Consider the following 113,828-nt stretch of genomic DNA (forward strand, 5'->3'; position numbering starts at 1 on the left):
CCTGCCCGTTTCGCGGGGTCAGGAGCGGTGCGGCGGCATCGGCAGGTGGGGCAGGGATGGGCCGGAGCCGGAGCCGGTCGGCGGTGTGGCGCGCACGATGGTGATGAGCCGGTCCGTCAGCTGCAAGGGGCTGGCCGCGGGGTCGTCGTAACCGAGCAGCCGGTGGCCGCGCAGCACACTGACGACCAGGTCGTCGGTCTCCCGGACGCTCTTGCCCACCTCGGCCTTTATCACCGGCCGTTCGACGAGATCGAGGCCGCTGCCCTGCTGGATCAGGTCCTCCATCACCGTACCCGCGCTCGGGCTGAGGACGGAGAGGCCGAGCAGCCGTCCGGCGGCGCTGGCGCTGGTGATCACCGCGTCGGCTCCGGACTGGCGCAGCAGGGGCGCGTTCTCCTCCTCGCGGACCGCCGCAACGATCTTCGCGCCGCGGTTCAACTGACGCGCGGTCAGCGTGACGAGGACGGCGGTGTCGTCGCGCTGGGTGGCGATGATGATCTGACGCGCCTTCTGGAGCTCGGCCCGCAGCAGTACATCACTGCGCGTCGCATCACCGACCACGCCGGTGTAGCCCTCGGCGTTGGCGGCCTCGATCACCTTGGAGGCCGGATCGACGACGACGATCTGCTCCTTCGCCAGGCCGGTGGCTCGGAGGGTCTGGATCGCCGAGCGGCCCTTGGTGCCGAAGCCGACGACGACGGTGTGGTCACGCAAGTTGGATCTCCAACGCTTCAGCCGGAAGTCCTCGCGGGTCCGTTCCGTGAGGACTTCGAGAGTGGTGCCGACCAGGATGATCAGGAAAATCACGCGCAGCGGTGTCACCAGCACCACGTTGAGCAGCCGGGCGCCGTCGCTTGTCGGAGTGATGTCGCCGTAGCCGGTGGTGGAGAGGGTGACCGTCGCGTAGTAGACCGCGTCCAGCAGGTCGACCTTGCCGTCGGCGTTGTCGCTGTACCCATCCCGGTCGAGCCAGACGATCAGCACCGTCGTGGCGAGCACGAGCAGCGCCATCAGCAGCCGCTTGCCCACCTGCCGCGCCGGACGGTCGATGACCCGGCGGGGAAGCATCACCCGCTTCGGCACGACATGCTCGTCGGCCTGCCTGGCCATGGCGTCGTGGCCGGAAAGTTTCACGTGAAACACCCTTCCGTCCACGGCGTCGCCGGGGCCCACGGGAGATCCAGAATCTCCACCTCGGTGCCGGACCGTACCCCGCCGGCCGGTACGACGGCCAGCCCGTCCGCCGCGGCGATCCCGCGCAGCATGGCGGGACCGTTGTACCGCAGGGGCGCCACATGGTCCCGGCCGCCCGCACGGCCCGCCCGGTGGACCACGGGGACGAGGCGGGTGTCGTGCGGATGGCCGGGCACATCGGCGTGGACGAGCGTCCGGTACGCGTCCTGGGCCGGGCGGCCCGCGAGCCCCGCGAGGAGCGGTTCGGCGAGGGTCAGGAGCCCCGATACGGCCGCGAGCGGATTGCCGGGCAGCCCGACCAGGTGGGGCCCGTCCGGGGCGAGCCGCGCCAGGAGCATGGGGTGACCGGGGCGCACGGCGACGCCGTCCACGAGCAGCTCGGCCCCGAGGGCGGCCAGGACCGGGTGCACATGGTCGACCGGGCCCGATGCGGTCCCTCCGGTGGTGACGATCAGGTCGGCGTCGGAGGAGGTGAGGGCCTCGCGCAGGGCCTCGGCGTCGTCCCCGAGGCGGCGGGGGCCGGAGACCTCGGCACCCAGGGCCCGCAGCCAGGGCCCGAGCATGGGGCCGAGGGCGTCGCGGATCAGGCCGTCGTGCGGGAGGCCCGCGGCAAGGAGTTCGTCACCGAGGACGAGGACGTCGACGCGGGGGCGGGGGACGGCGGGCAGGGCGTCGTACCCGGCGGCGGCGGCGAGACCCAGCACCGCCGGGGTGACCACCGTGCCGGCCGGCACCAACTGGTCACCCGAACGGCACTCCTGGCCCCGCGGGCGGATGTCCTGGCCGGTGACGACGGGCCGCCGGGTGGAGAGCAGCCCCCTGGCCTCGTCGACGTGGGCGTGCTCGCTGCGGATGACCGCGGTGGTGTCGGCGGGAGCAGGGGCTCCGGTGGCGATGCGTACGGCGGTGCCGTCGGGCAGGCGGCCGGTGGGGCTCTCCCCGGCCCCCGCGAGCAGGCTCACGCCCTCCTCGTACGTCCAGGGGCCGGGCCCGGCGACGGCCCAGCCGTCCATGGCCGAGGTGTCGAAGGACGGCAGGTCGGTGAGCGCGGCGAGCGGCTCGGCCAGCACATGGCCCAGGGCGCGGTCGAGCGGCAGCCGGACCACGGCCAGCGGCCCGCCCCGCCCGGCCCGCGCGGCCACGGCCCGCGCGCGGTCCCAGGGGAGAGCCGGTGCGGGGGAGGCGGGAGGGGAGGGTGTGGAGAGTGTCGAGTGCGGGTCGGCGGGCTCACCGGTCTTCTGGTGGTGCGGCATCTGATCGCCCGTCTGATCGTCCGTCTGATCGCCTGTCTGATCCTCAGCCCGGTCACGCGCTCGGTCACGCGCCTGGTTCCGGCCGCCGACCAGCGCCAGGGCCTGCTCGACGGCGAGCTCTTCGGCTTCGTCGCGGGTCATGGCGTTCCGGCCTGTTCACCGCTCGCCGCCGGCCCCTGTTCGCCGCTCCCCGCAGGCGGGGTTGCCTTCTCCGCGCCCTCGGCCTCCCAGCGCAGGGCGAGCGCGGTGGCCTTGCGGGCGGCCTCGGCGACCGCCGCCGCGGCTTCCTCCGGCCCGGCGTCGGCGCTCGCCCTGGCCGCCGCGTACCCGACCAGGAAGGTCGTGAGCGGCGCGGCAGGCCGCGCGACCCCGTGCGCGGCGTCGCGGGCGAGGTCGAGCAGGACGTCGGTGTCGACGTCGAGTTCGATTGCCAGTTCGTTCTTGACTGAGGTGATCCATTCGTCCAGCACGGCCCCATGCTCCCTGATCCGGGCGCGGGCCGCGGCGATGTCGTCCCAAGTGTCGCAGTCGAACGCGGCGTGCGGCCCGGCATCGACCCGGGCGAGATCCAGCTCCCCGGTCAGCAGCCGGAGCGGCAGCCCGGCCAGACCGCCGTGTTCGGTGGCGATCAGGGCCAGCTCGCGGCGGAGCGGCTCGCCCCGGTAGACGGCGACGAGCGGCTGGTCGCGGCCGTCGGGGTCGGTGCAGAGCGCGCCCTCCCGGCCGTCCTCACCGGCGGCGGCGAGCAGCGCCTCGACCGTGGCGGGGCCGAGGAACGGAAGGTCGGCGGAGAGGACGAGAACCCGCTCCGCCGTCGTCAGCCGCACCCCCGCGCCGAGCGCCGCCAACGGACCGCCGCCCTCGGGGACTTCACGGGTCCAGGTGACCGGCCGGGAGGTGGGCCTGCGGCCGCCCACCACGACGGTGGCACCCGCGCCGGAGCAGGCCGCCAGCACCCGGTCGAGCAGCGCGCGGCCACCGACCCGTACAGCCGGCTTGTCGGCGCCGCCGAGCCGCTTCGCGGCGCCGCCGGCCAGGACGATCACGTCGTAGACGGTCATACGTCGAGTATGGGCACCCCCTGGCGCCGACGCCCCCTCCGGGGTGGCCGGCAGGCCGGGCCGGAGAGGGCGTGCGCGTAGGGAGAGGCCCTACAGGGTGCGCAGGAGCACCGCGGGCTGTTCCACGCAGTCGGCGACGTACCGGAGGAATCCCCCGGCCGTTCCGCCGTCGCACACCCGGTGGTCGAAGGTGAGCGAGAGCTGGACGACCTGACGTACGGCCAGCTCGCCGTTGAGCACCCAGGGCTTGGGCATGATCCGGCCGACGCCGAGCATCGCCGCTTCGGGGTGGTTGATGATCGGCGTCGAGCCGTCGACCCCGAACACCCCGTAGTTGTTCAGCGTGAAGGTGCCGCCGGTCAGCTGGGCGGGGCTGAGCTTCCCGGTCCGCGCCAGCTCGGTCAGCCGGGCGATCTCGGCCCCGATCGACTCGGCGTTGCGGGTGTGCGCGTCCCGGACGACCGGGACGACGAGGCCCCGCTCGGTCTGCGCCGCGAACCCGAGGTGCACGCCGGGCAGGCGCACGATCTCCCGCGCGGCCGTGTCCACGGTGGAGTTGAGCTCCGGGTACCGGGCCAGCGCCGCCGTGCAGATCCTCGCCAGCAGGGCCAGGACCGACACCTTGGACCCGCCGGACGGGCCCGACGCGGCGTTCATCGCGGCCCTGGCGGCCATCAGCCCGGTGGCGTCCGCGTCCACCCAGCAAGTGGCGTCCGGGATCTCGCTCCGACTGCGCGACAGCTTGTCCGCGACCGCTCCGCGCACCCCGCGCAGCGGAATCCGCTCGGCGGTCGCGGACGCGGCCGCGCCCACCTGGACCGTGGGCGCCTCCGCCACGACGGGCTCGGCAGCCGTACGCGTCGCCGCCTCCGTGACGTGTCCCGCCTGCCGGATCGCGGAATCCACATCGGCCCGCAGGATCAGCCCGTCGGGCCCCGATCCCGACAACTGCCGCAGGTCGATCTCGTGCTGCCGGGCCAGCCGGCGTACGAGCGGAGAGACCACGGCCACGGGCCCCTGCCGGCCCTTCACCTCACCGAACGCGACCGGTACCGCGAGGCGGCTGGGTGCGGAAACCACAGCGGGAGCCGCGGGGGCGGTGCTCCGCTCCGGCCGGATGCGCCGGCGCCGGGCGGCCGGCGCGCCGGTCCCGTACCCGACGAGGACGTTCCCCGAGCCGGACCCGCCGGAAGGCTCATCGGCGGCAGCCCCGTCATCCCCCGGGGAAGCCGAAGAGGCGTCCGTCGCGCCGACCGCGACGGTCAGCAGCGGTGCCCCGACCGGGAGTTCGGAGCCCTCCTCGCCGAACCGCGCGGTCACCACACCCCCATAGGGGCAGGGGACCTCCACCATCGCCTTGGCCGTCTCGACCTCGACGACGGGCTGGTCGATGGCGACGACATCGCCGACCTCCACCAGCCAGCGCACGATCTCCGCCTCGGTCAGACCCTCGCCGAGGTCCGGCAGCTTGAATTCGAGGACCTGGGCCATCAGCTGTCCGCCTCCCACTGCAACCGGGCCACCGCGTCGAGGACCCGGTCCACTCCCGGCAGATGGTGCCGCTCCAGCATGGGCGGCGGATAAGGGATGTCGAAGCCGGCCACCCGCAGCACCGGAGCCTCCAGGTGATGGAAGCACCGCTCGGTGATCCGGGCCGCGATCTCGCCGCCCGGCCCCCCGAAACCGGGGGACTCGTGGACGACGACCGCACGGCCGGTGCGCCGCACCGAGGCCGCGACCGTCTCGTCGTCGAACGGCACCAGCGAGCGCAGGTCCACGACTTCGAGGTCCCAGCCCTCCGCGACGGCCGCCTCGGCGGCCTCCATACAGACCGGCAGGGACGGCCCGTACGTGATCAGCGTGGCGCTGCGCCCGGTCCGCCGGACCACCGCCTTGCCGATCGGCTCGACGGCGGCCGGGGCCTCCGGCGACCAGTCGGCCTTGGACCAGTAGAGCCGCTTGGGCTCCAGGAAGACCACCGGGTCGTCCGAGGCGATGGAGGCCCGCAGCAGGCCGTACGCGTCGTCCACCGTGGCAGGTGTGACGACGTGGAGGCCGGGGGTGGCCATGTAGTAGGCCTCGGAGGAGTCGCTGTGGTGCTCGACCCCGCCGATGCCGCCGCCGTAGGGCACCCGCACGGTGATGGGGAGCGGCATGGCTCCGCCGGTGCGGTTGCGCATCTTGGCGACATGGCTCATCAGCTGCTCGAACGCCGGGTAGGCGAACGCGTCGAACTGCATCTCCACCACGGGCCGCAGCCCGTACATCGCCATGCCGACCGCCGCCCCGAGGATGCCCGCCTCGGCCAGCGGGGTGTCGGTGCACCGGTCGTCGCCGAACTCCTTGGCCAGCCCGTCGGTGATCCGGAAGACCCCGCCCAGGGTGCCGACGTCCTCGCCGAGCACGTGCACGGTCGGGTCCTCGGCCATCGAGTCGCGCAACGCACGCCCGAGGGCCTGTGCCATGGTGGCCGGCTTCGCCTTGGCCGTACGTCCGCCGGCTTTCGTCGCCGCGGTGGTCATCGGCTTTCCTCCGCGCTGTGCTCGTGGTCCTGCTCGGCGTCCAGCTCGGCCCGCAGGGCGGCCGCCTGCTCGCGGAGCTGGCTGGTCTGCTCGGCGTAGACATGGGTGAAGAGGTCCATCGGCGCCAGCTCCGGGTCGGCGTTCATCCGGTCGCGCAGTGTGGCGGCCATGCGCTCGGCCGCTTCCTTCGCCCGCTCGATGCCCTCGTCGTCCAGCAGCCCGCGGCCGGTCAGCTCGCGCTCCAGGAGCTGCACCGGGTCGTGCGCCCGCCAGGCCTCGACCTCGCTGTCGACCCGGTAGCGGGTGGCGTCGTCGGCGTTGGTGTGGGCTTCCATGCGGTAGGTGACGGCCTCGATCAGCGTCGGCCCTCCGCCCCGGCGGGCACGGGCCACGGCCTCACTGAGCACCTGGTGCACGGCGGCCGCGTCGTTGCCGTCGACCAGGCGGCCCGGCATCCCGTACCCCACGGCCTTGTGCGCGAGGGAGGGGGCGGCGGTCTGCTTGGCGAGCGGCACGGAGATGGCGAAGCCGTTGTTCTGCACGAGGAAGACCACCGGGGCCTTCCATACGGCCGCGAAGTTCAGCGCCTCGTGGAAGTCGCCCTCGCTGGTGCCGCCGTCGCCGACCATGGCCAGCGCGACGACGTCGTCGCCCTTGAGGCGGGCCGCGTGCGCCAGACCCACCGCGTGCGGCAGCTGCGTGGCGAGCGGGGTGCAGAGCGGGGCGATGCGGTGCTCACGCGGGTCGTAGCCGGTGTGCCGGTCGCCGCGCAGCAGGGTCAGCGCCTCGACCGGGTCGAGCCCGCGCGCCACGGCCGCCAGCGTGTCCCGGTAGCTGGGGAAGAGCCAGTCCCGCTCCTCCAGCACCAGGGCTGCGGCGATCTCGCACGCCTCCTGGCCGGTGCTGGAGGGGTAGACCGCCAGCCGGCCCTGCTTGGTCAGCGCGGTGGCCTGCGTGTTGTACCGGCGGCCGCGGACCAGCTCGGCGTGGAGGCGGAGCAGCAGCTCGGGATCGACGTCGGCGACCGCGTCCGTACCGAGCACCCGGTAGGGCTCCGGGTCCGGGAGCAGCGGGGCGGGGTCGGTGATCGGCTTCCAGGCCGGGGGCGGCGTGGGCCGGTAGGTGGCCGCACCGGGCAGCTCTTGGACCGTCATGGAAAGCACCTCCAGGCATCGATGGAGATCGAGGGTGTCGATATGTGTGGTGATGGCAAGAGATGTCGCGAGGATGTCGCGGAGCGTGCGAGGCACCGGTGTGGCGTGCCTCACCTACCGATTGTTCGGTCGCGAGCGCATTTTGGCTACAGGCACCTTCAGCCTGTGGACAAACGGTTCTCCACAGCCTGGGATAGAGGCAGGTCGTCCACAGCAGGGAGGCGCGGGCAGATGGCAGCTGAACAAATGGCCGACAGAGGCGAGGACCCCGGCCGGACCGTGCCCCCGGCGACGCCCTCGACGTCCCCGGCCGCCACGCCCTCGGCGCCGCCCCCGTCCGCGGGCCCGGTGTCCCCCACACCCCCGCCCGCGCGCCCCCTGGACGCCATCGACCGCGACATCCTGCGCATCCTCCAGACGGACGGCCGCGCCTCCATACGTTCGGTGGCCGAGCGGGTCCATGTCTCGCGCGCCAACGCCTACGCGCGGATCAACCGGCTGGTCGAGGACGGCGTGATCCGCGGTTTCGGTGCGCGGGTCGACCACGAGCGGGCCGGGCAGGGCGCATCTGCGTACATCACGCTCAAGATCGTGCAGAACTCCTGGCGCACCGTGCGCGAGCAGCTCCAGGCGCTGCCCGGCGCTACGCACATCGCGCTGGTCAGCGGCGACTTCGACGTCCTGCTGCTGGTGCACACGCCGGACAACCGGGCGCTGCGCGAGCTGGTCCTCACCCGGGTCCAGTCCATCCCCGAAGTGCTGTCGACGCGCACGCTGCTGGTGTTCGAGGAGACGGACCTCGGCCCCCGACCGGACCGCCCGGCCGAGCTGGCCTGACCACGCCGGACCGGTTCAGCGGCCGGTCGCCCGCATCCCCTCGAAGGCGAGCTGGACGACCGTGTCGGCGAGCTGTTCCTCGCCCGGGAAGCCCCCCGGCTGCGGCCGGTACCACTCGACCAGCGAGTTCACCATGCCGAAGAGCAGCCGGGTGGCCAGCCGTATGTCCACATCGGCCCGGAGATCCCCGTCGGCCACCGCCGCCTTGAGCAGCTCCGCCACCCGCTGGTCGAACTCGCGCCGCCGCTCCAGCGCCCAGCGCTCGGTCTTCGTGTTGCCGCGCACCCGCAGCAGCAGCGTGACGTAGGGGACCTCCGCCATCAGCACCTCGACGGTCCGGCGCGTGACGTATTCGACGCGCTCGATCGCGCGCCCGCGCACCGCCCCCGGTTCGTCGAGGATGGCGAAGAGCCCGTCGAGCGCCCGGCTCACGGCCCGACGCAGCAGCTCCTCCTTGCCCGCCACATGGTGGTAGATGGAGGACTTGGAGATGCCCGCCGCCCTGGAGAGATGCTCCATGGAGGTGCCGTCGTAACCGCGCTCGTTGAAGACACGAACAGCGACGGTGAGCAGCGTCTCCGGGGTGTACGTGTCCCGCTTGGCCGTGGTCATGTCCGCGATCCTCCCCCATGAGGGATCGTCCCCGTGCAGGCGGGGACCACTGAATTGTCCACAGGTTCCCTGCGGCCCCTTGTCCCGACCGATCGTTCGGTTACTCTAACTCCGTCCGTACGTCCCCGCCCGGCTCGATGAGGAGTTGGTCCGCCATGGCCGCCGCGCTCACCCCCCAGCAGCTGTCCGAGACCCACCGGCCCACGCTCGACCAGGCCCTCGACACGATCGGTACGCGCGCGTACTGGTCGCCGCACCCCGATCACCCGAAGGCGTACGGCGAGGGCGGCGCCCCGGGCAGTCTCGGGGCGGCCGAGGGCAAGGCCGCGTTCGACGCGGTGCTGAACACCCGGTTCGACCTGGACCAGCCGGGCACCGACGGCTGGACAGGCGGGGAGACCTCGCCGTACGGCCCGGAGCTCGGCGTCGAGTATCCGCACGCCGATCTGGACGTCCTGCTCCCGGCGATGAAGACCGGCACGGCCGAGTGGCGCGCGGCAGGCCCCGAGACCCGGGCCCTGGTCTGTCTGGAGATCCTGGCGCGGATCAGCGCCCGCACCCACGAGCTGGCCCACGCCGTGATGCACACGAGCGGCCAGGCCTTCATGATGGCGTTCCAGGCGGGCGGCCCGCACGCGCAGGACCGCGGTCTGGAAGCCGTCGCGTACGCCTATCAGGAGCAGATCCGCACGCCTCGGACCGCGGACTGGTCCAAGCCGCAGGGCAAGCGCGATCCGCTCAGGCTGAGCAAGTCGTTCACCACGACCGGCCGCGGGATCTCCCTGGTCATCGGCTGCAACACCTTCCCCACGTGGAACGGCTACCCGGGCCTGTTCGCCTCGCTCGCCACCGGCAACCCCGTGCTGGTGAAGCCGCACCCCAGGGCCGTGCTGCCGCTCGCGCTCACCGTCAAGATCGCCCGTGAGGTGCTCACCGAGGCGGGCTTCGACCCTGACCTGGTCGCGCTCGCCGCCGAGCGGCCGGGTGAGGGCATCGCCAAGACCCTCGCGGTCCGCCCCGAGATCCGCATCATCGACTACACCGGCTCCACCGCCTTCGGCGACTGGCTGGAGGCCAACGCCCGTCAGGCGCAGGTCTACACGGAGAAGGCCGGCGTCAACACGATCGTCATCGACTCCACCGACGACTACCGGGGCATGCTCGCCAACCTGGCGTTCTCGCTCTCGCTCTACAGCGGCCAGATGTGCACCACCCCGCAGAACCTGCTGATCCCGAGGGACGGCATCACCACGGACGACGGCGCCAAGTCGTACGACGAGGTGGTCACCGACATCGCGGCGGCCGTCACCAAGCTCCTCGGCGACGACGCCCGCGCGGCGGCCCTGCTCGGCGCCCTGGTCAACCCGGACGTCAAGGCCCGGGTGGAGGCCGCCGGTGAGCTGGGCGAGGTGGCCCTGGACTCGCGTACGGTCGCCAACGCCGAATTCCCCGACGCCGTTGTCCGTACGCCGGTCGTCGTCAAGCTGGACGGCACGAAGACCGACGAGGACGCGGCGTACCTCTCGGAGTGCTTCGGCCCGGTCTCCTTCGCCGTGGCGGTCGAGTCGACGCCCGCCGCGCTGGAGCTGCTGCGCCGCACGATCCGCGAGAAGGGCGCCATGACGGTCGGCGCCTACACCACCTCCGCCGAGGTGGAGCGGGCTGTCGAGGACGTCTGCCTGGACGAGTCGGCCCAGCTCTCGCTGAACCTGACCGGCGGGGTCTACGTCAACCAGACGGCCGCCTTCTCCGACTTCCACGGCTCGGGCGGCAACCCGGCGGCCAACGCGGCCCTGTGCGACGCGGCCTTCGTCGCCAACCGCTTCCGGGTGGTCGAGGTGCGCCGCCAGGCGTAGCTAGCGGGCGTCCCGGGGGTCGGGGACATCGGCGTAGCGCTGCACCCACGCGTGCATCGCGATCGCCGCCGCTGCCCCGGCGTTGATGGACCGGGTCGAGCCGAACTGGGCGATCGAGCACACCATCGAGGCGTGCTTGCGCGCCTCCTCGGTCAGGCCCGGCCCCTCCTGCCCGAACAGCAGCACACACCGGCGCGGCAGTTCGGTGCGCTCCAGCGGTACGGCGCCGGGGAGGTTGTCGATCCCGATGATCGGCAGCCCCTCTGCCGCCGCCCACGCGGTCAGGTCCGCCGTGTCCGGGTGGTGGCGCACATGCTGGTAGCGGTCGGTGACCATGGCCCCGCGCCGGTTCCAGCGCCGTCGGCCCACGATGTGGATCTCCTTCGCCAGGAAGGCGTTGGCGGTCCGCACGACCGAGCCGATGTTGAAGTCGTGGCCCCAGTTCTCCACGGCCACATGGAAGTCGTGCCGCCGCAGGTCGAGATCGGCGACGATCGCCTCCCGCGTCCAGTAGCGATAGCCGTCGCCGACGTTGCGCCGGTCGCCGTGGGCCAGCAGCTCGGGGTCGTACCGCTCACCCTCCGGCCAGGGCAGCGGGTGCGGCCCGACGCCGATCTCCTGGCCGTAGCCGTCGTCGTACTGGACGGGCTCCGCCGGGACGGGGTCCACGGGCGCGGGCTCTGGGGTAATGCCGGTCTCGCTGCTCACCCGACGAGCGTATGGCCCCCGCCGGTGCCATGCGGCGGGGCCTCCCCCGTACCGCCGTGGCCATCGCCCGTACCGCTGCGGTCAGGGCAGCGGGTGCGGCCCGACGCCGATCTCCTGGCCGTAGCCGTCGTCGTACTGGACGGGCTCCGCCGGGACGGGGTCCACGGGCGCGGGCTCTGGGGTAATGCCGGTCTCGCTGCTCACCCGACGAGCGTATGGCCCCCGCCGGTGCCATGCGGCGGGGCCTCCCCCGTACCGCCGTGGCCATCGCCCGTACCGCTGCGGTCTTCGCCGCCCGGGCGGCCCGCCTCGGGTGCCGTCCGTGCACCGGGGAGCTCCGTCTCCCTCTCCCGCCGTCGGGACCGGGAGGGCAGGGGCAGCCGCGTGAGCAGCCGCTGCCGGCCCAACGCGGCCCGGCCGCCCAGCCAGACGAGGAAGACCGTCGGCAGGAACACCGCGTCCGCCGCGATCATCGCCATCGAGAAGAACGGCAGCCCGAGCAGCAGGGCGATCCCCGCGTGCTCGCCGATCATGATGACCAGCAGGACGTTCTTGAGTCGTCGGTTGAACAGGGTGAAAGGGAACGCGACCTGGACGATGACCGTCGCGTACGTCAGCACCATCACCATCAGCCCGCTGGAGGCGAGCACGTCCGAGAGGGCGGGCCACGGGGCGAAGTAGTCGAGCTTGAGCGGGTAGTAGAGCGCGGTGCCGTCCTGCCAGCGCGAACCCTGGATCTTGTACCAGCCGGCGGTCGCGTAGATCAGGCAGACCTCGATCATGATCACGACGAGCGTGGCGTTGTGGGCGAGGTTGGCCAGCACGTCGAGCAGGGCGCGCGGCTGCCCGCCGGGCGCGAAGCGGTTCGCGGCCCACCAGGCGGCGGCGGAGAGCCAGAGGATCCACAGCAGCACCGGGAGCCACCAGGTCCCGCCGAGGCCGCCCATCAGGGTGGCTCCCAGCAGGACCGGGCCGAGGACCGCCCAGAGCACCGGACCCACGGCGTCCCGCCGGGGCGGCAGGCCCAGCGCGCCGCGCTCCGCGTCGCGGGCCGTACGGCGGGCGTCCAGCGACCAGACCTGGGCGCATCGCGTCAGCACGAGGTAGATCGCCATCAGATGGATGACGTTGTCGCCGCCGTCGCCCATGAAGACGCTGCGGTTCTGTACGGAGAGCACGCCGACCATGAAGAGGACCGACATGGTCCGGGTGCGCCACCCCAGGAGCAGACCGGCGGCGGACAGCACGGTGAGCGCGTACACCACCTCGAACCAGAGGACGCTGTCCGACCAGAGGAGGACGGAGAAGGCGTCGTTCCCGGCCGTGAGCTGCCGGGCCAGGTCCCAGTGCCACGGGCTGTCGGGGCCGTACAGCTCATGGCGGTGCGGCAGCTCGCGCACCAGGAAGAACAGGTAGGTGGCGGCGAAGCCGATCCGGATGACGGCGCTCTGGTACGGGCCGAGGGCCGATGCGGTGACGCGTTGGATGGCGCGGGCCAGAACGGTCCCGGCGGCGGCGATCCGGTCCGGGGCCCCGGGGGCCGGAGAGCCGGGGCCCGGAGCGGGGGCGGACCGGCCGGACGGGGGTGCGGTGGGCGGGGTGGTGGTCACTTGTCCCCCTCCTCGGCGCGTGCCGCGTCACGCGGTGCGGGCAGGTCGTCGGGGGTCACGGACCACCAGGGGAGTACACGGTAGCCGGGGCGGGTGTCGGCCTTGTCGGTGGACCACGAGGGCGGGGGGATCAGGCTGCTGGCCGACCTCATCTGGATCCGCTCGACCGTGCCGCCCAGGTCGACCCCGCTCAGCCGCAGCATCGCGATGCGCCGGATGTAGCGCTCGGAGAGGTCGCCGCGCAGCCCGTTGGGCTTGTTCCGGTCGTCGTGCGAGTTCACGTAGAAGTCCCAGCCCCGGCGGAGCTCGTTCTGGTTCACATGGCTGGGGAGGAGGTTGCCGCGTATCGCGTCGGCGTCCGCGTCGGTGAGGCTGATCCAGTCGGTGGTGCGGCGCCCGTCGGCCCCGGCCACCTCGGCCCGGACGTGGACGGCGATGTTCTGCTGGAGCGGGTTGGGGGCGAAGAGCTTCCAGTTCTGTTCGAACTCGGGGTAGATCCAGTCGTCGATCGTCTTGCCGTGCTGCTTGGTCAGCGTGTTGGACGGGGCGACATGCAGGAAGACCATCGCCACCTGTGCGCAGGCCAGAAGCCCGATGAGGGAGAGGGCCAGGGCGGCGACGACCTGGTAGCCGAAGGAGAGGCCGGCTATGCCGACGCCGGCCCCGGGGGGATCCGGGACGGCCTCCGGAGCCTCCGCTTCGGGTCCCGGAGCGTCCGGTTCGGGGTGCGCGCGGCTCACGGCCTGCGGCCGGACGTCCTCGTGCACGCTGCCGGAATCCCCGTGCCCGGGGCTCCCGTCGTGGTCCGCATCCATCCCGCCCCGCTCACGATCGATCACCACTGGGTTATCCACAGGGTTGACACCCTACGGGCCTCCGACCGACCATTGAAGTCAATGAACCGAACGATCGGTCGGTAGGGAGCCCGGGATGGCGGCAGTGACTGCGGACCAGAAGACGCAGAGCACCTCAGGCACGGCAGAAGCGGCAGGGCGGACCGCGGGCACGGCACCGGACGTTGCGGACGCGGCACGCCTCGCGGTCTTCGACGCGGCCGTGGCGGCCGACGACCGCATCGAGCCGCGCGACTGGATGCCCGAGGCGTATCGCGCCACTCTGGTCCGCCAGATGGCCCAGCACGCCCACTCGGAAATCATCGGCATGCAGCCCGAGGCCAACTGGATCACCCGCGCGCCCTCGCTGCGCCGCAAGGCGATCCTGATGGCCAAGGTCCAGGACGAGGCCGGCCACGGCCTGTATCTCTACAGCGCGGCCGAGACGCTGGGCACCAGCCGCGAGGAGCTGCTCGACAAGCTCCACGCCGGCCGCCAGCGCTATTCGTCGATCTTCAACTACCCCACCCTGACCTGGGCCGACGTCGGCGCGATCGGCTGGCTGGTGGACGGTGCGGCCATCACCAACCAGGTGCCGCTCTGCCGCTGTTCCTACGGCCCCTACGCCCGCGCGATGGTCCGCATCTGCAAGGAGGAGTCCTTCCACCAGCGCCAGGGGTACGAGCTGCTGCTCGCCCTCAGCCGCGGCACCGAGGCCCAGCACGCGATGGCCCAGGACGCGGTGGACCGCTGGTGGTGGCCCTCCCTGATGATGTTCGGCCCGCCCGACGACGCGTCGGCCCACTCCGAGCAGTCGATGGCCTGGAAGATCAAGCGGCACTCCAACGACGAGCTGCGCCAGCGCTTCGTGGACATCTGCGTGCCGCAGGCCGAGGCGCTGGGCCTGACCCTGCCGGACCCCGACATCCGGTGGAACGAGGAGCGCGGCCAGCACGACTTCGGCGCGATCGACTGGACGGAGTTCCAGGAGGTCCTCAAGGGCAACGGCCCGTGCAACGAGCAGCGGATCACCCAGCGGCGCAGGGCCCACGAAGAGGGCGCCTGGGTCCGGGACGCGGCAGCCGCGTACGCCGCCAAGCACACCCCCTCAGTACCGGACGCACAGCAGGCGCAGCACGTGGAGGAGACGGCATGAGCAGCTCGACCGACTGGCCGCTGTGGGAGGTGTTCGTGCGCTCGCGGCGCGGGCTCTCCCACACCCACGCGGGCAGCCTCCACGCGCCCGACGCCGAGATGGCCCTGCGCAACGCGCGCGACCTCTACACGCGGCGCTCCGAAGGCGTCTCCATCTGGGTGGTCCCCTCCACCCAGATCACCGCCTCCTCGCCCGACGAGAAGGACTCGTTCTTCGAGCCGGCCGGGGACAAGCCCTACCGCCACCCGACCTTCTACGAGATCCCGGACGGGGTGAAGCACCTGTGAGCGCGGCCCTCGCCCTCGGCGACGACGCGCTGGTGCTCTCGCACCGGCTGGGGGAGTGGGCGGGCCACGCCCCCGTCCTGGAGGAGGAGGTGGCGCTCGCCAACATCGCCCTGGACCTGCTGGGGCAGGCGCGGGTGCTGCTCTCCCTCGTCGGTGACGAGGACGAGCTGGCCTACCTCCGCGAGGAGCGGGCCTTCCGCAACCTCCAGCTGGTCGAGCAGCCCAACGGGGACTTCGCCCACACCATCGCCCGGCAGCTGTACTTCTCGGTCTACCAGCACCTGCTGTACGAGCGGCTGGCGGCCGGGGGCGGCGAGCTCGCGGACCTCGCGGCGAAGGCCGTCAAGGAGGTCGCCTACCACCGCGACCACGCCGAGCAGTGGACCCTGCGGCTCGGCGACGGCACCGCCGAGAGCCATGAGCGGATGCAGGCCGGCCTGGAGGCGCTCTGGCGCTTCACCGGCGAGATGTTCCAGCCCGTCGAAGGACTGGACGCCACCGGCTCCGGCGTCGATCCGCAGGAGCTGGAGGACGCATGGCTCTCCGCGGTCACCGGCACCGTGGAGCGGGCCACGCTGACGCTGCCGACCGGGCCGCGGACCGGCGCCTGGACGGCGGGCGCGGGGCGGCAGGGCGTGCACACCGAGTCGTTCGGCCGGATGCTCGCCGAGATGCAGCACCTGCACCGCAGCCACCCGGGGGCGTCATGGTGACCGACACCCCGCTGGAGGCGGAGCTGCGCACCCTCGCCGGTTCCGTCCCGGACCCCGAGCTCCCGGTGCTGACCCTGGCCGAGCTCGGCGTCCTGCGGGGCGTGGACGTGGAGGGCCCGGGCCGGGTGACCGTACGGCTCACTCCGACGTACACCGGCTGCCCGGCGATCGAGGCCATGTCCGCCGACATCGAGCGGGTGCTGCACGAGAACGGCGTGCCCGAGGTCTCCGTGGTCACGGTGCTCGCACCGGCCTGGTCGACCGACGACATCAGCGCCGAGGGCCGCCGCAAGCTCGCCGAGTTCGGCATAGCGCCCCCGCGCGCCCACAGCGCCGACGGCGGCCCCGTGCCCCTGACGCTCTCGGTGCGCTGCCCGCACTGCGGCTCCACCGAAACGGAGCTGCTCAGCCGGTTCTCCTCCACGGCGTGCAAGGCCCTGCGCCGCTGTGTCGCCTGCCGCGAACCGTTCGACCACTTCAAGGAGTTGTAGATGTTCCATCCGCTCCGGGTCAGCGCGATCGAACGGATCACGGACGATGCGGTGGCCGTGACCTTCGCCGTGCCGGCCGAGCTCCGCGAGGTCTTCCGCCACGCCCCCGGCCAGCATCTGAACGTGCGCTACAGCGTGGACGGCAAGGAGATCCGCCGTTCGTACTCGATCTGCGCACCGGCCACCGAACAGCCCGCCGACCCGGTGGTCCGGGTCGGCATCCGCGGGGTCGAGGGCGGGGCGTTCTCCACCTACGCCCTGAAGGAGCTGTCCGTCGGGGACCAGGTGGAGGCCATGCCTCCGATGGGCCGCTTCGTGCTGGAGCCGCGTCCGGGCCTCTTCGCGGCGGTGGTCGGCGGCAGCGGAATCACGCCGGTGCTGTCGATGGCGGCCACCCTCCTGGCGCGGGAGGAGAAGGCTCGGTTCTGCCTGATCCGCAGCGACCGCACGGCGGCCTCCACGATGTTCCTGGACGAGGTGGCCGACCTCAAGGACCGCTATCCGGATCGCTTCCAGCTGATCACCGCCCTCTCCCGGGAGGAGCAGTCGGCCGGGCTTCCCTCCGGCCGCCTGGACACCGAGCGGCTCACGGCCCTGCTGCCGGCGGTGCTTCCGGTGGCGGAGGTGGACGGCTGGTTCCTGTGCGGCCCGCTCGGTCTCGTACGCGGGACGGAGAAGGCCCTGCGCGCGCTGGACGTCGACCGGACCCGGGTCCACCAGGAGATCTTCCACGTCGACGACGGCCCGTCCGATGTCACGGTCCTCAAGGTCGCCGCGCCCTCCGACGCCACGCTGACGGCCACCCTGCACGGCCGTTCCGGCAGCTGGCCCGTCCAGGACACGGAGTCACTGCTGGAAACGGTGCTGCGGAGCCGCTCGGACGCTCCGTACGCCTGCAAGGGCGGTGTGTGCGGGACCTGCCGGGCGTTCCTGGTATCGGGAGAGGTCCGGATGGAGCGGAACTTCGCGCTGGAGCCGGAGGAGACGGACGCGGGCTTCGTGCTGGCCTGCCAGTCGCATCCGCTCACCCCGGCGGTGGAGCTGGACTTCGACCGCTGACGACGGTCCCTCCCGTAGGAGACGCCCCGTTCCCGTGGAACCTGTTCCCTTCTCCTAGAACCTGTTCTATCTTGACGGCCCGCCAGGGACCGCCAACGGGAGGCCGGGACAGTGGACTTCACCTTCACCGAGGAACAGCAGGCAGCCGTGGAGGCGGCCCGAGCGGTCTTCTCCGGCGTCGCGCCCGACAGCGTGCCCAGCCCCGCCCTCACGCCGGGGGCCGTGGCCGAGGACATCGACCGCCGGCTGTGGTCCGAGCTCGCGAGCTCGGACCTGCTCGGCCTCACGCTCTCGGAGGAGTACGGCGGCGCCGGGCTCGGCCCGGTCGCGCTCTTCCTGGTCCTGCGCGAGTCGGCCAAGGTCCTGGCCAGGGTCCCGCTGCTGGAGAGCTGCGCGGTCGCCATGACCGTCGAGCGGTACGGGGAGAGCGGCCTCGCGGCCGAGCTGCTGCCCCGGGCCGCCAGAGGCGAGCTGGTCCTGACCGTCGGGGCCAACGGACGCACGGGCCACGGCCCGGCCGAACTCGCCGTCACCGCACGGCCGGAGGGCACCGGGGCCGCCCCTTCGGGCTGGGTGCTGGACGGCGTGCAGTCAGCGGTCCCCTGGGCCCAGGTGGCCGACCGGATAGCCGTCCCCGCCCACACCGGCGAGGGCCGGGCCGTCCTGGCCCTCGTGGACCCCACCCACCAGGGCGTCACCCTCGCGGACCAGGTCTCCACCAGCGGCGAACGCCTGGCGGAGGTCCGGCTCGACGGCGTGCGCCTGGAAGCACGTGACCTGATCGACACGCCCGGGGCCTGGGACCGGCTGCGGGACCTGCTCACCACGGGGACCTGCGCGCTGGCGCTCGGCCTGGGCGAGCGGGTGCTCGCGATGACCGCCGAATACACCGGAAAGCGCGAGCAGTTCGGGTTTCCCGTCGCCACGTTCCAGGCGGTCGCGGTGCAGGCCGCCGACCGGTACATCGACCTGCGGGCCATGGAGGTGACGCTCTGGCAGGCCGCCTGGCGGCTCTCCACCTGTGCCGGGGGCCCGCTGCCCGCCGCGGGCGACATCGCCGTGGCGAAGATCTGGGCCTCCGACGGGGTGCGCCGCATCGTCCAGACCGCCCAGCACCTGCACGGCGGCTTCGGCGCGGACACCGACTACCCGCTCCACCGCTTCCACGCCTGGGCGAAGCAGATCGAGCTCTCCCTCGGCCCGGCGGCGGCCCATGAGGAGGCGCTGGGCGACCTGCTGGCCGCCCACCCACTGGCCTGACGCCCCCGAAAAGATCGGGGCGGGCGTCAGAGGACGAAAGCCGAGGCCCCGTCGTCCGTCACCATCGGGCGCCCGGCCCCGTCCCAGGCGAGCATGCCGCCGTCGATGTTCACGGCGTCGATCCCCTGCTGGACCAGGTACTGCGTGACCTGGGCGGACCGGCCCCCGACCCGGCACATCACATGGACACGACGGCCGTCCCCGGCGGCCTCCGTCAGCTCACCGAACCGGCCGACGAAGTCGCTCATCGGAATGTGCAGCGCGCCCTCGACATGACCGGCCGCCCACTCGTCGTTCTCGCGGACGTCCAGGACCAGGCCGTCCGACGGCACCTGAGCGACGTCCACCGAGGGCAGCGGGGCGAGATTCATGGGTTATGCCTTCTCTCGTACGTACGCGGGCCGGGGGTCCGCCGGAGACCCCCCACAAGTCACCGGGAACGCTACTGCACCATCTCCGCGAGCTCGGCCTCACGCCGGGACACCTCGCCCAGCAGCTGCTCCCCGATGTCCTCCAGCAGCTGGTCCGGGTCGTCCGGGGCCATCCGGAGCATCGAGCCGATCGCGCCCTCCTCCAGCTCCTTGGCGAGCACCGTGAGCAACTCCTTGCGCCTGCTGAGCCACTCGAGCCGGGCGTAGAGCTCCTCGCTCTCGCTGAGCGGGGCGAGCGGCTGGGCCGGGCCCGCCGCCCACTCGGCCGCCAGCTCCTTGAGCAGCTCGACGTCACCGCGCCCGTAGGCGGCGTTCACACGGGTGATGAACTCGTCCCGGCGCTCCCGCTCCGGCTCGTCCTGGGCCAGGTCCGGGTGGGCCTTGCGGGCCAGCTCGCGGTAGAGCTTGCGGGCCTCCTCGCTCGGCCTGACCCGCTTCGGCGGCCGCACCGGCTGTTCGGTGAGCATGGCGGACGCCTCGGGGGAGAGCCCGTCGGAGTCCATCCAGTCGTGGAAGAGCTCGTCGACCCCGGGCATCGGCATGACGATGTCCCGCGCCTCCTTGGCCTTGCGCAGGTCCTCGGGGTCACCGGTCTTCGCGGCCCGTGCCTCGGCGATCTGCGCGTCCAGCTCGTCGAGGCGCGCGTACATCGGGCCGAGCTTCTGGTGGTGCAGCCGGGAGAAGTTCTCGACCTCCACCCGGAAGGTCTCCACCGCGATCTCGAACTCGATCAGCGCCTGCTCGGCGGCCTGCACGGCCTTGGCCAGCCGCGCCTCGGGACGAGGAGCGGCGTCCTGCGGGTCACCGGCCGCCCCGGCGTCCCCCGCCGGAGAGGCCGGAGAGGCCGGAGAGGCCGGAGAGGCCGGAGAGGCCGGAGAGGCCGGAGAGGCCGGAGAGGCCGGAGAGGCCGGAGAGGCCGGAGAGGCCGGAGAGGCCGGTGCGTCCTGGGCTTCCGGTGCGGGCTGCGGCTCGGCGGGCCGGTCGTCGTCCTGCCGGTCATCATCGTTCCGGGTGGGAGGCACCCCGGCGGCTTCGTGGGTCACCCGTCCAGCGTATGGCCACGGCCGCACGCCCCGTACCGCACGGTCCCCGGCCCGGGCCCGGCGGAGCTGGATGCCGGGCCGGACCAGGTCACCGCGACGCCCTCATATCCCGCGCTCGGCGGCCACCCGCCCCGCCTTGACCGCCCGCTCCAGCTCCGCGTGGTCCGCCTCCGTACGGTCGGCGTAGGCCACCGCGAAGTCGGCGATCGCCGCGTCGAGTTCGTCGCTCTTACCGCAGTAGCCGGCGAGCAGCCGGGGATCGGCGCTGTGGGAGTGCGCGCGGGCCAGCAGGGCCCCGGTCATCCGGCCGTAGTCGTCGACCTGTTCTACGGTGAGCGCGGCGGGGTCCACGCTGCCCTTGCGGTTGCGGAACTGGCGTACCTGGTACGGCCTGCCGTCCACGTCCGTCCAGCCGAGCAGGATGTCGCTGACCACCTGCATCCGCTTCTGGCCGAGCACCACCCGACGGCCCTCGTGGCCCTCCTGGGGCGCCTCGAAGCCGGCCGCCGGCAGATAGGCGGCCAGCGCCGACGGACGCGCCTCCTTCACCTGGAGGACCAACGGCTCCCCACGGTGGTCGAGGAGCAGCACCACGTACGAACGGGTCCCGACGCTGCCGGTGCCGACCACGCGGAACGCCACGTCGTGGATGGCGTACCGCGCCAGCAGGGGCACCCGGTCCTCGGAGACCGTGGAGAGATAGGCGCCGAGCCCCGCCGCGACCGCCGCGGCCTCCGCGTCGGGCACGCGGCGCAGCACCGGCAGGGCGTCGACGAAGCGCCGCCCGCCGTCGAGGCAGTCCTCCGTGGACCGGGCGGCGAACCGGGCGCTGGTGTTCCTGCGGGCCTTCTCCGAGACCTTCTCCAGGGTGCCGACCAGATCGCGGGCGTCCGTGTGCGAGACGAGCTCCTCGTCCGCGATGGCGTTCCAGGCGTCTAGGGCGGGCAGCCGAGCCAGCAGCCGCATCGTGCGCCGGTAGGCGCCCACGGTGTCGAAGGCGCCCTTGCGGCAGGTGTCCTCGTCCGCCCCGGCGGCCCGGCCGGCCAGCACGAGCGAGGTGGCGAGCCGCTTGAGGTCCCACTCCCAGGGACCGAAGACGGTCTCGTCGAAGTCGTTGAGGTCGATGACGAGGTTGCCCCGGGCATCGCCGTAGAGACCGAAGTTGGCGGCATGGGCGTCGCCGCAGAGCTGGGCGCCGACCCCGGTGACCGGGGTCCCCATCAGGTCGTGGGCCATCAGCCCGGCCGAGCCGCGCAGGAAGGCGAAGGGCGAGGCGGCCATCCGCCCCACCCGGATCGGCGCGAGCCCAGGCACCCGGCCCCGGTTGGACTCCTCGACGGCCAGCACCGCGTCGGGACGCCCCGACGGCAGGACCAGCGAACGGTGCGCGGAGCGCGGAACCCGGCCGCGGAGCGCCTTGCCCGCCGCCCTCGGTGACCCCGTCTCCCCGCGCCGGGCGAACCCGGGCACGACAGGTATACGGGGCTCCGCCCCCGGGACCCGCTGTTCCGGAGCCGCCCCTTCACCGAGGTCCGCCCCCACGCCGCTCACGCCTTCGATGACGCCCATGGAGCGTCGCCTCCCCCGTCTCGTCAACTCTCCGACCGAGCACGACCGTACCCCCGTTCCCCCACGGCCGTCAGCACCGGTCAAAGGCCCTCAGCAGCCGGTGCCCCGGCTCCGGTTCCGCGAGGTACGTGTCCGCCCACTGCCCGAGCTCCTTGAGCGCCGGCTCCATCGCGGCGCCGACCTCGGTGAGGCGGTACCCGACGCGCAGCGGCGGCCCCGCGTCGACGTCACGGATCACCAGGCCAGGCCGACCGCCCCGGTGACGCCCGTCATCCGCCGCCACCCACCCCCCTTCGCTCTCCGTGGAGATCCCCATGGCCACGCTTCTGCACCTCGACTCCGCCGTCCTCCCGCGGGGCTCCGCGGGCTCGTACGCGCCGGGCACCCCGCGCGAGGACTTCGAGTTTGTCCAGAATTACTTCGAGAAGCCGCTCACGAGCATGTTCTCCGCCCGAGGTGGACTTCATCGTTCCGGAGCTGACCCTCGCCCACTCGCAGCCCTCGATGGCCGAGCTGATCCCGCTCGCCGAGGCTTCCCGCGCCGCGCCAAGGCCTTCGACGAGGCCAGGCAGAAGGCCAAGGCCCTCACCACCCGCCTCGCCGCCTGATCCGACAGGTACCGCCACAACGAGAAGCAGGGCCGCGGAACTCGATCGAGTTCCGCGGCCCTGAGCTGTCAGCTGTCAGTCGTCAGCAACCGGACGTTTCACGTGAAACGAAGCACGGCATGGCACGGCCCCGCCCGGTCAGATCCACCCGCCCGCCGTCGCCGTCGCCCCGACCTCGGGCTCGGCCCCGGCAGGTTCGTCGGTGCCTTCCCCCTCGGGCTGGTCCCGCGTACCGCGACCCGCCCCACCGCCGCGCGGGCCGCCCCCACCGCTCCGGCCGGCCGGAGCGGCCCCACGGGCCGCCTCCGCGGCGGCGGCGATCTCCCGGGCCTCCCGCTCGGCCTGCTCCGCCTTCTCGCGCGCCTGGGCCGCGAGATCCACCCGGCCCTCAGGCTTGATGTGAGCGATGACCCCGGGGTGGGCGATCGACGGAAGAAGATGGCGCCACATCTCGGCGACCTGCTCGCGCAGATCCGCTCGCCCGGAGTCGGCTTCCGATATCAGCTGGATACCGGTGACCGAAGCCACGATGATTTTGGCCGACACCATCGGATCGACATGCGGCAGCACCTCGCCCCGCTCCTTGCCCAGCTCCAGCATCCGGGCCGTCGCGTCGATCCAGTCGCCCCAGGGGTGCGGCCCGCCGAGGAAGACACCCTCGATGGAGAGGCGGGTCCCGGCGCGCGCCATCGCGTTGTGGCGCAGGGCGTAGGCGAACTGCTGGCCGCCGTCCACCAGCGACTGGAGCGGCGATCCGTCCTGGGCGAAATCGACCGTGGAGGTCTGCTCGTCCATGATCGCCTGCGCGATGGCCTCCTTGGACGCGAAGTGGAAGTACAACGCCCCCTTGGTCACCTTGGCCCGGCGGAGGATCTCCGAAATGGCGGCGCGCTCGTAGCCGTAGTCGTCGAAGACACTCGCCGCGGCATCCACGATCGACCGCCACGTCTGCACCGCGCGAGCCTGCTTCGCCATTTCCTGCCTCCGGGACGTTCTGTGCGCTCAGCCCTTCACTGCCGAGCAGCCGTCGATCCAGCCTCTGCGGTCAGCGTATGCATGTACGCCGCCTCGCAGACCATCGGTCTGTCCGGAAACCGCTCCAGCGAGCGCCCCAGCGCTCCGGCGGGGCATACCGACCGCACGCCCTGTTTACCCCGCCGCCCCACCGCCGACACAGCCGGCCGGCGAACCGACGACGCAACAACGAAGAACCCCCGCTCCGGATCTCTCCGAAGCGGGGGTTGCATCTCATATCAACCTTGGGGTCACAAGTGACCCACAGTTGTGCGCGAGGGGGGATTTGAACCCCCACGTCCCTAAGGACACTGGCACCTGAAGCCAGCGCGTCTGCCGTTCCGCCACTCGCGCAAGAGTGGTGCTTCCAGACTCTCTCTCACCTGTGTGGTGCGAGCGCCTGGCGACATCCGGAAGATTAGCACGCTGGACAGGGTGGATTCACATCCGTTGTTTCGCCGATCCCGGTAGGGGAAACGGGAACGCGGAGCAGCCGCCCCCACTCCTCCAGAGAGCATCGCGTGTGCGGGACACTGTGCGGAGGCCACCTCTACGATCCGTGTGAGGGGTGACACTCATCCACAGGGCAGAGAAGGGGAACCAGCCGATTTCCCGACGCGTGGATACGATCAGTAAGCAGTACAGGGACGATGACACCGGAGGAGGTGCCCCATGGGGGTCATGAAGCGTTTTGAGCAGCGCCTCGAAGGGCTGGTCAACGGCACCTTCGCCAAGGTCTTCAAGTCCGAGGTGCAGCCGGTGGAGATCGCGGGAGCCCTCCAGCGGGAGTGCGACAACAACGCGACGATCTGGAACCGCGAGCGGACCGTCGTCCCCAACGACTTCATCGTCGAGCTCAGCACTCCCGACTACGAGCGGCTCAGCCCGTACGCGGGCCAGCTGGGCGACGAGCTGTCCGGCCTGGTGCGCGACTACGCCAAGCAGCAGCGCTACACCTTCATGGGGCCGATCAAGGTCCACCTGGAGAAGGCCGACGACCTCGACACCGGTCTCTACCGGGTGCGCAGCCGCACCCTGGCGTCGAGTTCGTCACAGCTGGACCAGCCCGATCACGCCCAGCGGCCTGCCCCCGGGCGGCCCGCCGCCCCGCAGGCCCCCGGTGGCTACGGGTACCCCCCGGCCGCCGCTCCGCCGATGCCCGCGGCCCCGCCGCCCGGCGGTGTGCGGCCCGCGGCCGCCACGAGCGACCGGCGCCCGCCGGCCGGGCCCGGCGCCCTGCCGGACGCCCAGGTGCGGCGCTGGATCGAGATCAACGGCACCCGCCATCAGATTTCCCGCCCGACGTTGGTGATGGGACGATCCACCGACGCCGACGTGCGGATCGACGACCCCGGCGTATCGCGCCGGCACTGTGAGATCCGGACCGGAACGCCCTCGACGATCCAGGATCTCGGGTCCACCAACGGCATCGTGGTGGACGGGCAGCACACCACCCGCGCTACGCTCCGCGACGGCTCACGGATCGTCGTGGGAAGCACCACCATCGTTTACCGGCAAGCCGAAGGGTGAAGCGGGGGCAATGTCAGAGCTGACCCTGACGGTCATGCGGCTAGGTTTCCTGGCTGTTCTGTGGCTGTTCGTGATCGTGGCCGTCCAGGTCATCCGCAGCGACCTGTTCGGAACGCGCGTCACGCAGCGCGGCTCACGCCGCACTGCCGCCGACGCGCGCCCGCAACCGGGCCGCCAACAACAACAAGCGGCGCCGCCCCAGCAGCGCCAGCAGCCCGGGCGCCAGCGCCGCGGGGCACCCACGAAGCTGGTCGTGTCCGAAGGCACCCTCACGGGCACCACGGTCGCGCTCCAGGGCCAGACCATCACTTTGGGTCGGGCCCACGATTCAACGATCGTGCTGGACGACGACTACGCGTCCAGCAGGCATGCCAGGATCTACCCGGACCGGGACGGCCAGTGGATCGTGGAGGATCTCGGGTCCACCAACGGCACGTATCTGGAACGGACCCGGCTCACCACCCCGACGCCTGTTCCGCTGGGCGCGCCGATCCGTATCGGCAAGACCGTCATCGAGCTGCGGAAGTAGTACGACAATGAGCGAGCGGAGCGAGCGAGCCGCGGCGGCCAGGACGACGGACGCTGCCCGGTTCCCGACCGGAGGGTGGGCAGTGTGGCTCGAGACAGGCTGTACCCCGACGCGGCGTCGACGGGGCAGGTGCGCATGAGTCTGTCCCTGCGCTTCGCCGCCGGATCGCACAAAGGCATGATCCGGGAGGGGAACGAGGACTCCGGCTACGCCGGACCCCGTCTGCTCGCCATCGCCGACGGCATGGGCGGCCAGGCGGCCGGGGAGGTCGCCAGCTCCGAGGTGATCTCCACGCTCGTCCAGCTCGACGACGACGTCCCGGGTTCGGACATCCTGACCTCCCTGGCCACCGCCGTGCAGCAGGCCAACGACCAGCTGCGCGTCATGGTCGAGGAGGACCCCCAGCTGGAGGGCATGGGCACCACGCTCACCGCCCTTCTCTGGACCGGCCAGCGGCTCGGCCTGGTGCACGTCGGCGACTCCCGCGCGTATCTGCTGCGCGACGGCGTCCTGACCCAGATCACCCAGGACCACACCTGGGTGCAGCGCCTCGTCGACGAGGGCCGCATCACCGAGGAAGAGGCCACCACCCACCCGCAGCGCTCCCTGCTGATGCGGGCGCTGGGCAGCGGCGACCACGTCGAGCCGGACCTCTCCATCCGCGAGGTCCGCGCCGGTGACCGCTATCTGATCTGCTCCGACGGCCTCTCCGGCGTGGTCTCGCACCAGACGATGGAAGAGACCCTGGCCAGCTACCAGGGCCCGCAGGAGACCATCCAGGAGCTCATCCAGCTCGCTCTGCGCGGCGGCGGCCCCGACAACATCACCTGCATCGTGGCCGACGTCCTGGACGTCGACAACAACGACACCCTGGCCGGCCGTCTCAGCGACACCCCGGTCGTCGTCGGCGCGGTCGCGGAGAACCAGGCAGTGCTGAACGACGGCGGGGCCATGCAGACCCCGGCCGGCCGCGCGGCGGGTCTCGGCCGCCCCGTCCCGCCCCCCTCGAGCGGCTTCGGCCCACCCGGTAGCGGTGACTCCGGCTACGGCTCCATGCCGGACGGCTCGTACGACTCCTACACGGACGACGACCTGGCCAAGCCGCGCGGCGGCCGTAAGTGGCTCAAGCGTTCCGTCTTCACCGTGCTGATCCTCGGCGTGATCGGCGGCGGCCTCTACGGCGGCTACCGCTGGACGCAGACCCAGTTCTACGTCGGCGCGCAGAACGAGAACGTGGCGCTGTTCCGCGGCATCAGCCAGGACCTCGCCTGGATCTCGCTCTCCAAGGTCGAGAAGAACCACCCCGAGATCGAGCTCAAGTACCTGCCGCCGTACCAGCGCAAGCAGGTCGAGGCGACGATCGCCGAGGGCAGCATCACCGACGCCCGCAAGAAGGTCGACGAGCTGGCCGCCCAGGCATCCGCCTGCAAGAAGGACGCGCAGCGCCGCGCGGCCGAGGCCGAGACTTCCGCCACTCCCCCCACCACGGGGACCAAGCCGAACACCGCGACTCCCACTCCCGGCCCCAGCCTCTCGGAGGAAGAGAAGAAGCTGGTCCCGCAGTGCGGTAAGCAGTAAGCCGTAGGGGGCCTTCAGCACCATGAGCGTTGTCACCAACACGACCACCATCGGCGCGATCGACGCACCGAGCCGCCGCAACACCGAGCTGGCGCTCGTCATCTTCGCCGTCGCCATCTCGGTGTTCGCCTACGCCAACGTGGGCCTCGCCCTCAACGGCGAGCTGCCGTCGGGCATGCTCGGCTACGGAGCGGGGCTCGCCCTGCTCGGCGGCGTCGCCCACCTCGCGGTGCGCAGGTTCGCCAAGTACGCCGACCCGCTGCTGCTGCCCTTGGCTGTACTCCTGAACGGCCTTGGACTGGCGATCATCTGGCGCCTGGACCAGTCCGAACGTTTCCAGTCCCTGAAGACCTTCGCCCCCGCTGCCTCGAAGCAGTTGCTGTTCTCGGCGATCGGCGTGGGCATGCTCGTCGCGGTCCTGGCCATTCTGAAGGACCACCGCATTCTCCAGCGCTACACGTACATCTCCATGGTCGTGGCGCTGTTCCTGCTGATCCTGCCGATGTTCTTCCCGGCGGTGAACGGCGCCAAGATCTGGATCAAGATCCCGGGGGTCGGCACGCTTCAGCCCGGCGAGTTCGCCAAGATCATCATCGCGGTGTTCTTCGCGGGCTACCTGATGGTCAAGCGGGACGCGCTGGCTCTGGCCAGTCGCCGGTTCATGGGCCTGTACCTGCCCCGAGGCCGCGACCTGGGCCCGATCCTGATGGTCTGGGCCTTCTCGATCCTGATCCTGGTCTTCGAGACCGACCTCGGTTCCTCGCTGCTCTTCTTCGGAATGTTCGTCGTGATGCTGTACGTCGCCACCGAGCGCACCAGCTGGATCGTGTTCGGTCTGCTGATGTCCGCGATCGGTGCTGTCGGTGTCGCCTCGTTCGAACCGCACGTCCAGCAGCGCGTCACCGCGTGGCTCGACCCGTTCGCGGGCTGGGGTGTGGAGCCGGCGAGCGAGCAGATGGCCAAGTCCCTGATGGCCTTCGGCTCCGGAGGCACCCTCGGGACCGGTCTCGGGCAGGGCCACTCCGACCTGATCGGCTTCGCCGCCAACTCCGACTTCATCCTCGCCACCGTCGGCGAGGAGCTGGGGCTCGCCGGGATGATGGGTGTGCTCCTCATCTACGGCCTGATCGTGGAGCGCGGGGTGCGCACCGCGCTGGCGGCCCGTGACCCGTTCGGCAAGCTCCTCGCGATCGGCCTCTCCGGGTCTTTCGCCATCCAGGTGTTCGTCGTCGCCGGCGGTGTAATGGGTCTCATCCCACTCACCGGTATGACGATGCCGTTCCTGGCGGCGGGCGGTTCCTCCGTACTGGCCAACTGGGCCCTGATCGCCATCCTGATCCGGATCAGCGACACCGCACGCCGCCCCGCTCCGACGCCCGCGCCCTCGACCGACGCGGAGATGACGCAGGTGGTCCGACCGTGAACAAGCCGCTGCGCCGGATCGCGATCTTCTGCGGAATCCTCGTCCTGGCCCTCCTGATCCGGGACAACTGGCTCCAGTACGTCCGTGCGGACGAGCTGAACAGCCACAAGTACAACCGCCGCGTCCAGATCGAGCGCTACGCCCACGAGCGCGGCGACATCATCGTGGACGGCAAGGCCATCACCGGCTCCGTCGAGACCGAGGACGGGGACTTCAAGTACAAGCGGGTCTGGAAGGACGGGCCTCTGTGGGCCCCCGTGACCGGCTACTCCTCGCAGGCCTTCGACTCCTCACAGCTGGAGAACCTCGAGGACGGCATCCTCACCGGCAACAGCGACCAGCTGTTCTTCGACCGGACGATGTCGATGTTCACCGGGGAGAAGAAGCAGGGCGGCAACGTCGTCACCACCCTCAGCGGGGCCGCCCAGAAGGCCGCGTTCAAGGGGCTCGGCGAGAAGAAGGGCGCCGTCGTCGCCCTGGACCCGCAGACCGGTGCGATCCTGGCTCTCGCGAGCACCCCGTCGTACGACCCCTCGGTCTTCGCCGGGAACTCGCTCAAGGACTCGGACGCCCGGCAGGAGCTCCTGAAGGACAAGGACAAGCCGATGCTCAACCGGGCGTTGCGCGAGACCTACCCGCCCGGCTCCACCTTCAAGGTCGTCACCGCCGCCGCCGCCCTGGAGAACGGGCTCTACGACGACATCGACGCCAAGACCGAGTCGCCGCTGCCCTGGACCCTGCCGCAGACGAACATCCCGCTGCAGAACGAGGGCAACATCCCCTGTGAGAACGCGTCGCTGCGCGAGGCCCTTCGGGTGTCGTGCAACTCCGTCTTCGGGAAGGTGAGCGACGACCTCGGCAACAAGAAGATGATCGAGCAGGCGGACAAGTTCGGCTTCAACAAGGAAGTCTTCACCCCCGTCCGCGCTGACGCGAGCATCTACCCCGAGGACAACAAGCCCCAGAACGCCATGGCCGGCATCGGCCAGGCGTCCAACCGGACCACCCCGCTCCAGATGGCCATGGTGGCCTCCGCCATCGCCAATGACGGCAAGCTGATGCAGCCGTACATGGTCGCCAAACGCCAGGCGCCCAACCTGGACGACATCTACACCGCCGAGCCCGAAGAGCTCGGCCGGGCGCTGTCCGGGGAGAACGCCCAGAAGGTCCAGCAGATGATGGAGACCGTTGTCGAGAAGGGCACGGGAACCAGAGCGCAGATCCCCGGCGTCACAGTGGGCGGCAAGACCGGTACCGCCCAGCACGGTCTGAACAACAGCGAGAAGCCGTACGCCTGGTTCATCTCGTACGCGAAGACCGACAACGGCTCCCCGGTCGCCGTCGCCGTCGTGGTCGAGGACGGCAACGCCAACCGGGACGACATCTCCGGTGGCGGGCTGGCCGCCCCGATCGCGCGCGACGTGATGAAGGCGGTCGTCGACGGCAAGCAGTGAGACCCGTCACGGCTGCCGCCCGCCCATACCGGACATCGGATACCGGTCGGATATCGGCTGACGGGTGCGGGCTGATCACGTATCGCGTGCCCGGTAGCGTATGCGCGAACAGCGCACCGCCGGACCACACACACGGGTGCGGTCAGGACTGACGGAGAGGGCTGGAACAGTTATGGAAGAGCCGCGTCGCCTCGGCGGCCGGTACGAGCTGGGCTCGGTGCTCGGCCGTGGTGGCATGGCCGAGGTCTACCTCGCCCACGACACCCGGCTCGGCCGCACCGTGGCTGTGAAGACGCTCCGGGCCGACCTGGCCCGCGACCCGTCCTTCCAGGCCCGGTTCCGCCGTGAGGCCCAGTCGGCCGCCTCGCTCAACCACCCCGCGATCGTCGCCGTCTACGACACCGGCGAGGACTACGTCGACGGGGTCTCCATCCCGTACATCGTGATGGAGTACGTCGACGGGTCGACCCTGCGGGAGCTCCTGCACTCCGGCCGCCGGTTGCTGCCCGAGCGCACGCTGGAGATGACGGTCGGCATCCTGCAGGCGCTGGAGTACTCGCACCGCGCCCAGATCGTCCACCGCGACATCAAGCCGGCCAACGTCATGCTGACGCGCACCGGCCAGGTCAAGGTCATGGACTTCGGCATCGCCCGGGCCATGGGTGACTCGGGCATGACCATGACGCAGACCGCCGCGGTCATCGGCACCGCCCAGTACCTCTCCCCGGAGCAGGCCAAGGGCGAGCAGGTGGACGCGCGCTCCGACCTGTACTCCACCGGCTGCCTGCTCTACGAGCTCCTCGCGGTCCGACCTCCGTTCGTCGGCGACTCGCCCGTCGCCGTGGCCTACCAGCACGTGCGCGAGGAGCCGCAGCCGCCGAGCAACTTCGACCCCGAGATCACGCCCGAGATGGACGCGATCGTGCTGAAGGCGCTCACCAAGGACCCGGACTACCGCTACCAGTCCGCCGACGAGATGCGGGCCGACATCGAGGCCTGCCTCGACGGCCGACCGGTCGCGGCCGCTGCGGCGATGGGCGCCGCGGGGTACGGGGGCTACGACGGCTACAACGCCGACCAGCCCACCACCGCCCTCCGTCCGGCCGACCCGAACAACGCGCCGACGTCGATGCTGCCCCCGGTCAACCCGGACGACGGCGGCTACGGCTACGACGACCGCGCGGGCCGCCGCCGCCAGCAGCCGAAGAAGAGCAACACCTCGACGATCCTGCTGGTCATCGCGGGCATCCTGGTGCTCATCGGCGCGATCCTGATCGGCCGGGCCGTCTTCAGCGACACCGGCAACGACAACCAGGTCCCCGTGCCGAACCTGGTCGGCTCCACCGTCAAGGAGGCGGAACAGCTCGCCGAGAGAGCCGGGGTCGTCCTGAAGGTCGTCGGCGAGGAGCCGTGCGAGCAGCAGGAGAAGGGCGACATCTGCTCGCAGACCCCGCAGAACGGCGAGATGGACGAGAACGGGACCGTCGAGGTCAAGGTCTCCTCCGGTGCGCCGAAGATCGAGGTGCCCGACGTCCTGGAGAAGTCCGAGGACGGCGCCCGCAAGGCCCTGGAGGACAAGGGCTTCACGGTCAACGTGACCGCGGTCGAGTCCGACAAGGCCGAGGGCACGGTGATCAAGCAGAAGCCCGACGGCGGCAGTGAGGCGGAGGACGGCTCCGAGGTGACCATCACGGTCGCCAAGAAGGAGACCCTGGACCTGCCCGACATGCGCACCCGCACCTTCGCGGCGGCGGAACAGCAGCTGCGGGGCATCGGCTTCACCAACATCTCGCGGACCGACGTCGACTCCGAAGAGCCGAAGGACACCGTCGTCGAGCAGACCCCTCAGCCCGGCAAGCACGCCAAGGACGCGCAGATCGTCCTCAAGGTATCCAAGGGCCCTCCGGAGCCGCCGGCTCCGGAGACGACCCAGGTCCCGCCGATCCAGGGCATGAAGCTCGGCGAGGCCAAGGCGAAGCTCCAGGAGGCGGGCCTCCAGGTCGGCAACGTCCAGGGGTCGCAGGACGACAAGGCCATCGTGGCCGTCGTGCAGCCGGGGGTCGGTGAGACCGTGGACAAGAACTCTGCGGTCAACATCTTCGCCACCCCGGGCGGCGGAGGGGACCAGGGCGGCGGAGGGGACCAGGGCGGCGGCGGCCTCTTCGGAGGCCCGTCGGGCAGGTAGCCCACCCGCCCGCGGGCCACGTCCGGTAGGCGAGGAAGGGCCCCGGTCACCATCCACGGTGACCGGGGCCCTTCGTCGTACCGCCGGGCGTTCGAAGCGAGCGGCTAGAGCAGCTCCACCGGCTTCGTACGGTCCTTGTCGACCTTCTCCGTACGCTCCAGCTCGCCCCAGACGATGTACCGGTACTTCGACGTGTAGACCGGGGTGCAGGTCGTCAGCGTGATGTAGCGGCCGGGCTTCTTGACGCCCGACTCCTCCGGGACCGGCTGGATCACGTCGACGTTGAACTTCGTGGTCTCGGGGAGCGACTTGTAGACCTTGTAGACGTACCAGGTGTCCTTGGTCTCGAAGACGAGCGCGTCGCCGTTCTTCAGCTTGTCGATGTTGTGGAACTTGGCGCCGTGGCCGTCCCGGTGCGCGGCCAGCGTGAAGTTGCCCTCGTCGTCCCAGGGGAGGGCGGAGGGGATCGGGTCCGTGTAGTAGCCCGCGATGCCGTTGTTCAGGGTCTTGGGATCGGTGCCCTTCTTGACCAGCACCTCGCCGTTCTTCATGGCGGGGACGTGCAGGAAGCCGATGCCGTCCTTGGTGTCCAGGGCGCCCGGCCCGTCCGCCCACTTGCTGCGGACCGTGTCGCCCTGCCTGTCGGCCTCGCGGTCGGCGAGCACGTTGGTCCACCACAGCGAGTACGCGACGAAGAGCGCGAGCACCAGGCCCGCGGTGATCAGGAGCTCCCCGAAGACACTGACGGCCGTGGCGATGGGGTGCCTGCTGGGCCGGGGCGCGGGGGGCGCGGACGCGTCGGTCCGCTCGTCGTGCTCGGTCCTCGCTGTCACCGCACCGCCTCTGTCGTGATGATGTTCAGCCCACGAGCGCCTTGGGCTTCCCCTCGCTGCGCGGCCGTTCGTCGACCATCTTGCCCCAGACGATCAGCCGGTAGGTACTCGTGAACTCCGGTGTGCAGGTGGTCAGCGTGATGTACCGGCCGGGCTCGGTGAACCCGGATCCGACCGGGACCGGTTCGATCACCGAGATGTTGGACGGCACGGTCGACGGCAGGATGCTGGTCATCTCGTACGTGTAGTACGCGTCCCTCGTCTCGACCACGATCGGGTCGCCGGGGGTGAGCTTGTTGATGTAGCGGAACGGTTCCCCGTGGGTGTTGCGGTGGCCCGCCACGGCGAAGTTGCCCTGCTTGTCCTCGGGCATCGCCGTCTTCAGCTTGCCCTCGCCGTAGTGGCCGAGCATGCCCCGGTCGAGGACCTTCTCCTTGTTGATGCCCTCGGCGACCGGGACGACGACGTCCAGTTTGGGGATGTGCATGATCGCGAAGCCCTGCCCCGGCGCGAACACCCCGGGCTTGCCCGCCTCGTTGGCCCACTCCTCCTGGATCTTGTTCGTCTCCTTGCCGGCGATCTGCTCGGCCCGGACGTTGGTCCACCAGAGCTGGTAGGTGACGAACAGCAGCATCAGGACGCCCAGCGAGATGAAGATCTCGCCGACGGCCCGGCTGGCGACCACGGCCGGACTGTCCTTGGCCGCCTTCGCCGCGCGCCGCGCCTCCATCCGGGACATGGGGGCGGAGGGCGTCGCCGCCGCCGGGGCGGTACGGCGACTGCCGCTCCCCTTGGCCGCCCGGCGCCGCTCGGCCCGCCCTCCGGTGACCGGCTCGGCCGACTCGGACCGTTCAGCCGGGTCGGACCGTGCGGACCGTTCGTACGGCTCCGTCACTATTCGGCGGGTGTCCGCGGTCCGCAGCCCCAGTGTCTCGTCGGCCGGAGCCACTGCGGGAGCCACTGCCGGGGCCACTGCGGGAGAGGACACAGGAGAAGGCACAGGGGGCGGCGCGGGAGAAGGCGCGGCAGGGGGCACAGGGGCCTGCTGGGAGCCGTACCAGTCCCGTCGGTACCCCTCGGGGTCGTACCACTCGCCCGGGTCCCCCTGCGGCTGCTGAGCCCCCCCGTACGCCGGCGTCGGCGGCACAACCCCCTCCAGCGGCGCCGCGTCCTGCAGCCCGCCGGCCGGGGCCTGCTGGACGGCCTCGCTCCGGAACCACGGGGAGGCGTGCTGCCCGGGCAGCGGACCGTTGAGCGGGTCGGGCAGCGGACCCTGGAGCGGACCCGGCAGGGGATCGTTGAGCGGGTCGGGCAGCGGACCCGGCAGCGGATCGTTGAGCGGGTCCGCGAGCCCGTCCACCGCCGCGACAAACGCGCCCTCGGCCCCGTACGTACCCTGCGCGTACGGGCCCTGAAGGCCGGTGCCGTCCTCGGGGCGGGTGGTCACGCCGCGGCCTTGCCCACCACCGGCGCGAGCCCCGCCGACCGCGCGACGGCCCCTTGGTCGCCGCACTGCTCCAGCCAGTTGGCGAGCATCAGGTGGCCGTACTCGGTGAGCACCGACTCGGGGTGGAACTGCACGCCCTCCACGGCCCGGTCCCGGTGACGCAGCCCCATGATGATGCCGTCCGCCGTGCGGGCCGTGACCTCCAGCTCCGGTGGCAGCGCGCCCGGTTCGGCGGCGAGCGAGTGGTAGCGGGTCGCGGTGAAGGGGGAGGGCAGCCCGGCGAAGACGCCCTTGCCCTCGTGGTCCACGGGCGAGGTCTTGCCGTGCAGCAGCTCGGGGGCGCGGTCGACGACACCGCCGTACGCGACGGCCATGGACTGCATCCCCAGGCAGACGCCGAAGACCGGAACGCCGGTGTCCGCGCAGTGTCGCACCATCTCCACGCAGACCCCGGCCTGCTCGGGCGTGCCGGGGCCGGGAGAGAGCAGGACGCCGTCGAAGCCGTCCTGGGCGTGGGCGGTGGTCACCTCGTCGTTGCGCAGCACCTCGCACTCGGCGCCGAGTTGGTAGAGGTACTGGACGAGGTTGAAGACGAAGCTGTCGTAGTTGTCCACGACGAGGATGCGTGCGCTCACTGCCCGGCTCCTGCCCCACCGGCGCTCGCGCCGTCGACGGTCACTTCACCGAACGGGAGCAGCGGCTCCGCCCAGGGGAAGACGTACTGGAACAGCGCGTAGACGACCGCCAGAACCAGCACGAGCGCGATGACGCCACGCACCCATGCGTTGCCCGGCAGATGCCGCCAGATCCAGCCGTACATGCTGACCCCTCCATTCGGTACCCGCACCAGACTAGAGTGCCGCGGCCGAGGCGTGGGTCAGCTGGGGAAAAGCGCGGGTCAACCGGTGAGGGCCGGCGGTCTGCCCTCGCTCACCGGCCGCGTCGCGTCCAGGTGCGCCCAGGCGATCAGCCGGTGGCTGCTGCCCCACTCGGGCTCGCACGTGGTGAGCGTCAGATAGCGGCCGGGCCCCTCGAAGCCGGAGCGGCGGGGGACGGGGTCGACGACGGCGGTGTCGGTGGGCACGGTCCGGTAGGGCTCCTTGGCGACGCGGTACGTGAACCAGGTCGTGCCGTCGTTGACGATCACCGCGTCCCCGGGGCGCAGCCGGGGGAAGTCCTTGAAGGGGTCTCCGTACGTCCGGCGGTGCCCGGCGACCGCGAAGTTTCCCCTCTCGCCCGGGCGGGCGGTGCCGCTGTAGTGGCCGAGACCCTTCTGCAAGGTCCTGGCCTCGGTGTTCTCCAGGACGGGCCACTCCCAGCCGGAGCCGAAGCGGGGGATGTGCAGCGTCGCGAAGGGCTTTCCGTCGCGGTACGGGGACGGGGAGGGGCCGGGGGAAAGGGCCACGGGCTCCTGGGCCCAGCGGCTGTGGAGCGTCTCGATCTCGCCCTCGGCCGCGTCGGTGGCCTTGACCCCCGTCCACAGCAGGACGTAGGCGACGAACAGGACGATCAGGGCGCCCACGGTGATGCACAGTTCACTGAAGGTTCTGACGACGAGCCGTACGGACAGCACCGAGCCCTGCGACCGCGCCGATCGCACCGACGGTCGTGACGACACCGGACGGCCTCCCCGGGGGATCAGCCCGGGTTCACTCCACAGGCTTGGCGTAGTGGAGGTCCACTGTGCCCGAGTAGCCGGGAAGAGTCACCGCGTCGTCCTCGTCGACTTTCCAGCCCAGCCCGTACGCCTTCACGTACAGCCGGTAGTTCTGGATCGCCGTGGAGTTGTCGAGCGCCTGCTTGAGCTTGCCGGGGTCGCCCACGGCGGTGACCTTGTACGGCGGGGAGTAGACGCGGCCCTGGAGGATCAGGGTGTTGCCGACACAGCGGACCGCGCTGGTGGAGATCAGCCGCTGGTCCATCACCTGGATCCCGCGCGCCCCGCCCTGCCAGAGGGCGTTCACCACGGCCTGGAGGTCCTGCTGGTGGATGACCAGGTCGTTGGGCTGGGGCTCGGGGTAGCCGGGGTTGGCGGTGGCGTCGGGGGGCGCGTCGTTCAGGGTGACGCTGACGGCGTCGCCGGTGATCTTCGTGGTGCCGGCCGCCTTCTCCAGGGCCTTCAGCTTGGCGTCCTCGGCCTCGGTGGAGCCGTCGTCGCGCTGGGCGAGCGCGTCGACGTCCGCCCGCGCGGAGGCGACCGAGTCGTTCAGTTCGGCGTTGTTCTCGCTGCGTTCCTTGATCAGGTCGGAGAGCTTGAGCAGGGAGGAGTCACTGCGCAGATTGGTGCCCTTGGCCGTGTTGGCGCTGGTGACGAAGATCAGTCCGGCCAGGGCGAAAACAGCAGCGGTGAGCACCCGGGCCGCCCACACGGAGGTGTGCCGGACCGGGCCTTCGGGAGAGTCGGCAGGATTGCTCAACGTACCCTTATCTCATCGGGCGCCATGGAAGCACTACGCTAACGGACGCCCGGGGGAGGCAGCATGCCCCCTGGCATCCCCGCCCCGGCGCCCGCCACAGATCCCTGCGCGGTCACGCAGCGCATCGACAGGAGAGTCCCTCGTGCCGAAGTCACGTATCCGCAAGAAGGCCGACTTCTCGCCGCCCCCGGCGAAGCAGGCAACCGCTATAAAGCTGACCAACCGCAGCTGGGTCGCTCCGGTGATGCTGGCCCTGTTCCTCATCGGCCTGGCCTGGATCGTGGTGTTCTACGTGACCGAAGGCGATCTGCCGATCGACGCCCTGGGCAACTGGAACATCGTCGTGGGGTTCGGCTTCATCGCCGGTGGCTTCGCCGTCTCCACACAGTGGAAGTAGCGCGCCCTCACGCAAGCCTTGCCCTGAGTTACCCACAGAGTTATCCACAGCCGGGGGAAAAGGTCAGACGATCTGTGGATAACCTGCACCCAAGTTGACGCCGGTGTGACTGCAGCCTCCCTCCCCGAGGGGGGCTGCAGCTCGTTTACCAGCAGGAAAAACCCAGCTCAGTGACGGTGGGCACAGATGTTCCCCTTGCCATGCACAAGATCCCGCCCTCACTGTGGACAACTGGGGTCTGCCCTGGGGGCAGACTCCCCCTTCCCGCTCCTATGAGCGCCGCATACGCGGCTCAGCTCAGGGACATCGTGCGCGCCACGATGATCGCCACCGACGCCAGCAGCACCAGCGCACAGGTCCCGGCCTGCACGGCCGTACGGCGCTCGCGCGGCGCGTGCACCAGCCCTACCGCGATCAGGACGCCCGCGACGAGACCGCCGACATGGGCCTCCCACGCGATCCCGCCCATGGTGAAGGTGAAGACCAGGTTCAGCGCCAGCAGGATCAGCACCGGGCGCATGTCGTAGTTCATCCGGCGTATCAGGACCGCGGTGGCGCCCAGCAGGCCGAAGATCGCACCGGAGGCGCCGAGCGACGGCTGGTTCGGCGCGGCGACCAGATAGGTCAGGGCGCTGCCCGCGAGGCCCGAGAGCAGATAGAGCGCGAGATAGCGGACGCGGCCGAGCGCGGCCTCCAGCGGTCCGCCGAGCCACCACAGACCCAGCATGTTGAACCCGATGTGCCATACCTCCTGGTGCAGGAACATCGAGGTCACCAGGCGATACCACTGGCCCTCGGCGATGCCCTCGACCGACCCCGGCGGCGGCGTAGGATCCCAGGCCCGGCCGAGCAGCACCAGATCCTCGAGCAGGGATTCGGGGGCGGCCGCGACCAGCACGAAGACCAAGAGGTTGATGCCGAGCAGGATCTTGGTGACCAGCCGCGGATCGGCGGCCACGGTGCCGCCGGCCAGCGTGCGGGGCATGCTCGCGGCCGGGTGGTGGCCGGTGCCCGAGCCCTGGCGTACGCAGTCGGGGCACTGGAAGCCGACGGAGGCGCTGACCATGCACTCGGTGCAGATCGGCCGCTCGCAGCGCGTGCAGCTGATCCCGGTCTCCCGGTCGGGGTGCCGGTAGCACGTCGGCACGGTCTCCCCGCCCTCCGGTACGCCCCGGCCCGCCGGCGGCTGCTGGTCCATCGGTCCTGGCCTGCCTCTCGGTCTCACCCCGGGGCACCGCACGCACGGCCGCCCCGCTGGTCCGCTATGTAACAGTACGGACGGGCAGGGCGGTTGGTTCCCGTACGGCTGCCGCCGCACCCGCCGCGGGCCGCCGGGGTGCGCCGGTCAGCGGGTCTCGACGACGACCGACTCGATGACCACGTCCTGCACCGGGCGGTCGGTACGCGGGTTGGTCGGAGTGGCCGCGATGGCGTCGACGACCTTGCGGCCCGCCTCGTCGGCGACCTCGCCGAAGATGGTGTGCTTGCCGGTCAGCCAGGCGGTGGGCGAGACGGTCAGGAAGAACTGCGAGCCGTTGGTCCCCGGGCCCGCGTTGGCCATGGCCAGCAGGTACGGCTTGGTGAAGGCCAGCTCCGGATGGAACTCGTCGGGGAACTTGTAGCCCGGGCCGCCCGTGCCGTTGCCCAGCGGGTCGCCGCCCTGGATCATGAACCCGCTGATGACCCGGTGGAAGACGGTGCCGTCGTACAGCCGGTCCGTGGACTTCGCGCCGGTCTCGGGGTTGGTCCACTCGCGCTGTCCGGTGGCCAGCTCGACGAAGTTCCTGACCGTCCTGGGGGCGTGGTTCGGCAGTAGCCGGATCTCGATGTCGCCCTGGCTGGTCTTCAAGGTGGCGTAAAGCTCCTCGGCCACGATCTGCCTTCCGTAATCCTTCGCTGACGTCCGCCGATCCTCCCACGTACCGGGAAATGTAGGGCCGGATGCCTGGCGGAACGGCGCGTTAAGCGCCGAACCATGGCATTGTCGTCGGCACACTTCACTTGCACTGTTTTACCGACTTGAACTGTTTTGACGGAAACAGCGATCATGACCCGGATGCCCGTCCTGAGTGCCGGTCATGGCCGCGACAGGCATGATTTCGCATGGGGCGGACAGGCGGAGTACCTACCCGCCACCAAGGAGGAGGATCCCGTGACCCGCATCGACAGCGTGCGCGCCGCAACCGACTCGGCCAGGGACAGCGCGCAGCACGCCGCGGAAGTGGTGGCGCCGTACGCCGACACGGCCAAGAAGCAGGCTGCGCATTACGCGCACGAGGCCCGTGTCCAGCTCGCGCCCAAGGTGACCAAGGCCGCCAAGCAGGCCCGAGTCCAGTACGAGTCCCATCTCGCACCGCGTCTCGAACAGGCCCTGACCCATGTGCCGCCGAAGGTCGACGAGGCCGCGCAGCGTGCGGCGCACTCGACCCGGAAGGCCGCCCGGACCGCCGCCGACTACACCGCGCCGCGCGTCGAGCACGCCAGGGCGGTGGCCGTGCCGGTCGCCGAGCAGGCGACCGCCCGGAGCGCCGCCGCACTGGCCGCACTGCGGAGCAACGTCACGGCCAAGGAGATCCAGAAGCTGGCCCGCAAGCACGAGCGGCGGGAGAGGGCCGGCCGGGCGACCAAGGGGCTTCTGGTGCTGGGCATCGTCGCCGGCGGGGCCTATGCCGCATGGCGCTGGTGGGACAAGCAGGCCAACCCCGACTGGCTGGTCGAGCCGCCCGTCGCCACCGAGGTGGGCGACGACCGCTCGCCGCTGAACTCGGTCGACGGCAGCGGCCAGGCCGTGCTCGACCCGGAGGTCAAGGCCAAGCAGGCCGAGGCCGAGGCCGACGGGGGCACCCCGGGCCTCGACGACCGCCCCTGAGGGCGCCGACCTCGTATCCGCATCCAGAAGAAGAGAACGCCGGTCCCCCGCAGGCCTTCACCGGCCCTGGGGGGCCGGCGTTCTCGTGGCGCCTGCGGCCCGGCCCCCGAGCACTCCAGGCGGTCACCGCCCCTCGCCCACAGCCTGCCGATGGACGGGTGACACACTGAGCCACGAGGGGCCGGCGCAGGCGCCGGCGTCCCCGCCCTCACGAAAGGTCCTTCCTGTGGAGCGCATCCCCCGGCCGCGGGCCGTCCTCGCGGCGGCGGCCTCCGCACTGGCCGCCGGTGTCCTGGTGTCGTGCGGGGCAAACTCCCCGGGGGAAGGCGTCACCTCCGCACCGCACGCCGGCGACGCGGCCTGCAAGCATCTCGCCGACCGCTACCCGGACCGCCTCGGCGGCCTGGAGCTGACGTTCACCGACCGTCCCGGAGTCGCGGTCTGGGGCGAGAACACGATCGTGCTCCGCTGCGGTGTCGAGCTGCCCGTACCGACCCTCGACCCGTGCGCGACCGTCGAGGGCGTGGACTGGGTCTTCCGCGAGGACCGCTCGAAGGGCGGCGGGAAGGTGGTCGTCACCTACGGCCGCGACCCGGCCGTGGAGGCCGTGGTCTCCGACGGCGTAGCCGCCGTGGACGACGTCCTGGTCGACCTGTCCGCACTGGTCGAGCCCGTGAAGACGTACACGAAGTGCATCAACCTCGACGACGTGCAGCCTCCGTCGCCCTCCGCATGACGCCGCTGGTCAGGCAGTATGCGGGGGAGGCACACCGCCCGGCGGGAAGACCGCCGTGCCGACCGCTTTGCTTCTGCTCAGCGACTTCACCGTGAGGGCCGGTCCGACGTCCTGACCGGTCCACGGATCCACCGATCCGCCGGCCCACCGATCGTCGGCCCGCGACGAACCCGCGATCTTCGGTCCGCGACGCGGAACACCCCCTGCCCGGCGTTTCCGTCGGTCAGGGGGTGTTCGTCGATGTGGAGCCTAGGAGATTCGAACTCCTGACATCTGCCTTGCAAAGGCAGCGCTCTACCAACTGAGCTAAGGCCCCGAAACACAGCAAACAAGGACAACGCCGAAACACGTCCGTGCCATGGCAACCATCCGGGACAAGAGTACCGGGTGCTCCACCCCATCTTGCAAAAGGATAGGGGCTCCCGGTGGACGACCACGCTCCGTAAGATGCTCGACAAGGTTCGCAGCAGCGAAGCCGCAGCGAAGGGGAGACGCAATGGACGCAGCGCAGCAAGAGGCGACGGCAAGAGCCAGAGAGCTTCAGCGCAGTTGGTACGGGGAGCCGCTGGGGGCGCTCTTCCGTCGGCTGATCGACGATCTCGGCCTGAACCAGGCACGACTTGCCGCGGTTCTCGGACTGTCCGCCCCGATGCTCTCCCAGCTGATGAGCGGCCAGCGGGCCAAGATCGGCAACCCGGCGGTCGTCCAGCGCGTCCAGGCACTTCAGGAGCTGTCGAGCCAGGTCGCGGACGGGAGCGTCAGCGCGGGCGAGGCCACCGACCGGATGGAAGAGATCAAGAAGTCGCAGGGCGGGTCCGTCCTGACCGGCACAGGCCAGACCACGTCGACCGGCGGCGCTCCCACCGTCCGCCGCGTGGTGCGCGAGATCCAGTCCCTGCTGAGGTCGGTCTCGGCTGCCGGCGACATCATCGATGCCGCCGACGCCCTCGCCCCGACCCACCCGGAACTGGCAGAGTTCCTCCGGGTGTACGGAGCCGGCCGCACCGCGGACGCGGTCGCGCACTACGAGGGACACCAGAGCTAGCGGCTCGGGATCACGACGGCACGACCGTACGACGACGGCGCCAGGGCCTCGCACAGCCGGGGTCCCTGGTCCCCGCAGAGCCGCCGCGGCCACAACAGGAAACGGGAGCGGGCACAGCGCAATGGGTGAGGTCTTCGCTGGTCGGTACGAGCTGATCGATCCGATCGGACGTGGTGGGGTCGGCGCCGTCTGGCGGGCCTGGGACCAACGGCGCCGCAGGTACGTCGCGGCCAAGGTCCTGCAGCAGAGCGACGCGCACACGCTGTTGCGCTTCGTCCGCGAGCAGGCACTGCGCATCGAGCACCCGCATGTCCTCGCCCCGGCCAGCTGGGCCGCCGACGACGACAAGGTCCTGTTCACCATGGACCTGGTGAGAGGCGGGTCACTCGCCCATGTCATAGGCGACTACGGCCCGTTGCCGCCTCGCTTCGTCTGCCTGCTCCTGGACCAGCTGCTGTCCGGGCTCTCCACGGTGCACGCCGAAGGAGTGGTGCACCGCGATATCAAGCCGGCCAACATCCTCATGGAGGCGACCGGAACGGGCCGCCCGCATCTGCGCCTCTCCGACTTCGGCATCTCGATGCGCAAGGGCGAGCCCCGGCTGACCGAGACCAACTACGTGGTCGGCACGCCCGGTTATTTCGCCCCCGAGCAGATGATGGGCGCCGAGCCCGACTTCCCCGCGGACCTCTTCGCGGTCGGCCTGGTCGCCCTCTACCTTCTCCAGGGCCGGAAGCCCGACTCCCAGGCGCTGGTCGAGCACTTCGCCGCCCACGGCACCCCGGGTGCCCCCGACGGCATCCCCGAGCCGCTCTGGCAGGTGCTCGCCGGGCTGCTGCAGCCGGACCCGCAGGCCAGGTTCCGTACGGCGACGGGTGCGCGCAAGGCCCTGACCGCGGCGGTCGAGATGCTGCCCGAGCCCGGTCCGGACGACGAGCCGGTGGAGGTGTTCGACCAGATCGGGCCGCTGCCCGCGGGGTTCGGCCCCGACGGCCCCGTAAAGGCGCCTCAGGCATCCGGGGCACCACAGCCGCCCGTACCGCCGCCCCCGCCCGTCTCCATGTCGGAGACCGGCAGCTTCCACCTGGCGCCCCCGCCCCAACAGCAGCCTCAACCGCAGCCGCAGCAACCCCAGTTCCACCAGCCCTCGTCCACGTCCACCCCCACGCCACCACCGGCCCCGCTGCCCGCCCAGCCCGCCGCCCCGTCGCCTTCCCCATACTCCGTCGGAGCCCCGGACCCCTCCCAGGCGCCGACCTCCGGCGTTCCGTACGACGCCTCGGCCACCCGCCCCTACACCTCCCAGCAGCAGAACCAGCCACACCACCAGCAGCAGCCCCTCGCGGCCCGCGCTCCGGCGCACGCCCCCACGACCTCCCCCGACCCCGCACCCGTTCCCCTACGGCTGACGCGGCCGGGACCGCCCCCGAGGGTGGCGGTCCCGGTTCTGGTGGTGGCGCTGATCTGCTTCGCGGTCGGCATCTGGGCGCTCACCCAGATGTGACGGGCCCTCGGGCCGTCACCAGCCCTGCTGCGGCGGCCCCCCGAACGGCGGTTGCTGCTGGACCGGATCGGGTCCACCGGCGGCGGCCGCGCGGCGGCGGGCCAGCAGCGTCCAGGCACCGAGCCCGAGCACCAGCACGGTGCCCGTCCCGAGCGCTCCCGCCGCGACGACCTGCATCGTCGCGCTCTTCGCGGCCTTCGGAGCGCTGTCGCCGCTCTGGGCCAGCTCCTTGTCCTTCTCGGTCACCGCGAATATCCCGGGGTCACCGTCGTACGGCGAGTCACCGGCCTCGTTGTTCACCTGGACCGACATCGTCAGCACGATCGGGTTCTTGCCGTAGCTCTCGGCGACCTTCGGGCTGAGCGTCACCGACAGGTAGTACCAGCCGGCGAAGCGCAGGGTGCTGACCCGCGAGCTGTAGTCGTACCGGTTGCGGTACGCCACCGGCGGCAGCGGCTTCAGCGCCGTGGTAGCGGACTTGCCGGAGTACGACAGGGACGTGTCCGTGACGTGCCCCTGGGCGGGGTTGTCCAGCGACAGAGTGAGGGCGTTGCCGATGAACTCCGTAGCGTCGACCGTGGTGTTGCTGAGCGCGGCGGAGGCGTAGATCTGCTGCCCCCAGTCCACGGGCACCCGGTAGAAGCGGGTCTGGCCCGGGGCGATCTCGTCGATCCACTCGCCGGCCCTCAGGCTGGTGGCGTCGTAGTAACTGCTGCCGCCCGTACGCTTCTGCGCCTCGACGTCCAGCGGGGCGGGCGTGGCCGAGGGCCAGTCCTTCGGTGCGGTGGTCTCCGTGGGCCCGCCGCTCTTCAGCGCGGGTTCCTCGACGAAGCGCAGCTCCAGGTTCCAGGCCTCGGGGCTGGAGGTGGGCTTGCTCTCGCGCTCGACGAGGACGTCGTAGGGCCCGGCGTCCTCGCAGGTGGTGCTCGTTCCCTTGCCGATGGTCCGGTGGGCGTACGCCGCGATCGGCCGGGGGGTCTCACCCGAGCCGAACGTGGCCTGGTTCGAGCTGCACCGGGAGTCGTTGAGGGTCCGGATGCTGATGGTGATCCCGTCCCCGTACGCCACCGAGCCGCCGCTCTTGGGCACCGCGACCGCCGAGACATAGGCGTCCGTGAGGCTGTCGAGCTTCACCCGGTAGTAGAGCTTCTCTCCCGGCTCGATCGAGCTGCGGTACACCGCCCCCGGCTGCAGGACCGACGCCTCGGCGTTGAGCTCCGCGCCCTGCACGTTCTTCGCGTCGGGGTCGAAGGCGTACGCCGGCGGGCCGGCCGCGTACGCGTGTCCCGGCAGCACCACCACCGTCGCGCACATCGCGGCGAGTGCCGCCAGCATCGCCCGCCCCCTGTTGCGCCGCCTCTTCACGCGCTTCCCCTCGTCGTCCGCAATGGCCGCCCTGCGACGGCTGCGTACAGGGCTCCCCCGGCCGTGATCACGAGGGCGCCCGCTCCGTCAGCGACCGCACGGCCGGTCCATCCTGCCCCGCCCACACCGCTGCTGTCTCCGGCCACAGCAGGATTGCCCTTCTTGTCCGCGTTCCTGCTGTGGCTCACCCCTTCAGTTCCTTTGCTTCAGCAAGTTACTGATTTGCTCAGGTGAATTCACGAGGGAGGCATCACAGTCATCGCGCATCAGCACGGGCGACACCGCCGGGGCCCGGACAGCACGAAGCCCCGGCCGCTCAGCGACCGGGGCCCGTAACAGACTGTGTCGTCTCACACACCCGAACCTGCGGGCACGGAGTCGGTCGCCTCCGTCCACAGATCCTGCTCGGCGCGATCCGCCTGGATCTGGCGGTACACGAGGAGCCCGCCGATGGCAGCCAGTGCGACCAGGAGAAGCTTCTTCACCGCGCGACCTCGTCTTTCCTTGGAATAGGGGCCTTCTGCCGCCGACTATACACACCGGCCGATACCGATCGGTGACCTGCCTGGAACCCAAAAGCAGCCCGCCCCGGCGCCCCGGCAAGGCCCGCGCCGGTCCCCGTAACGCGTTCCGGACGGTCCGTCAGGCCCGGTTGCACCATACGAGTGGTGTTAATCCGAAGATCGGCGCAGCGCGGGCGTCGCTCCCCGAAATCGCGGCCCGGATCCACATGATCGGAGAGTCAGCAACCGGACCACCCGAAAGCGAGGGGCCATGAGCACCTTCCAGCCCAAGAGCATCTGGACCGCCTTCATCACCGCCTTCTTCGCCCTGCTGGCGTCGCTGGGCCTCGCCACCGCCACGGCGAGCACCGCGAACGCCACGAACGCCGCCGCGCAGCCGAGCGCCACGACCCAGGAGCACGCGGGCGCCACGGCGGCAACTCCATTCGCCCCCTCGGTCCGATGGACCCTTCCGCGTGACCGGGCCCTGCCGCCCACGATGAAGCAGCGCATCCGGGCCGAGGCCCACGGCTCCTCCCCGGCCACCCGCCACCTGTCGGCCGACCCGGCGGCCGCGACCCGCACCACCGGCGCCTCCCACCACACGGCCCCGGAAGGCGACTCCCCGGTGCCACCCCCCTGATCCCGGCACCCACCGCACTCCGGGGCCCCTGGTCGGTTCACACCGGCCGGGGGCCTTTCCGTGCGCCCGGGGCCGGTGAGGTACGTCGGCTGCCCGGGGCCGGCGCCGTACACCGGAGCTCTGCCCTTCCGCGCGACCGGAGGCCTGTACTGGACGAGGACCGCCCGTACACCCCGTTCCCTCCCCGCCCACCCGCTCAACGCAAAGACCCCCAGCCACTGGTGACTGGGGGTCTTCGTTCTGTGGGGCTAACAGGATTTGAACCTGTGGCCTCATCCTTATCAGGTCGATCACGGCCCCGGGGGAGGTGGAGGGATCCATGCCTGGCGACCGCCTATCGACCGCTGGGGGCCGCTCTCGGCCGTTGGCGTTCGCCGCTGTTGGTGTCAGCCGTTGGTGTCAGGCGCACCAACGGGACTTGACATCGCTGGGGTAGCGGTCAAGCTCAGCGCACGGCGAGTACCTCGGTGAACATCGCAAGATAGCTGTCGTGAGCAAGGCGCAGTTCTCCGAGTTCGTTTTCCTGGAACCACGCGATGGCATCGTGTTCGTCCAACGCGACATTGACCGGAGCTCCCGTCCAACTTTCGATCAGCCAGATCTGCATGTCGAAAGCGTCGGTATGGATCTGCCGCATGGGCGGGCCTGAAGGCACCGCGACCTCGATCCCGAGCTCCTCGTGCAGCTCCCTGGCCAGTGCCGCGCCGGGAAGCTCTCCAGGTTCCACATGTCCACCGGGTAGGTCCCAGACGTCGGGGTACCAGCGGCGCTCGGGAGATCGGTGACACAACAACACCCTGTTGCCGTCGCGCAGGAACGCCGCGACGATCCGAGCCCGAGTAGCGCCTTGCGCAGAAGTCGACACATGAGCAGTCTGCCAGCGCTGTGCCTCGGCCAGTCAACAAACCGTGGGCTGAGCCGCACCCTTCCACCTTCGTTTACCCACCACCTACCCCGGCTCCCATCCCGTCCGCCTTCGACCCACACTCCGTGGAGCGGTCGTGGTTCAGGGCGTCAAGGTGGAGCGCGCCACTGTACGAACGACCTTGACGCCCTGGGCCGCGACTGCTCGGCTCTGCCTGGGTCGAAGGTGGTCGGGATGGGAGCCCCACAACGCTCGCCACGCTCCGGCCGGCACTCGCGAACGGCGCCCCTCCCATCCCGGAGTCTGAGCGCCCCCGCCGGAGGCATCCTCTTGAAGCCGCGGGCTTGGTTCTCGTCTCATGCCCCACGGGCCTACACAGCGGGCGCGCGTCGGCGGCGGCAGCGCCGAGCGGGCCGAAGGCAGGAGCGCGGGCGCAGCCAGAGCCGGGAAGCGCGCCCGGCGGAGCGGAGCGCAGCCGGGTGCCTTGATGAGGTAGAGAAACCTGTTACAGCCCGGGGGACTCAGGCGTCGAAGTCGTACTCCAGGACGTAGGCCGCCGCATCCAAGACCATCTCATTGACCTCGACGGGGCTGCCGTCTTCAGCGAACGCGGTTCGGCAGACAAGCATCACAGGTGTGCCAGCGGGCAGGCCCAGCCTCGACGTCTCCTCGGGGAGAGGCATACGCGACCGGATCTCTTCGCGGAAGTGGACCGGCTTATGCCCTAGCTCGGCCAAGCGGGCGTAGATGCCTCCCGGCCCCGTATCCACCTCGGTGATGGGTGAGCCCTCAACCAGTGCATTCGGAAGATACGACGTCGCCAGCAGGACCGGCTTCCCGTCAAGGACGAACCGCCGACTCCTGATGCAGGCAGCATCCCCTTCCCCTAGATCGAGCACGCGTGCCGCATTGTCGGAAGCGGTCCCCCTGCGCACATCAACCTGATCCACAACCAGGTCTCGGCCACCGAGATCTGCTTCCCAGATGGAGCGGCCACCGCCCCACTGCTCTCGTGCCAGGCGCTGGATCCCACGACGCCGCAACGGCTGGAAGGCGCGGACGAACACTCCCGCACCCTTGCGTGCCTCGGTCAAACCTTCGCTCTGAAGCACGCCCAACGCCTGCCGGACAGTCATGCGCGCAACACCATGCTGCGCCATGAGGTCGTTTTCTCCAGGAAGACGGGCTCCCGGGCCCAACGCACCGGACTGGATCTCAGCCTTCAAGGCATTGGCGATCCGCCGGTACTTGGGCTCGCGACCGCTACCTTCCGTGACCATTCGTGGATTCCTCTCCTCTCTAGACACCTTAGGACCGTGAGGCGCTTTCGCGCGACCTCCACGAAGCCCCGGTAGTTGATTCACGCACCGCACCAGCAGCTTTGCGCAGACGCGTAAGTCGACTCACGCGACTCCTACCCGATGAGCGTCACTCGATCCGACTCGAGCAGCGTTGAAACCGTTGACATCTCTAGACATCTCTAGTTCTCTAGAGATGTCACTACGCGTCGTCGTGACAAGCAGAGAGCGGCGCTCCTACCGCCAAGCAGCGCGCCGCTCTCCATCCCCTGAGGGAGCTTCCATCATGCCTGCAACGCTTGTTGCTCCGCGTGCCACTCTGAACACCTCTGTCGCGGTGCCTTCGATCCCGGTCGAGGAGCTGTGGAGCGGTGAGCGCAAGATCGCGCTCTACGCGTCCGACATGCCGGGGAACTATCGCTACCGCCGAGGTGACAAGCCTCAGCTCGTAGCCTGGATCATCCAGGGTGCGATCCGGCTGGGGCTGGAGGAGCTGTCCCGTTCGGCGGCCTACGCCCACAGCTACCGGCTCCTGTCGCTGTCCAACCTCGCGACGGGCGAGCAGATCCGTGCCCATCGTCTGCGCTTCCCCGACAGCCGGAGGCTGAACCGGGCGGAGTCGATTGCCCACCTCGTCGCCCTCGGCCAGGATGCTGTGTCCTACTCGGCTGCGGCTGTCGCGCGGAGCCGTCGCCCCCTGGTCGAAGGTGCCTGCCACTGTGGCGGTACCGGCTGGTCCGAGGTCTGCTTCGACCCGTACGACCCGACTGCGATCGCATCCCAGAGCTGCCCTGGGCACAACCCCACCGGTCACCTCCCCGGCCCGAGCGTGTCGGTGGTCGCGTGACCTTCTTCGACGAACGCCATGACGCGGCCGAGCTGGCCGATGAGAAGCGGGCCGAGCAGATCGGGATGTACCTCGACGCTCACGACGTCCGCCCCTACACCCGGTTCTTCACCGTGGTCGATGACGCGCACTACGCCGAGGAAGACGCCAAGGTGCGCGGCCTCTACCCGCCGATCGGGCACGGCTACCCGAGGGAGGACGACCAGTGACCTCCTTCCCCGTAGAGCCCTCGGCCGTGGCCGGTACCGCCGCCATCGTCGGCACCGACCCGCTGACGCTGGCCGACCTCTTACGTGTCGCCAACGCCCCCGGCTTCGACCGGTGGCAGGAGCAGGTACGCCGTACCGGTGGCTGCTCGGACCCGATCCACCTGGAAGGCATGACCACCACCCGCGACGCCAAGTCCGGGCAGGTGCTCTACTCCTACAGCACCCAGGGCGAACCCGGCGGACGCCTCCGCGTCGCCTGCGGGAACCGGCGGGCCTCCCGCTGCCCCTCCTGCGCCTGGACCTACGCCGGAGACACCTTCCACCTCATCCGCGCCGGACTCACCGGCGACGTTGCCAAGGGGACCCCGGTCACGGTGCGCACGCACCCCAAGGTCTTCGCAACCCTCACCGCCCCCAGCTTCGGCCCGGTCCACAACCGGCCCACCAAGGGTGTCTGCCGGTGCGGCACCGACCACCCCGAAGACTCCCCGCTCCTCGGCACCGCCCTGAACCCGGCCACGTACGACTACGCGGGCGCGGTGCTGTGGAACAACCACGCCGGGGACCTCTGGCGCAGGTTCACCATCTACCTCCGCCGGGAGATCGCCGCCCGCGCCGGCCTTTCCCAGAAAGCCGCCTCCGAGGCGTGCCGGGTCTCCTTCGGGAAGGTCGCAGAGTTCCAGAAGCGCGGCGCGGTCCACTTCCACGCCATCGTCCGCCTCGACGGCCCAGACGGACCCGAGACCGTGCCCCCGGGCTGGGCTAGCGTCGCTCTACTCACGGACGCGATCCAGGCGGCCGCCGCCCGCGCCACGGTCCCGCTCCCACCCTCCGGCGACCACCCCGCCCGAACGCTGGCATGGGGCACGCAGGTGGACGTCCGGCCCATCGGCGCCGGGAGCGCAAACGAGGATCTGTCGGAAGAGGCGGTGGCCGCGTACGTGGCGAAGTACGCCACCAAAGCCGCCGAGACCACCGGCACCGTCGACCGCCGCATCGGGGAGCTGGGCGAGCTGGACAAGCTCCCCGACCTGCCCGACCACGCCCGTCACCTGATCGAGGCGTGCTACGACCTGGACGACGCCTACCCGGACCGGATGCTGTGGCGCTGGGCCCACATGCTCGGCTTCCGAGGCCACTTCTCCACCAAGTCCCGCGCCTACTCCACCACCCTCGGCGCACTGCGCCAGGTGAGGGCCGACTACCGGGCCCGCCAGGAGCGCCGCGAACGCGGCCTGCCCGACCCGGACGACGCCCCGGAGGGCTCCACACTGACCCTCGCCCACTGGACCTACGCCGGACACGGCCACACCCCCGGCGAATCCTGGCTCGCCGCCACCATCGCCCGCGACATCCAGACCGGCCGCACCACCGCCCGCGAAGTACGCGCCGAACTCGAAGACCTAGATGGAGGTGACTGGGATGTCTGAGGAGCTGCTGACGGTGCCTGAGGTGATGGCCCGGCTCAAGGTCGGCCGGACCACCGTCTACGACCTGATCCGTACGCGTCGCCTGCCCTCGCTGACGATTGGCTCCAGCCGTCGTATCCCGGCTGACGGTCTGCGGGCGTTCCTCGCGTCCCGTCTTGAGGAGGCTGCCTGATGGCGAAGCGTCGTCCCAATGGCGGGGGCACCGTCACCAGGCGGAAGGACGGGCGCTATCAGGGTGCCGCGTACGTGACCAACACGGACGGGCATCGGGTGCGGAAGTTCGTCTACGGCTCGACGTACGACGAGGCGGCGGAGAAGCTGGGCAAGCTCCAGGAGCAGGAGCGCAACGGGGTGCCGGTGCCGTCGCGGACCTGGTCGCTCGGTGAGTGGCTGGCCTACTGGCTTGAGCACATCGTGAAGCCGAACCGGGAGCACAACACGTACGTGAAGTACGAGTCCAAGGTGCGGCTGTACCTGGTCCCCCATCTGGGCAAGAAGCCGTTGGTTCGGCTGACCCCGGCTCAGCTCCGCTCGTTCATGGCCGAGCTGAAGCGCACGGAGGTTCCGCCGGCCGCCCGCTTCGAGGTGCTGCGAGTCCTCCGGAACGCGTTGAACCGGGCCGTGCGCGAGGAGCTGCTGACCCGGAACGTGGCCGAACTGGTGGACATGCCGAAGGTGACGAAGAAGGAAGCGAAGCCGTGGAACGCGCGGGAGGCCATCACGTTCCTGCGGTCCGCTCGGGCCCACCGGCTGTACGCGGCCTGCGTCCTGGTGCTCGTTCTCGGCCTGCGCCGGAGTGAGGTGCTGGGGCTGCGCTGGCAGGACATTGACTTCGATCAGCGTCAGTTCACGCCGCTCAAGCAGGTGCAGCGGGTGAAGGGTGTCGGCCTGGTTCTTAAAGACCTCAAGACTGAGTCCTCGCACGCCGTGCTTCCGCTGCCGGAGTTCTGCGCCCGCGCCCTGGAGGAGCGTCGGGAGCTCCAAGACCTCGAACGGCGGATCGTGGGCGATGGCTGGAGCCAGGAGCCGGGGCAGGACCTGATCTTCTCGTCGGAGCGTGGCGGGCTGATCGACCCCGTGGGCTTCTCCCGGAGCTTCAACGCGCTCGTGAAGCGGGCCGGGGTCCGCCGGATCACAGTGCGGCTCGCTCGGCACACCTGCGGCACCCTGCTGGCGTTCCTGAAGGTGCACCCCAAGGTCGCCCAGGCGATCCTCCGGCACAGCCAGATCAGCATGACCATGGACGTCTACACCCACGTGGTGGGCGACGGTGAGCGGGAGGCCGTGACGATGCTCGCGGAACTCCTGGAAGATCCACTGATCGGCTGATGTCAGCCGTAGATGTCAAAGGCCCCCCACCGTTCCCGGTGAGGGGCCTTCGTGCTGGTGGGGCTAACAGGATTTGAACCTGTGGCCTCATCCTTATCAGGGATGCGCTCTAACCAACTGAGCTATAGCCCCGCCGCGCTCTCGCGCTGACTTCTGAAGATTAGCGCACGTCGGGGCCAGTCCCAAAATCGATACCCGGGCGCGCTACTCGTCCTCGGCCAGCGTCAGCTCGACGCCGCCCACGAAGCCCGCCGACAGGTTGTAGATGAAGGCGCCCAGCGTCGCCAGCGCGGTGGCCAGCACCACGTCGATCACGGCGATGACCGACGTGAAGATGAGCACCCGCGGCAGCGAGAGGAACGACTGCAGATCGAAGCCGTTGCTCTCGTTCGAGCCGGTGGCCTCGCTGATCGTGCCGCCCACGGTGGAGAAGACGCCCATGGCGTCCATCACCATCCACAGGACCGCCGCCGCCACCACCGTGCAGATGCCCAGGGCGATCGACAGCAGGAAGCTGACCTTCATCACCGACCACGGGTCGGCCTTGGCCACCCTCAGTCGGGCCTTGCGGGTACGCGGAGTGGTCCGCGCCCCCGTACGCGGCTTACGCGTCGCCTGGGCGCCGCCCACGCCCTGCGCGCCGCCCAGCGTGCCCCCGTCCTGCCCGGGGCGCTGCTGGCCGCCCTGGGTGCCACCCGTCGGCGACGGGTACGCCTGAGGCGGGTGGTACGGCCCCGACGGCCCCGGTGCGGGCTCACGCTCGCCGGGCAGCGGCCCGGTCGCGTAACCCTCGTACTGGGGCTGAGGCCCTCGTGTGTCCGTCACAGTGCCCCCTTGGGAGTCCGTGGCAGGGCCACGGGCACCGTTCGCTCCTGCTCCGGAAGCGGCCGAACCGGCGCCCGTGGCTCCACTCACGCTCTACTCCTCGTGCTCCCCGGTCGAAGGCTCCGTGCCCTCGACAGTGCCCTCTACCACGCTCTCGGCGTGGACCTCGGCCATCTCGCTCTCAGCATCATCGGCCCCATCGACCTCTTCCGCCTCACGACCGGCCTCGGCATTGCGCGCGATGCCGACGACGGCATCCCGCTTGCCCAGATTGATCAGTTGGACGCCCATGGTGTCACGGCCCGTCTCCCTGACTTCATTGACTCGCGTACGAATCACACCACCTCCGAGCGTGATGGCGAGGATCTCGTCGGTCTCCTCGACCACCAGCGCACCGACGAGCGAGCCCCGGTCCTCGACGATCTTGGCAGCCTTGATGCCGAGGCCGCCGCGGCCCTGGACGCGGTACTCGTCGACGGGGGTGCGCTTGGCGTACCCGCCGTCGGTTGCGGTGAAGACGAACGTACCGGGCCGGACGACATTCATCGAGAGCAGTTCGTCTCCCTCACGGAAACTCATGCCCTTGACGCCCGAGGTGGCACGGCCCATCGGACGCAGCGCGTCGTCCGTCGCGGTGAACCGGATCGACTGCGCCTTCTTGCTGATGAGCAGCAGATCGTCCTCCGCCGACACCAGCTCGGCACCGATCAGCTCGTCGTCGCCGCCGTCCGGCATCTCGCGCAGGTTGATCGCGATCACACCGCCCGAGCGAGGCGAATCGTAATCCTTGAGCGCGGTCTTCTTCACCAGACCGCCCTTCGTCGCCAGGATCAGGTACGGCACGGCCTCGTAGTCGCGGATCGCCAGGATCTGGGCGATCTTCTCGTCCGGCTGGAAGGCCAGCAGGTTGGCGACGTGCTGGCCGCGCGCGTCCCGGCCGGCGTCCGGGAGCTCGTAGGCCTTCGCCCGGTAGACGCGGCCCTTGTTCGTGAAGAACAGCAGCCAGTGGTGCGTCGTGGAGACGAAGAAGTGGTCGACGATGTCGTCCTCCTTCAGCTTCGTTCCGCGCACCCCCTTGCCGCCGCGCTTCTGCGATCGGTAGTCGTCCGTCTTCGTGCGCTTCACATAGCCGCTGCGGGAGATCGTGACGACGATGTCCTCCTCGGCGATCAGGTCCTCGATGGACATGTCACCGTCGAAGGGCACCAGCTTGGAGCGCCGGTCGTCGCCGAACTTCTCGACGATCGCGGCCAGTTCCTCGCTGACGATCTGACGCTGCCGCTCGGGCGAGGCCAGGATCGCGTTGTACTCGTTGATCTTCGCCTGGAGCTCGTCGTGCTCGGCGGTGATCTTCTGGTGCTCCAGCGCGGCCAGTCGGCGCAGCTGCATCTCCAGGATCGCGTTCGCCTGGATCTCGTCGATCTCCAGCAGGCCCATCAGGCCCTCACGCGCGATCTCCACGGTGTTGGAGCGCCGGATGAGGGCGATGACCTCGTCGATGGCGTCCAGGGCCTTCAGGAGGCCGCGCAGGATGTGCGCCCGCTCCTCGGCCTTGCGCAGCCGGAACTTCGTCCGCCGGACGATGACCTCGATCTGGTGCGTCACCCAGTGGCGGATGAACGCGTCGATCGACAGCGTGCGCGGGACCCCGTCGACGAGCGCCAGCATGTTGGCGCCGAAGTTCGACTGGAGGTCGGTGTGCTTGTACAGGTTGTTCAGGACGACCTTGGCGACCGCGTCGCGCTTGAGCACGACGACCAGGCGCTGCCCCGTACGGGAGGAGGTCTCGTCGCGGACGTCCGCGATGCCGCCCACCTTGCCGTCCTTGACCAGGTCGGCGATCTTCTGCGCGAGGTTGTCGGGGTTGGTCTGGTACGGAAGCTCCGTGACGACCAGGCACTGGCGGCCCTGGATCTCCTCGACCGCGACGACCGCGCGCATCGTGATGGAGCCGCGCCCGGTGCGGTACGCCTCCTCGATGCCCTTACGGCCCACGACCAGCGCGCCGGTGGGGAAGTCGGGGCCCTTGATGCGCTCGATCAGCGCGTCCAGCAGCTCCTCGTGCGAGGCCTCGGGGTGCTCCAGATACCACTGGGCACCGGCGGCGACCTCGCGCAGGTTGTGCGGCGGGATGTTGGTCGCCATGCCGACCGCGATGCCCGCGGAGCCGTTGACCAGCAGGTTGGGGAAGCGCGCCGGCAGGACCGTCGGCTCCTGGTTGCGGCCGTCGTAGTTGTCCTGGAAGTCGACGGTCTCCTCGTCGATGTCCCGGACCATCTCCATGGACAGCGGCATCATCTTGCACTCGGTGTACCGCATGGCGGCGGCCGGGTCGTTGCCCGGGGAACCGAAGTTGCCGTTGGAGTCCACCAGCGGCATGCGCATCGACCAGTGCTGCGCGAGGCGCACCAGAGCGTCGTAGATGGAGGAGTCGCCGTGCGGGTGGTACGTACCCATGACGTCACCGACGACGCGGGCGCACTTGTAGAACCCCTTCTCGGGGCGGTAGCCGCCGTCGTACATCGCGTACAGCACCCGGCGGTGGACGGGCTTGAGGCCGTCCCGTACGTCGGGCAGCGCACGCGAGACGATGACGGACATCGCGTAATCGAGATAGGAGCGCTGCATCTCCGTCTCGAGCCCGACGGGCTCGACACGCATGCCCACACCGGGGACGATCGCTTCCTCGGGCATCACGGGTTCAGGTGTCACAGGGGTGTTCTCGTCGGCCATTGCTGGTCAAAGTCCTTTCGAGCTGCGGCGTCGCTGGTACGGCCGACTCAGATGTCGAGGAAGCGGACGTCCTTGGCATTGCGCTGGATGAACGAGCGCCGCGCCTCGACGTCCTCACCCATGAGCACCGAGAACAGGTCGTCGGCCTGCGCCGCGTCGTCCAGCGTGACCTGGCCGAGGACCCGGTGGTCGACGTCCATGGTCGTGACGCGCAGCTCTTCGGCGTTCATCTCGCCGAGGCCCTTGAAGCGCTGGATCGAGTCTTCCTTGATCCGCTTGCCGTTCTGCTTGCCGAGCGCCACGAGGGCGTCGCGCTCCCGGTCCGAGTACGCGTACTCGAAGTCGTCCCGGCCCCACTTGATCTTGTAGAGCGGCGGGCGCGAGAGGTAGACGTTGCCCTGCTCGACCAGCGGCCGCATGAAGCGGAAGAGGAAGGTGAGCAGCAGGGTGTTGATGTGCTGGCCGTCGACGTCGGCGTCCGCCATCAGAATGATCTTGTGATAGCGGAGCTTCTCGATGTCGAAGTCCTCGTGGACCCCGGTGCCGAAGGCCGAGATCAGCGCCTGGACCTCGGTGTTCTGGAGGATCTTGTCGATCCGGGCCTTCTCGACGTTCAGGATCTTGCCGCGGATGGGCAGGATCGCCTGGTACATCGGGTTGCGGCCGGACTTCGCCGAACCACCGGCGGAGTCACCCTCGACGATGAAGATCTCGCACTTGGTGGGGTCGTTCGACTGGCAGTCGCTCAGCTTGCCGGGCAGCGAGGCGCTCTCCAGGAGCCCCTTGCGCCGCGTCAGGTCGCGCGCCTTGCGGGCCGCCACACGGGCGGTCGAGGCGGCGATGCCCTTGCGGATGATGTCGGCGGCCTCGTTCGGGTTCCGGTCGAACCAGTCCGTCAGCTGCTCGTGGACGACCTTCTGCACGAAGGTCTTAGCCTCCGTGTTGCCCAGCTTGGTCTTCGTCTGACCCTCGAACTGCGGCTCGCCCAACTTCACCGAGATGATCGCGGTGAGACCCTCGCGTACGTCCTCGCCGGTGAGGTTGTCGTCCTTCTCGCGCAGCAGCTTCTTCTCGCGCGCGTACCGGTTGACCAGGGAGGTCAGCGCCGCACGGAAGCCCTCCTCGTGCGTACCGCCCTCATGCGTGTGGATCGCGTTGGCGAAGGAGTAGACCCCCTCGGTGTACTGCGTGTTCCACTGCATGGCGATCTGGGCCGAGAGGAGACGGTCCTTGTCCTCGGCCTCGATGTCGATCACCGACTGGTGGATGACGTCGCCCTTACGGGAGTTGAGGTACTTGACGAAGTCGACGATGCCGTTCTCGTAGTGGTACGTGACCGTGCGGGTCGTCTCCTCCTCGGGCACCTCGACGGCCTCGGCGCTGTCGGCGCCCGCCGTGGCCTTCGCCGACTCGCGCTCGTCGGTCAGCTTGAGGGTGAGGCCCTTGTTGAGGAACGCCATCTCCTGGAAGCGGCGCGAGAGGGTCTCGAAGCTGTACTCGGTGGTCTCGAAGATGTCCCCGTCGGCCCAGAAGGTGACCGACGTACCGGTCTCGTCCGTGGCCTCGTGCTTGGCCAGCGGGGCGGTGGGGACACCGAGCTTGTAGTCCTGGGTCCAGCGGTATCCGTCGGTCTTGACCTCGACGGCGACCCGGGTGGACAGGGCGTTGACGACGGAGACACCGACGCCGTGCAGACCGCCGGAGACGGCGTAACCGCCGCCGCCGAACTTGCCGCCCGCGTGCAGCACGGTGAGCACGACCTCGACGGCCGGCTTGCCCTCGGACGGCACGATGCCGACCGGGATGCCACGGCCGTTGTCGATCACGCGCACGCCGCCGTCGGCGAGGATCGTGACGTCGATCGTGGTCGCGTGGCCCGCCATCGCCTCGTCGACCGAGTTGTCGACGACCTCCTGCACGAGGTGGTGCAGGCCGCGCTCACCGGTCGAGCCGATGTACATACCAGGCCGCTTGCGGACCGCGTCCAGCCCTTCCAGCACGGTGATCGCGCTGGCGTCGTACGAGGCTGTGGCCTCGCCCGACTCACCGGCTGTGGACGGAATGTTCTCGTTGGGGTTGCCGGAATCGGCCACGAAGCGCCCTTTCTGGCACAGCACAGGCCGTCTTCCGGACAGGCGGGAGCGGCTGCGTCGTTCGGCTTGTATCGACGACTCCCGCCTCAGCAGCGGGATTACTCACCAGTCTACCGGTAGCACTGACATGAATGGGGGTTTGCCGGTACCTGAGTACGCATGTGCCGCCCTGAATCGGCGGTTGACGACTCCCCATATTCAGGGAGGGGCCCCAAGAGGCCCTGACGGGCATTGAGCGCTTCGGCCTGTCAACCTCCCGCTACGGTGAGGGACGCTCCGGCCGCACCTCCCGGTTTCCGCCGGTACGAACCGTGGTGAACCGGGAGCTCCGGTCCGTCCCAAGCCCCTTACGTGAGCATCAGGGACACGACAAGATCTAGCCAAAAGTGCAGCTCAGGGGTGGGGAGCGGCGGTCCGGTCAGTAGCCGGAAGGCAGCGGGGCGCTCATCCGTAGGTGTCCCCGGGCCCCTTGCTGCCAGGCGCCCGCAGCGGCCCGAACCGGCGCTCCGGGCCCCCCGGACCGAGCACCTTGATCATCCGTACGGTGCCCTGCCCCAGATCCGCGTTGAGCCGAGCCACCAGCTGCGGGGCCAGCAGCCGCAGCTGGGTCGCCCACGCCGTGGAGTCGCAGCTCACAGTGAGCACCCGCGCGGCCGGGTCCTCGTCGTAGCGCAGCGGGACGCAGTGGTTGGCCAGATCGTCGCCCACGATCTGCGGCCACCGCCCCATCACACCGCCCACCGCCGCCGGGGTCTCCCAGCCGCGTTCGGTGATCAGCCGGTTGATCGCGGAGCCCAGCGGCTGCGGATCGCGGCCGTCCGAGCGGGCCCCGGAGCGCAGCCCGCCGCCCCGCCTCGCCTGCTTCTTCTGCTGGGCCGCCGCACCCCGCGCCCTGGCCTGCTCCTTCGCCGCCCGCAGCGCGACCCGGGCCAGGTCGACCCCGGACACCTCGGGCGGCGCCGGGCTCGCTACCGGCTCAGGCTGCCCGGGGCTCCCCGGCTTTCCGTCCCGGCCGGTCATACCCGCTCCACCTCGCCCGCCGACACCGCGTACCGCGCCCCCGCCAGCACGCCCGGCACGTCCTCCGCCACCGCGGCGGTCACCAGCACCTGCTCGCCCGGTGCCACCAGCTCAGCCAGCCGCTCCCGGCGGCGGGCGTCCAGCTCGGCGAAGACGTCGTCCAGGACCAGCACCGGCTCGTTGCCCTCGGCACGCAGCAGCTCGTAACTGGCCAGCCGCAGCGCCAGCGCGTAGCTCCAGGACTCCCCGTGGCTCGCGTACCCCTTCGCGGGCATGGACCGCAGGCCGAGCACCAGGTCGTCCCGGTGCGGGCCCACCAGCGTCACCCCGCGCTCGATCTCCTGCTTACGGACCCCGACGAGCGCCGCGGTCAGCCGCTCGTACAGCTCGTCTCGGGTGCTCGCCGGGTCGATGTCCTCGCCCACCGAGCTGCGGTACTCCAGGGTCACGAGGCCACCGCCCGGCGCCACGTCCCCGTACGCCTTGTCGGCCAGCGGCTGGAGCGTGGCGATCAGGTCCAGACGCTGCGCGAGCAGCTCGGCGCCGACCCGTCCCAGGTGCTGGTCCCAGACGTCGAGGGTGGACAGGTCCATGGACCGGCCGCCGTGGCGACGGGCCATCGCGGCGGACTTCAGCAGGGTGTTGCGCTGCTTGAGGACCCGCTCGTAGTCGGAGCGGACCCCGGCCATGCGGGGCGAGCGCGCGGTGATCAGCTCGTCCAGGAACCGCCGCCGCTCCCCGGGGTCGCCCTTGACCAGGGCCAGGTCCTCCGGCGCGAACAGCACCGTCCGTACGATCCCGAGCACGTCACGCGGTCTGACCTGCGAGGACCTGTTGATACGGGCCCGGTTGGCGCGGCCGGGGTTGAGCTCCAGCTCGACCAGCTGCGAGCGCTCGCCCTGGGTCACCGCCGCACGGATCACGGCCCGCTCGGCGCCCATCCGCACGAGGGGAGCGTCCGAGGAGACCCGGTGGCTGCCGAGGGTGGCGAGATAGCCGACGGCCTCGACGATATTGGTCTTGCCCTGCCCGTTGGGCCCCACGAACGCGGTGACGCCCGGGTCGAGAGGGACCTCGACCCGGGCGTACGAGCGGAAGTCGGCCAGCGAGAGATGGGTGACGTGCATGGTGGCCGACCTCTCCCGACAGTGCTTCCAGGTTGTCGCGGCGCCGGCGTACGGCCGGCGCCGCGATCAGTTCTCGTTCTTGGACTCGACCGCGTGGCCGCCGAACTGGTTGCGCAGCGCGGCGATCATCTTCATCTGCGGCGAGTCGTCCTGGCGCGAGGCGAACCGCGCGAACAGGGACGCCGTGATGGCGGGCAGCGGCACCGCGTTGTCGATCGCGGCCTCCACCGTCCAGCGGCCCTCGCCCGAGTCGGCGGCGAAGCCCCGGAGCTTGTCCAGGTGCTCGTCGTCGTCCAGGGCGTTGACCGCGAGGTCGAGCAGCCACGAGCGGATGACCGTGCCCTCCTGCCAGGAGCGGAAGACCTCGCGCACGTCGGTGACGGAGTCGACCTTCTCCAGGAGCTCCCAGCCCTCGGCGTAGGCCTGCATCATGGCGTACTCGATGCCGTTGTGGACCATCTTCGCGAAGTGGCCGGCGCCGACCTTGCCCGCGTGGACGGAGCCGAAGTCGCCCTCGGGCTTGAGCGCGTCGAAGATCGGCTGGACCTTCGCCACGTTCTCCGCGCTGCCGCCGTACATCAGGGCGTAGCCGTTCTCCAGGCCCCAGACACCGCCGGAGACGCCGCAGTCGACGAACCCGATTTCCTTGAGACCCAGCTCGACGGCGTGCTTCTCGTCGTCGGTCCAGCGCGAGTTGCCGCCGTCGACGACGACGTCGCCGGGCGAGAGCAGCTCGGCCAGCTCGTCGATCGTGGACTGGGTCGCGGCACCGGCCGGGACCATGACCCAGACGACCCGCGGACCCTTCAGCTTGCCCACAAGCTCTTCGAGACTGTGGACATCGGCGACATCCGGGTTGCGGTCGTAACCGATGACGGTGTGGCCTGCGCGGCGGATGCGCTCGCGCATGTTGCCGCCCATCTTGCCGAGGCCGACGAGACCGAGCTCCATCAGAGATTCCTTAAGCGTCGTGGCGATAGCGTCGGGGCGTTCTCCGCCCAGGACCGAGCCTACGCCCGGCCGGCGACAGCGCGGTGGGCCCGCTCCGCGCCGAACGGGCCCACCGGGAAAAGCTGGATCAGCCGCGTCAGCCGGAGAGGCGCACCGGCATGATCAGGTACTTGTACGCGTCGTCCGCCTCGGCGTCCACGGCCGGGCGCCCGCTGAGCAGGGCGGGCTTGGTGGACGTGGTGAAGGAGAGCTGGGCGACCGGGGAGTCGATGGCGCTCAGACCGTCCAGCAGGAACGTCGGGTTGAAGGCGATCGAGATGTCGTCGCCCTCCAGTACCGCGTCGACGCGCTCCACAGCCTGTGCGTCGTCGCTGGAGCCGGCTTCCAGGATGAGCACGCCCTGCTCGAAGCTGAGCCGGACCGGGGTGTTGCGCTCGGCGACAAGGGCCACACGCTTGACGGCCTCGACGAAGGGGGCGGTCTCGATGACCGCGACCGAGTTGAACTCGGTGGGGAAGAGCGTGCGGTACTTCGGCAGGTCGCCTTCGAGCAGCCGCGTGGTCGTCGTGCGTCCCGCGCCCTCGAAACCGATCAGCCCCTCACCGGCACCGGAGCCGGAGAGCGCCAGGGTGACCGTGTCACCGCTGGTGAGCGCCTTGGCGGTGTCCAGGAGCGTCTTGGCGGGCACCAGGGCGACCGCGGAGGCCTCCGGGTCCTCCGGCTTCCAGAGGAACTCACGGACCGCGAAGCGGTAGCGGTCGGTGGAGGCGAGGGTGACGGTGTCGCCCTCGATCTCGATGCGCACACCGGTCAGCACGGGCAGCGTGTCGTCGCGGCCCGCGGCGATGGCGACCTGGGCGGCGGCCGATGCGAAGACCTCACCGGGGACGGTGCCCGTGGCGGTCGGCATCTGCGGCAGCGCCGGGTACTCCTCCACAGGCAGTGTGTGGAGGGTGAAGCGCGAGGAGCCGCAGACAACCGTGGCCCGTACACCGTCTGTGGAGATCTCCACAGGGCGGTTGGGGAGGGCGCGGCAGATGTCGGCGAGCAGCCGGCCGGAGACGAGCACCGTGCCGTCCTCGTCGACCTCCGCGTCCACGGAGACCTTGGCCGAGACCTCGTAGTCGAAGCTGGAGAAGGAGAGGGCTCCGTCCTCGGCCTTCAGCAGAAGGCCCGCGAGAACGGGCGCCGGCGGACGGGCCGGGAGGCTGCGGGCCACCCAGGCCACCGCCTCCGCGAGTACATCGCGCTCCACCCGGATCTTCACCGGAACCGCCTCCTGCTGTTGCTCGCTCGCCCTGCTGGCCTTCGTCGTCTGGACCGGAGCTCCCTGCCGACGGCCGGGGTGGCTCCGGGGTCCAGTCTGACGCACGGCACCGACAGTCGTTGCTGCTCGGGGTCAAGTCGAGCAAAACGCTGCGAGGCAGTCGCCGGTCGAGTTGTACACAGGCCCCACTTCGAAGCGGATTCCTAGCTAACTCTGAGTGGTAGTAGTAGTAGGCCCTGTGGAAACCGTGGATAACGTCGTTTGCGCAGGTCAGCACCGGTTTTTTGTCCACCGACCCTGTGGGTGGCACCCGTGGACAACCGGGGCTTTCTGTGGACGGGCGGAAGTTCTGCACACCCGATGCACAGGAGGGGGTCACTTCTCCCCAGGCCTGTCCCCAGCTTTACCCACGTTCCCCACAGCCCAATCAGGCAGCTTGGTGTGACGCCTTTCACTCCGGGCGGTGAGAGGGCGTGTTCTGTTGCCGAACAGTGGACAAAGGTGTGGAGAAGCCGGGCCGGGCTGGGGACAACAGCGTCCAGCTTGTGGGCCGACGGTGGACAACCGGGAGCTCCCCCTGTGGACGAGATATCTGTCCACAGGCTGTGGATCACGGTTGACCACAAATCCCCAACCGCGTGACCTGCTCTGATGGAGTATCGGCAGCCGGGCCTGTGGACGCAATATGGACAACTTCCCAGTCCCCAGGCTGTGGACGGAAGAAATCCCGCACATCTGTGGAGAAGGGCCTCTGAGCAGCCCGTATTCGAACAGCACGGGCACGGGCGCGACCGCTTCCGGGGCTCCCGGGGCGCTCGGGAGCGACGACAGGAACGACGAAAGGCGCCTCGCGCGGACCGTGGGAGGTCGTTGCGAGGCGCCCTGCGTGCTTGCTGCGAGGCCCTGCGAGGCCCTCTGCGATGCCTTGAGCGGCCGGCGTCAGCCGTTCTTGATGCGGTTGGTGAGCTCGGTGACCTGGTTGTAGATGGAGCGGCGCTCCGCCATCAGCGCCCGGATCTTCCGGTCCGCGTGCATCACCGTCGTATGGTCGCGGCCGCCGAACTGCGCGCCGATCTTCGGCAGCGAGAGGTCAGTGAGTTCCCGGCACAGATACATGGCGATCTGGCGCGCCGTCACCAGGACCCGGCTGCGCGAGGATCCGCAGAGGTCCTCCACGGTCAGACCGAAGTAGTCCGCGGTCGCCGCCATGATGGCCGGCGCGGTGATCTCCGGTGCCGACTCCTCACCGCCCGGGATCAGGTCCTTCAGCACGATCTCGGTCAGCCCGAGGTCCACCGGCTGCCGGTTGAGGGAGGCGAAGGCCGTCACCCGGATCAGGGCGCCCTCCAGCTCACGGATGTTGCGCGAGATCCGCGAGGCGATGAACTCCAGGACCTCCGGAGGCGCGTTCAGCTGCTCCTGCACCGCCTTCTTACGGAGGATGGCGATCCGGGTCTCCAGCTCGGGCGGCTGGACGTCGGTGGTCAGCCCCCACTCGAAGCGGTTGCGCAGCCGGTCCTCCAGTGTCACCAGCTGCTTGGGCGGCCGGTCCGAGGAGAGCACGATCTGCTTGTTCGCGTTGTGCAGCGTATTGAAGGTGTGGAAGAACTCCTCCTGCGTCGATTCCTTGCTCGCCAGGAACTGGATGTCGTCGACCAGGAGGATGTCGACATCGCGGTACCGCTTGCGGAAGGTGTCGCCCTTGCCGTCGCGGATCGAGTTGATGAACTCGTTGGTGAACTCCTCCGAGCTCACGTACCGCACCCGGGTGCCCGGGTAGAGACTGCGCGCGTAGTGCCCGATCGCGTGCAGCAGGTGGGTCTTGCCGAGCCCCGACTCCCCGTAGATGAAGAGAGGGTTGTACGCCTTGGCGGGCGCCTCGGCGACGGCCACGGCAGCGGCGTGCGCGAACCGGTTGGAGGCGCCGATCACGAAGGTGTCGAAGAGGTACTTCGGGTTCAGCCGGGCGTGCGGCTCTCCCGGTCCCGGCGCGGGCGCCGGCTGGGCGCCCATGGGGCCGGGGCCAGGGCCGCCGGTGCGTCCGGGGCCGGGCCCGCCCTGGCGGTGCTGGTCGTGGCGGTCGCGCTGCTGCTCGTACCCCTGGCGCTCGGGCGGCTGCGACCGGTAGTCGTGCTGCGGCTGCTGGGGGCGCCCGGTGCCGTACGGCTCACGCCACTGCTCCGAGGGCTGGTCGCGGTACGACTCGGTCTCGCGGTAGGTGTCGGAGGCGGGCTGCTCACGGTCCTGATAGCCCCCGTGCCGCGGCTGCTGCCAGGAGAGGTCCTCCTGGTTGCGCGGCCAGGCGCCCGGCTCGGGGCGCTGCTGCTGGTAGTCGGGGTAGGCCGGGCGGGCCGTCGGCATACCGTCGTCGGAGGGGCGGTGGCCGTATCCGTCGTAGCCGTCGTCGCGCCCGTCGTCGCGCGGCTGCCCCTGGTAGCGGTGGCCCTGCTGGCTCTGGTGCGACTGGTGCATGGGGGGCGCCGGCGGGGAGGGTGGTTCGCCCGCGGAGTCGTCAACGGTGATCGCGATCCGGATGGGGCGGCCGCACTCCCGGGTCAGCGTCTCGCTGATCAGTGGAGCGAGGCGGCCCTCGAGCACGCGTTTGCCCCATTCATTGGGGACGGCCAGGAGTGCGGTGTCGGCGACGAGTGCCAGCGGCTGGCAGCGCTCGATCCACTGCTTGTCCTTCGGCTCGATGCCCTGCTGGCCCTCCCCGAGGAGTTGTTCCAGCACTCGTGGCCACACTGCGGCAAGATCGGCAGGTACGTCAGCCACAAGGCACGCTCTCTCGCATGTCCCACGAATGTGTGGTTCTCGGGACGGGATGGGTCGGGATGGGTGAGGCCCGGCAGTCGGGAAGGAAAAGAACCGGAGTTCAGCCACGGTAGTCAGGCCGGGCCGCGCGGTTCAAGTCGTTGTCCACAGGCTGTGCACAATGGGGGGTCGCGCGGAGCTGGTTTGACCGGATGGCGTAGCCGCGCGTACCGTGACCAGGTCGAGTTGTCGATGGCTGCTGCCGCCTGCCTCCGATGGGCAAAGATCACGATCTGTGATTGTGAAGCGGTGCACTAAGGCGTTTACGCGAGTTCCTCGTGGGCGCACGGTGACAGCCAGGCGATGTCCCGCCAAGACACGAATCATTTCTGGAGCCCCCGAGTGAGCAAGCGCACCTTCCAGCCGAACAACCGCCGTCGCGCCAAGACCCACGGCTTCCGTCTGCGCATGCGTACCCGTGCCGGCCGCGCGATTCTCGCAAACCGCCGTGGCAAGGGCCGCAGCAGCCTGTCCGCCTGATCGCTTACAGGTCCATGACGTGCTGCCTACCGAGAATCGGCTGAGGCGGCGCGAGGACTTCGCGACCGCGGTACGACGAGGGCGTCGAGCCGGACGTCCACTGCTCGTCGTCCATCTACGCAGCGGTGAAACGGACCCGCACGTGACTGGGGAGACTGTTCCCCCGCCGCGTGCGGGTTTCGTTGTCAGCAAAGCGGTGGGAGGCGCGGTCGTCCGTACCGCTGTGAAGCGGAGGCTTCGCCATCTGGTCCGCGACCGGCTGGCGCAGTTGCCCCCCGGTAGCCTTGTTGTCGTACGAGCGCTGCCCGGTGCGGGCGACGCCGACCATGCACAGCTGGCCCGAGACCTGGATGCCGCCCTTCAGCGGTTGCTGGGAGGGGGCGCGAGATGAAGTACCCGCTGCTTGCCCTCATCAAGCTGTACCAGTGGACGATCAGCCCACTCCTCGGGCCTGTCTGCCGCTATTACCCGTCGTGTTCCCACTATGGATATACGGCTATCGACCGGCACGGTGCGATCAAGGGAACAGCGCTGACCGCCTGGCGCATCCTGCGATGCAATCCGTGGTCACCCGGCGGTGTGGACCATGTCCCGGAACGCAAGCGTCCGCGGTGGCACGAGCTGCTGCGCAACGGCCTGCGCGGCGGCAAGGGCGGGGAGCCCGCCGCTGATGTGCCGTCCGGGGGGCCGGTCTCCGCACCCCCGAGCCCGGCCACAGAGACCTCGCCCAATGCTCAAGGAGCCTGATTAGTGGACACGATTGCCAGTCTGTTCAGCTTTATCACCACGCCCGTCTCGTGGGTCATCGTCCAGTTCCACAAGGTCTACGGAGCGCTCTTCGGCGATGACTCCGGGTGGGCCTGGGGCCTGTCCATCGTGTCCCTGGTGGTGCTGATCCGGATCTGCCTGATCCCGCTCTTCGTGAAGCAGATCAAGTCGACCCGCAACATGCAGGTGCTCCAGCCGAAGATGAAGGCGATCCAGGAGCGCTACAAGAACGACAAGCAGCGTCAGTCCGAAGAGATGATGAAGCTGTACAAGGAGACGGGTACCAACCCGCTCTCCTCGTGCCTTCCGATCCTGGCGCAGTCCCCGTTCTTCTTCGCCCTGTACCACGTGCTGTCGTCCATCGCCTCGGGCAAGAAGATCGGCGCGATCAACCAGGACCTGCTGGACAGCGCCCGTCAGGCCCACATCTTCGGCGCGCCGCTGGCCGCGAAGTTCACCGACAGCGTCGACAAGCTCAGCTCGCTCGACGCCACGCTGCTGGACGTCCGGGTCGTCACCGCCATCATGATCGTGCTGATGTCGGCCTCGCAGTTCTTCACCCAGCGCCAGCTGATGACGAAGAACGTCGACCTCACGGTGAAGACCCCGTACATGCAGCAGCAGAAGATGCTGATGTACATCTTCCCGGTCATCTTCGCCGTGATGGGCGTCAATTTCCCCGTCGGTGTCCTCGTCTACTGGCTGACCACGAACGTCTGGACCATGGGTCAGCAGATGTACGTGATCAACCAGAACCCGACGCCGGGCAGCAAGGCGCAGGACGCCTACCTCCAGCGGGTGCTCAAGGCCGTGGACTCCCGCGGTCAGGTCCGCGGCCGGACGCAGCGCAGGACCGTCAAGGCGATCGTGGCCAAGGGGCCCGACCGCAACGACATCGAGCGCAAGTTCATCACCGGGCTGAGCAAGAAGGGTTTCGCGGCTCAGGAGGACGGCACCGTCCAGAAGAGCGAGACGGCCGTTCTCGAGGCCGAGGGCGGTACGGCTCCCAGGCGCCAGCAGCCCAAGCGCCAGACCAAGGCGAAGCGCCAGACGGCCGCCACCGCCGGTGCGGCCAAGGACGAGCCCGCGGCCGACTCCAAGACCTCGCTCCAGAAGCAGGACGCACCGCAGGACGACAAGCCGACGTCGGCGGGCAAGCCCGCCTCCGGCTCCTCACGCCAAGCCAAGTCCGGACAGCGCAAGGGCCCGCAGCGGCCCAAGCACCCGTCCAAGAAGTAAGAAGGAGTCCACCCGTGACGGAAGGCACCACCTCCACGGCCGCCGCTGAGGGCAGCGACACTCTGACCCGCCTGGAGCAGGAGGGGGAGATCGCAGCCGACTACCTCGAAGGCCTGCTCGACATCGCCGACCTCGACGGCGACATCGACATGGACGTCGAGGCGGACCGGGCCGCGGTATCGATCATCAGCGACTCCCCGCGTGAACTCCAGAAGCTCGTGGGGCGCGACGGTGAGGTGCTGGAGGCGCTCCAGGAGCTGACCCGGCTGGCGGTTCACCGGGAGACCGGCGACCGCAGCCGTCTGATGCTGGACATCGGCGGCTTCCGGGCCAAGAAGCGCGAGATCCTCGCCGAGCTGGGTGCCAAGGCCGCCAACGACGTCAAGACCTCGGGCCAGCCGGTCAAGCTGGACCCGATGACGCCGTTCGAGCGCAAGGTCGTGCACGACGCGATCGCCGCAGCCGGTCTCCGGAGCGAGTCGGAGGGCGAGGAGCCGCAGCGCTTCGTCGTCGTTCTCCCGGCCTGACCGGATCCTTGTACTGTCGGCCCCGTCTGCTCGCAGGCGGGGCCGATCTTTGTCAGCCTGATAGTCAGCCACCCCCAGTGCGCTAGTGCGGTACGGAAGGACGGTCCCCGTGACGGACGCTGCAGAGCTCCCCCAGGCACCTGAAGAGGCGCAGGCGGTATTCGGAGAGCTCTTCCCGGAGGCTGTCCGGTACGCGGAGCTTCTCGCCGATGCCGGAGTGAAGCGCGGCCTGATCGGGCCGCGTGAGGTGCCGCGGCTGTGGGAGCGGCACCTGCTGAACTGCGCGGTGCTCTCCGAGGTGGTGCCGGAAGGCGTCACGGTCTGCGATGTGGGCTCGGGTGCCGGCCTGCCCGGCATCCCGCTTGCCCTGGTACGCCCCGACCTCAAGATCACGCTGCTGGAGCCGCTGCTCCGCCGGACGAACTTCCTCCAGGAAGTCGTCGAACTGCTCGGCCTGGACCATGTGACGGTGGTGCGCGGGAGGGCCGAGGAGGTCCTCGGGACGCTTCAGCCCGTCCACGTGGTGACCGCTCGCGCCGTGGCGCCGCTGGACCGGCTGGCCGGCTGGGGTGTGCCCCTGCTGCGCCCCTACGGGGAGATGCTCGCGCTCAAGGGCGACACGGCCGAGGAGGAGATCAACGGTGCCAGGGCGGCCCTGAGCAAGCTCGGCGTGCTGGAGACCGAGGTGCTCCAGGTCGGCGAGGGCGTGGTCGATCCGCTGTCCACGGTCGTGCGCGTGGTGGTGGGCGAGAGCCCGGGCGGTGTGAGGTTCGCCGCAAAGAGGGCCAAGGCCGCGCGGGTGGGACGCACCCGACGCCGTCGCTGAGGGCTGCCGGTCGCGCCACGACCGGCACGGAGGGGAGCGGTCCCCCGTAGCCCCTTCCGGATGATCTCTGTCGTCTAGCAGGGAAATGTCGGGAAAGAGGCCATCTATACCCCCTGCGGAGTGTCGTGGCCTGGTAGTTGCGATGCGGGGGCATCGTGTTTCACGTGAAACGTCGCTCTCTGCTGCAGGGAATCATCGGCCGCGGTCGTGCGGCTGCCACACCGCGCGACCGGAAGCCCGTACGGGTTACCGAGTTGTCCACACGTCCGGATTCATCCACAGATCAGCGGGCCTCGCTGGTTCACGACCCCGAAAGCATGGCAGGCTCTGCTCATTGCGAGCCTGAAGTCGAGGAGAGTGAACCGTTGCGGTCCGACGCCAACATCGCGGGACCGATGACCGATCCGGTCCCCGGTCCCCGAACCGAGTCCGTGGGGGACGGTGTTTCACGTGAAACACCGCCGCCGATGGACGACACACCCATCGGTCGCGCTGCCCAGCTGGCCGTAGAGGCCCTCGGCCGCGCCGGTGAGGGGCTGCCTCGCCCTGACCGGACACGCGTCATGGTGGTGGCCAACCAGAAGGGTGGGGTCGGTAAGACGACCACGACGGTCAACCTCGCTGCCTCGCTGGCCCTGCACGGTGCGCGTGTCCTGGTGGTCGACCTCGACCCCCAGGGCAACGCCTCCACGGCGCTGGGGATCGATCACCACTCCGATGTTCCGTCGATCTATGACGTCCTGGTGGAGAGCCGGCCGCTCTCCGAAGTGGTTCAGCCCGTTCCGGACGTCGAGGGTCTCTTCTGCGCCCCCGCCACGATCGATCTCGCCGGTGCGGAGATCGAGCTCGTGTCGCTGGTGGCGCGGGAGAGCCGGCTTCAGCGGGCCATCCAGGCGTACGAGCAGCCGCTGGACTACATCCTCATCGACTGCCCTCCCTCCCTCGGCCTTCTCACGGTGAACGCGATGGTGGCCGGCGCGGAGGTGCTGATCCCTATCCAGTGCGAGTACTACGCGCTGGAGGGGCTGGGCCAGCTGCTGCGCAATGTCGACCTGGTGCGGGGCCACTTGAACCCCGATCTGCATGTCTCCACGATCCTGTTGACCATGTACGACGGCAGGACCAGGCTCGCCTCCCAGGTCGCCGAGGAGGTCCGTACCCACTTCGGCAAGGAAGTGCTGCGGACGAGCATCCCGCGGTCCGTCCGCATCTCCGAGGCGCCGAGTTACGGGCAGACCGTGCTGACCTACGACCCAGGGTCCAGCGGTTCTCTCTCGTACCTCGAAGCCGCCCGGGAGATCGCCCTGCGGGGTGTCGGGGTGCACTACGAGGCCCAGCACGCCCACGCGATTCAGAACAGCCAGCAGAACGTTTCGGAGGGCATCCAGTGAGTGAGCGACGTAGAGGGCTGGGACGTGGGCTCGGTGCGCTGATCCCCGCCGCTCCCCAGGAGAAGCAGGTGCCGGGGCCCGGAGGCGGTTCCGCCTCCGGCGGGGGACCGGTTCTGACGGCGGAGCGAGGAGTGGCGGCCGCGAAGGTGACCGCACTCCCGTCGTCCCCATTGGTGCCGGAGCCGGCGACCTCGCCGGACCAGGGGTCGGGGACCTCCGGTGCGTACTTCGCCGAGCTGCCCATCGGTTCGATCACGCCGAACCCCCGCCAGCCCCGCGAGGTCTTCGACGAGGACGCCTTGGCCGAGCTGGTCACCTCCATCAAGGAGGTGGGTCTCCTCCAGCCGGTCGTCGTGCGCAAGGTGGGGGCGGACCGCTACGAGCTCATCATGGGCGAGCGTCGTCTGCGGGCCTGCCGCGAAGCCGGCCTGGAGCGGATCCCGACCATCGTCCGGGACACGGACGACGAGAAGCTCCTCCTGGACGCGCTGCTGGAGAACCTCCACCGGGCTCAGCTGAACCCGCTGGAGGAGGCTGCCGCGTACGATCAGCTCCTCAAGGACTTCAAGTGCACCCATGACCAGCTGGCCGACCGGATCGGGCGGTCCCGGCCCCAGGTGTCCAACACGCTGCGGCTCCTGCGGCTCTCGCCGCCGGTGCAGCGGCGAGTGGCCGCAGGCGTCCTCTCGGCCGGCCATGCCAGGGCCCTGCTGTCGGTGGACGACTCCGAGGAGCAGGACCGGCTGGCCCACCGCATCGTGGCGGAGGGTCTCTCGGTCCGCGCGGTCGAGGAGATCGTGACGCTCATGGGTTCGCGTCCCACGAGCTCGCCCAAGCCGAAGGGCCCCCGGGCCGGTGCGCGGCTGTCCCCCGCACTGACCGACCTGGCGACCCGGCTCTCCGACCGCTTCGAGACCCGGGTGAAGGTCGACCTGGGCCAGAAGAAGGGGAAGATCACCGTCGAATTCGCCTCGATGGAGGATCTGGACCGGATCCTCGGCTCCCTCGCCCCGGGTGAGGGAAAGGTGCTGGAGCGCCGTCTCGCCGAAGCTCCTGACGAGGACGACGAGAGCTGACTCCCAGGCGTCCGCTTGCGCGTAGGACCGCGCGAAGGGCGGGCCGTGTTCCGGTACTCACCGGAACACGGCCCGCCCTTTGCTCTCTCTCGGTATCCGCATCACCTCTGGGTGGATACGATGCGATCTGGGATGGCACATCCACGGTGATCGACCTCGAAGGAGGGCGGGGACCTTGCGAACAGTGAGCCGCAGCCGACTGGTGACGGTCGGGCTCGGCCTGGGAGCAGTCGGGGGATTCGTCGGCAGTCTGTTTCACGAACGGAACGCGCTGGCGGCCGCACGCGATGCGGCGGGCGAGAGAAGTGAGGGATCGCCGCCATGGGGCGTCGGCTTGTACCGCTCACCTTGGACAACCTTCAGGATCTCCCCGAGCGCTGCTGCGCGTGCGTCTTCTGGGAGCTTGACCCGGTCAGCGGGGAAGCCGCGGTAGAGGCGGGCAAGCCGGAGCTGGAGAAAGAGGCCTGGATCTCCGCGGTGCTCCTGGAGTGGGGCTCCTGCGGCCGGGTGGTCTACGTGGACGACGTCCCGGCGGGGTTCGTCCTCTATGCGCCGCCTGCGTATGTTCCGCGCTCGACGGCCTTCCCCACCAGCCCGGTCTCCCCCGACGCCGTTCAGCTCATCACCGGTTTGATCGTTCCGGGGTATCAGGGCCAGGGGCTCGGTCGTGTCATGGTGCAGACGGTGGCCAAGGACGTGCTGCGCCGGGGTTTCAAGGCGATCGAGGCGTTCGGGGATGCCCGGGCGGAGGAGTTCGGCTGTGTGCTTCCGGCGGATCACCTGCTGGCGGTCGGCTTCAAGACCGTGCGGCCCCACCCGCGATATCCGCGGCTGAGGCTGGAACTGCGGACGACGCTCTCCTGGAAGGAGGACGTCGAGATGGCTCTCGACCGGCTCCTGGGAGCAGTGCAGAAGGAACCGGCGTTGCGCCCGCTCTGACCGGGCTCGGACGGCTGCGGAAACGGGCCCACCCCGCTGAGGGGATGGGCCCGTTTCACGTGAAACATCGCACCAGGGCGCAGTTACTTGGTGATGAAGCCTTCGAGGTCGCGGAGGATCGCGGCCTTCGGCTTGGCGCCGACGATGGTCTTGGCGACCTCGCCGCCCTGGTAGACGTTCAGGGTCGGGATGGACATCACGCCGTACTTGGCAGCGGTGGCCGGGTTCTCGTCGATGTTGAGCTTGACGATCTCGATCTGGTCGCCGTGCTCCGCTGCGATCGCTTCCAGCGAGGGAGCGATCTGACGGCACGGGCCGCACCAGGCAGCCCAGAAGTCGACCAGAACGGGCTTCTCGCTCTTGAGGACGACATCATCGAACGTGTCGTCGGTTACGTGCTTCAGGTCGCCGGCCACGGCGGCCTCCTTAGTCTCTCGGGGTGGGCGTGCGGTGGGGAAGTTCAGACTGCCGGGGTCTTCTCCGGTTCGGCGGGCTCCACGTCCGCCAGTGCGGCGAGGAAGCGCTCGGCGTCCAGCGCCGCGGAGCAGCCGGTGCCCGCAGCGGTGATGGCCTGCCGGTAGGTGTGGTCGACCACGTCACCGGCGCCGAAGACACCGGTCAGGTTGGTGCGGGTGGAGGGCGCTTCGACCTTCAGGTACCCCTCGTCGTCGAGCTCCAGCTGGCCCTTGAAGAGCTCGGTGCGCGGGTCGTGCCCGACGGCGATGAAGAGGCCGGTCACCGGAAGCTCGGAGAGCTCGCCGGTCTTGGTGTTCCGCAGGGTCAGGCCCGAGAGCTTCTGCTCACCCTTGACCTCGGCGACCTCGCTGTCCCAGGCGAACTTGATCTTCGGGTCGGCGAAGGCCCGGTCCTGCATCGCCTTGGAGGCACGCAGGGTGTCGCGACGGTGGACGATCGTTACGGACTTGGCGAAGCGGGAGAGGAAGGTCGCCTCCTCCATGGCCGTGTCGCCGCCGCCGACCACGGCGATGTCGTGGTCCTTGAAGAAGAAGCCGTCGCAGGTGGCGCACCAGGAGACGCCGCGGCCGGAGAGGGCGTCCTCGTTGGGCAGTCCGAGCTTGCGGTGCTGGGAGCCGGTGGTGACGATGACGGCCTTCGCGCGGTGCACGGTGCCGGCCGTGTCGGTGACCGTCTTGATGTCGCCGGTGAGGTCCACCGCGACGACATCGTCGGGAACCAGCTCGGCGCCGAAGCGTTCGGCCTGGGCCCGCATGTTGTCCATGAGCTCGGGGCCCATGATGCCGTCCTGGAAGCCGGGGAAGTTCTCCACGTCGGTGGTGTTCATCAGTGCGCCGCCGGCCGTGACCGCGCCTTCGAAGACCAGCGGGTTCAGTGAGGCACGAGCGGTGTAGAGCGCGGCGGTGTACCCGGCCGGTCCGGAGCCGATGATGATCACATTACGGACGTCGCTCACGGGTTCTTCCTCGTCTCTGCAGACTGCCTACTGCCTATGGGGTCGGTTCAACGACTCTCACCCCACCCAACGGATCCTACGGGTGTTGCATTCCCGACGTGCCGTAGCGGTCCTCAGGGGCGGTCGTACGCCTCTGTGAGCAGCAGTCGACCGGTCGACCCGGGAGCGGTGTCCACGCAGGAGGAGGCGACGACATAGGCCTGCACGCGGGTGGGATCGCTCGGGTGTGGAAGGACGACGAGGAAGGCGTCCGTCCCCTGATAGGTCCCCTCGTCGATGGCGAGGGCCGGTGTGGTACGGCCGGTGGCCTGCTGCACGCACGGGGGTACGGCGACGGCAGGGGCGATGAGCGGGCTCCTGGAGGCCTTGGTGCCGGAGGGCTCAGCCTCGGGTACCGCCTGCTCGTCCTTGCTTGGTGACTGCTTCTGCCCGGTGAAGTCCTCCGTGCCGGCTCCGCCGCCCAGAAGGTCCTGGACCTTGGTTTCGAGAGTCTCCGGGGAGTAGCCGTGCGTCGCGCCTTCCGAGGCGCTGACGGCCCGGTCGGCGGCCGCGCCCGTCGAATCGGAGGACGACGACAGGTTCTGGAGGAAGAGGACGCTCATGCCGATGAGTGCGGCGCCGCACGCGGTGCCCAGGAACACCGCACGCCGACGGCGTCGGGTGTGGCTGCGCCCGGGTCCGGTGGACCCATGAGGGCTGCCCGCCGGGCGGGCCGGGGAGAAACCGGTGCGGGGCGTCACGGAGGACGATTCGCCGGTCTCCGCGCTCTCTGTTTCACGTGAAACATCGGCATCTTCACGTGAAGCATCGGCATCGCGTGAAACAGCGGGGGCCCCACCGGCCCCTTCATCCGCCGGGGAGCCCGGACAGGCCTCGGCGGCGAGCGCCGCGTCGATCCGGGCGGCGATGTCTCCGGGCATCGGCTCGGGGTCCGGCAGGGCGCCGAGCAACTCGCGGACCTCTTCCAGGGAGTCCCGTACCTCCGCGCACAGCTCGCACTCCGCGAGGTGGTCGCGGATCTCTGCCGCGCGGGAAGGGGTGAGCAGCCCCTCGGTGAGATCGGAGATCTCGGAGACCTCCGGGTGCTGGGCCGTGCCAGTCGTGGATGTCACGGGCGTCCACCTCCTCCCTTCACAGCGGCTGGGTCGTTCGCTCCTGCGTCGTTCGGTCCTGACGCAGGTGGGACGGATGCACCGGGCGTCCGGTTCCTTCCGGTGATGTGGCTCGCCCCGTCGGCGCCCTCGTCGCCGGCGGCGCCGCGCAGGTGCCGGACCAGGGGAGCCAGTCTCGCCCGTCCCCGGGCACACCGGCTCTTCACGGTCCCGGTCGGGACGCCCAGGATGCCGGCGGCCTCGGCCACGGGATAACCCTGCATGTCGACCAGGACGAGGGCCGCACGCTGCTCGGCGGGGAGGGTGGCCAGGGCGGCGAAGAGCTGGCGGTGCAGATCCTGCCGTTCGGCGGGGGCCTCGGCCGACTCGTGGGGTTCCAGGAGCTGGTCGAGCCGTTCCGCGTCGTCCACCGGTGACGTCTTGCGGGAGGCCGCTTTACGGACCCGGTCGAGACAGGCGTTGACGGTGATGCGGTGCAGCCAGGTCGTGACGGCGGACTGGCCGCGGAAGGTGTGGGCGGCCCGGAAGGCGGAGACGAGGGCGTCCTGGACGGCGTCGGCCGCCTCTTCCCTGTCCCCGAGGGTGCGCAGCGCCACGGCCCACAGCCGCTCACGGTGGCGCCGTACGAGTACACCGAAGGCGTCGGGGTCGCCCGCCACATGGAGGGCGAGCAGGTCCGCGTCGCCCGGCGCCTCTGGTGGAACGGCATCCACCGTGCTCCCCCTCCGAACCGGATCCGATGTCGTGTGCCACATTAACGGGCCGCTCGCCGGGTGATCAGGGCCGGTGCGGAGTCTCCACACCAGCTCCTGATCAGCCGAGGACGGAGATGTCGTTGATCCCGCCGCGATAGCCGCCTGTGCCGTCCGCGGGCAGTTCCGTGATGTGGATCAGGACGTAGCGCGTCCGGACGGGCTTCTCCAGCTCCTCCTTGAGCGTCTTCCCCGCGATCTTCTTTCCGACGATCTGCTGGGGGAAGTCCGCCGACGAGGAGGGTGACGAGGAGGCGTCCGGATCCGCGGCGAGCACCGCCGTCGTCTGACCGCTGCGGTACATGTCCACATCGATGGAGCGGACGTTCTGGACCTTACCCAGGTCGACGATGATCCCGCTGCCCTGCCGGCGCTGGGGAAGGTTGCCGAAGTTGGCGAAGCCCAGGTAGCGGTTGGTGACCCACGCCGTGGAGGAGTCGTCGTCGATGACGTTCTGAACGTCCCCCGGCCTGATCCCCGAACCGTCGGGCATGAACTCGGTGGCGTCCGCGATGGTCAGCGGCTTGGGCGGGGCGGGTGCCGGCTTCTCGTCGTCGGTCGGCTGGGTGACGCCGGTGTCGTCGGAGCCCTTGCGCTGGTCGAGCAGGATCTCCGCGAGCTGCCAGCTGCCGAGGCCGAGCGCGGCGATGAGCAGTGCCGAGACGCTCCACTTGAGTACCCGTCCGGTACGGCTCTGGAGGGGCGCCGGAGGGGCCGCAAGCACCGGCTGGGTCACGGACGACGGATGGGTGGACGGCCTTCCGTAGGTGCCCTGCTGATAGGTCGTCCGCTGGTAGACCGGCTGCTGGTAAACGGGCTGGGCGGCGAACGTGGGCTCGGGCGGCAGGACGCGCGGCATGGCCGCGACGGCCTTGGCCAGTTCGTCCGGAGTCGTGCAGGGCGGTTCCTGACGGGAGGCGGTGGCCCCGTCGTTGGCGAGGGCGCGCATGGCGAGCTCGGAGAGGCCGCGGTGGACGCCGGCGCGGACCTGGTCCGGGGCGATGAGTCCCATGCCCTTGGGCAGCCCGGAGAGACCGTACGCGTCGTTCTCGTACGGCCAGCGCTTGGTCAGCGCCGCGTACAGGAGTGCGCCGATCGCCTCGGTGTCCTGACGCAGGGGGCGTTCGGAGGTGATGCCGCGCAGGGCGGCGTTCACGGCGAGGCCGCGGATCCGGTACTGGCCGGTGGAACTGCGCAGTACGGCGCCGGGGGTGAGGCGAAGGTGCGTCAGGCCCTCACGGTGGGCCGCCGCCATCGCGTGGGAGAGCTGGCTGACGAGTTGGTAGGCGTCGTGGGCGTCCATCGGTCCGGCGGCCAGCAGAGCGGTGAGCTCGGTGGCGTCCGGGAGCCATTCGTGGACGACGTAGACGAGATCGTCCTCCTCGACGGCGTCCAGGACCTGGACGAAGCGGGGGTCGCCGAGCAGCGCGGACGACCGGGCCGCGGCCAGCACGGAGCGGGCCCGGGGGTGGTTCGCGGGCAGCAGGTGGACGCCGACCGCGCGGCGCAGCTTCTCGTCGACCGCCCGCCAGCTGCTGAAGCCGTCCAGACGGGTGACGCACTCCTCGAGGCGGTAGCGCTCGGCCAGTTTGTGGCCGCTGTGTACATCGGGGGTCGCCGGAACGGCCTCGGAACGTGCCCGCCCGCCGTCGTGACCCTTGGGGTTCTCGGGCGTCTGGGGGCTCGCGCCCTCGGTGTCCTCGGCCTGCGCCGTTCCGTCGTTCGTGGCCTTGTCCGCCTTGGCGGCCAGCGGCTCGTCGCCGCCGTTGTCGGCCACGTCGACGGCAGCCGTGCTACGTTCCGCCACCGTCGTTCCTGCCTCCCCATCCGTTGCGCGAAGCCGGCCAGCTCGCCACAGTCACGCCAATTGTGCCCACACTCCGGCGCTATCCACGACACGCGGAGTCCGGCGATGGTTGTGCGGCCGTGCGCTCATTCAGCGTCCGAGCCGTCCACGGACCATGCCGACCAGGCCGTTGACCTCCTCGATGCGCATCTTCTTCGCGGCGACGAAGAAGACGCCCATGAGGAGGGTGCCGCCACAGATCAGCGCAGCCAGCGATCCGAGAGCGCCCGAGCCGAGAAGTTCGAGGATCGCGAATCCGATGCCGCCGCCGATGACGGCCGCGGGTACCGCCGCCATGCAGAGCCGGGCGTAGGTCCGCACGATATGCGCACCGTCCAGGTCGCCGCCGAGCCGGGTGCGCAGTCGGCGCCAGGCGACACCGACGCCGACCGCGTAGGCCAGACCGTAGGAGAAGGCCATGCCGACGACGGCCCAGCGGGCGGGCAGGACGACGTAGCAGAGGGCGGAGGCGGCGGCGTTGACGGCCGCCACGATGACCGTGTTGTAGAAGGGAGTGCGGGTGTCCTCGTACGCGTAGAAGCCGCGGAGTACGACGTACTGCACGGAGTACGGGATCAGGCCGAGGGCGAACGCCATCAGGATGAAGCCCATGGACCGGGCGGCCTCGGCGCCGCTGGAGGCGTACAGCAGGGTGCACATCGGCAGGCCGAGCGCGAGGAAGGTGAATGCGACCGGGACGATGGCGACGGCGGAGTTGCGCAGGCCCTGCGAGATGTCGTCCCGGACCGCGCCGGGGTCGTTGTCGTGGGCGGCCCGGGAGATGCGGGGCAGCAGCGCGGCCATGACGGAGACCGTGATGATGGCCTGCGGCATGCCCCAGATCAGCTGGGCGTTGGAGTAGGCCAGGAAGCCGGTGCCGTCCTTGCCGGCCAGCTTGCCCGCCGAGGTGGCGAGCTGGGTGACGACCAGGACGCCCGCCTGGTTGGCCAGGACGAACAGTACGGTCCACTTGGCCAGCTTGACCGTCTTGCCGAGCCCGTGGCCCTTCCAGTCGAAGCGGGGGCGGAAGCGGAAGCCCGCCTCGCGCAGGTACGGGATCATCGCCAGCGCCTGGACGACCAGCCCGAGAAGGGTGCCGATACCCAGCAGCCGGACGCCCTCCGGCGGGATGGTGTCCACGCCCATCCGGGACTCGGCGGAGGTGCCGTAGACCCAGATGAAGAGGCCGAACGTGATGATCATGACGATGTTGTTGAGGACCGGGGTCCACATCATCGCGCCGAACTTGCCCCGGGCGTTGAGGATCTGACCCATCACCACGTGCACGCCCATGAAGAAGATGGTGGGCAGGCAGTACCGGGCGAAGGTGACGGCGACGCTGTTGGCGGCGACATCGTCGGCGATGGTGTTCGACATCAGCTGGATGAGCACCGGCGCGACGAGCACCGCGATGGCCACGATCAGGCCGAGCGCGACCATCACCAGGGTCAGCAGCCGGTTGGCGAAGGCCTCGCCGCCGTCCTCGTCGTCCTTCATCGCGCGGACGAGCTGCGGGACGAAGACCGAGTTGAGTCCGCCGCCGACGGTGAGGATGTAGATCATGGTCGGCAGCGTGTACGCGATGGTGAAGCTGTCACCGAGCAGTGCGGCACCGAGAGCCGCGGTGATCACCAGGGAGCGGATGAAGCCGGTGAGCCGGGAGACGAGGGTGCCGGCCGCCATCAGCGCACTGGACTTCAGCACCCCGGAGACCCGCCCGCCGCCGGACTTCGACGGGGCGGGACCGGGGGCGGGTTCCGGCTCGGGCGGGCCCGGGACCTTCCTCGACCCTTCCTGGTCCCGGAAGAGGTGGGCGAAGGCGTCCGGCTCCTGCCGGTCGTCCGACGCCTGCGTGACCAGGTCGTCGACGCCGACGAACTGCGTGGTCGCCGGACGGTCGCCGTACGGGAGGTGGCGTGAGGGCCCCGAGGGCTCGGGAGGCGGTGTCTGGGCCCAGATGCGCGGGTCGGGGGCGTACGGGGCCGCGGGCGGCTGCTGGTACAGCGCCGACGGCTCCTGGTAGGTGCCGGGGGGCGGCGGCGGGTGGGACGCCCGGTCGTAGAGCGCCTCGCCCACCGGGTCCTGGGCCGCGAGGTCCTGCGCCCGGTAGGGGTCGTCCTCGTAGGCGTGCTGGAGGTACGGGTCGGGCGGCGCCTGCCCGCCGCCCTGTCCCGCGTCCGGAGGGGCGGGGGGCCCGGACGGAGACCCTGCTCCGCCGGCGCCCTGGCCGCGGTCACCGTCGTACGGCGCGTTCATCGAAACCCCTACCTCATCGTCCCCGGCCGGCCGGCCATGACGGACATCGCTCAACGGTCCACTTTCTCACCCGTTCCCGACGGGGCCCCGCTTTCCGGTCCGGTGTCCGGGGTCGGGTCACTCGGCTGCTCGGGTTCGCCGCCGTCGCCGCTCGACGTGTCGCTTGCCACGGCGCGCTTGCGGTGGCTGTACATCCTGACCCCGGCCAGCACCAGGAGGAGCAGCCCGCCGGCGATGACGAGCAGGACGGTGGGGGTGACCTCGGAGACCTTCACGGTGAAGGTCATCTCCTCGCCGTACGGCGTGCCGTCCTCAGTGAAGAGCCGGGCCGTCACCTGGGCGCGTCCGTTGGCGCTGGTCGCCGTGTCGAACTTCACCGACTGGCTGTGCCCGCCCCCGATCCGGACCGGCAGTTCGGCCATCGTCCCGCCCTCGTTGAACTTCAGACGGATGTTGTCCGACTTCAGCCTCAGGACGAGCCTGTCGACGCCCTGCACCAGCTTGTTCTGCACCGTCACCGGGATCGTCGCGCTGCGGCCGGAGAGAGTGACATCCGACTTGTCGATCAGCTGGACCTCGCCGGTGAGGTTCTTCAGATGCTTGAGCACGTCGTCCCGGTAGGTCTGCGCCTCCTGGGAGCGGCCCCGCCAGGACGTCGACATCGAGCGGTTGACCGCGTTGCCGAAGGGGGTCACCACGCGCTCGGGCAGCGTGAGAATGGTCTCGAAGCTGTCGATGGAGCCCTGGGTGGTCCGGATGTCCTGGAACGCCTGGGTGGGCAGCTCCTGGCTGCGGAGCTTCTTCGGGTACGCGGAGGCCCGCGGCACCTTCGTGGTCGCCAGCGGGTCCGGCTTCGCCTCGGCGGCGGCGACCAGGTCCTGCGGCTGCGTCCAGCGGTCGTCCGAGAGGGCCTCCAGGGCGCGCGCCATCGACTGCGCCTGGGCGGCCGTGGGCATCCGCTGGGGTGCCACGACGATGCTGCGCTCGTTGTCCGGCGCCTGCTCGTTCAGCGCGAGGGTCTGCGCGAGGAAGTTCTGGACCGCGAGGGTCGAGGCGCCCGCCCGGACCATGCTGCGGTCGAACACGGCCGACAGTCGGGAGTCGGCGACGACAGCGGTGGTGCCCCCGCCGATCGGCCGTGCCGCCGTCGGGGTGTACGGCAGGCCGCCGGTCTCCGGGAAGCTGTCGCTGCGGGCGATCACATGATGGGCGCCGGCGGAGGTCGCCACATCCACGATGCCCGGGTCGACCGCGCCGTTCACGGGCCAGGCGAAGTCGGTGGACGGCTTCACGTGGAGGATGGTCTCCACCGTGGTGGCGCCCACCGTGGAGGCGTTCTGCAGGTGGCTGAGCGTGCCGGAGACGTTCTTGCCCCGGTGCGCGATGGAGGCCAGATCGGGGTCGGCGAACGGCAGAGCGATCACCTTGCCGTCCTCGACGACCTTCTGCAGGGCGGTGATCCACTGTCCGGCGACGGCCCGGTTCTTGCCCGGCACGGTCGTGTCACCGGACTTGACCTCGTAACCCCCGGCCATCGCGGCGACGCTCGCCAGCAGGTCCGGGTCGACGACCCAGGTGACGGGGAGCCGGCTGCCGAGGGCGACCATCTGCTGCAGACGTCCGCCCGGCGCCAGCTCCTCGGCCAGCTTGTCGTCCGCGAACACCGGCGTCTGCTGTTCGTCCGAGCGCGTCTCGGCGGTGACGTGCGGGGAGGCGATCAGCGGCCAGAGAAAGGTGAGCTTCGTCCTCTTGTCACTCTTCTCGGGCTGCCAGGGGAGGTATGAGCGCTCGATGCCCAGCACTTGCTCGTAGGGGGTGGCTGCCGTACGGCCGGAGACCGAGACGCCCAGCTGGTAGACGCCAGACGCGTCGAGGTCCAGCTTGTCGACGGGAACGGCGAGCGTGAAGTTCTGGCTGATCCCCCGGGCGAGCTTGGGGATCTTCACCGTGTACTTGTCGTCGATCGGGGCCGGGTCGGCGCCTGGTGTGTAGCCCTTGCGCTTGGCGGCGTCGTCGACCTCTCCCCGGCCGGAGAGCCGGGGGCCCACCCGCAGGTCGACCTCGGCGTCGTCGATCGTCTCCGGGCCCTTGTTGGTGAGCGTCCCGGAAACGGTGAGGGTGTCCCCCTCGACGGGGGCGGCGGGGGAGAGCGTGTCCAGGGACACATCGACCGTGCGGGATCCCGTGGGGGCCTTCACCGGTTCGGCGGCCCCCGCGCTCCCGGTGGCCGGAACGGCCAGGAGTCCGGCCAGCAGCGGTGCCCCGAGGACCACGGAGACCGTGCGCCGCAGCCATCGGCGGGCAGGAGAGGGACGCATCCCCTGGATGTCTGCCGCCTGGGCCACGCGCTTACCCGTCCCTCGTCGTCATCGGAGTCTGTCGATCGTTGTCGGTCCTGCGTCCCCGCATGGTAACGAGGTGCGGAGGGCCGAAGTGCTGGGGTCCGGCTCACATGATCGCGGGAGGCACGCAGGGGCCGGATAAACGATGACGCCGCGACCGGTCCGTGCACGTACCCTTTTCTGTTGTGCCGAACGCCAACGAAGAGAACGCCAGTGCACTGAACCAGGTGCAGCATCGCGCGGTGAGTGAGCTGCTGCGAGTGTCCCCGGTCGCCGACGACCTCGCCCGCCGCTTCCAGGGGGCCGGATTCGGCCTCGCGCTGGTCGGCGGCTCGGTCCGCGACGCGCTGCTCGGCAGGCTGGGGAACGACCTGGACTTCACCACCGACGCCCGCCCCGAGGACGTACTGACCATCGTCCGTCCCTGGGCCGACGCGGTGTGGGAGGTCGGGATCGCCTTCGGCACCGTCGGCGCCCAGAAGGACGGCTACCAGATCGAGGTCACGACCTACCGGTCGGAGGCGTACGACAGGACCTCGCGCAAGCCGGAGGTCTCCTACGGCGACTCCATCGAGGACGACCTCGTGCGCCGGGACTTCACAGTCAACGCGATGGCCGTCGCGCTGCCGGAGAAGGAGTTCGTCGACCCGCACGGCGGCCTGAAGGACCTGGCCGAGCGCGTGCTGCGCACCCCGGGGACGCCTGAGGCGTCCTTCTCGGACGACCCGCTGCGCATGCTGCGTGCCGCCCGGTTCGCGGCGCAGCTGGATTTCGAGGTCGCCCCCGAGGTCGTCACCGCGATGACGGAGATGGCCGGCCGGATCGAGATCGTCTCCGCCGAGCGGGTCCGCGAGGAGCTCAACAAGCTCCTTCTCTCCGCCCACCCCCGCAAGGGCCTGGGCCTCCTCGTCGACACCGGGCTGGCCGACCATGTGCTGCCCGAGCTGCCCGCGCTACGACTGGAGAGTGACGAGCATCACCGTCACAAGGATGTCTACGAGCACTCGCTGACCGTCCTGGAACAGGCCATCGACCTGGAGGAGGACGGCCCCGACCTCGTTCTGCGGCTGGCGGCCCTGCTTCATGACATCGGCAAGCCGAGGACGCGGCGGTTCGAGAAGGACGGCCGGGTCTCCTTCCACCACCACGAGGTGGTGGGCGCCAAGATGACCAAGAAGCGCATGACCGAGCTGAAGTACTCCAACGACCTGGTCAAGGACGTGTCGAAGCTGGTCGAGCTCCACCTGCGCTTCCACGGGTACGGCGACGGGGAGTGGACCGACTCCGCCGTCCGCCGGTACGTGCGCGACGCCGGGCCGCTCCTCGATCGGCTCCACAAGCTGACCCGGTCGGACTGCACGACCCGGAACAAGCGCAAGGCGAACGCCCTCTCCCGGACCTACGACGGGTTGGAGGAGCGGATCGCCCTGCTCCAGGAGCAGGAGGAGCTCGACTCCATCCGCCCGGATCTGGACGGCAACGAGATCATGCAGACGCTGGGGGTGGGCCCCGGGCCGGTGATCGGCAAGGCGTACGCGTTCCTGCTGGAGCTGCGGCTGGAGCACGGCCCGATGGAGCATGACGCGGCGGTGACGGCGCTCAAGGAATGGTGGGCGGAGCAGAGCTGAGTCGGTGTGGGTGACGTTTCACGTGAAACATCACCCACACCGGATGTGCTGAGGGGCGTTGTTTCACGTGAGACAACGCCCCTCAGCACATCCGGGACCGGTTACCCACCGCTGCTCGTGTAGCGCCTGCGGAACATGGCCACCGCGACGGTCGCGTACAGCACGGCCACTCCGGTCACCACGGCGACGGATCTGCCGTCCGGCGGGAGCAGCAGCGCCGCGACCCCCGCCGCGCCCACGAACGCGACGTTGAAGAGCACGTCGTAGAGCGAGAAGACCCGGCCGCGGAAGGAGTCGTCCACCGACGTCTGGACGACCGTGTCCGTCGCGATCTTCGATCCCTGGGTCACGACGCCGAGCACGAAGGCGGCGATCAGCATCGGCGCGGGGGTGAAGGAGAGTCCCAGAGCCGGAACCAGGACGGCCGCGGATCCGGCGCAGGCCGTGATCCATCCGTACCGTCCGAGCCGCCCCACGGCCCAGGGGGTCATCACGGCGGCTACGAAGAAGCCCGCACCGGAGACCCCGACCGCGAGGCCGAGCAGGGCCAGTCCGTCGGAGTCGCCGTCCGACCAGGCGTAGCGGCAGAGCATGAGCACCATCACGGTGAGCGCGCCGTAGCAGAAGCGGAGCACCGTCATCGCGGCCAGCGCCCGGGCCGCGCGGGTCCGCTCCCCCAGGTGGCGGAGTCCGGCGACGAGCCCGCTGGCCGTGACGGTCAGTGCGGCCCGCAGCCGGAGGGGCGTTCCGCCGGGATCGGGCCCCAGCAGCGCGCGCGGCAGACTCAGCGACGCCAGCGCGGAGAGCAGATAGAGCACGGCCCCCAGCAGGACGACCGCCGCGTCCGACTCGTCGGCCACCAGCCGTACGACGAAGGCGAGGCCACCGCCCGCGGTGGCGGCGAGGGTGCCGGCCGTCGGGGAGAGCGAGTTGGCGACGACGAGCCGCTCGTCGTCGACCACCCGCGGCAGCGCGGCGGAGAGCCCTGCCAGCACGAAGCGGTTGACGGCGGTGACGCAGAGGGCCGAGGCGTAGAAGAGCCAGTCCGGTACCGAGGCGAGGATCAGCAGGGCGGTGCAGGAGGCTAGAGAGGCCCGCAGGAGGTTCCCGTACAGGAAGACCTGGCGGCGGGGCCAGCGGTCCAGCAGGACGCCCGCGAAGGGGCCGATCAGCGAGTACGGGAGGAGCAGAACTGCCATGGCCGAGGCGATGGCGGCCGCCGAGGTCTGCTTCTCCGGCGAGAAGACGACGTACGCGGCGAGGGCGACCTGGTAGACGCCGTCGGCGGACTGGGAGAGGAGCCGCACGGTGAGCAGGCGGCGGAAGTTCCGCAGGCGCAGGAGAGTGCGCAGATCACGCGCGACAGACATGGGAGCAAGCGTCACACACGTCGGGGGTCCGCGGGCGGATTGCCCGGGGACCCCCGACGTGCGGCAGGAGGAGGTGAGCGTCGCCGCTCAGTGCTCCGGTGATGCGGTCATGCGTGAGGGCTGGTTCAGCTCTCGGTGTCGCCGTTGATGAACCGCTCGACGTTCTCGCGGGCCTCGTCGTCGAAGTACTGCACCGGCGGGGACTTCATGAAGTAGCTCGAAGCCGAGAGGATCGGGCCACCGATGCCGCGGTCCTTGGCGATCTTCGCCGCGCGGACGGCGTCGATGATGACACCGGCCGAGTTCGGGGAGTCCCACACCTCGAGCTTGTACTCCAGGTTCAGCGGAACGTCACCGAAGGCGCGGCCCTCGAGGCGCACATACGCCCACTTGCGGTCGTCCAGCCAGGCCACGTAGTCGGAGGGGCCGATGTGGACGTTGTCCGCACCGAGCTCGCGGTCACGGATCTGCGAGGTGACGGCCTGCGTCTTCGAGATCTTCTTGGACTCCAGGCGCTCACGTTCGAGCATGTTCTTGAAGTCCATGTTGCCGCCGACGTTCAGCTGCATCGTGCGGTCCAGGACGACGCCCCGGTCCTCGAAGAGCTTCGCCATCACGCGGTGCGTGATGGTGGCGCCCACCTGGGACTTGATGTCGTCGCCGACGATCGGGACACCGGCCTCGGTGAACTTGTCCGCCCACTCCTTGGTGCCGGCGATGAAGACCGGGAGAGCGTTGACGAACGCGACCTTGGCGTCGATGGCGCACTGCGCGTAGAACTTCGCGGCGACCTCGGAACCGACGGGGAGGTAGCAGACGAGAACGTCGACCTGCTTGTCCTTGAGGACCTGGACGACGTCGACCGGGGCGTCCGCGGACTCCTCGATCGTCTCGCGGTAGTACTTGCCCAGACCGTCGTGGGTGTGGCCGCGCTGGACGGTGACGCCCGTGTTCGGCACATCCGCGATCTTGATGGTGTTGTTCTCGCTGGCGCCGATGGCGTCCGCGAGGTCGAGGCCGACCTTCTTCGCGTCGACGTCGAAGGCGGCGACGAACTCGACGTCGCTGACGTGGTAATCGCCGAACTGAACGTGCATCAGGCCGGGCACCTTGCCGGCCGGATCTGCGTCCTTGTAGTACTCGACGCCCTGCACCAGCGAGGCGGCGCAGTTGCCCACGCCTACGATGGCTACGCGAACCGAACCCATTCCGGTTGCTCCCTGTGTAATCGGTGTTTCCGATGAAGTCCCCGCGGAATGCGGTGACTTCACTTGGTGGTGTCGTCGGACGGATCCGGCGGGGTGTCACCCCGGTGCCGGGGCAGGCCGCCCGTCTCTCCTGATGTGTCCTGCTGAGCAGAGCCCTCGGGCGAGGATCGTCTCTGATCCCGTCCCGACCGCTCGCTCTCGATGAGCTCGTTCAGCCAGCGCACTTCGCGCTCCACGGACTCCATGCCGTGTCGCTGCAGCTCAAGTGTGTAGTCGTCGAGTCGTTCACGTGTGCGGGCGAGGGAGGCGCGCATCTTCTCCAGGCGCTCCTCCAGCCTGCTGCGCCTGCCTTCGAGAACCCGCATCCGCACGTCGCGTTCGGTCTGACCGAAGAAGGCGAAGCGTGCCGCGAAGTGCTCGTCCTCCCAGGCGTCCGGACCGGTGTGCGAGAGCAGCTCCTCGAAGTGCTCCTTACCTTCCGCCGTCAGCCGGTAGACGATCTTCGCCCGGCGCCCGGTGAGGGACGAGGCGGGTGTGGTGTCCGCCGGGTCACCGGAGGGCTCCTCGATCAACCAGCCGCTGGCCACCAGCGTCTTGAGGCACGGGTAGAGCGTCCCGTAGCTGAAGGCACGGAAGATGCCGAGCGAGGTGTTGAGGCGTTTGCGCAGCTCGTAGCCGTGCATCGGAGACTCGCGGAGCAGCCCGAGAACGGCGAACTCGAGGATGCCGGAGCGTCGGCTCACGTGCGTCTCCTCCTTCTGCCGCTGGTTCCGCGGGAACCGTCTGCCGGATCCACTGACGTACTTATGCCGCACTGATGTATCGACTCGATACATCAGCACGATAGATCGGTCCGACGGGTTCGACAAGGGTGACCTCAGTGAGCGGCGTCACATCGCCAATTCGTAGGAAGCGACTTGCGTTGTTTGGGGTGAAGTTCGGCCCTAGGGGGGTTTTGACCGTGCGTAGTCTGTGCGGCATGCAGACCACCGGGAACCGTGAGGCGCCGTTGTGCGTCAGTTATCGCGGACTGCCGGATGTGCTGCGGATGAGCCTTCCGCAGGGCTGGTCCGTAATTCGGGGGGACCGGATCTCAACTGCCGCTTCCAGGCGCTCTCGCCTGCCCGAGGAGTAGTCGTTCCATGAGCGAGCACCGTCGCAAATCGTCTCAGCCGCAAGGTGGCGGGCGGGCCGCGGCCAGACGAGCCGCCCAGCAGCCAGCGGGACGCCGAGCAGAGCCGTCACGCAGAGCCACATCCGTGTCACATGCCGAGCCGCACGGCGAGGAGCGCCAGTACAGCAGCCGTGCTGAGGCCCGTCGCGCGGCTCAGCGCGGCGGCGGCCGCCGGCGGGGTGGCGGCGACGCCGGGCCTCCGGGCGAGAAGCGCCTGATCGACTATCCGCGGCGCGGCCGGTACGGATTCCGTCGCTGGCTGCCCTCGTGGAAGCTCGTCTCGGGCCTCTGCGTGGGCTTCCTCGGCATGCTGATGGGCGTGGCGGGCGTCTCGTACGCCCTGGTCGACAAGCCGACCATCCGGGATGCCGCCAGGGCGCAGAACAACGTCTACTACTGGGCCAACGGCAGGCAGATGGTGGCGACCGGCGGGGTGGCCAACCGCCAGGAGATCAGCTACGAGCAGATCCCCGTGGCGATGCGCAACGCCGTGGTCGCGGCAGAGAACAAGAGCTTCTGGACGGACAAGGGCATCGACCCCAAGGGCATCGGCCGTGCGGTGTTCAACATGGCCACGGGCGGTCAGACCCAGGGTGGTTCGACCATCACCCAGCAGTACGTGAAGAACTCGCGGCTCAACCAGGACCAGACGCTCTCGCGGAAGTTCAAAGAGCTCTTCATCACCCTCAAGGTCGCCGGGGAGGAGAAGAAGGAGACGGTCATGGCCGGCTACCTCAACGTCTCCTATTACGGACGTGGCGCCTCCGGTCTGCAGGCCGCGGCCCGTACGTACTACGAGAAGGACGCCACCGACCTGGACCCGAGCGAGTGCGCCTTCCTGGCGACGCTGCTCAAGGGCGCGAGCTACTACGACCCGGCCGGTGCCACCGAGATCGACCCCGAGAACGCGACGCCTGAGAAGAACCGCGAACGCGCCGAGAAGCGCTGGAAGTGGATCCTCGACGAGCAGGTCAAGGACGGCAAGATGTCGGCGGCGGACCGGGAGAAGTACAGGAAGTTCCCCGATCCCAAGCCGCTGAAGAAGAACGCAAAGCTGGGCGGTCAGACCGGCTATCTGGTGGAGCTGGCGCGTAAGTACTTCCTCGCCAACAACACCCAGAACATCACGGCCAAGGACATGGAGCTCGGCGGCTTCGAGATCCACACCACCTTCGACGAGACCAAGGTGAAGCAGCTCGCCAAAGCGGTGGACAAGGTCTACAAGGCCAAGATCCGCCCCGAGGAGCGTCCGGAGACGGACACCCACGTGGAGTTCGGCGGCGCCTCGGTGGACACCAAGACGGGCGCCATCCTCGCCACGTACGGCGGGCAGGACGCCACGAAGCACTTCACCAACAACGCCGACGCCACCGGCGCCCAGGTCGGCTCGACCTGGAAGCCGTTCGTGCTGGCGGCGGCGATGCAGTACGGCGTACGCGACCCGAAGCTCGGGCCGGACCAGGACGGCTCCCAGCGCACCATCGTCTCGCCGGAGAGCATCTACAACGGCGACAACAAGCTCCAGATCAAGGAGTACAACGGCGAGGTCTGGAAGGACAAGGACGACAACGAGTGGCTCCAGACCAACGACGGTGACTACGACCACGGCGAGATCGACCTGCGGCACGCCATGGAGCAGTCGGCCAACTCCCCCTTCGTGCAGCTCGGTATGGACGTCGGGACGGACAAGGTCAAGGAAGCCGCCGTCGCCGCCGGCCTGAAGGACGACGACATGATGGCGGACTCCACCGTTCCGTCGTTCTCCATCGGTACGTCCTCTCCCAGTGCCATCCGGATGGCGGGCGCCTACGCCACCTTCGCCACGAGCGGCCAGCAGAATCCGACGTACTCGGTCACCGAGGTGAAGAGGAAGGGCGAGGTCGTCTTCCAGCACAAGAAGCAGCCCAAGCGCGCCTTCAGCACGCTCATCGCGGACAACGTCACGGACGTGCTGAAGAACGTGGTGGAGAACGGCACGGGCAAGCCCGCGCGGCTCGAGGGGCGTGAGGCGGCGGGGAAGACGGGTACGACGGACGGCAACAAGTCCGCCTGGTTCGTCGGTTACACCCCGCAGCTCTCGACGGCGATCAGCATGTTCCGCCTGGACGACGACGAGACCAACACCAAGCGCAAGTTCGAGGAGATGTTCGGCACCGGCGGCGAGAAGAAGATCCACGGAAACTCGTTCCCGGCGTCCATCTGGCACGACTACATGACCGCGGCGATGAAGGGGGAGAAGGTCCTCTCGTTCCCGGAGCCGCAGCCCATCGGCGAGGAGGTCTGGGGCGGTGGCGCGGCCAGCCCGAGCCCGACCCCGACGCCGAGCCCGACGCCCTCGCCGACGCCTTCCACCGAGGAGCCGGAGCCGCCGACGCCTTCCCCGACGCCCACCACTCCGTCACCCACGCCGAGCAAGACCTGCGATTTCTGGGACCGGGAGTGCCAGAACCCCAACGGCGGTGGAGCGAACGCCGGAGCCGACGGTGGTGTGAACGGCGGAGCGGACGGCGGTGGAACGAATGCCGGGGCCGACGGCGGCGCGGACGGGGGAGCCGACGGCGGCGCCAACACCGGCACTACCGAAGGCACCACCGAAGGGACCACCGAAGGGACCACCGGAGGGAACGGCGGGACCAACGGAGGCGGCAGCCTATGGAGCGGAGCCAACGGCGGATAGCCGCACCGCTCCAGGGCCCGTGAACGGCCCTGGACGCCCGTAGGACGAGGGCCGCCGCACCGGGACGTGGTGCGGTGGCCCTCGTCGCGTTCAGGGGCAGCGGTGCGCCTCTCCGCACCCCGTACGCGCTCGTTCGCCTCCCCGCCCGTATCCCGGGCCGGTCCACGCCCCGGCCACAGTCCCGTACGGCAGGATGTGCGGCATGCCAAGCCCCAGTGCAGAGGACACGAGCGTGCAGCAGCAGGAGCGCCCCGTCGTGCGGCCCACCGATCAGGACGAGGTCGCGGCGGCCGGCAGTGAGCTGTTCGGCGGGCGGGTGGGGCGCTGGGCACGGCTCGGCGACGGTCCGCTGACACCCGTACGGGTCGTCGCCCTGACCATGATCGGGATGTTCGCGCTCGGCATGGTCCAGAAGATCCCCTGCTACGAGTGGGCCTGGTTCCGCGGAGCCACCTCGCAGTACACGCACGCCTGCTACTCCGACATCCCGCACCTCTTCCTGGGACGCGGCTTCGCCGACGGCCTGGTGCCGTACTTCGACCGGCTGAGCGGCGACATGCAGTACCTGGAGTACCCCGTACTGACCGGGGTCTTCATGCAGGTGGCCGCCTGGCTGACCCTCACGCCGGACAGCGACCCCATCCAGCAGCGCGAGCAGATGTACTGGATGGTCAACGCGGGCATGCTGATGATCTGCGCGGTGATCATCGCCGTGTGCACCGTACGCACGCACCGGCGGCGCCCCTGGGACGGCCTGCTGGTCGCGCTGGCCCCCGCGTTCGCCCTCACCGCCACGATCAACTGGGACCTGCTGGCCGTCGCCCTGACGGCCGCGGCGATGCTCATGTGGTCGCGGGGCCGAGTGCTCGCGTTCGGCGTCCTCATCGGCCTCGCCACGGCCGCCAAGCTCTACCCCGTCCTGCTGCTCGGCCCGCTCCTGGTGCTCTGCTGGCGGGCGGGCAGGTGGCGCGAGTACGGCACCGCCCTGCTCGGCGCGGGGGCGGCCTGGCTGGCGGTGAACCTGCCGGTGATGCTCTACGCCCCCGAGGGCTGGCGGAAGTTCTACACCTTCAGCCAGGAGCGGCCCATCGACTTCGGCTCGTTCTGGCTGGTCATCACCCAGCGCACCGGGAAGCCCATCGACGTCGAGACGGTGAACACCGCCTCCGTGATCCTGATGGTCGTGTTCTGCGCGGGCATCGCAGGACTGGCACTCACCGCCGCCCGCCGGCCGCGCTTCGCCCAGCTGGCGTTCCTGGTGGTGGCCGCGTTCATCCTGACGAACAAGGTCTACTCACCGCAGTACGTGCTCTGGCTGATCCCGCTCGCCGTCCTGGCCCGGCCGCGCTGGCGCGACTTCCTCATCTGGCAGGCCTGCGAGGTCATGTACTTCCTGGGGATCTGGTTCTACCTCGCGTACACGAGCGGCGGCGACAAGCATCAAGGGCTGCCGCAGGAGGGGTACCAGCTCGCGATCGCCCTGCATCTGCTGGGCACGCTGTACCTGTGCGCCCTGGTCGTCCGGGACATCCTGCTGCCGGAGAAGGATCCGGTGCGCCGGGACGGATCGGACGACCCGTCGGGCGGCGTGCTCGACGGGGTGCCGGACGCGTTCGTGCCGGCGCCCGATCCCCGGACGCCCGGGCACACGGCCCCGACGGTCACCGGGCCTCAGGTGGAGTGGGGCGCGGCCCGGGAGCGCTGACCCGGGGCGGCTCGCTCAGCGGTCGACGAGCCGGTCAGGCTGCGTGGTCGTGTGGCGCAGATGGGCGACCAGCTCGTCACCGACCCGCGGCTCCTGCGCGTCCGACGGAACGAACAGGATCGACACCTGCATGTGCGGCGGCTCGGCGAACCACCGCTGCTTGCCCGCCCAGACGAACGGTGACAGGTTGCGGTTGACCGTGGCCAGACCGGCACGCGCGACGCCCTTGGCCCGCGGCATCACCCCGTGCAGCGCCTTAGGCGCCTCCAGGCCGACCCCGTGGGACGTACCGCCCGCGACGACGACCAGCCAGCCGTCGGACGCGGCCCTCTGCTGGCGGTAGCCGAACCGGTCGCCCTTGACGACGGGCGTGACGTCCAGGACGGCCCCGCGGTACTCCGTGGCCTCGTGGTCGCCCAGCCAGAGCCGGGTCCCGATGCGGGCGCGGAAGCGGGTCTGCGGGAACTGCTGCTGGAGCCGGGCCAGTTCCTCGGCGCGCAGATGGCTGACGAACATGGTGTGCAGCGGCAGCCGGGCGGCGCGCAGCCGGTCCATCCACCCTATGACCTCCTCGACGGCGTCCGAGCCGTCGGTGCGGTCCAGCGGCAGGTGCAGAGCGAAGCCTTCGAGGCGTACGTCCTCGATCGCCGCGTGCAACAGCCCGAGCTCCTCCTCCTTGACCCCGTGGCGCTTCATCGAGCTCATGCACTCGATGACGACCCGGGCGCCCACCAGGGCGTGCACCCCGTCGACGGAGGATACGGACCGGATGACGCGGTCCGGCAGCGGAACGGGCTCCTCGCCGCGCCGGAACGGGGTCAGGACGAGCAGGTCGCCGCTGAACCAGTCCTTGATCGTGGCGGCCTCGTAGGTGGTGCCGACGGCGAGGGTGTCGGAGCCGAAGCGGATCGTCTCGTCGGCGAGACGCTCGTGGCCGAAGCCGTACCCGTTGCCCTTGCAGACCGGTACGAGGCCGGGAAACTGGTCGATCACGGACTTCTGGTGCGCCCGCCAGCGCGCGGTGTCGACGTAGAGGGAGAGCGCCATGGCCGGCCCGGAACCTTTCTCTGGCTGCGGTGAATCAGGGAACGAACGAGGTGTGCCGAGGGGGTATTGAAGCGCGTCAGCGGCGCGACATGTAGATGTCGAGCGCCTTGTGGAGCAGCTTGTTGAGGGGGAAGTCCCACTCGCCGACGTACTCGACCGCCTCGCCGCCGGTGCCGACCTTGAACTGGATCAGGCCGAAGAGGTGGTCGTTCTCGTCCAGCGAGTCGCTGATGCCGCGCAGGTCGTAGACGGTGGCGCCCATCGCGTAGCTGTCGCGGAGCATCCGCCACTGCATGGCGTTCGAGGGCCGGACCTCGCGCCCGATGTTGTCGGAGGCCCCGTAGGAGTACCAGACGTGCCCGCCGACGACGAGCATCGTGGCGGCGGAGAGGTTCACACCGTTGTGCCGGGCGAAGTAGAGCCGCATCCGGTTCGGGTCCTCGGAGTTCAGGACGGTCCACATGCGCTGGAAGTACGAGAGGGGGCGCGGGCGGAAGTGGTCGCGCACGGCGGTGATCTCGTAGAGCCGCTGCCACTCGGCCAGGTCCTCGTAGCCGCCCTGGACGACCTCGACACCGGCCTTGTCGGCCTTCTTGATGTTGCGGCGCCACAGCTGGTTGAAGCCCTTGAGGACGTCCTCCAGGGAGCGGTTGGCCAGCGGCACCTGGAAGACGTAGCGGGGCTGTACGTCACCGAAACCGGCGCCGCCGTCCTCGCCCTGCTGCCAGCCCATCTTCCGCAGCCGGTCCGCTACCTCGAAGGCGCGCGGCTCGATGTGGGTGGCCTCGACGTCGCGCAGGCGCTTGACGTCCGGGTCCTGGATGCCGGACTTGATGGCCGCCGAGTCCCAGCGCCGGATGACCACCGGCGGGCCCATCTTCACGGAGAAGGCGCCCTGCTGCTTGAGGTGGGCGAGCATCGGCTGGAGCCAGTCGTCCAGGTTGGGCGCGTACCAGTTGATGACCGGGCCCTCGGGCAGGTACGCCAGGTAGCGCTTGATCTTCGGCAGTTGGCGGTACAGGACGAGGCCCGCCCCGACGATCTCGCCGTTCTTGTCGAACCAGCCCAGGTTCTCCGAGCGCCATTCGGTCTTCACGTCAGCCCACGCCGGGACCTGGCAGTGACTGGCCGAGGGCAGGCTCTGGATGTACGCCAGATGCTGCTCTCGGCTGATGGTCCTCAGGGTCAGGCTCATGCGGGGCGCTCCTCGGCAGGTGTGTCCCCATCGGTCAGGGGCTCCGGCTCTCGCGCCGAAGCCTACTGTGACCGAGGGGTACCCGGCCTGGCAGCGTAGGGCCGGATCGCCCGCGGCAGACCGGCGCGGCCGCCAGGGTGGCCGTGTCGGCGGGCGCGCCGCTCAGGTGATGACGCCGCCGAAGAGGCCGCCGTGCGCCATACCGAGGTAGAAGCCGACCGCGGAGGCGCCGATCCCCATGATCAGGCCGAACCTCTCCCAGGTGGTCTTAGAGATGTACTGGCCGTAGAGGCCGGTGAGAAGCCCGGCCAGCCCCGCCCAGGAGCTGATCAGGTGCAGATGGTGGAACATCGCCGTCACGAAGGCGAGGACGCCGAGCACCCCGGTCACCACCATCAGGACGTCCTGGACGGGGTGCGGCCTGCCGTCCGTCGCGAAGAGCGAGCCGGTGGCGGGGCGGCCGGTCGTGGATCGTGAGCCGGCGGGACGAATGGTCTGTGCCATGGATGACCTCCTGGCCGGACGGGCGGTGGAATGTAGCGCCTCTCACACCGCATCTGTCTCGATTGTGCCCCCGGGACTCCGGATCCGCCCTCCGGAATCCGGACCGGATGTGCCCGCTGACCTCCGGATTTCAACCGGAAGCCGGTCTACAGGTAGTCTGTACGGTCTGCACCGGTGTCTGCCCAGGCCAGCGCGGCGAGCCCCTCCCTCAGGAATCTTCCCGGGAGCGGATTGTCAGTGCCGGGTGTTCTCCTCGAAAGACACCGTTGCGATACGCATCACGACCCTCCTGCCACGGAACGACCGTGGCCGCTGAGTCCAAAGGAGGTGGGTTCCACATGCGTCACTACGAGGTGATGGTCATCCTCGACCCCGATCTCGAGGAGCGAGCAGTCTCCCCGCTGATCGAGAACTTCCTCTCCGTTGTCCGTGAGGGCAACGGAAAGGTGGAGAAGGTCGACACCTGGGGCCGTCGTCGGCTCGCTTACGAGATCAAGAAGAAGCCCGAGGGCATCTACTCGGTCATCGACCTGCAGGCCGAGCCTGCGGTCGTCAAGGAGCTCGACCGCCAGATGAACCTGAACGAGTCGGTCCTCCGGACCAAGGTCCTCCGTCCCGAGATCCACTGAGCATCTAGCTCAGCGGTTTTCGGGTCCGAGTAGCAGCAAGCAGCCAGAAGCAATCCCCGCCGAGAGGTTCACCCATGGCAGGCGAGACCGTCATCACGGTCGTCGGCAATCTCGTCGACGACCCCGAGCTGCGCTTCACCCCGTCCGGTGCGGCGGTCGCGAAGTTCCGTGTCGCGTCCACTCCCCGCATCTTCGACCGGCAGACCAATGAGTGGAAGGACGGCGAAGGCCTGTTCCTCACCTGCTCGGTCTGGCGTCAGGCGGCGGAGAACGTCGCGGAGTCGCTCCAGCGAGGCATGCGCGTCGTCGTGCAGGGCCGGCTGAAGCAGCGGTCCTACGAGGACCGTGAGGGCGTCAAGCGCACGGTCTACGAGCTGGACGTCGAGGAAGTCGGCCCCAGCCTCAAGAACGCCACGGCCAAGGTCACCAAGACCACCGGTCGCGGCGGTCAGGGCGGCCAGGGCGGATACGGCGGCGGTGGCGGCCAGCAGGGTGGCGGCAACTGGGGCGGCGGTCCCGGTGGCGGTGGCCAGCAGGGCGGCGGCGGTGCTCCCGCCGACGACCCGTGGGCGACCGGCGCGCCGGCAGGCGGCCAGCAGGGCGGCGGCCAGCAGGGCGGCGGGAGCGGTTGGGGCGGAAGCCCCGGTGGTTCCGGCGGTTCCGGCGGCTCCGGCTCCGGCGGCGGCTACTCGGACGAGCCCCCCTTCTAGGGCGGCTCGTACCCCCACTTCTTGATCACACAGGAGAAACACCATGGCGAAGCCGCCTGTGCGCAAGCCTAAGAAGAAGGTCTGCGCGTTCTGCAAGGACAAGACCCAGTACGTGGACTACAAGGACACGAACATGCTGCGGAAGTTCATTTCCGACCGCGGCAAGATCCGTGCCCGCCGCGTTACCGGCAACTGCACGCAGCACCAGCGTGACGTCGCCACGGCTGTCAAGAACAGCCGTGAGATGGCGCTGCTGCCCTACACGTCCACCGCGCGATAAGGGAAGGGTGACAACAGCATGAAGATCATCCTCACCCACGAGGTCTCCGGCCTCGGCACCGCCGGCGACGTCGTCGACGTCAAGGACGGGTACGCCCGTAACTACCTGGTTCCGCGTGGCTTCGCCATTCGCTGGACCAAGGGTGGCGAGAAGGACGTGGCGCAGATCCGCCGCGCCCGCAAGATCCACGAGATCGCGACGATCGAGCAGGCCAACGAGATCAAGGCCAAGCTCGAGGGCGTGAAGGTCCGTCTGGCTGTTCGCTCCGGCGACGCCGGCCGTCTCTTCGGCTCGGTCACCCCGGCTGACGTCGCCTCGGCGATCAAGGCCGCCGGTGGTCCGGACGTCGACAAGCGTCGCGTGGAGCTCGGTTCGCCGATCAAGACGCTCGGCGGACACCAGGTGTCCGTCCGTCTGCACCCCGAGGTCGCAGCGAAGCTCGCCGTCGAGGTCGTTGCTGCCTAAGGGCAGAGCTCAGCAGAGCAGGTGAAGGGCCGCATCCCGTTGGGGGTGCGGCCCTTCGCTGTGAAACGGTCCGCGCTGTTTCGCGTGAAACAGCGCGGACCGTTCCCGTTTCACGTGAAACAACAAGTCCGCGGAGCCCGCGTATCAGCGGGTCGCTCCGGTGACGATCCACCGGCCGGAGCGGGTACGCACCCAAAGGGTGATCAGCCGGACGGCCATCATCAACGTCATCGCCCACCAGAGGGCGGTGAGGCCGCCGCCGAGGGAAGGCACCAGAAGCGCGACGGGTGCGAAGACGGCCAGGGTCACCAGCATGGCCCACGCTAGGTAGCGTCCGTCTCCCGCTCCCATCAGGACACCGTCCAGGACGAAGACCACTCCGGCGATCGGCTGCGAGACCGCCACGACCAGGAGCGCGGGGAGCAGGGTGTCCTTCACCGCGGGATCGCTGGTGAAGAGCGGGATGAAAAGAGGCCGGGCGAGCATGATCAGCACCCCGAGTGCTATGCCGCAGCCGATGCCCCACTCGACCATGCGACGGCAGGCCTCGCGGGCGCCCGTCTCGTCGTTCGCCCCCAGATACCGGCCGATGATCGCCTGCCCGGCGATGGCGATGGCGTCGAGTGCGAAGGCTGTCAGGCTCCAGAGGGAGAGGATGATCTGGTGCGCGGCGATGTCGGTGTCGCCGAGCCGGGCGGCCACGGCGGTGGCGATCATGAGGACGGCCCGGAGCGACAAGGTCCGGACCAGCAGGGGCACGCCCGCGCGGGCACTGGCCCGGATTCCGGCGGCGTCGGGGCGGAGGGAGGCGCCGTGTCTACGGGCTCCGCGTACGACCACGATGAGGTAGGCGACGGCCATGCCCACTTGGGCGATCACCGTGCCCCAGGCGGATCCGGCGATGCCGAGCCCGGCCCCGTAGACGAGGGTCACGCTGAGGATGCCGTTCGCCGTGAAGCCGCCGATGGCGACGTACAGCGGGGTGCGGGTGTCCTGGAGTCCGCGCAGCACGCCGGTGGCGGCGAGGACGACGAGCATCGCCGGGATGCCGAAGCTGGAGATCCGCAGATACGTGATGGCGTACGGGGCAGCGGTGTCGGATGCGCCGAAGACGTCGACGAGCCAGGGGGCCGAGGGGACGGCGAGGGCCACCACCACGGCGCCGAGCAGCAGGGCGAGCCAGATGCCGTCCATGCCCTGGCGGATCGCGGCGGGCAGATCGCCCGCGCCGACACGCCGGGCGACGGCGGCCGTGGTGGCGTAGGCGAGGAAGACGAAGATGCTCACGGCGGTCATCAGCAGGGCTGCGGCGATCCCGAGGCCGGCCAGTTGCGGGGTGCCGAGGTGGCCGACGACGGCGCTGTCGACCATGACGAACAAGGGCTCGGCTACCAGCGCGCCGAACGCCGGTACGGCCAGTGCGATGATCTCGCGGTCGTGCCGTCGACGGCCTGTTCGGGGAGTGATGGGGGCCGGAGTCATGAGGGCTAATCTAATCTTCCACAGGTAAGAGATGCAATGCGCGAGTGCCCATTACCGCGACGTCTCTGAGGCGTTCATCCGGGAGCCGTCTGCAGTGATCTTGAAATCAGGGCGAAAGTTTTTCTCCCCCACAGTCAGTGGACGGAGAACGTGCAGGTCAAGCGGGTGATGGTGGTCCTGCTATGAGTTTGTCCACAGTGCTGTCCCCCGTTCCGTGCACAGGTTCTGCGAACTTCTCCACAGAACCTGGTCCGTCATCCACAAGCCCTGTGGATAACCAGATTGGCTGACGGTGCAGACAGGCCTACCGTGGTCCGGCGCCCGCACTCCGTTCCGGCACCGGAATCAGCAGAACCAGACGCGCCGGAAGCGGAGTCGGGCGACTTGTTTGTCAGCGCCGTGCCGTAAGAAAGAGTGGCACGGCTAGGTCCGCGAAGCGGACGGGAGGAGGTGGGCCGGGTGACCATCCCTGAGCCTTTGGACGACCCCTGGACCGAGGCTGGTCCCGGCGACCGTCTGCCCGCCTCCCGCCAGCGCCGCGGGGAGCGCAGGGGGGGGCGCGAGGACAGGCACGACCGGGGCTCGGACGAGGGCTGGGGCGGAGGCTCCCCCTCGTTCGAGCGGGTGCCTCCCCAGGACCTGGACGCGGAGCAGTCGGTCCTCGGCGGCATGCTGCTGTCCAAGGACGCCATCGCCGAGGTCGTCGAGGTCATCAAGGGGCACGACTTCTACCGCCCGGCGCACGAGACCGTCTTCACGGCGATCCTCGACCTCTACGCCAAGGGGGAGCCGGCCGACCCGATCACGGTCGCCGCCGAGCTGGTCAAGCGCGGGGAGATCACCAAGGTCGGCGGGGCGCCCTACCTGCACACCCTGGTGCAGTCCGTCCCGACCGCGGCCAACGCCTCCTTCTACGCGGAAATCGTCCACGAGCGGGCGGTCCTCCGACGCCTCGTCGAGGCCGGCACGAAGATCACACAGATGGGATACGCGGCCGACGGGGACGTCGACGAGATCGTCAACTCCGCCCAGGCCGAGATCTACGCGGTCACCGAGCAGCGCACCAGCGAGGACTACCTCCCTCTCGGCGACATCATGGAGGGCGCGCTCGACGAGATCGAGGCCATCGGTTCGCGCAGCGGTGAGATGACCGGTGTCCCGACGGGGTTCACGGACCTCGACGCCCTGACGAACGGCATGCACCCCGGCCAGATGATCGTCATCGCGGCCCGCCCCGCCATGGGTAAGTCCACGCTGGCACTGGACTTCGCACGCGCCGCGTCGATCAAGAACAACCTGCCCAGCGTCATCTTCTCCCTCGAAATGGGGCGCAACGAGATCGCGATGCGTCTGCTGTCGGCCGAGGCGCGGGTGGCTCTGCACCACATGCGGTCCGGCACGATGACGGACGAGGACTGGACGCGGCTCGCGCGCCGCATGCCCGAGGTCTCGGCCGCCCCGCTCTACATCGACGACTCCCCCAACCTGTCGATGATGGAGATCCGTGCGAAGTGCCGTCGGCTCAAGCAGCGCAACGACATCAAGCTCGTGATCATCGACTACCTGCAGCTGATGCAGGCCGGTGGATCGAAGCGGTCCGAGAGCCGTCAGCAGGAGGTCTCGGACATGTCCCGAAACCTCAAGCTGCTGGCCAAGGAGCTGGAGGTCCCGGTGATCGCGCTCTCGCAGCTGAACCGTGGTCCCGAGCAGCGCACGGACAAGAAGCCGATGGTGTCCGACCTGCGTGAGTCCGGCTCCATCGAGCAGGACGCCGACATGGTCATCCTGCTCCACCGCGAGGACGCCTACGAGAAGGAGTCACCGCGCGCGGGCGAGGCCGACATCATCGTCGGCAAGCACCGTAACGGCCCGACGGCCACCATCACCGTGGCCTTCCAGGGCCACTACTCGCGTTTCGTGGACATGGCGCAGACCTGAGGGCGAGTGCGGTGAGCCGCTGGTGGACGGGCGTCGCCGCTCACTACGGGCCCAGGGAATTCCACTGACCGCAGACACCGAAACCCCCTGCCTGGTAAGGGTTGACCATGACTTCTCCCAGTGAAGAACTGCTGCCCAGCACCCGGCGTTCCCTTCTCCACCGCCTCGCCACGGCACAGCGGGAGGGCCGGGCGCCCTCCCTCGCGGCCGCCGTGCAGCGGGAGGGCCGTATCGCCTGGAGCGGGGGCCGTACGGGCCTGGAGGGGCAGGTACCGGACGCCGATACGCAGTACCGGATCGGCTCGATCACCAAGACGTTTACCGCGGTTCTGGTTATGCGGCTGCGGGACGAAGGGCTGATCGACCTGGACGACCAGCTGGAGAAGCACCTCCCCGGCACCGGAGCGGGCGGCGCGACCGTCTTCCAGCTGCTCGGCCACAGCGCGGGGCTCGGCGCCGAGGCGCCCGCCCCCTGGTGGGAGCGGACCCCGGGGGCCCTCCGGCCGGAGCTCGCCGACGTACTCGGCGAGCGGCCGCAGATGCACCCGGCGGGTCACCGCTTTCACTACTCCAACCCCGGCTACACCCTGCTCGGTTCGCTGATCGAAGCGGTCCGCGGAGTCTCCTGGGAGGAGGCGCTGCGCCGCGAGGTCCTGGAGCCGCTGGGCATGCACCGTACGACGGGAGGGCCGGTCGCTCCGTACGCGGAGGGCTGGGCCGTTCACCCTTGGGCCGATGTGGTGGTGAGCGAGCCTGCCGAGGACCTGGGACTGATGGCGCCCGCCGGCCAGCTCTGGTCGACCGCGTCCGACCTGTTGCGCTTCGCGGCCTTCCTGGCCGAGGGCGACAACCGGGTCCTGTCGGCCGCTTCCGTACGGGAGATGAGGATGCCCGCCGCGCCCGCCGCGGAGGGAGGGGGCAACGCATACGGACTCGGCCTGCAGGTGGTGAAGACCGACAGCCGCGTCCTCTTCGGGCACGCGGGTTCGCTGCCCGGATTCGTCGCCGGCCTGTGGTTCAGCGAGGACGACGACGTCGCCGCGGTCGCCCTCGCCAACGCCACCTCGGGGCTGCCCGCCGCCACGGTGGCCGCCGAACTCCTGAGCATCGTCGCGGACGCGGAGCCGCGGATCCCGGAGCCCTGGCGCCCGCTGCCCGAGGTTGACGAGGAGTTGGTGGCCCTGACCGGGATCTGGCACTGGGGGACCCACACGTTCACGCTGCGGCTGACCGGGGGCCGAGGGCTGGAGCTCAGGCCGCTGGGCGGCACCGGTCGCGGAGCGGCCTTCACGCCCCGGCCGGACGGCACCTGGACGGGCCAGGACGACTACTACGCGGGGGAGACCCTCCGGGTCGTCCGCAGGGCCGACGGTTCGGTCGACCACCTCGACCTCGGCTCGTTCGCCTTCACCCGTGAGCCCTATGAGGCGGGAGCGGACGTTCCCGGAGGACTCGACCCGGCGGGCTGGCGGGGGTTCGGCGGCTGACGCCCGAGCTGTGACGGCCGGTGGGGTGGGTGTTTCACGTGAAACACCCACCCCACCGGCCGTTGTCGGTCAGAGAGCCAGCTTGAAGCCCACGTGGCTGGCCGTGAATCCGAGCCGCTCGTAGAAGCGGTGCGCGTCCTCGCGGGTGACATCCGAGGTCAGCTGCACCAACCGGCAGTCCTGGCGGCGGGATTCGTCGACCGCCCACTGGATCAGCTGCGTACCGAGCCCGCTGCCCCGCTCGTCGGCGTGGACGCGGACGCCCTCGATGATCGAGCGGGTGGCACCGCGCCGGGACAACCCGGGGACCACGGTCAGCTGGAGGGTCCCGACCACGCGGTCCTCGCGGACGGCGACGACGACGTGCTGGTTCGGGTCGTCCGCCAGTCGTCGGAACGCGGCGCGGTACGGGGTGAGGTCGTCCGGCGACTCGCGCTGCGCGCCGAGGGGGTCGTCGGCCAGCATGGCCACCACGGCGTCGAGGTCGGTCTCGGCAGCGGGGCGTATCTCAAGATCGCTCATGATCGGCAGCGTACGCGCTCCGCAGGCGTCAGACCGGGACCTTCAGCTCTTCGACCGCCCGGACCAGGGGGGCGAGCTCGGGGTTCTCCGACGCCTCGCCCAGGGCCGCCCGCAGGGCGCTGTCGTTGGTCGGCCGGGCCTCCGCGAGGAGGGTGAGACCGGCCTCGGTGACATCGGTGTAGATGCCCCGCCGGTCGGTGTCGCACAGATAGCGGGTCAGTAGCCCGCGGTTCTCCAGTCTTGTGACCAGTCGGGTGGTGGCGCTCTGGCTGAGGACCACGGCGTCGGCGACCTGCTTCATCTGGAGATGGCCGCCGGGGCCGCTGTGCTGCCGGCTCAACACGTCGAGCAGCGAGTACTCCCGCACGCTGAGCCCGTGACCCGACTGGAGAGCGCGTTCGATACGGGCCTCGATCTTCCCGTGAAGCAGGGAGAGGGCGCACCAGCCCTGGGCGAAGGCGGTGAGGGCGGGGTCGGTCGCGGTCATGGTCTCTCCTCCGGGCGGGAGCCTGCGTGGTTCCAGGATAGGGGACGCCTGCAATAGCCCGCGTTTGCAGTTAGCCCGCGTGTGCAATTATTGTGGACGCTCGTAAGGTGCATACGCAATCTCCATGGAAGGTGAAAGCCCATGCCGCTCGCGCTCCTCGCCCTCGCCATCGGGGCATTCGGGATCGGAACGACCGAGTTCGTGATCATGGGGTTGCTCCCCGAGGTTGCCGCGGATTTCCGGGTCTCGATCCCGACGGCAGGCTTCCTGGTGACCGGCTACGCGCTCGGGGTCGTCCTCGGCGCCCCGCTGATGACCCTTCTGGGTACCCGGGTCACCCGTAAGCGGATGCTGATGCTCCTGATGGGGCTCTTCATCGTGGGCAACGTGGTGTCCGCCCTCGCCCCCGTCTTCGGCGTCATGCTCGCCGGCCGGGTGATCGCCTCCCTCGCGCACGGCGCCTTCTTCGGCATCGGCTCGGTGGTCGCGGCCGATCTCGTCGCCCCGCAGAAGAAGGCCGGGGCCATCGCCATGATGTTCACCGGACTCACCGTCGCCAACGTCGTCGGCGTCCCGCTCGGCACCTACATCGGGCAGTCCGCCGGCTGGCGGACCACGTTCGTCCTCGTGGCCCTCCTCGGCGTGATCGGGCTCATCGGTGTCGCGAAGCTCGTCCCCGAGCAGCCCAAGCACGAAGGTGTACGCGTCCGCCACGAACTGGCCGCGTTCCGCAATGTCCAGGTCCTGCTCGCGATGGCCATGACCGTCCTGGGCTTCGGCGGCGTCTTCGCCGCGATCACCTACATCACCCCGATGATGACCGAGACCGCCGGCTACTCGGCCTCCTCCGTCACCTGGCTGCTGGTCCTCTTCGGCCTCGGCATGGTGGGCGGCAACCTGGTGGGCGGACGGTTCGCCGACCGCCATCTGATGCCGATGCTGTACGTCTCGCTCGGCGCGCTCGCCCTCGTGCTGAGCCTGTTCACCGTGACCGCGCACGACAAGGTCGCCGCGGCCGTCACCATCGTTCTGATCGGTGCCCTCGGCTTCGCGACCGTGCCCCCGCTGCAGAAGCGGGTCCTCGACCAGGCGGCGGGCGCCCCCACCCTGGCCTCCGCGGTCAACATCGGGGCCTTCAACCTCGGCAACGCCCTCTCCGCCTGGCTCGGCGGCCTCGTGATCGCCGCCGGTCTCGGCTACACCGCCCCCAACTGGGTCGGCGCGATCCTCGCCGGGTCCGCCCTGGTGCTGGCCGTGGTCTCCAGCCTGCTGGAGCGCCGTACCGCCGGAGCCGAAGGACGGCTCGTCGCCGGGAGCAGTCCCGCGCCGGTCGCCGCCCCGGCCCGGCACTGAGCCTCGCCCCAGAGCCTTCTGCCGACCGCGCTGGACCGCCCGCTGCTCTTCATCGCCGGCGGTATCCGCTGCACCGCGGCGGCCGGCTGATCGGCGCCATCGGGGTCGGCGGGGGAGCGCCGGAGCAGGACCACGGGTTCGCGTCCGCCGCGGCGGACTCCCTGGTCTGAGGCCGAGCACCCGGAACAGGGGACCGAGCCCCTGGAGTACCGCATCGCAGCCGCACCGCCTCTTCCGGCGGTGCGGCTGCGATGCGTCAGCCCGTCGCGATGGTGAGCGGGGCGAATCTGCGGGTGGCGTCGCCGGGGAGGTCCTCGATGCCGTACGTCATCACCGCTGTACGGGAGCCCGGTTCGAGACCGCGCTCAACCAGCCAGCCGAGCAACTCCTCGTGGCGCGCGTCGACATCGGCCCGCAGCAGCCGGTCCGTCGTGGCGGCCAGCGCGGCGACGAGGGCCTTCGCGGTGGCCGTGTCGCGCGCGACGAGCGGGCCGACGACATGGTCGTCGCCGCTGGGCCAGAGGGCTGCGTAACCGGTCAGCTCGCCGTTCCCCTCCGCGACCTGGAGCCGGTCGGCGAAGGCCGGGAGCCGGGCGATGATGTGGGTGCGGTCGATACCGAAGACCGGCAGGTCGAGGCGGACCATCGCCTGGAGGTCGTCCGCAGCGGCCGCACGCGTGGTCACGGCCGACGGCCGGTCCTCCGCCCGGAACCGGCCGAGGACCCGCTCGGTTCGGCCCACGTGGGCGAAGCCGAGCTCCGTGTAGAGCCGCTGCCCTTCGGGCGTGGCGTACAGCGCGAGCGGGGTGGACCTGGTCTCCTCCATGACATGGCGCATGAGCCGCCGGGCGATCCCCTGGCGTGCGTGGCGTCCGGCGACGAGCAGCATGCCGACGGCCGCCAGGCGGGGCCCGTACGACGTCACCACGCAGGCCGCGACCAGGCCCTTGCCATCGGGTTCCGCGATGCCGTACCCCGTACCCGCGGAGAGCAGCAGCCCCCATCGGTGCTCGTCGCGTGGCCAGCCCCGACCCTCGGAGAGGTCGGCGCAGGAGACCAGGTCTCCCCTGGTGAGGCGCCGTACGGGCAGGTCGAGGAGGGACAGGGGTGAGGGGCTGTGCATGGGGCCAGGCTGTCCGACGTGATGATCGCCCGTCCACCGGTTTCCCGGAACTGGCCGAGAACCCAAGTGCCCCCGCCTGGTTTCACGTGAAACATGAAGCGCGTCCGCGTCCGCGTGCGAGTCCAGGGCCGTCAGCTCAGGTCGGGCGCGTGCATCGCCCGTACACCCTCGATGTTGCCGTCCAGATAGTGGCGCAGGGAGAGCGGTACGAGGTGGACGGCGGCGATCCCGACCCGGCTGAACGGCACCCGGACGATCTCGTACTCCCCGCAGGGCTCGTCGATCTCCGGGCCGTGCCGTCGGGTGACGTCCATCGACACGAGCCGGCAGACGAAGAAGTGCTGGACCTTCACCCCGGTGACGCCGCCGTCCGCGATGTGCTCGACGGTGTCGACGAAGCAGGGCACCACGTCGACGATCTTGGCACCGAGCTCCTCGTCGACCTCCCGGTGGAGGGCGTCGACCACGGTGGCGTCCTCCGGCTCGACCCCGCCGCCGGGCGTGAGCCAGTACGGATCGACCCCCGGCTTCGTGCGCTTGATGAGGACAAGGTCGTCGCCGTCGAGCAGGATGGCGCGTGCGGTGCGCTTGACCACAGGACGTTCGGTCATGGCAAGAGAGTGGCCCGCGCGGGCCACTCTGAAACTCCTGCGGCCTACCGGACCGCCTCGTCCAGCGCCCGCTCGACGTCCGCCAGCAGGTCCTCCGGGTCCTCCGCGCCGACGGAGAAGCGGATGAAGCCCTCCGGCACGGCGTCGCCGCCCCAGCGGCCCCGGCGCTCGGCGGTGGAACGTACACCCCCGAAACTCGTCGCGTCGTCGACCAGCCGCAGCGCGGAGAGGAAGCGCTCCGCCGTCTCCCGGTCGGCCAGCTCGAACGACACCACCGAACCGAAGCGCCGCATCTGTCGTACGGCGATCCCGTACGACGGGTCGGCGGTCAGCCCCGGATACCGCAGCCCGGTGACCTCGGTCCGCTTGGCCAGCGCCTCGGCGAGGGCCAGGGCCGTGGTGCACTGCCGGTCGATGCGCAGCTGGAGCGTGGCGAGCGACCGGTGGGCGAGCCAGGCCTCCATCGGGCCCGGGATCGCTCCGACCACCTTGCGCCAGCGCCGTACATCGGCGGTCAGCCGGGGATCGCGGCAGGTGACATGGCCCAGCAGGATGTCGCCGTGCCCGGTCATGCCCTTGGTGTCACTGGCGACCGAGAAGTCCGCACCGAGCTCCAGCGGGCGCTGGCCGATCGGGGTGGCCAGGGTGTTGTCGACGGCGACCAGCGCGCCCGCCTCGTGCGCGGCGGCCACGAGCCGGCGGATGTCGCAGACATCGAGTCCCGGGTTGGAAGGGCTCTCGATCCATAGCATCTTCGCCCCTTCCAGCAGCGCCAGCTGGGCGTCGCCACCGGTCGGCGCGGTCCGTACCTCGACGCCGAAGGCCGTCAGCTGCTCCCGTACCAGCGGCAGCGCCTGGTAGCCGTCGTCCGGCAGCACCACGACGTCGCCGGTGCGGGCCTGGGAGAGCAGTACGGCGGTGATCGCCGCCATCCCGGAGGCGAACACCGTGGTGCTCACGTCCTCGCCGGGCGCCTCCAGGTCGCCGATGGCCCGCTCCAGGTGGGTCCACGTCGGGTTGGTGTCCCGGCCGTAGGTATAAGGGCCCACCGGTTCGCCGGAGAGGTGGAAGTGCGCGGCGAAGACCGGCCCGGGCAGGGTCGGTTCGTACTGCTCCGGTTCGGGAAGGCCGGCGCGTACCGCGCGCGTGCCGTCGCCCATGGTGCTCATGCTGCTCCGTATCCGTAAGTGGTCGGACGGCCGGGAGAGGCCGTGTTCAGCCTTCGTCCGGCAGGACCATGTTGAGGGCCCAGGAGACGACCGAGATGATCAGAGCGCCGAGTACCGCGGTCCAGAAGCCCTCGACATGGAAGCTGAGATCGAAGATGCCGGCCAGCCAGGAGGTCAGCAGCAGCATCAGGGCGTTGATCACCAGAGTGATCAGCCCGAGGGTCAGGATGAACAGCGGGAACGTCAGGAGCTGGACCAGCGGCTTGACCAGGAAGTTCACCAGACCGAAGATCAGCGCGACCAGGATCAGGGTGAGGATCTTCCGGCCGGTGGAGCCGCCCTCCAGCGTGATGTTCCCGATCAGCCAGATGGCCACGGCCAACGCACCCGCGTTGGCGATCGTCTTGACTGCGAAATTCTTCATGTGTCTGATCGTGGCAGACATGATCGGTGGTGGACACCGGCAGCGCACGCGGAACCCGTAGCACGGGTCACAAGGGGTGGACGGGCCATGAAGGCATTCAGACTGGACGAGCTCGAGGCGGAGCGGGCCGCCAACGACGGCGCCTACCTGCAGTTCGTGCGGGAGCGGAACATGTCCGTGGGCCTGTACGCCCTGGACGCGGGCGCACCCGACCCGCAGCAGCCGCACCAGCAGGACGAGGTGTACTTCGTCGTCAGCGGCCGTGCGTCGATCACGGTCGGGACGGAGACGACGCAGGTCGGCCGGGGGAGCGTCGTCTATGTGCCGGCTGGAGTGGCCCACAAGTTCCACCACATCACCGAGAACCTGCGGGTGATGGTCGTCTTCTCGCCTCCGGAGGGCTGAACCCCGGGTTCCCTAAGGGTTCGATCAGGGGTCTTCAAGGGCTGCGAGACCCCCGCCGGGGTCCCTCGCGCCTTTAGCATCGAGGCAGGAACCCAGAGAGCAGGAACCCAGAGAGACGAGGTAGATGGCGATGGCCGTGCGGGAGATGTACGCGGGGATGCCCTGGTGGGTGAAGTGGATCGCGGTGCCCGTCATCGCGATCTTCGTGTTCGGCGGTCTGATCGCCAGCGTGATCGGCTTCGTGATCAGCCTGCTCTTCAAGGTGCTGATCTTCGTCGTGCTGGTCGGCGGTCTGATCTTCGTCGTACGCAAGTTCATGTCCTCGTCGTCCTCACGGGGTGACTGGTAGGAAGGCCGGCGCGGCCGGGGGGATGCACAGGCCTGCGGATTAGCCCAGCAGAGCTAAGTCCAGAAGGAAAACCCCCTCTTACCGGAGGCGGCCGATACAGTGACATAACGCTGCCGCCATCTGGAATGTGACCTTCTGTCACCGAACCGACCGAGTGACCAGTGGTTGAACGACAGTCCGGTCGTGGGTGCGGCGGGCCCGTGGGGGCGGCCTCCACGGGAGGGCTGACGGCCCGTCACCATGCCTGGGGGTGACCTTTGACCACGGCATCGAGCACCGCTGTCCCGACGTTGATCGGTTCGGTTCAGCGGGCGTTGAGGCTGCTGGAGGCTGTGGGCACCCATCGGGACGGGGCGCCCGCCAAGCAACTCGCACGGGAGGCGGGCCTTCCGCTGCCGACCGCGTACCACCTGCTGCGCACCCTCACCCATGAGGGCTATCTCCGCCGCGAGAACGGCGTCTTCCTCTTCGGGGCGGCCGCCGAGAACCTCACCGCGGCCCAGGGCCCGAGAAGCCGCCCCTCCACCGTCACCGACTCGCTCGCGCACTGGCGGGACGCCATCGGGGTCCCGGTGTACTGCGCCGTCTACCGCGAGGGCGAGATCGAGCTCATCGCGGTCGCGGACGCCCCCGAGGCCCCGGCGGTCGACGAGTGGGCCTCCTTTCGGGAGACCGGCCACGCGCACGCGATCGGGCAGTGCCTTCTCGGCCAGCTGGACGAGAAGGACCGCGAGGATCACCTCGACCGGCACCCCGTACGGCCCCTCACTCGTTACTCAGTGCGAGATCGCGCGGCACTTCTGGAGCGGCTGCGAACGTTGCGGCGGGGTGAACCGGTCATCGAACGCCAGGAGTACGCACTGGGGACCGTCTGCGCCGCCATTCCCGTCACAGCCGGTGCCACCATTGCGGCGATGGCCATTTCCGTACCCTTGGACCGGGAAGAGCGGTTGCTGCCCGCAGTCGAACAGCTACGTGGTGAAGTGGCGAGCCTCTTGCGTTCGTTCGTTTTCTCTATCAGTATCTGAAAAATCACTCCTTGTGATCTGCTATCGCGTGCACCACGATGGCGTCAATAGGGCCATGAGGGATCATTCCTGGCCAGTTTCATCTACTGCGGGGTTGAACGATGCGCGAGTCGGTTCAAGCAGAGGTCATGATGAGCTTCCTCGTCTCCGAGGAGCTCTCGTTCCGTATTCCGGTGGAGCTCCGGTATGAGGTGGCTGATCCCTATGCCATCCGGATGACGTTCCATCTGCCCGGCGATGCCCCTGTGACCTGGGCATTCGGCCGCGAGCTGCTGCTGGACGGGCTCAACAGCCCGAGCGGCGACGGCGATGTGCACATCGGGCCGACCGAACCCGAGGGTCTCGGCGATGTGCACATCCGCCTCCAGGTCGGCGCGGACCGCGCGCTGTTCCGGGCCGGTACGGCACCGCTCGTGGCGTTTCTCGACCGCACCGACAAGCTGGTGCCCCTCGGTCAGGAGCACACGCTGGGTGACTTCGACGGGAACCTGGAGGAGGCGCTCGGCCGCATCCTCGCCGAGGAGCAGAACGCGGGCTGAGCGGTACATATCCCCCGGCCTCGCGCCTGTCACGCCTTACGGCGGCGGCCCCTGCCGGTCCGAGCGGGGGCGGCGGCCGTGGACGAGGAGGTGCCGGCGCCCGGCCGGTCCGCGGAGACCACCAGTGCGGCGAGCACCGTCGTCACCGGCACCGAGGCGACCAGGCCGATCGAACCGACCAGCGTCCGGACGATCTCCTCGGCGACCAGCTCGCTGTTGGCCACCGTCCCCACACTGCTCTGGGCGATCGAGAAGAGCAGCAGCAGCGGCAGCGCCGCGCCCGCGTACGCCAGCACCAGGGTGTTCACGACCGAGGCGATGTGGTCCCGTCCGATGCGGATACCTGCCCGGTACAGCCCGCGCCAACCCATCTGCGGGTCCGCCTGGTGCAGCTCCCAGACGGCGGAGGTCTGGGTGACCGTCACATCGTCGAGCACCCCGAGCGATCCGATGATGACACCGGCCAGCAGCAGACCGCTCATGTCGATGTCCGGATAGAGGCCGTGGATCAGGCCGGTGTTGTCGTCGGTGTTGCCGCTCAGGTCCGCCCAGCCGATGAACAGGGAGCCGAGAAGCCCGATCAGCAGGAGCGAGATCAGCGTTCCGACGACCGCGACAGATGTTCGGGCCGTCACCCCGTGGCACATGTAGAGCGCCGCCAGCATGATGGCGCTGGCCCCGATCACCGCCACCACCAGCGGATTCGAGCCCTGCAGGATCGCCGGCAGGATGAACAGGGTCAGTACGGCGAACGAGACGGCCAGCGCCACCAGCGCCATCACCCCGCGCAACCGGCCCACCGCGATCACCGCCAGCGCGAAGATCGCGGCCAGCAGTGTCATCGGGATCTTCCGGTTCACATCGGTGACGCTGTACTGGAGGTCGCGGGGCGCGTCGGGGGCGTACGCCACGACCACGCCCTGTCCCTCGCGCAGTTGGCGGGGCGCGTCGGGCTGGACCACCTCGACGAACGTGCGGCCCTTGTCGTCGCCGCTGGTCACTTCGACGGTCGCCTTCGCGCACTCCCCCTCCTGCTCGTTGACGGCCTCCCGGCCCGAGGGGGTGGAGGTGTCACCGGTCGGGGGGACCTGTGCGGCGTTGACGTCGGCGCAGTCGACCTTGACGACCTGGACGACCTTGCCGTCCTGGGTCTGCCGGTCGAATCCGACGCCGGTGCGCTCGTGGTCGGGGACGCCGCCGGGCCAGAACGCGATCAGGCCGACGACGACCGCCGTGGCGAAAGGGATCACGACAGCGGCGATGACCTTGCGCAGGTGCTTGGAGACGGGAGCGGCGGGTCCGTGGCTGTGTGTGTGGCCGTCTGAGTGGCCCTGGGGCGGCTGGGGCGCGGGGTCGTTTTGGGGGGAGGTCACGGGGCGATCATCGCAAGAACAGGAGGGCCCTCTGGTCAGCTCGCCGGAAAGGACGCTAGCGTGGAGGCACCTTTGCACACGCGGGAGCTCGGAGCACCGGGCTGAGAGGGCGCTGACCACCGTACATCCGTACGAGGCACGCTGCGCCGACCGCCGAACCTGTTACCGGGTAATGCCGGCGTAGGGAGTAGGTCTCATGACCACAGCGGACGCACGCACGCCTGCCTCGAAACAGAACGACGGAACGCCGAGCGGCAGGGTTCCGAACGACGAGGCCGGGAAGTCCATCGGCTGGCACAAGGGGTACGTCCAGGGCACGCGCCCGGACCTCCGGGTGCCGGTCCGACAGGTGCACCTCACCAACGGCAAGGACGTGACGCTGTACGACACGTCGGGGCCGTACACAGATCCCGGGATCGACACCGATGTCCGCCGGGGCCTCGCACCCCTGCGGGAGAACTGGATCATCGCGCGCGGCGACACCGAGGAGTACGCGGGCCGCCCGGTCCGCCCCGAGGACGACGGGCTCAAGCACACCTCGCCGCGCGGCGGGCTGCGCAACCTCGACGCGGTCTTCCCCGGCCGCCCGCGCCAGCCGCGCCGCAGCCGCGACGGACGGCCCGTCACCCAGCTCGCGTACGCCCGGCGGGGGGAGATCACCCCGGAGATGGAGTACGTCGCGATTCGGGAGAACGTCGAGGCCGAGGTCGTCCGTGAGGAGATCGCGGCCGGCCGGGCCGTGCTGCCGGCCAACGTCAACCATCCCGAGATCGAGCCGATGATCATCGGTAAGCGGTTCCTGGTGAAGGTCAACGCCAATATCGGCAACTCGGCCGTCACGTCCTCCATCGAGGAGGAGGTGGACAAGATGACCTGGGCGACCAAGTGGGGCGCCGACACGGTCATGGACCTGTCCACCGGCCGCAACATCCACACCACCCGCGAGTGGGTGCTGCGCAATTCCCCCGTGCCGATCGGCACCGTCCCGCTCTACCAGGCCCTGGAGAAGGTCGACGGCCGGGCCGAGGAGCTGACCTGGGAGATCTACAAGGACACCGTCATCGAACAGGCCGAGCAAGGCGTGGACTACATGACGGTGCACGCCGGGGTGCGCCTGCCGTACGTCCCGCTGACGGCCCGTCGTAAGACCGGCATCGTCTCGCGCGGCGGCTCGATCATGGCGGCCTGGTGCCTGGCGCACCACAAGGAATCGTTCCTCTACGAGCACTTCGAGGAGCTCTGCGAGATCCTCGCGACGTACGACGTCACCTACTCCCTCGGTGACGGGCTGCGCCCCGGGTCGATCGCGGACGCCAACGACGAGGCGCAGTTCGCCGAGCTGCGCACGCTGGGGGAGCTGAACACGATCGCCAAGCGGTTCGGCGTCCAGACGATGATCGAGGGCCCCGGGCACGTCCCGATGCACAAGATCAAGGAGAACATCGACCTCCAGCAGGAGATCTGCGAGGAGGCGCCGTTCTACACGCTCGGCCCGCTGACCACGGATGTCGCGCCCGCCTACGACCACATCACCTCGGGCATCGGCGCCGCGATGATCGCCTGGTGGGGCACGGCGATGCTCTGCTACGTCACGCCCAAGGAGCACCTGGGGCTGCCCAATCGGGACGACGTGAAGACGGGCGTGATCACCTACAAGATCGCCGCCCACGCGGCCGACCTCGCCAAGGGGCACCCGGGCGCGCAGGAGTGGGACGACGCGCTCTCCGACGCGCGGTTCGAGTTCCGGTGGGAGGACCAGTTCAACCTGGCCCTCGACCCGGACACGGCCCGGGAGTTCCACGACGAGACGCTGCCCGCCGAACCGGCGAAGACGGCGCACTTCTGTTCCATGTGCGGGCCGAAGTTCTGCTCGATGAAGATCTCCCAGGACATCCGCCGGCAGCACGGCGGTTCGCAGGAGGAGATCGAGGAGGGCATGGCCGAGAAGGCGAAGGAGTTCGCCGCCGCCGGCAACCGGGTCTACCTGCCCATCGCCGACTAGCGTCTGAGTCCTCTCCGTCCCCGGCACCTCAGCAGGTGTCGGGGACGGCCCCTGTACGGGCCCGGTGCCCAGTGACGCGACGTCAGAGACCGCCCCGCTATGGGCGTATTGCGGCCTTGGTAATCGTCTGGCGTGATAGGGGGCGTTGTTAAGCGACAGTATGGACACAGTCGTGCGGCAGCTGGATGTACGTTTCGCAGCTGCGTCAACTGAGCTTGACCTGTTCCTTATCTGTGGCTTACTTTCCGGCTTGCTTGGCTGAAATTTGGCGGCCCTCGCACGGGGGGCCAGGGGAGGGAATCACAGTGAACTGGTACGTCGACGTACTCAAGAACTACGCAGGCTTCAGCGGTCGCGCGCGCCGCAAGGAGTACTGGATGTTCGCGCTCTTCAACTTCCTGATCGGCATCGTCCTCTCGGTCATCGGCGGTGCGATCGACACGCAGGTGCCGTACTACATCTACCTCCTCGCGGTCTTCATCCCGTCGCTCGCGGTCGGCGTGCGCCGCCTGCACGACACCAGCCGCTCGGGCTGGTGGCTGCTGATCGCGCTGGTCCCGCTGGTCGGCTTCATCGTCCTGATCGTCTTCCTCGCCTCCGAGGGCAAGCAGGAGCCGAACCAGTACGGCACCAACCCGAAGCTCGCCCCGCAGGTGGGCTGATCCAGGGCTCCGGCATGGCCGGAGCACCGCACAGGCCGGGCGCGGCACTCGCCGCCCCGGCCTGTGGTGTTTGCAGAACCCTCTGGCCCTACTCCGGTCGGTGGTCCGGGCCGCCGAAGTCCGGGCTGGTGAAGTCGGGGCTCGTGAACGTCGGCCGGGGCCCGGCCGACGGGCCCTCCTCCGGGCCCGAGAAGTCCGGCCTGCTGTAGCCGACCTTCGGGATCCGGTTCGGCGAGCGCTGCGGGGTCCGTGCGGCGGGGCCCGCGGTCGGGTCGGCCAGGGCGTCCCGTAGGAACGGCAGGATGCCGCGCTCCAGCAGGGCGTGGCGCCAGGCCTCCCTGGCCCGGGCGACCTCCTCCGGCAGCTCCTGCTCCTCGTCCTCGGCGGCCAGTGAGGTCGAGCCGTTGCGCAGGGCGGTGACGAGCAGCCCCACTGCGGCGACCAGGATGGCCGCGGCGGCGACGGCCGCGAAGAACCACCCGGCCGCGACCATCGTGGTGCCGAAGGCGACCGACGGGCTCACCGCCCTCAGCAGATAGCCGACGAGCAGGAAGATCACGGCGGCGGTGCCCGCCAGGATCGGCGTCAGGACCGTGAGGACCGCTCCTATGCCGGCGCCCGGGCCGGCCGCCGACGAGGTGCCCGCGTACTGCTCGCCTTCGGGGACGGTGGCGCTCGCCGCGCGCAGTTCGGCGCGGGCCTTCAGGTAGTGCTCGTACTCGGTGGCCGCGGCCGCGGTGATCAGCGCCGTGGCGTTGA

107 protein-coding genes, 3 tRNA genes, 3 pseudogenes and 1 riboswitch (1 of these 114 cut by a window edge) are annotated in these 113,828 nt (G+C 69.8%); of the genes and pseudogenes, 52 read left to right on the forward strand and 61 right to left on the reverse strand.

The window, feature by feature from the left end; genetic code table 11:
* Positions 1-18 precede the first annotated feature (18 nt).
* The 6 genes from AMK21_RS06585 to pdhA form a co-directional block, all read right to left on the reverse strand.
* A complete protein-coding gene (locus tag AMK21_RS06585; protein ID WP_073875091.1) occupies positions 19-1,173 on the reverse strand; it encodes a potassium channel family protein in 1,155 nt (384 codons plus the stop codon).
* Entirely contained in the window at positions 1,131-2,588 is a 1,458-nt protein-coding gene (locus AMK21_RS06590; protein ID WP_073875093.1) for a molybdopterin molybdotransferase MoeA, read from the reverse strand. The genes AMK21_RS06585 and AMK21_RS06590 overlap by 43 nt, the downstream gene beginning before the upstream one ends.
* Positions 2,585-3,508, reverse strand: coding sequence for an NTP transferase domain-containing protein (locus tag AMK21_RS06595; RefSeq protein WP_073875094.1), 924 nt, complete (start codon positions 3,506-3,508; stop codon positions 2,585-2,587). The genes AMK21_RS06590 and AMK21_RS06595 overlap by 4 nt, the downstream gene beginning before the upstream one ends.
* A gap of 90 nt (positions 3,509-3,598) precedes the next feature.
* A complete protein-coding gene (locus AMK21_RS06600; RefSeq protein ID WP_073875628.1) occupies positions 3,599-4,999 on the reverse strand; it encodes a dihydrolipoamide acetyltransferase family protein in 1,401 nt (466 codons plus the stop codon).
* Positions 4,999-6,030 (reverse strand): alpha-ketoacid dehydrogenase subunit beta, encoded by a 1,032-nt coding sequence (locus AMK21_RS06605; protein WP_073875095.1) that lies wholly within the window; start codon positions 6,028-6,030, stop codon positions 4,999-5,001. Before AMK21_RS06605 ends, AMK21_RS06600 begins: the two co-directional genes overlap by 1 nt.
* The gene (pdhA, locus tag AMK21_RS06610; RefSeq protein ID WP_073875097.1) at positions 6,027-7,184 is read right to left on the reverse strand and encodes a pyruvate dehydrogenase (acetyl-transferring) E1 component subunit alpha; all 1,158 of its coding nucleotides are present in this window, start codon (positions 7,182-7,184) and stop codon (positions 6,027-6,029) included. Before pdhA ends, AMK21_RS06605 begins: the two co-directional genes overlap by 4 nt.
* A 231-nt stretch (positions 7,185-7,415) precedes the next feature.
* Here pdhA and AMK21_RS06615 point away from each other — a divergent pair, with 231 nt between their 5' ends.
* Positions 7,416-8,021, forward strand: coding sequence for an Lrp/AsnC family transcriptional regulator (locus AMK21_RS06615; protein WP_079181088.1), 606 nt, complete (start codon positions 7,416-7,418; stop codon positions 8,019-8,021).
* A 15-nt stretch (positions 8,022-8,036) separates the two neighbouring features.
* Here the strand turns inward: AMK21_RS06615 and AMK21_RS06620 are convergent, their stop codons facing one another.
* Positions 8,037-8,633, reverse strand: coding sequence for a TetR/AcrR family transcriptional regulator (locus tag AMK21_RS06620; protein ID WP_073875101.1), 597 nt, complete (start codon positions 8,631-8,633; stop codon positions 8,037-8,039).
* A gap of 155 nt (positions 8,634-8,788) precedes the next feature.
* Here AMK21_RS06620 and paaN point away from each other — a divergent pair, with 155 nt between their 5' ends.
* Complete coding sequence (gene paaN / locus AMK21_RS06625; protein ID WP_073875103.1) at positions 8,789-10,489, forward strand: phenylacetic acid degradation protein PaaN; 1,701 nt, start codon at positions 8,789-8,791, stop codon at positions 10,487-10,489.
* Here paaN and AMK21_RS06630 read toward each other — a convergent pair whose 3' ends face one another.
* The 4 genes from AMK21_RS06630 to AMK21_RS06640 form a co-directional block, all read right to left on the reverse strand.
* The gene (locus tag AMK21_RS06630) at positions 10,490-11,197 is read right to left on the reverse strand and encodes a TrmH family RNA methyltransferase (RefSeq protein WP_073875105.1); all 708 of its coding nucleotides are present in this window, start codon (positions 11,195-11,197) and stop codon (positions 10,490-10,492) included.
* An 81-nt stretch (positions 11,198-11,278) separates the two neighbouring features.
* Positions 11,279-11,401: a hypothetical protein gene (locus AMK21_RS36600; RefSeq protein WP_267893899.1), complete on the reverse strand. Its 123-nt coding sequence runs from the start codon at positions 11,399-11,401 to the stop codon at positions 11,279-11,281.
* Positions 11,398-12,807, reverse strand: coding sequence for an HTTM domain-containing protein (locus tag AMK21_RS06635; protein WP_073875106.1), 1,410 nt, complete (start codon positions 12,805-12,807; stop codon positions 11,398-11,400). Before AMK21_RS06635 ends, AMK21_RS36600 begins: the two co-directional genes overlap by 4 nt.
* Positions 12,804-13,622 (reverse strand): DUF5819 family protein, encoded by an 819-nt coding sequence (locus AMK21_RS06640; protein ID WP_079181108.1) that lies wholly within the window; start codon positions 13,620-13,622, stop codon positions 12,804-12,806. The genes AMK21_RS06635 and AMK21_RS06640 overlap by 4 nt, the downstream gene beginning before the upstream one ends.
* A 115-nt stretch (positions 13,623-13,737) precedes the next feature.
* Here AMK21_RS06640 and paaA point away from each other — a divergent pair, with 115 nt between their 5' ends.
* The 6 genes from paaA (at position 13,738) to AMK21_RS06670 (ending at position 18,606) form a co-directional block, all read left to right on the forward strand.
* On the forward strand, positions 13,738-14,796 hold the full coding sequence (gene paaA, locus AMK21_RS06645; RefSeq protein ID WP_073875107.1) for a 1,2-phenylacetyl-CoA epoxidase subunit PaaA: 1,059 nt from the start codon (positions 13,738-13,740) through the stop codon (positions 14,794-14,796).
* Positions 14,793-15,083, forward strand: coding sequence for a 1,2-phenylacetyl-CoA epoxidase subunit PaaB (gene paaB, locus AMK21_RS06650; protein WP_015609784.1), 291 nt, complete (start codon positions 14,793-14,795; stop codon positions 15,081-15,083). The genes paaA and paaB overlap by 4 nt, the downstream gene beginning before the upstream one ends.
* Complete coding sequence (paaC, locus tag AMK21_RS06655; protein WP_073875109.1) at positions 15,080-15,796, forward strand: 1,2-phenylacetyl-CoA epoxidase subunit PaaC; 717 nt, start codon at positions 15,080-15,082, stop codon at positions 15,794-15,796. Before paaB ends, paaC begins: the two co-directional genes overlap by 4 nt.
* A complete protein-coding gene (gene paaD / locus AMK21_RS06660; protein WP_018513915.1) occupies positions 15,790-16,287 on the forward strand; it encodes a 1,2-phenylacetyl-CoA epoxidase subunit PaaD in 498 nt (165 codons plus the stop codon). The genes paaC and paaD overlap by 7 nt, the downstream gene beginning before the upstream one ends.
* Entirely contained in the window at positions 16,288-17,346 is a 1,059-nt protein-coding gene (locus AMK21_RS06665) for a 2Fe-2S iron-sulfur cluster-binding protein (protein WP_073875110.1), read from the forward strand.
* 111 nt (positions 17,347-17,457) lie between these two features.
* Positions 17,458-18,606, forward strand: a complete 1,149-nt coding sequence (locus tag AMK21_RS06670) for an acyl-CoA dehydrogenase family protein (protein WP_073875112.1) — start codon at positions 17,458-17,460, stop codon at positions 18,604-18,606.
* Between the two features lie 26 nt (positions 18,607-18,632).
* Here AMK21_RS06670 and AMK21_RS06675 read toward each other — a convergent pair whose 3' ends face one another.
* The 4 genes and pseudogenes from AMK21_RS06675 to AMK21_RS06690 form a co-directional block, all read right to left on the reverse strand.
* Positions 18,633-18,977 carry a rhodanese-like domain-containing protein gene (locus tag AMK21_RS06675; protein ID WP_073875114.1) on the reverse strand — a complete coding sequence of 115 codons (345 nt, stop codon included), beginning with the start codon at positions 18,975-18,977 and terminating at the stop codon, positions 18,633-18,635.
* 71 nt (positions 18,978-19,048) lie between these two features.
* Positions 19,049-20,080, reverse strand: a complete 1,032-nt coding sequence (locus AMK21_RS06680) for a J domain-containing protein (RefSeq protein WP_073875116.1) — start codon at positions 20,078-20,080, stop codon at positions 19,049-19,051.
* Between the two features lie 102 nt (positions 20,081-20,182).
* Positions 20,183-21,649: a DUF2252 domain-containing protein gene (locus AMK21_RS06685; RefSeq protein ID WP_234421846.1), complete on the reverse strand. Its 1,467-nt coding sequence runs from the start codon at positions 21,647-21,649 to the stop codon at positions 20,183-20,185.
* 70 nt (positions 21,650-21,719) lie between these two features.
* Positions 21,720-21,902: pseudogene (locus AMK21_RS06690) on the reverse strand (winged helix-turn-helix transcriptional regulator); the annotation flags it as partial.
* A gap of 85 nt (positions 21,903-21,987) precedes the next feature.
* Here AMK21_RS06690 and AMK21_RS06695 point away from each other — a divergent pair.
* Positions 21,988-22,257 (forward strand): annotated as a pseudogene (locus AMK21_RS06695) (FMN-dependent NADH-azoreductase); the annotation flags it as partial.
* 138 nt (positions 22,258-22,395) lie between these two features.
* Here AMK21_RS06695 and AMK21_RS06700 read toward each other — a convergent pair.
* Both AMK21_RS06700 and AMK21_RS06705 read right to left on the reverse strand, forming a co-directional pair.
* A complete protein-coding gene (locus tag AMK21_RS06700; protein ID WP_073875118.1) occupies positions 22,396-23,232 on the reverse strand; it encodes a ScbR family autoregulator-binding transcription factor in 837 nt (278 codons plus the stop codon).
* 310 nt (positions 23,233-23,542) lie between these two features.
* A tRNA-Leu gene (locus AMK21_RS06705) sits at positions 23,543-23,625 on the reverse strand.
* 318 nt (positions 23,626-23,943) lie between these two features.
* Here AMK21_RS06705 and AMK21_RS06710 point away from each other — a divergent pair.
* The 6 genes from AMK21_RS06710 to pknB all read left to right on the forward strand — a co-directional run bounded on the left by AMK21_RS06710 (position 23,944) and on the right by pknB (position 31,970).
* On the forward strand, positions 23,944-24,801 hold the full coding sequence (locus tag AMK21_RS06710) for an FhaA domain-containing protein (protein ID WP_073875120.1): 858 nt from the start codon (positions 23,944-23,946) through the stop codon (positions 24,799-24,801).
* A gap of 10 nt (positions 24,802-24,811) precedes the next feature.
* Positions 24,812-25,330 (forward strand): FHA domain-containing protein FhaB/FipA, encoded by a 519-nt coding sequence (locus AMK21_RS06715; RefSeq protein ID WP_073875122.1) that lies wholly within the window; start codon positions 24,812-24,814, stop codon positions 25,328-25,330.
* 135 nt (positions 25,331-25,465) lie between these two features.
* Positions 25,466-26,908, forward strand: coding sequence for a Stp1/IreP family PP2C-type Ser/Thr phosphatase (locus tag AMK21_RS06720; protein ID WP_073875124.1), 1,443 nt, complete (start codon positions 25,466-25,468; stop codon positions 26,906-26,908).
* 22 nt (positions 26,909-26,930) lie between these two features.
* Complete coding sequence (locus tag AMK21_RS06725) at positions 26,931-28,331, forward strand: FtsW/RodA/SpoVE family cell cycle protein (protein WP_073875126.1); 1,401 nt, start codon at positions 26,931-26,933, stop codon at positions 28,329-28,331.
* Positions 28,328-29,785, forward strand: a complete 1,458-nt coding sequence (locus AMK21_RS06730) for a peptidoglycan D,D-transpeptidase FtsI family protein (RefSeq protein WP_073875128.1) — start codon at positions 28,328-28,330, stop codon at positions 29,783-29,785. The genes AMK21_RS06725 and AMK21_RS06730 overlap by 4 nt, the downstream gene beginning before the upstream one ends.
* Positions 29,786-29,957: 172 nt before the next feature.
* Positions 29,958-31,970 (forward strand): Stk1 family PASTA domain-containing Ser/Thr kinase, encoded by a 2,013-nt coding sequence (gene pknB / locus AMK21_RS06735; RefSeq protein WP_073875130.1) that lies wholly within the window; start codon positions 29,958-29,960, stop codon positions 31,968-31,970.
* Positions 31,971-32,074: 104 nt separating this feature from the next.
* Here the strand turns inward: pknB and AMK21_RS06740 are convergent, their stop codons facing one another.
* The 6 genes from AMK21_RS06740 to AMK21_RS06765 form a co-directional block, all read right to left on the reverse strand.
* A complete protein-coding gene (locus AMK21_RS06740; protein WP_030563108.1) occupies positions 32,075-32,803 on the reverse strand; it encodes a class E sortase in 729 nt (242 codons plus the stop codon).
* A 25-nt stretch (positions 32,804-32,828) separates the two neighbouring features.
* Positions 32,829-34,250, reverse strand: coding sequence for a class E sortase (locus tag AMK21_RS06745; protein ID WP_073875132.1), 1,422 nt, complete (start codon positions 34,248-34,250; stop codon positions 32,829-32,831).
* Positions 34,247-34,885, reverse strand: coding sequence for an aminodeoxychorismate/anthranilate synthase component II (locus tag AMK21_RS06750; protein WP_073875134.1), 639 nt, complete (start codon positions 34,883-34,885; stop codon positions 34,247-34,249). Before AMK21_RS06750 ends, AMK21_RS06745 begins: the two co-directional genes overlap by 4 nt.
* A complete protein-coding gene (locus AMK21_RS06755; RefSeq protein ID WP_018513898.1) occupies positions 34,882-35,070 on the reverse strand; it encodes a hypothetical protein in 189 nt (62 codons plus the stop codon). Before AMK21_RS06755 ends, AMK21_RS06750 begins: the two co-directional genes overlap by 4 nt.
* Before the next feature lie 78 nt (positions 35,071-35,148).
* Entirely contained in the window at positions 35,149-35,820 is a 672-nt protein-coding gene (locus AMK21_RS06760; protein ID WP_073875634.1) for a class E sortase, read from the reverse strand.
* Positions 35,821-35,899: 79 nt separating this feature from the next.
* Complete coding sequence (locus AMK21_RS06765; RefSeq protein ID WP_234421847.1) at positions 35,900-36,667, reverse strand: DUF881 domain-containing protein; 768 nt, start codon at positions 36,665-36,667, stop codon at positions 35,900-35,902.
* Positions 36,668-36,809: 142 nt separating this feature from the next.
* Here AMK21_RS06765 and crgA point away from each other — a divergent pair, with 142 nt between their 5' ends.
* The gene (gene crgA / locus AMK21_RS06770; RefSeq protein ID WP_073875136.1) at positions 36,810-37,064 is read left to right on the forward strand and encodes a cell division protein CrgA; all 255 of its coding nucleotides are present in this window, start codon (positions 36,810-36,812) and stop codon (positions 37,062-37,064) included.
* Between the two features lie 292 nt (positions 37,065-37,356).
* On the opposite strand, the gene AMK21_RS06775 is transcribed toward crgA, so the two are convergent.
* Together AMK21_RS06775 and AMK21_RS06780 are read right to left on the reverse strand one after the other, a co-directional pair.
* Positions 37,357-38,262, reverse strand: coding sequence for a rhomboid family intramembrane serine protease (locus tag AMK21_RS06775; protein ID WP_073875138.1), 906 nt, complete (start codon positions 38,260-38,262; stop codon positions 37,357-37,359).
* A 147-nt stretch (positions 38,263-38,409) separates the two neighbouring features.
* Positions 38,410-38,937, reverse strand: coding sequence for a peptidylprolyl isomerase (locus AMK21_RS06780; RefSeq protein WP_073875140.1), 528 nt, complete (start codon positions 38,935-38,937; stop codon positions 38,410-38,412).
* A gap of 279 nt (positions 38,938-39,216) precedes the next feature.
* On the opposite strand from AMK21_RS06780, the gene AMK21_RS06785 reads away from it, so the two are divergent.
* Together AMK21_RS06785 and AMK21_RS06790 are read left to right on the forward strand one after the other, a co-directional pair.
* Positions 39,217-39,933: a DUF5324 family protein gene (locus AMK21_RS06785; RefSeq protein ID WP_073875142.1), complete on the forward strand. Its 717-nt coding sequence runs from the start codon at positions 39,217-39,219 to the stop codon at positions 39,931-39,933.
* A 226-nt stretch (positions 39,934-40,159) separates the two neighbouring features.
* The gene (locus AMK21_RS06790) at positions 40,160-40,669 is read left to right on the forward strand and encodes a DUF3515 family protein (RefSeq protein ID WP_073875144.1); all 510 of its coding nucleotides are present in this window, start codon (positions 40,160-40,162) and stop codon (positions 40,667-40,669) included.
* 243 nt (positions 40,670-40,912) lie between these two features.
* On the opposite strand, the gene AMK21_RS06795 is transcribed toward AMK21_RS06790, so the two are convergent.
* Positions 40,913-40,985: transfer RNA gene (locus AMK21_RS06795), tRNA-Ala, on the reverse strand.
* 180 nt (positions 40,986-41,165) lie between these two features.
* Between AMK21_RS06795 and AMK21_RS06800 the strand changes: the two genes are divergently transcribed.
* Positions 41,166-41,714, forward strand: coding sequence for a helix-turn-helix domain-containing protein (locus tag AMK21_RS06800; protein WP_073875146.1), 549 nt, complete (start codon positions 41,166-41,168; stop codon positions 41,712-41,714).
* A 121-nt stretch (positions 41,715-41,835) separates the two neighbouring features.
* On the forward strand, positions 41,836-43,218 hold the full coding sequence (locus tag AMK21_RS06805) for a serine/threonine-protein kinase (protein ID WP_073875148.1): 1,383 nt from the start codon (positions 41,836-41,838) through the stop codon (positions 43,216-43,218).
* A gap of 15 nt (positions 43,219-43,233) precedes the next feature.
* On the opposite strand, the gene AMK21_RS06810 is transcribed toward AMK21_RS06805, so the two are convergent.
* Both AMK21_RS06810 and AMK21_RS06815 read right to left on the reverse strand, forming a co-directional pair.
* Positions 43,234-44,553 (reverse strand): hypothetical protein, encoded by a 1,320-nt coding sequence (locus AMK21_RS06810; protein ID WP_199863135.1) that lies wholly within the window; start codon positions 44,551-44,553, stop codon positions 43,234-43,236.
* A 380-nt stretch (positions 44,554-44,933) separates the two neighbouring features.
* A complete protein-coding gene (locus AMK21_RS06815) occupies positions 44,934-45,068 on the reverse strand; it encodes a DLW-39 family protein (protein WP_003958712.1) in 135 nt (44 codons plus the stop codon).
* Positions 45,069-45,357: 289 nt separating this feature from the next.
* On the opposite strand from AMK21_RS06815, the gene AMK21_RS06820 reads away from it, so the two are divergent.
* Entirely contained in the window at positions 45,358-45,729 is a 372-nt protein-coding gene (locus AMK21_RS06820) for a DUF6344 domain-containing protein (protein ID WP_073875152.1), read from the forward strand.
* Positions 45,730-46,174: 445 nt separating this feature from the next.
* On the opposite strand, the gene AMK21_RS06825 is transcribed toward AMK21_RS06820, so the two are convergent.
* Positions 46,175-46,594 carry an NUDIX domain-containing protein gene (locus AMK21_RS06825; RefSeq protein WP_073875154.1) on the reverse strand — a complete coding sequence of 140 codons (420 nt, stop codon included), beginning with the start codon at positions 46,592-46,594 and terminating at the stop codon, positions 46,175-46,177.
* A 521-nt stretch (positions 46,595-47,115) separates the two neighbouring features.
* Positions 47,116-47,874 (reverse strand): GntR family transcriptional regulator, encoded by a 759-nt coding sequence (locus tag AMK21_RS06830; RefSeq protein WP_073875156.1) that lies wholly within the window; start codon positions 47,872-47,874, stop codon positions 47,116-47,118.
* Positions 47,875-48,178: 304 nt separating this feature from the next.
* On the opposite strand from AMK21_RS06830, the gene AMK21_RS06835 reads away from it, so the two are divergent.
* From AMK21_RS06835 to AMK21_RS06855, 5 genes are read left to right on the forward strand one after another with little or no spacing between them, the layout of a single operon-like run.
* The gene (locus tag AMK21_RS06835; protein ID WP_143194844.1) at positions 48,179-48,739 is read left to right on the forward strand and encodes a hypothetical protein; all 561 of its coding nucleotides are present in this window, start codon (positions 48,179-48,181) and stop codon (positions 48,737-48,739) included.
* Positions 48,736-48,948: a hypothetical protein gene (locus tag AMK21_RS06840; protein ID WP_073875160.1), complete on the forward strand. Its 213-nt coding sequence runs from the start codon at positions 48,736-48,738 to the stop codon at positions 48,946-48,948. The genes AMK21_RS06835 and AMK21_RS06840 overlap by 4 nt, the downstream gene beginning before the upstream one ends.
* The gene (gene repSA, locus AMK21_RS06845; protein WP_420712478.1) at positions 48,945-50,378 is read left to right on the forward strand and encodes a replication initiator protein RepSA; all 1,434 of its coding nucleotides are present in this window, start codon (positions 48,945-48,947) and stop codon (positions 50,376-50,378) included. Before AMK21_RS06840 ends, repSA begins: the two co-directional genes overlap by 4 nt.
* Positions 50,371-50,550 carry a helix-turn-helix domain-containing protein gene (locus AMK21_RS06850; protein ID WP_234421848.1) on the forward strand — a complete coding sequence of 60 codons (180 nt, stop codon included), beginning with the start codon at positions 50,371-50,373 and terminating at the stop codon, positions 50,548-50,550. Before repSA ends, AMK21_RS06850 begins: the two co-directional genes overlap by 8 nt.
* Positions 50,550-51,707: a tyrosine-type recombinase/integrase gene (locus AMK21_RS06855; RefSeq protein ID WP_073875162.1), complete on the forward strand. Its 1,158-nt coding sequence runs from the start codon at positions 50,550-50,552 to the stop codon at positions 51,705-51,707. Before AMK21_RS06850 ends, AMK21_RS06855 begins: the two co-directional genes overlap by 1 nt.
* Before the next feature lie 55 nt (positions 51,708-51,762).
* Here the strand turns inward: AMK21_RS06855 and AMK21_RS06860 are convergent.
* The 9 genes from AMK21_RS06860 to dnaA form a co-directional block, all read right to left on the reverse strand.
* Positions 51,763-51,839, reverse strand: a tRNA-Ile gene (locus AMK21_RS06860).
* 72 nt (positions 51,840-51,911) lie between these two features.
* Positions 51,912-52,532, reverse strand: coding sequence for a DUF3566 domain-containing protein (locus tag AMK21_RS06865; RefSeq protein WP_073875164.1), 621 nt, complete (start codon positions 52,530-52,532; stop codon positions 51,912-51,914).
* 93 nt (positions 52,533-52,625) lie between these two features.
* Positions 52,626-55,265 (reverse strand): DNA gyrase subunit A, encoded by a 2,640-nt coding sequence (gene gyrA / locus AMK21_RS06870; protein WP_073875166.1) that lies wholly within the window; start codon positions 55,263-55,265, stop codon positions 52,626-52,628.
* Between the two features lie 47 nt (positions 55,266-55,312).
* Positions 55,313-57,382, reverse strand: coding sequence for a DNA topoisomerase (ATP-hydrolyzing) subunit B (gyrB, locus tag AMK21_RS06875; protein WP_073875168.1), 2,070 nt, complete (start codon positions 57,380-57,382; stop codon positions 55,313-55,315).
* Positions 57,383-57,802: 420 nt separating this feature from the next.
* Positions 57,803-58,306 carry a DUF721 domain-containing protein gene (locus AMK21_RS06880; RefSeq protein WP_018513883.1) on the reverse strand — a complete coding sequence of 168 codons (504 nt, stop codon included), beginning with the start codon at positions 58,304-58,306 and terminating at the stop codon, positions 57,803-57,805.
* Between the two features lie 68 nt (positions 58,307-58,374).
* Positions 58,375-59,505 (reverse strand): DNA replication/repair protein RecF, encoded by a 1,131-nt coding sequence (recF, locus tag AMK21_RS06885; protein ID WP_073875170.1) that lies wholly within the window; start codon positions 59,503-59,505, stop codon positions 58,375-58,377.
* A 66-nt stretch (positions 59,506-59,571) separates the two neighbouring features.
* Entirely contained in the window at positions 59,572-60,456 is an 885-nt protein-coding gene (gene gnd, locus AMK21_RS06890) for a phosphogluconate dehydrogenase (NAD(+)-dependent, decarboxylating) (protein WP_073875172.1), read from the reverse strand.
* 136 nt (positions 60,457-60,592) lie between these two features.
* Complete coding sequence (dnaN, locus tag AMK21_RS06895) at positions 60,593-61,723, reverse strand: DNA polymerase III subunit beta (RefSeq protein WP_015609839.1); 1,131 nt, start codon at positions 61,721-61,723, stop codon at positions 60,593-60,595.
* A gap of 939 nt (positions 61,724-62,662) precedes the next feature.
* Positions 62,663-64,498 carry a chromosomal replication initiator protein DnaA gene (gene dnaA / locus AMK21_RS06905; RefSeq protein ID WP_073875174.1) on the reverse strand — a complete coding sequence of 612 codons (1,836 nt, stop codon included), beginning with the start codon at positions 64,496-64,498 and terminating at the stop codon, positions 62,663-62,665.
* A gap of 381 nt (positions 64,499-64,879) precedes the next feature.
* Between dnaA and rpmH the strand changes: the two genes are divergently transcribed.
* The 9 genes from rpmH (at position 64,880) to AMK21_RS06950 (ending at position 71,783) form a co-directional block, all read left to right on the forward strand.
* Positions 64,880-65,017 (forward strand): 50S ribosomal protein L34, encoded by a 138-nt coding sequence (gene rpmH, locus AMK21_RS06910; protein ID WP_003967884.1) that lies wholly within the window; start codon positions 64,880-64,882, stop codon positions 65,015-65,017.
* 19 nt (positions 65,018-65,036) lie between these two features.
* Positions 65,037-65,408: a ribonuclease P protein component gene (gene rnpA / locus AMK21_RS06915; RefSeq protein ID WP_073875176.1), complete on the forward strand. Its 372-nt coding sequence runs from the start codon at positions 65,037-65,039 to the stop codon at positions 65,406-65,408.
* Positions 65,405-65,764: a membrane protein insertion efficiency factor YidD gene (gene yidD, locus AMK21_RS06920; RefSeq protein ID WP_073875177.1), complete on the forward strand. Its 360-nt coding sequence runs from the start codon at positions 65,405-65,407 to the stop codon at positions 65,762-65,764. Before rnpA ends, yidD begins: the two co-directional genes overlap by 4 nt.
* Positions 65,765-65,767: 3 nt before the next feature.
* Positions 65,768-67,024 carry a membrane protein insertase YidC gene (gene yidC / locus AMK21_RS06925; protein ID WP_073875179.1) on the forward strand — a complete coding sequence of 419 codons (1,257 nt, stop codon included), beginning with the start codon at positions 65,768-65,770 and terminating at the stop codon, positions 67,022-67,024.
* Between the two features lie 14 nt (positions 67,025-67,038).
* Positions 67,039-67,551, forward strand: a complete 513-nt coding sequence (locus tag AMK21_RS06930; RefSeq protein WP_015609843.1) for a protein jag — start codon at positions 67,039-67,041, stop codon at positions 67,549-67,551.
* Between the two features lie 109 nt (positions 67,552-67,660).
* A complete protein-coding gene (gene rsmG, locus AMK21_RS06935; protein ID WP_018513875.1) occupies positions 67,661-68,377 on the forward strand; it encodes a 16S rRNA (guanine(527)-N(7))-methyltransferase RsmG in 717 nt (238 codons plus the stop codon).
* A gap of 317 nt (positions 68,378-68,694) precedes the next feature.
* Complete coding sequence (locus AMK21_RS06940) at positions 68,695-69,768, forward strand: ParA family protein (RefSeq protein ID WP_073875181.1); 1,074 nt, start codon at positions 68,695-68,697, stop codon at positions 69,766-69,768.
* Positions 69,765-70,844, forward strand: coding sequence for a ParB/RepB/Spo0J family partition protein (locus AMK21_RS06945; protein ID WP_073875183.1), 1,080 nt, complete (start codon positions 69,765-69,767; stop codon positions 70,842-70,844). The genes AMK21_RS06940 and AMK21_RS06945 overlap by 4 nt, the downstream gene beginning before the upstream one ends.
* A gap of 321 nt (positions 70,845-71,165) precedes the next feature.
* On the forward strand, positions 71,166-71,783 hold the full coding sequence (locus AMK21_RS06950; protein ID WP_073875185.1) for a GNAT family N-acetyltransferase: 618 nt from the start codon (positions 71,166-71,168) through the stop codon (positions 71,781-71,783).
* 83 nt (positions 71,784-71,866) lie between these two features.
* Here the strand turns inward: AMK21_RS06950 and trxA are convergent, their stop codons facing one another.
* The 7 genes from trxA to AMK21_RS06985 form a co-directional block, all read right to left on the reverse strand.
* Positions 71,867-72,199 (reverse strand): thioredoxin, encoded by a 333-nt coding sequence (gene trxA / locus AMK21_RS06955; RefSeq protein WP_073875187.1) that lies wholly within the window; start codon positions 72,197-72,199, stop codon positions 71,867-71,869.
* Positions 72,200-72,243: 44 nt separating this feature from the next.
* Positions 72,244-73,215 (reverse strand): thioredoxin-disulfide reductase, encoded by a 972-nt coding sequence (trxB, locus tag AMK21_RS06960; RefSeq protein ID WP_018513871.1) that lies wholly within the window; start codon positions 73,213-73,215, stop codon positions 72,244-72,246.
* A gap of 113 nt (positions 73,216-73,328) precedes the next feature.
* Positions 73,329-74,327 (reverse strand): anti-sigma factor family protein, encoded by a 999-nt coding sequence (locus AMK21_RS06965; protein WP_073875189.1) that lies wholly within the window; start codon positions 74,325-74,327, stop codon positions 73,329-73,331.
* A complete protein-coding gene (gene sigM, locus AMK21_RS06970) occupies positions 74,324-75,040 on the reverse strand; it encodes an RNA polymerase sigma factor SigM (RefSeq protein ID WP_073875191.1) in 717 nt (238 codons plus the stop codon). The genes AMK21_RS06965 and sigM overlap by 4 nt, the downstream gene beginning before the upstream one ends.
* Positions 75,041-75,140: 100 nt before the next feature.
* Positions 75,141-76,886 carry a protein kinase family protein gene (locus tag AMK21_RS06975; protein WP_073875193.1) on the reverse strand — a complete coding sequence of 582 codons (1,746 nt, stop codon included), beginning with the start codon at positions 76,884-76,886 and terminating at the stop codon, positions 75,141-75,143.
* Positions 76,887-77,015: 129 nt separating this feature from the next.
* Positions 77,016-79,181 carry a murein biosynthesis integral membrane protein MurJ gene (gene murJ / locus AMK21_RS06980; protein WP_073875195.1) on the reverse strand — a complete coding sequence of 722 codons (2,166 nt, stop codon included), beginning with the start codon at positions 79,179-79,181 and terminating at the stop codon, positions 77,016-77,018.
* Between the two features lie 50 nt (positions 79,182-79,231).
* Positions 79,232-81,526 (reverse strand): DUF6049 family protein, encoded by a 2,295-nt coding sequence (locus tag AMK21_RS06985; protein ID WP_073875197.1) that lies wholly within the window; start codon positions 81,524-81,526, stop codon positions 79,232-79,234.
* A gap of 182 nt (positions 81,527-81,708) precedes the next feature.
* On the opposite strand from AMK21_RS06985, the gene AMK21_RS06990 reads away from it, so the two are divergent.
* Positions 81,709-83,151, forward strand: a complete 1,443-nt coding sequence (locus tag AMK21_RS06990) for a CCA tRNA nucleotidyltransferase (protein WP_073875199.1) — start codon at positions 81,709-81,711, stop codon at positions 83,149-83,151.
* Positions 83,152-83,252: 101 nt separating this feature from the next.
* On the opposite strand, the gene AMK21_RS06995 is transcribed toward AMK21_RS06990, so the two are convergent.
* The 3 genes from AMK21_RS06995 to AMK21_RS07005 all read right to left on the reverse strand — a co-directional run bounded on the left by AMK21_RS06995 (position 83,253) and on the right by AMK21_RS07005 (position 86,472).
* Entirely contained in the window at positions 83,253-84,521 is a 1,269-nt protein-coding gene (locus AMK21_RS06995) for an MFS transporter (protein WP_073875201.1), read from the reverse strand.
* A 125-nt stretch (positions 84,522-84,646) separates the two neighbouring features.
* The gene (locus AMK21_RS07000; protein WP_073875203.1) at positions 84,647-85,729 is read right to left on the reverse strand and encodes an inositol-3-phosphate synthase; all 1,083 of its coding nucleotides are present in this window, start codon (positions 85,727-85,729) and stop codon (positions 84,647-84,649) included.
* A gap of 59 nt (positions 85,730-85,788) precedes the next feature.
* A complete protein-coding gene (locus AMK21_RS07005) occupies positions 85,789-86,472 on the reverse strand; it encodes a PadR family transcriptional regulator (protein ID WP_073875205.1) in 684 nt (227 codons plus the stop codon).
* 399 nt (positions 86,473-86,871) lie between these two features.
* Here AMK21_RS07005 and AMK21_RS07010 point away from each other — a divergent pair, with 399 nt between their 5' ends.
* Positions 86,872-89,580 carry a transglycosylase domain-containing protein gene (locus AMK21_RS07010; protein WP_234421850.1) on the forward strand — a complete coding sequence of 903 codons (2,709 nt, stop codon included), beginning with the start codon at positions 86,872-86,874 and terminating at the stop codon, positions 89,578-89,580.
* A 202-nt stretch (positions 89,581-89,782) separates the two neighbouring features.
* Positions 89,783-91,285: a glycosyltransferase family 87 protein gene (locus AMK21_RS07015; RefSeq protein ID WP_073875207.1), complete on the forward strand. Its 1,503-nt coding sequence runs from the start codon at positions 89,783-89,785 to the stop codon at positions 91,283-91,285.
* A 15-nt stretch (positions 91,286-91,300) separates the two neighbouring features.
* On the opposite strand, the gene AMK21_RS07020 is transcribed toward AMK21_RS07015, so the two are convergent.
* The 3 genes from AMK21_RS07020 to AMK21_RS07030 form a co-directional block, all read right to left on the reverse strand.
* Positions 91,301-92,332 carry an alanine racemase gene (locus AMK21_RS07020; RefSeq protein WP_073875210.1) on the reverse strand — a complete coding sequence of 344 codons (1,032 nt, stop codon included), beginning with the start codon at positions 92,330-92,332 and terminating at the stop codon, positions 91,301-91,303.
* Between the two features lie 76 nt (positions 92,333-92,408).
* On the reverse strand, positions 92,409-93,527 hold the full coding sequence (locus AMK21_RS07025; RefSeq protein ID WP_070200758.1) for a lipid II:glycine glycyltransferase FemX: 1,119 nt from the start codon (positions 93,525-93,527) through the stop codon (positions 92,409-92,411).
* Between the two features lie 162 nt (positions 93,528-93,689).
* Complete coding sequence (locus tag AMK21_RS07030; RefSeq protein WP_073875212.1) at positions 93,690-94,031, reverse strand: hypothetical protein; 342 nt, start codon at positions 94,029-94,031, stop codon at positions 93,690-93,692.
* Between the two features lie 338 nt (positions 94,032-94,369).
* On the opposite strand from AMK21_RS07030, the gene rpsF reads away from it, so the two are divergent.
* From rpsF to rplI, 4 genes are all read left to right on the forward strand, one after another.
* On the forward strand, positions 94,370-94,660 hold the full coding sequence (rpsF, locus tag AMK21_RS07035; protein WP_015609864.1) for a 30S ribosomal protein S6: 291 nt from the start codon (positions 94,370-94,372) through the stop codon (positions 94,658-94,660).
* 74 nt (positions 94,661-94,734) lie between these two features.
* Complete coding sequence (locus AMK21_RS07040) at positions 94,735-95,370, forward strand: single-stranded DNA-binding protein (RefSeq protein WP_073875214.1); 636 nt, start codon at positions 94,735-94,737, stop codon at positions 95,368-95,370.
* 43 nt (positions 95,371-95,413) lie between these two features.
* On the forward strand, positions 95,414-95,650 hold the full coding sequence (rpsR, locus tag AMK21_RS07045; protein ID WP_003967857.1) for a 30S ribosomal protein S18: 237 nt from the start codon (positions 95,414-95,416) through the stop codon (positions 95,648-95,650).
* 18 nt (positions 95,651-95,668) lie between these two features.
* The gene (rplI, locus tag AMK21_RS07050) at positions 95,669-96,115 is read left to right on the forward strand and encodes a 50S ribosomal protein L9 (RefSeq protein WP_018513854.1); all 447 of its coding nucleotides are present in this window, start codon (positions 95,669-95,671) and stop codon (positions 96,113-96,115) included.
* 144 nt (positions 96,116-96,259) lie between these two features.
* On the opposite strand, the gene AMK21_RS07055 is transcribed toward rplI, so the two are convergent.
* Positions 96,260-97,597 carry an MATE family efflux transporter gene (locus AMK21_RS07055; protein ID WP_073875216.1) on the reverse strand — a complete coding sequence of 446 codons (1,338 nt, stop codon included), beginning with the start codon at positions 97,595-97,597 and terminating at the stop codon, positions 96,260-96,262.
* A 459-nt stretch (positions 97,598-98,056) separates the two neighbouring features.
* On the opposite strand from AMK21_RS07055, the gene dnaB reads away from it, so the two are divergent.
* Complete coding sequence (gene dnaB / locus AMK21_RS07060) at positions 98,057-99,535, forward strand: replicative DNA helicase (protein WP_073875218.1); 1,479 nt, start codon at positions 98,057-98,059, stop codon at positions 99,533-99,535.
* 107 nt (positions 99,536-99,642) lie between these two features.
* Positions 99,643-101,022: a serine hydrolase domain-containing protein gene (locus tag AMK21_RS07065; protein WP_073875220.1), complete on the forward strand. Its 1,380-nt coding sequence runs from the start codon at positions 99,643-99,645 to the stop codon at positions 101,020-101,022.
* Between the two features lie 69 nt (positions 101,023-101,091).
* Here AMK21_RS07065 and AMK21_RS07070 read toward each other — a convergent pair whose 3' ends face one another.
* Positions 101,092-101,544, reverse strand: a complete 453-nt coding sequence (locus AMK21_RS07070; protein WP_073875222.1) for a GNAT family N-acetyltransferase — start codon at positions 101,542-101,544, stop codon at positions 101,092-101,094.
* A gap of 28 nt (positions 101,545-101,572) precedes the next feature.
* On the reverse strand, positions 101,573-102,031 hold the full coding sequence (locus AMK21_RS07075) for a MarR family winged helix-turn-helix transcriptional regulator (protein WP_073875224.1): 459 nt from the start codon (positions 102,029-102,031) through the stop codon (positions 101,573-101,575).
* 141 nt (positions 102,032-102,172) lie between these two features.
* Between AMK21_RS07075 and AMK21_RS07080 the strand changes: the two genes are divergently transcribed.
* Together AMK21_RS07080 and AMK21_RS33585 are read left to right on the forward strand one after the other, a co-directional pair.
* The gene (locus AMK21_RS07080; RefSeq protein ID WP_073875226.1) at positions 102,173-103,384 is read left to right on the forward strand and encodes an MFS transporter; all 1,212 of its coding nucleotides are present in this window, start codon (positions 102,173-102,175) and stop codon (positions 103,382-103,384) included.
* A gap of 18 nt (positions 103,385-103,402) precedes the next feature.
* Positions 103,403-103,554 (forward strand): annotated as a pseudogene (locus tag AMK21_RS33585) (heme-binding protein); the annotation flags it as partial.
* An 86-nt stretch (positions 103,555-103,640) separates the two neighbouring features.
* Here AMK21_RS33585 and AMK21_RS07090 read toward each other — a convergent pair.
* The 4 genes from AMK21_RS07090 to AMK21_RS07105 all read right to left on the reverse strand — a co-directional run bounded on the left by AMK21_RS07090 (position 103,641) and on the right by AMK21_RS07105 (position 106,711).
* Entirely contained in the window at positions 103,641-104,507 is an 867-nt protein-coding gene (locus AMK21_RS07090; RefSeq protein ID WP_073875228.1) for a GNAT family N-acetyltransferase, read from the reverse strand.
* A gap of 131 nt (positions 104,508-104,638) precedes the next feature.
* Positions 104,639-105,118, reverse strand: coding sequence for an NUDIX domain-containing protein (locus AMK21_RS07095; protein WP_073875230.1), 480 nt, complete (start codon positions 105,116-105,118; stop codon positions 104,639-104,641).
* A gap of 44 nt (positions 105,119-105,162) precedes the next feature.
* A complete protein-coding gene (locus tag AMK21_RS07100; RefSeq protein WP_073875232.1) occupies positions 105,163-106,287 on the reverse strand; it encodes a cystathionine gamma-lyase in 1,125 nt (374 codons plus the stop codon).
* Positions 106,288-106,333: 46 nt separating this feature from the next.
* Positions 106,334-106,711 carry a phage holin family protein gene (locus tag AMK21_RS07105; RefSeq protein WP_073875234.1) on the reverse strand — a complete coding sequence of 126 codons (378 nt, stop codon included), beginning with the start codon at positions 106,709-106,711 and terminating at the stop codon, positions 106,334-106,336.
* Between the two features lie 87 nt (positions 106,712-106,798).
* On the opposite strand from AMK21_RS07105, the gene AMK21_RS07110 reads away from it, so the two are divergent.
* From AMK21_RS07110 to AMK21_RS07125, 4 genes are all read left to right on the forward strand, one after another.
* Positions 106,799-107,116 (forward strand): cupin domain-containing protein, encoded by a 318-nt coding sequence (locus AMK21_RS07110; protein WP_073875236.1) that lies wholly within the window; start codon positions 106,799-106,801, stop codon positions 107,114-107,116.
* Positions 107,117-107,252: 136 nt separating this feature from the next.
* A complete protein-coding gene (locus AMK21_RS07115; RefSeq protein WP_073875644.1) occupies positions 107,253-107,465 on the forward strand; it encodes a DUF5326 family protein in 213 nt (70 codons plus the stop codon).
* Between the two features lie 257 nt (positions 107,466-107,722).
* Positions 107,723-108,493 carry an IclR family transcriptional regulator gene (locus AMK21_RS07120; protein WP_285440213.1) on the forward strand — a complete coding sequence of 257 codons (771 nt, stop codon included), beginning with the start codon at positions 107,723-107,725 and terminating at the stop codon, positions 108,491-108,493.
* 101 nt (positions 108,494-108,594) lie between these two features.
* The gene (locus AMK21_RS07125) at positions 108,595-109,032 is read left to right on the forward strand and encodes an SsgA family sporulation/cell division regulator (protein ID WP_015609883.1); all 438 of its coding nucleotides are present in this window, start codon (positions 108,595-108,597) and stop codon (positions 109,030-109,032) included.
* 29 nt (positions 109,033-109,061) lie between these two features.
* Here AMK21_RS07125 and AMK21_RS07130 read toward each other — a convergent pair whose 3' ends face one another.
* On the reverse strand, positions 109,062-110,405 hold the full coding sequence (locus AMK21_RS07130; protein WP_073875238.1) for a YibE/F family protein: 1,344 nt from the start codon (positions 110,403-110,405) through the stop codon (positions 109,062-109,064).
* A 70-nt stretch (positions 110,406-110,475) separates the two neighbouring features.
* A riboswitch (TPP riboswitch) is annotated at positions 110,476-110,609 on the forward strand.
* Here AMK21_RS07130 and thiC point away from each other — a divergent pair.
* A complete protein-coding gene (thiC, locus tag AMK21_RS07135; RefSeq protein ID WP_073875240.1) occupies positions 110,602-112,407 on the forward strand; it encodes a phosphomethylpyrimidine synthase ThiC in 1,806 nt (601 codons plus the stop codon). (Overlaps the previous riboswitch by 8 nt.)
* Before the next feature lie 305 nt (positions 112,408-112,712).
* The gene (locus AMK21_RS07140) at positions 112,713-113,069 is read left to right on the forward strand and encodes a DUF805 domain-containing protein (protein ID WP_073875242.1); all 357 of its coding nucleotides are present in this window, start codon (positions 112,713-112,715) and stop codon (positions 113,067-113,069) included.
* A gap of 88 nt (positions 113,070-113,157) precedes the next feature.
* Here AMK21_RS07140 and AMK21_RS07145 read toward each other — a convergent pair whose 3' ends face one another.
* Positions 113,158-113,828: the 3' portion of a hypothetical protein gene (locus tag AMK21_RS07145; RefSeq protein WP_073875244.1), read on the reverse strand. It continues 151 nt past the right edge of the window; the window shows 671 of its 822 coding nt (coding positions 152-822); its start codon lies off the right edge, out of view; it ends in the stop codon at positions 113,158-113,160.

It is taken from the genome of Streptomyces sp. CB00316 (genome assembly GCF_001905595.1).
Taxonomy (GTDB): domain Bacteria; phylum Actinomycetota; class Actinomycetes; order Streptomycetales; family Streptomycetaceae; genus Streptomyces.

What these genes read in the sequence shown, in the direction of transcription:
- AMK21_RS06640 (WP_079181108.1), bottom strand. Translation starts at nt 13,622, where the DNA reads ATGGATGCGGACCACGACGGGAGCCCCGGGCACGGGGATTCCGGCAGC.
- AMK21_RS06810 (WP_199863135.1), bottom strand. Translation starts at nt 44,553, where the DNA reads ATGCTGGCGGCACTCGCCGCGATGTGCGCGACGGTGGTGGTGCTGCCG.
- AMK21_RS06700 (WP_073875118.1), bottom strand. Translation starts at nt 23,232, where the DNA reads ATGGCGAAGCAGGCTCGCGCGGTGCAGACGTGGCGGTCGATCGTGGAT.
- AMK21_RS06710 (WP_073875120.1), top strand. Translation starts at nt 23,944, where the DNA reads ATGGGGGTCATGAAGCGTTTTGAGCAGCGCCTCGAAGGGCTGGTCAAC.
- AMK21_RS07095 (WP_073875230.1), bottom strand. Translation starts at nt 105,118, where the DNA reads ATGACCGAACGTCCTGTGGTCAAGCGCACCGCACGCGCCATCCTGCTC.
- AMK21_RS06775 (WP_073875138.1), bottom strand. Translation starts at nt 38,262, where the DNA reads ATGGACCAGCAGCCGCCGGCGGGCCGGGGCGTACCGGAGGGCGGGGAG.
- rpsF (WP_015609864.1), top strand. Translation starts at nt 94,370, where the DNA reads ATGCGTCACTACGAGGTGATGGTCATCCTCGACCCCGATCTCGAGGAG.
- AMK21_RS06620 (WP_073875101.1), bottom strand. Translation starts at nt 8,633, where the DNA reads ATGACCACGGCCAAGCGGGACACGTACACCCCGGAGACGCTGCTCACC.
- AMK21_RS06835 (WP_143194844.1), top strand. Translation starts at nt 48,179, where the DNA reads ATGCCTGCAACGCTTGTTGCTCCGCGTGCCACTCTGAACACCTCTGTC.
- AMK21_RS07025 (WP_070200758.1), bottom strand. Translation starts at nt 93,527, where the DNA reads ATGAGCCTGACCCTGAGGACCATCAGCCGAGAGCAGCATCTGGCGTAC.
- gyrA (WP_073875166.1), bottom strand. Translation starts at nt 55,265, where the DNA reads ATGGCCGACGAGAACACCCCTGTGACACCTGAACCCGTGATGCCCGAG.
- rplI (WP_018513854.1), top strand. Translation starts at nt 95,669, where the DNA reads ATGAAGATCATCCTCACCCACGAGGTCTCCGGCCTCGGCACCGCCGGC.
- AMK21_RS06800 (WP_073875146.1), top strand. Translation starts at nt 41,166, where the DNA reads ATGGACGCAGCGCAGCAAGAGGCGACGGCAAGAGCCAGAGAGCTTCAG.
- paaB (WP_015609784.1), top strand. Translation starts at nt 14,793, where the DNA reads ATGAGCAGCTCGACCGACTGGCCGCTGTGGGAGGTGTTCGTGCGCTCG.
- AMK21_RS06820 (WP_073875152.1), top strand. Translation starts at nt 45,358, where the DNA reads ATGAGCACCTTCCAGCCCAAGAGCATCTGGACCGCCTTCATCACCGCC.
- AMK21_RS06805 (WP_073875148.1), top strand. Translation starts at nt 41,836, where the DNA reads ATGGGTGAGGTCTTCGCTGGTCGGTACGAGCTGATCGATCCGATCGGA.
- AMK21_RS06995 (WP_073875201.1), bottom strand. Translation starts at nt 84,521, where the DNA reads ATGTCTGTCGCGCGTGATCTGCGCACTCTCCTGCGCCTGCGGAACTTC.
- AMK21_RS07100 (WP_073875232.1), bottom strand. Translation starts at nt 106,287, where the DNA reads ATGAGCACCATGGGCGACGGCACGCGCGCGGTACGCGCCGGCCTTCCC.
- yidD (WP_073875177.1), top strand. Translation starts at nt 65,405, where the DNA reads ATGAAGTACCCGCTGCTTGCCCTCATCAAGCTGTACCAGTGGACGATC.
- AMK21_RS07030 (WP_073875212.1), bottom strand. Translation starts at nt 94,031, where the DNA reads ATGGCACAGACCATTCGTCCCGCCGGCTCACGATCCACGACCGGCCGC.
- gnd (WP_073875172.1), bottom strand. Translation starts at nt 60,456, where the DNA reads ATGGAGCTCGGTCTCGTCGGCCTCGGCAAGATGGGCGGCAACATGCGC.
- thiC (WP_073875240.1), top strand. Translation starts at nt 110,602, where the DNA reads ATGACCACAGCGGACGCACGCACGCCTGCCTCGAAACAGAACGACGGA.
- paaD (WP_018513915.1), top strand. Translation starts at nt 15,790, where the DNA reads ATGGTGACCGACACCCCGCTGGAGGCGGAGCTGCGCACCCTCGCCGGT.
- AMK21_RS06855 (WP_073875162.1), top strand. Translation starts at nt 50,550, where the DNA reads ATGGCGAAGCGTCGTCCCAATGGCGGGGGCACCGTCACCAGGCGGAAG.
- AMK21_RS06940 (WP_073875181.1), top strand. Translation starts at nt 68,695, where the DNA reads ATGGCAGGCTCTGCTCATTGCGAGCCTGAAGTCGAGGAGAGTGAACCG.
- AMK21_RS07065 (WP_073875220.1), top strand. Translation starts at nt 99,643, where the DNA reads ATGACTTCTCCCAGTGAAGAACTGCTGCCCAGCACCCGGCGTTCCCTT.
- AMK21_RS06675 (WP_073875114.1), bottom strand. Translation starts at nt 18,977, where the DNA reads ATGAATCTCGCCCCGCTGCCCTCGGTGGACGTCGCTCAGGTGCCGTCG.
- murJ (WP_073875195.1), bottom strand. Translation starts at nt 79,181, where the DNA reads ATGAACGCGCCGTACGACGGTGACCGCGGCCAGGGCGCCGGCGGAGCA.
- AMK21_RS06720 (WP_073875124.1), top strand. Translation starts at nt 25,466, where the DNA reads ATGAGTCTGTCCCTGCGCTTCGCCGCCGGATCGCACAAAGGCATGATC.
- AMK21_RS07015 (WP_073875207.1), top strand. Translation starts at nt 89,783, where the DNA reads ATGCCAAGCCCCAGTGCAGAGGACACGAGCGTGCAGCAGCAGGAGCGC.
- AMK21_RS06595 (WP_073875094.1), bottom strand. Translation starts at nt 3,508, where the DNA reads ATGACCGTCTACGACGTGATCGTCCTGGCCGGCGGCGCCGCGAAGCGG.
- AMK21_RS06715 (WP_073875122.1), top strand. Translation starts at nt 24,812, where the DNA reads ATGTCAGAGCTGACCCTGACGGTCATGCGGCTAGGTTTCCTGGCTGTT.
- AMK21_RS07000 (WP_073875203.1), bottom strand. Translation starts at nt 85,729, where the DNA reads ATGGGTTCGGTTCGCGTAGCCATCGTAGGCGTGGGCAACTGCGCCGCC.
- AMK21_RS06850 (WP_234421848.1), top strand. Translation starts at nt 50,371, where the DNA reads ATGTCTGAGGAGCTGCTGACGGTGCCTGAGGTGATGGCCCGGCTCAAG.
- AMK21_RS07010 (WP_234421850.1), top strand. Translation starts at nt 86,872, where the DNA reads ATGAGCGAGCACCGTCGCAAATCGTCTCAGCCGCAAGGTGGCGGGCGG.
- pknB (WP_073875130.1), top strand. Translation starts at nt 29,958, where the DNA reads ATGGAAGAGCCGCGTCGCCTCGGCGGCCGGTACGAGCTGGGCTCGGTG.
- AMK21_RS07075 (WP_073875224.1), bottom strand. Translation starts at nt 102,031, where the DNA reads ATGACCGCGACCGACCCCGCCCTCACCGCCTTCGCCCAGGGCTGGTGC.
- AMK21_RS06725 (WP_073875126.1), top strand. Translation starts at nt 26,931, where the DNA reads ATGAGCGTTGTCACCAACACGACCACCATCGGCGCGATCGACGCACCG.
- paaN (WP_073875103.1), top strand. Translation starts at nt 8,789, where the DNA reads ATGGCCGCCGCGCTCACCCCCCAGCAGCTGTCCGAGACCCACCGGCCC.
- paaA (WP_073875107.1), top strand. Translation starts at nt 13,738, where the DNA reads ATGGCGGCAGTGACTGCGGACCAGAAGACGCAGAGCACCTCAGGCACG.
- AMK21_RS06830 (WP_073875156.1), bottom strand. Translation starts at nt 47,874, where the DNA reads ATGGTCACGGAAGGTAGCGGTCGCGAGCCCAAGTACCGGCGGATCGCC.
- AMK21_RS07070 (WP_073875222.1), bottom strand. Translation starts at nt 101,544, where the DNA reads ATGAGCGATCTTGAGATACGCCCCGCTGCCGAGACCGACCTCGACGCC.
- AMK21_RS07040 (WP_073875214.1), top strand. Translation starts at nt 94,735, where the DNA reads ATGGCAGGCGAGACCGTCATCACGGTCGTCGGCAATCTCGTCGACGAC.
- AMK21_RS07055 (WP_073875216.1), bottom strand. Translation starts at nt 97,597, where the DNA reads ATGACTCCGGCCCCCATCACTCCCCGAACAGGCCGTCGACGGCACGAC.
- pdhA (WP_073875097.1), bottom strand. Translation starts at nt 7,184, where the DNA reads ATGACGGTCCAAGAGCTGCCCGGTGCGGCCACCTACCGGCCCACGCCG.
- AMK21_RS06615 (WP_079181088.1), top strand. Translation starts at nt 7,416, where the DNA reads ATGGCAGCTGAACAAATGGCCGACAGAGGCGAGGACCCCGGCCGGACC.
- AMK21_RS06685 (WP_234421846.1), bottom strand. Translation starts at nt 21,649, where the DNA reads ATGGGCGTCATCGAAGGCGTGAGCGGCGTGGGGGCGGACCTCGGTGAA.
- AMK21_RS07080 (WP_073875226.1), top strand. Translation starts at nt 102,173, where the DNA reads ATGCCGCTCGCGCTCCTCGCCCTCGCCATCGGGGCATTCGGGATCGGA.
- AMK21_RS06665 (WP_073875110.1), top strand. Translation starts at nt 16,288, where the DNA reads ATGTTCCATCCGCTCCGGGTCAGCGCGATCGAACGGATCACGGACGAT.
- AMK21_RS07020 (WP_073875210.1), bottom strand. Translation starts at nt 92,332, where the DNA reads ATGGCGCTCTCCCTCTACGTCGACACCGCGCGCTGGCGGGCGCACCAG.
- AMK21_RS07125 (WP_015609883.1), top strand. Translation starts at nt 108,595, where the DNA reads ATGCGCGAGTCGGTTCAAGCAGAGGTCATGATGAGCTTCCTCGTCTCC.
- AMK21_RS07110 (WP_073875236.1), top strand. Translation starts at nt 106,799, where the DNA reads ATGAAGGCATTCAGACTGGACGAGCTCGAGGCGGAGCGGGCCGCCAAC.
- AMK21_RS06600 (WP_073875628.1), bottom strand. Translation starts at nt 4,999, where the DNA reads ATGGCCCAGGTCCTCGAATTCAAGCTGCCGGACCTCGGCGAGGGTCTG.
- AMK21_RS07105 (WP_073875234.1), bottom strand. Translation starts at nt 106,711, where the DNA reads ATGAAGAATTTCGCAGTCAAGACGATCGCCAACGCGGGTGCGTTGGCC.
- AMK21_RS06950 (WP_073875185.1), top strand. Translation starts at nt 71,166, where the DNA reads ATGGGGCGTCGGCTTGTACCGCTCACCTTGGACAACCTTCAGGATCTC.
- AMK21_RS06605 (WP_073875095.1), bottom strand. Translation starts at nt 6,030, where the DNA reads ATGACCACCGCGGCGACGAAAGCCGGCGGACGTACGGCCAAGGCGAAG.
- AMK21_RS06755 (WP_018513898.1), bottom strand. Translation starts at nt 35,070, where the DNA reads ATGTACGGCTGGATCTGGCGGCATCTGCCGGGCAACGCATGGGTGCGT.
- AMK21_RS07090 (WP_073875228.1), bottom strand. Translation starts at nt 104,507, where the DNA reads ATGCACAGCCCCTCACCCCTGTCCCTCCTCGACCTGCCCGTACGGCGC.
- AMK21_RS06590 (WP_073875093.1), bottom strand. Translation starts at nt 2,588, where the DNA reads ATGACCCGCGACGAAGCCGAAGAGCTCGCCGTCGAGCAGGCCCTGGCG.
- rpsR (WP_003967857.1), top strand. Translation starts at nt 95,414, where the DNA reads ATGGCGAAGCCGCCTGTGCGCAAGCCTAAGAAGAAGGTCTGCGCGTTC.
- recF (WP_073875170.1), bottom strand. Translation starts at nt 59,505, where the DNA reads ATGCACGTCACCCATCTCTCGCTGGCCGACTTCCGCTCGTACGCCCGG.